Origin of the sequence: Cerasicoccus arenae (assembly GCF_014651635.1) — a bacterium.
In the GTDB taxonomy this organism is placed as follows: Bacteria; Verrucomicrobiota; Verrucomicrobiia; order Opitutales; family Cerasicoccaceae; genus Cerasicoccus; species Cerasicoccus arenae.
Genome location: NZ_BMXG01000006.1, coordinates 1 through 115,343 on the forward strand (window position 1 = coordinate 1; position 115,343 = coordinate 115,343).

The 115,343-nt window shown below is 54.0% G+C and carries 97 protein-coding genes, 1 tRNA gene and 1 other RNA gene (1 of these 99 running past the window's edge); 59 read left to right on the top strand and 40 right to left on the bottom strand.

What is annotated here, in order from left to right; translation table 11 throughout:
* Positions 1-662: M15 family metallopeptidase (locus tag IE065_RS05900; protein ID WP_189512857.1), on the bottom strand; the 662-nt coding region annotated here is incomplete at its 3' end.
* 242 nt (positions 663-904) lie between these two features.
* Between IE065_RS05900 and IE065_RS05905 the strand changes: the two genes are divergently transcribed.
* Positions 905-1,336 carry a hypothetical protein gene (locus IE065_RS05905; RefSeq protein ID WP_189512859.1) on the top strand — a complete coding sequence of 144 codons (432 nt, stop codon included), beginning with the start codon at positions 905-907 and terminating at the stop codon, positions 1,334-1,336.
* A 7-nt stretch (positions 1,337-1,343) separates the two neighbouring features.
* Here IE065_RS05905 and abc-f read toward each other — a convergent pair whose 3' ends face one another.
* Positions 1,344-3,353 carry a ribosomal protection-like ABC-F family protein gene (gene abc-f, locus IE065_RS05910; RefSeq protein ID WP_189512862.1) on the bottom strand — a complete coding sequence of 670 codons (2,010 nt, stop codon included), beginning with the start codon at positions 3,351-3,353 and terminating at the stop codon, positions 1,344-1,346.
* A 114-nt stretch (positions 3,354-3,467) separates the two neighbouring features.
* Here abc-f and IE065_RS05915 point away from each other — a divergent pair, with 114 nt between their 5' ends.
* Positions 3,468-5,213 (top strand): ABC transporter ATP-binding protein, encoded by a 1,746-nt coding sequence (locus IE065_RS05915; RefSeq protein ID WP_189512864.1) that lies wholly within the window; start codon positions 3,468-3,470, stop codon positions 5,211-5,213.
* 102 nt (positions 5,214-5,315) lie between these two features.
* Here IE065_RS05915 and IE065_RS05920 read toward each other — a convergent pair whose 3' ends face one another.
* From IE065_RS05920 to IE065_RS05935, 4 genes are all read right to left on the bottom strand, one after another.
* On the bottom strand, positions 5,316-6,995 hold the full coding sequence (locus IE065_RS05920; protein ID WP_189512865.1) for a choice-of-anchor I family protein: 1,680 nt from the start codon (positions 6,993-6,995) through the stop codon (positions 5,316-5,318).
* Positions 6,996-7,308: 313 nt separating this feature from the next.
* A complete protein-coding gene (locus tag IE065_RS05925) occupies positions 7,309-8,628 on the bottom strand; it encodes an anaerobic sulfatase maturase (RefSeq protein WP_189512867.1) in 1,320 nt (439 codons plus the stop codon).
* Positions 8,600-11,785, bottom strand: a complete 3,186-nt coding sequence (locus IE065_RS05930; RefSeq protein ID WP_189512870.1) for an AsmA family protein — start codon at positions 11,783-11,785, stop codon at positions 8,600-8,602. Before IE065_RS05930 ends, IE065_RS05925 begins: the two co-directional genes overlap by 29 nt.
* 76 nt (positions 11,786-11,861) lie before the next feature.
* Positions 11,862-13,064: a DUF2851 family protein gene (locus tag IE065_RS05935; protein ID WP_189512872.1), complete on the bottom strand. Its 1,203-nt coding sequence runs from the start codon at positions 13,062-13,064 to the stop codon at positions 11,862-11,864.
* Between the two features lie 122 nt (positions 13,065-13,186).
* Here IE065_RS05935 and IE065_RS05940 point away from each other — a divergent pair, with 122 nt between their 5' ends.
* Positions 13,187-14,353, top strand: a complete 1,167-nt coding sequence (locus tag IE065_RS05940) for a mechanosensitive ion channel family protein (protein WP_189512874.1) — start codon at positions 13,187-13,189, stop codon at positions 14,351-14,353.
* A 5-nt stretch (positions 14,354-14,358) separates the two neighbouring features.
* On the opposite strand, the gene IE065_RS05945 is transcribed toward IE065_RS05940, so the two are convergent.
* A complete protein-coding gene (locus IE065_RS05945) occupies positions 14,359-16,116 on the bottom strand; it encodes a SulP family inorganic anion transporter (RefSeq protein ID WP_189512875.1) in 1,758 nt (585 codons plus the stop codon).
* Positions 16,117-16,241: 125 nt separating this feature from the next.
* On the opposite strand from IE065_RS05945, the gene IE065_RS05950 reads away from it, so the two are divergent.
* Positions 16,242-17,879 (top strand): fumarate hydratase, encoded by a 1,638-nt coding sequence (locus tag IE065_RS05950; RefSeq protein WP_189512878.1) that lies wholly within the window; start codon positions 16,242-16,244, stop codon positions 17,877-17,879.
* A gap of 70 nt (positions 17,880-17,949) precedes the next feature.
* On the opposite strand, the gene IE065_RS05955 is transcribed toward IE065_RS05950, so the two are convergent.
* Entirely contained in the window at positions 17,950-19,074 is a 1,125-nt protein-coding gene (locus tag IE065_RS05955) for a PfkB family carbohydrate kinase (protein ID WP_229792066.1), read from the bottom strand.
* 158 nt (positions 19,075-19,232) lie between these two features.
* Here IE065_RS05955 and IE065_RS05960 point away from each other — a divergent pair, with 158 nt between their 5' ends.
* The 3 genes from IE065_RS05960 to IE065_RS05970 are packed head-to-tail and all read left to right on the top strand — an operon-like array spanning position 19,233 to position 21,089.
* Positions 19,233-19,976 carry a MotA/TolQ/ExbB proton channel family protein gene (locus IE065_RS05960; protein WP_189512880.1) on the top strand — a complete coding sequence of 248 codons (744 nt, stop codon included), beginning with the start codon at positions 19,233-19,235 and terminating at the stop codon, positions 19,974-19,976.
* On the top strand, positions 19,976-20,392 hold the full coding sequence (locus tag IE065_RS05965) for an ExbD/TolR family protein (protein WP_189512882.1): 417 nt from the start codon (positions 19,976-19,978) through the stop codon (positions 20,390-20,392). The genes IE065_RS05960 and IE065_RS05965 overlap by 1 nt, the downstream gene beginning before the upstream one ends.
* 4 nt (positions 20,393-20,396) lie before the next feature.
* Positions 20,397-21,089: a DUF374 domain-containing protein gene (locus tag IE065_RS05970; RefSeq protein WP_189512884.1), complete on the top strand. Its 693-nt coding sequence runs from the start codon at positions 20,397-20,399 to the stop codon at positions 21,087-21,089.
* Positions 21,090-21,135: 46 nt separating this feature from the next.
* Here IE065_RS05970 and IE065_RS05975 read toward each other — a convergent pair whose 3' ends face one another.
* Positions 21,136-21,591, bottom strand: coding sequence for a hypothetical protein (locus tag IE065_RS05975; protein WP_189512886.1), 456 nt, complete (start codon positions 21,589-21,591; stop codon positions 21,136-21,138).
* A 163-nt stretch (positions 21,592-21,754) separates the two neighbouring features.
* Here IE065_RS05975 and ssrS point away from each other — a divergent pair.
* Together ssrS and IE065_RS05985 are read left to right on the top strand one after the other, a co-directional pair.
* Positions 21,755-21,933: non-coding RNA, 6S RNA (gene ssrS / locus IE065_RS05980), on the top strand.
* 32 nt (positions 21,934-21,965) lie between these two features.
* Entirely contained in the window at positions 21,966-22,496 is a 531-nt protein-coding gene (locus IE065_RS05985) for a hypothetical protein (protein ID WP_189512888.1), read from the top strand.
* A gap of 63 nt (positions 22,497-22,559) precedes the next feature.
* Here the strand turns inward: IE065_RS05985 and IE065_RS05990 are convergent.
* A tRNA-Asp gene (locus IE065_RS05990) sits at positions 22,560-22,636 on the bottom strand.
* A gap of 182 nt (positions 22,637-22,818) precedes the next feature.
* On the opposite strand from IE065_RS05990, the gene IE065_RS05995 reads away from it, so the two are divergent.
* Positions 22,819-23,892, top strand: a complete 1,074-nt coding sequence (locus IE065_RS05995; RefSeq protein ID WP_189512890.1) for a vWA domain-containing protein — start codon at positions 22,819-22,821, stop codon at positions 23,890-23,892.
* 48 nt (positions 23,893-23,940) lie between these two features.
* On the opposite strand, the gene IE065_RS06000 is transcribed toward IE065_RS05995, so the two are convergent.
* From IE065_RS06000 to IE065_RS06010, 3 genes are read right to left on the bottom strand one after another with little or no spacing between them, the layout of a single operon-like run.
* On the bottom strand, positions 23,941-25,230 hold the full coding sequence (locus tag IE065_RS06000; RefSeq protein ID WP_189512892.1) for an aminopeptidase P family protein: 1,290 nt from the start codon (positions 25,228-25,230) through the stop codon (positions 23,941-23,943).
* Between the two features lie 47 nt (positions 25,231-25,277).
* Positions 25,278-26,258, bottom strand: coding sequence for an archaeosortase/exosortase family protein (locus IE065_RS06005; protein WP_189512894.1), 981 nt, complete (start codon positions 26,256-26,258; stop codon positions 25,278-25,280).
* 37 nt (positions 26,259-26,295) lie between these two features.
* On the bottom strand, positions 26,296-27,984 hold the full coding sequence (locus IE065_RS06010; protein ID WP_189512895.1) for a thiamine pyrophosphate-binding protein: 1,689 nt from the start codon (positions 27,982-27,984) through the stop codon (positions 26,296-26,298).
* A 144-nt stretch (positions 27,985-28,128) separates the two neighbouring features.
* Here IE065_RS06010 and IE065_RS06015 point away from each other — a divergent pair, with 144 nt between their 5' ends.
* A complete protein-coding gene (locus IE065_RS06015) occupies positions 28,129-28,851 on the top strand; it encodes a Bax inhibitor-1/YccA family protein (RefSeq protein ID WP_189512897.1) in 723 nt (240 codons plus the stop codon).
* A gap of 2 nt (positions 28,852-28,853) precedes the next feature.
* Here IE065_RS06015 and IE065_RS06020 read toward each other — a convergent pair whose 3' ends face one another.
* Entirely contained in the window at positions 28,854-29,204 is a 351-nt protein-coding gene (locus IE065_RS06020; protein WP_189512899.1) for a cupin domain-containing protein, read from the bottom strand.
* Positions 29,205-29,237: 33 nt separating this feature from the next.
* Positions 29,238-30,449: an ArsB/NhaD family transporter gene (locus tag IE065_RS06025; protein ID WP_189512901.1), complete on the bottom strand. Its 1,212-nt coding sequence runs from the start codon at positions 30,447-30,449 to the stop codon at positions 29,238-29,240.
* Positions 30,450-30,601: 152 nt separating this feature from the next.
* Here IE065_RS06025 and IE065_RS06030 point away from each other — a divergent pair, with 152 nt between their 5' ends.
* The 5 genes from IE065_RS06030 to IE065_RS06050 all read left to right on the top strand — a co-directional run bounded on the left by IE065_RS06030 (position 30,602) and on the right by IE065_RS06050 (position 38,337).
* Positions 30,602-31,609 carry an AAA family ATPase gene (locus IE065_RS06030; RefSeq protein ID WP_189512903.1) on the top strand — a complete coding sequence of 336 codons (1,008 nt, stop codon included), beginning with the start codon at positions 30,602-30,604 and terminating at the stop codon, positions 31,607-31,609.
* A 36-nt stretch (positions 31,610-31,645) separates the two neighbouring features.
* Positions 31,646-32,026 (top strand): GxxExxY protein, encoded by a 381-nt coding sequence (locus IE065_RS06035; protein ID WP_189512905.1) that lies wholly within the window; start codon positions 31,646-31,648, stop codon positions 32,024-32,026.
* Positions 32,027-32,076: 50 nt separating this feature from the next.
* The gene (locus tag IE065_RS06040) at positions 32,077-32,973 is read left to right on the top strand and encodes a DUF58 domain-containing protein (protein ID WP_189512907.1); all 897 of its coding nucleotides are present in this window, start codon (positions 32,077-32,079) and stop codon (positions 32,971-32,973) included.
* Positions 32,974-33,049: 76 nt separating this feature from the next.
* Positions 33,050-35,044 carry a BatA domain-containing protein gene (locus IE065_RS06045; protein WP_189512909.1) on the top strand — a complete coding sequence of 665 codons (1,995 nt, stop codon included), beginning with the start codon at positions 33,050-33,052 and terminating at the stop codon, positions 35,042-35,044.
* Positions 34,951-38,337, top strand: a complete 3,387-nt coding sequence (locus tag IE065_RS06050; RefSeq protein WP_189512911.1) for a DUF4175 family protein — start codon at positions 34,951-34,953, stop codon at positions 38,335-38,337. The genes IE065_RS06045 and IE065_RS06050 overlap by 94 nt, the downstream gene beginning before the upstream one ends.
* A 65-nt stretch (positions 38,338-38,402) precedes the next feature.
* On the opposite strand, the gene cheB is transcribed toward IE065_RS06050, so the two are convergent.
* The 4 genes from cheB to IE065_RS06070 all read right to left on the bottom strand — a co-directional run bounded on the left by cheB (position 38,403) and on the right by IE065_RS06070 (position 42,775).
* On the bottom strand, positions 38,403-39,443 hold the full coding sequence (cheB, locus tag IE065_RS06055) for a chemotaxis response regulator protein-glutamate methylesterase (RefSeq protein ID WP_189512913.1): 1,041 nt from the start codon (positions 39,441-39,443) through the stop codon (positions 38,403-38,405).
* Between the two features lie 205 nt (positions 39,444-39,648).
* Positions 39,649-40,185, bottom strand: coding sequence for a hypothetical protein (locus tag IE065_RS06060; RefSeq protein WP_189512915.1), 537 nt, complete (start codon positions 40,183-40,185; stop codon positions 39,649-39,651).
* Positions 40,186-40,449: 264 nt separating this feature from the next.
* Positions 40,450-41,094 carry a CPBP family intramembrane glutamic endopeptidase gene (locus tag IE065_RS06065; protein ID WP_189512917.1) on the bottom strand — a complete coding sequence of 215 codons (645 nt, stop codon included), beginning with the start codon at positions 41,092-41,094 and terminating at the stop codon, positions 40,450-40,452.
* 40 nt (positions 41,095-41,134) lie between these two features.
* Complete coding sequence (locus tag IE065_RS06070; RefSeq protein ID WP_189512919.1) at positions 41,135-42,775, bottom strand: tetratricopeptide repeat protein; 1,641 nt, start codon at positions 42,773-42,775, stop codon at positions 41,135-41,137.
* 281 nt (positions 42,776-43,056) lie between these two features.
* Here IE065_RS06070 and IE065_RS06075 point away from each other — a divergent pair, with 281 nt between their 5' ends.
* From IE065_RS06075 to IE065_RS06085, 3 genes are all read left to right on the top strand, one after another.
* A complete protein-coding gene (locus IE065_RS06075) occupies positions 43,057-44,448 on the top strand; it encodes a hypothetical protein (protein WP_189512921.1) in 1,392 nt (463 codons plus the stop codon).
* A 93-nt stretch (positions 44,449-44,541) separates the two neighbouring features.
* A complete protein-coding gene (locus IE065_RS06080; protein WP_189512923.1) occupies positions 44,542-45,144 on the top strand; it encodes a polysaccharide biosynthesis/export family protein in 603 nt (200 codons plus the stop codon).
* A gap of 36 nt (positions 45,145-45,180) precedes the next feature.
* A complete protein-coding gene (locus IE065_RS06085; protein ID WP_189512925.1) occupies positions 45,181-47,487 on the top strand; it encodes a GumC family protein in 2,307 nt (768 codons plus the stop codon).
* 12 nt (positions 47,488-47,499) lie between these two features.
* On the opposite strand, the gene IE065_RS06090 is transcribed toward IE065_RS06085, so the two are convergent.
* Positions 47,500-48,495 (bottom strand): L-threonylcarbamoyladenylate synthase, encoded by a 996-nt coding sequence (locus IE065_RS06090; protein WP_189512927.1) that lies wholly within the window; start codon positions 48,493-48,495, stop codon positions 47,500-47,502.
* A gap of 51 nt (positions 48,496-48,546) precedes the next feature.
* Entirely contained in the window at positions 48,547-48,738 is a 192-nt protein-coding gene (gene rpsR / locus IE065_RS06095) for a 30S ribosomal protein S18 (RefSeq protein ID WP_189512929.1), read from the bottom strand.
* Positions 48,739-48,863: 125 nt separating this feature from the next.
* On the opposite strand from rpsR, the gene IE065_RS06100 reads away from it, so the two are divergent.
* On the top strand, positions 48,864-50,555 hold the full coding sequence (locus IE065_RS06100; RefSeq protein WP_189512931.1) for a glycosyltransferase family 39 protein: 1,692 nt from the start codon (positions 48,864-48,866) through the stop codon (positions 50,553-50,555).
* A gap of 47 nt (positions 50,556-50,602) precedes the next feature.
* A complete protein-coding gene (locus IE065_RS06105) occupies positions 50,603-51,766 on the top strand; it encodes a DegT/DnrJ/EryC1/StrS family aminotransferase (RefSeq protein ID WP_189512933.1) in 1,164 nt (387 codons plus the stop codon).
* Positions 51,767-51,834: 68 nt separating this feature from the next.
* Here IE065_RS06105 and IE065_RS06110 read toward each other — a convergent pair whose 3' ends face one another.
* Genes IE065_RS06110 through IE065_RS06125 form a run of 4 tightly spaced genes read right to left on the bottom strand, consistent with a single transcriptional unit; the run spans position 51,835 to position 55,917 of the window.
* Positions 51,835-52,119, bottom strand: a complete 285-nt coding sequence (locus IE065_RS06110; RefSeq protein ID WP_189512935.1) for a YhbY family RNA-binding protein — start codon at positions 52,117-52,119, stop codon at positions 51,835-51,837.
* Positions 52,120-52,154: 35 nt separating this feature from the next.
* Positions 52,155-54,857, bottom strand: coding sequence for an alanine--tRNA ligase (alaS, locus tag IE065_RS06115; RefSeq protein ID WP_200163259.1), 2,703 nt, complete (start codon positions 54,855-54,857; stop codon positions 52,155-52,157).
* A 59-nt stretch (positions 54,858-54,916) separates the two neighbouring features.
* On the bottom strand, positions 54,917-55,357 hold the full coding sequence (locus tag IE065_RS06120; RefSeq protein WP_189512937.1) for a YunG family protein: 441 nt from the start codon (positions 55,355-55,357) through the stop codon (positions 54,917-54,919).
* A gap of 23 nt (positions 55,358-55,380) precedes the next feature.
* A complete protein-coding gene (locus tag IE065_RS06125; protein ID WP_194500006.1) occupies positions 55,381-55,917 on the bottom strand; it encodes a hypothetical protein in 537 nt (178 codons plus the stop codon).
* 545 nt (positions 55,918-56,462) lie between these two features.
* Between IE065_RS06125 and IE065_RS06130 the strand changes: the two genes are divergently transcribed.
* The 16 genes from IE065_RS06130 (at position 56,463) to IE065_RS06205 (ending at position 72,201) form a co-directional block, all read left to right on the top strand.
* Positions 56,463-57,515, top strand: coding sequence for a TolB-like translocation protein (locus IE065_RS06130; protein ID WP_189512942.1), 1,053 nt, complete (start codon positions 56,463-56,465; stop codon positions 57,513-57,515).
* Between the two features lie 226 nt (positions 57,516-57,741).
* Positions 57,742-58,662 (top strand): hypothetical protein, encoded by a 921-nt coding sequence (locus IE065_RS06135; RefSeq protein ID WP_189512944.1) that lies wholly within the window; start codon positions 57,742-57,744, stop codon positions 58,660-58,662.
* Between the two features lie 47 nt (positions 58,663-58,709).
* The gene (locus IE065_RS06140) at positions 58,710-59,309 is read left to right on the top strand and encodes a PEP-CTERM sorting domain-containing protein (protein ID WP_189512946.1); all 600 of its coding nucleotides are present in this window, start codon (positions 58,710-58,712) and stop codon (positions 59,307-59,309) included.
* 138 nt (positions 59,310-59,447) lie between these two features.
* Positions 59,448-59,903, top strand: coding sequence for a type II secretion system major pseudopilin GspG (gene gspG, locus IE065_RS06145; RefSeq protein ID WP_189512948.1), 456 nt, complete (start codon positions 59,448-59,450; stop codon positions 59,901-59,903).
* A gap of 28 nt (positions 59,904-59,931) precedes the next feature.
* The gene (locus IE065_RS06150) at positions 59,932-60,558 is read left to right on the top strand and encodes a type II secretion system protein (RefSeq protein ID WP_189512950.1); all 627 of its coding nucleotides are present in this window, start codon (positions 59,932-59,934) and stop codon (positions 60,556-60,558) included.
* 56 nt (positions 60,559-60,614) lie between these two features.
* A complete protein-coding gene (locus IE065_RS06155; RefSeq protein WP_189512952.1) occupies positions 60,615-61,085 on the top strand; it encodes a prepilin-type N-terminal cleavage/methylation domain-containing protein in 471 nt (156 codons plus the stop codon).
* Positions 61,075-61,749, top strand: a complete 675-nt coding sequence (locus tag IE065_RS06160) for a prepilin-type N-terminal cleavage/methylation domain-containing protein (RefSeq protein WP_189512954.1) — start codon at positions 61,075-61,077, stop codon at positions 61,747-61,749. Before IE065_RS06155 ends, IE065_RS06160 begins: the two co-directional genes overlap by 11 nt.
* Positions 61,746-62,924 carry a type II secretion system minor pseudopilin gene (locus IE065_RS06165; protein ID WP_189512956.1) on the top strand — a complete coding sequence of 393 codons (1,179 nt, stop codon included), beginning with the start codon at positions 61,746-61,748 and terminating at the stop codon, positions 62,922-62,924. Before IE065_RS06160 ends, IE065_RS06165 begins: the two co-directional genes overlap by 4 nt.
* Before the next feature lie 39 nt (positions 62,925-62,963).
* The gene (locus IE065_RS06170; RefSeq protein ID WP_189512958.1) at positions 62,964-64,181 is read left to right on the top strand and encodes a hypothetical protein; all 1,218 of its coding nucleotides are present in this window, start codon (positions 62,964-62,966) and stop codon (positions 64,179-64,181) included.
* The gene (locus IE065_RS06175) at positions 64,178-64,726 is read left to right on the top strand and encodes a hypothetical protein (protein ID WP_189512960.1); all 549 of its coding nucleotides are present in this window, start codon (positions 64,178-64,180) and stop codon (positions 64,724-64,726) included. Before IE065_RS06170 ends, IE065_RS06175 begins: the two co-directional genes overlap by 4 nt.
* A gap of 3 nt (positions 64,727-64,729) precedes the next feature.
* Entirely contained in the window at positions 64,730-67,045 is a 2,316-nt protein-coding gene (locus tag IE065_RS06180; protein WP_189512962.1) for a secretin N-terminal domain-containing protein, read from the top strand.
* Positions 67,045-68,757, top strand: coding sequence for a GspE/PulE family protein (locus IE065_RS06185; RefSeq protein WP_189512964.1), 1,713 nt, complete (start codon positions 67,045-67,047; stop codon positions 68,755-68,757). The genes IE065_RS06180 and IE065_RS06185 overlap by 1 nt, the downstream gene beginning before the upstream one ends.
* Positions 68,758-68,765: 8 nt before the next feature.
* Positions 68,766-70,046 carry a type II secretion system F family protein gene (locus tag IE065_RS06190; protein WP_189512966.1) on the top strand — a complete coding sequence of 427 codons (1,281 nt, stop codon included), beginning with the start codon at positions 68,766-68,768 and terminating at the stop codon, positions 70,044-70,046.
* A gap of 16 nt (positions 70,047-70,062) precedes the next feature.
* Positions 70,063-70,926: an NAD(P)-dependent oxidoreductase gene (locus IE065_RS06195; protein WP_189512968.1), complete on the top strand. Its 864-nt coding sequence runs from the start codon at positions 70,063-70,065 to the stop codon at positions 70,924-70,926.
* Complete coding sequence (locus IE065_RS06200; protein ID WP_200163258.1) at positions 70,923-71,942, top strand: hypothetical protein; 1,020 nt, start codon at positions 70,923-70,925, stop codon at positions 71,940-71,942. The genes IE065_RS06195 and IE065_RS06200 overlap by 4 nt, the downstream gene beginning before the upstream one ends.
* Positions 71,943-72,018: 76 nt before the next feature.
* Positions 72,019-72,201: a zinc ribbon domain-containing protein gene (locus tag IE065_RS06205; RefSeq protein WP_189512970.1), complete on the top strand. Its 183-nt coding sequence runs from the start codon at positions 72,019-72,021 to the stop codon at positions 72,199-72,201.
* A gap of 116 nt (positions 72,202-72,317) precedes the next feature.
* Here the strand turns inward: IE065_RS06205 and IE065_RS06210 are convergent, their stop codons facing one another.
* The 4 genes from IE065_RS06210 to IE065_RS06225 form a co-directional block, all read right to left on the bottom strand.
* The gene (locus IE065_RS06210; RefSeq protein WP_189512972.1) at positions 72,318-73,364 is read right to left on the bottom strand and encodes a LacI family DNA-binding transcriptional regulator; all 1,047 of its coding nucleotides are present in this window, start codon (positions 73,362-73,364) and stop codon (positions 72,318-72,320) included.
* 112 nt (positions 73,365-73,476) lie between these two features.
* The gene (locus IE065_RS06215) at positions 73,477-75,576 is read right to left on the bottom strand and encodes a heparinase II/III domain-containing protein (RefSeq protein WP_189512974.1); all 2,100 of its coding nucleotides are present in this window, start codon (positions 75,574-75,576) and stop codon (positions 73,477-73,479) included.
* Positions 75,569-77,497, bottom strand: coding sequence for a DUF2264 domain-containing protein (locus tag IE065_RS06220; RefSeq protein ID WP_194500007.1), 1,929 nt, complete (start codon positions 77,495-77,497; stop codon positions 75,569-75,571). Before IE065_RS06220 ends, IE065_RS06215 begins: the two co-directional genes overlap by 8 nt.
* Complete coding sequence (locus IE065_RS06225) at positions 77,412-78,425, bottom strand: hydroxyacid dehydrogenase (RefSeq protein WP_189512978.1); 1,014 nt, start codon at positions 78,423-78,425, stop codon at positions 77,412-77,414. The genes IE065_RS06220 and IE065_RS06225 overlap by 86 nt, the downstream gene beginning before the upstream one ends.
* 29 nt (positions 78,426-78,454) lie before the next feature.
* Here IE065_RS06225 and IE065_RS06230 point away from each other — a divergent pair, with 29 nt between their 5' ends.
* The 3 genes from IE065_RS06230 (at position 78,455) to IE065_RS06240 (ending at position 81,511) form a co-directional block, all read left to right on the top strand.
* Positions 78,455-79,138, top strand: a complete 684-nt coding sequence (locus tag IE065_RS06230) for a hypothetical protein (protein ID WP_189512980.1) — start codon at positions 78,455-78,457, stop codon at positions 79,136-79,138.
* A gap of 33 nt (positions 79,139-79,171) precedes the next feature.
* The gene (locus IE065_RS06235; RefSeq protein ID WP_189512983.1) at positions 79,172-80,017 is read left to right on the top strand and encodes a PEP-CTERM sorting domain-containing protein; all 846 of its coding nucleotides are present in this window, start codon (positions 79,172-79,174) and stop codon (positions 80,015-80,017) included.
* Positions 80,018-80,122: 105 nt separating this feature from the next.
* Positions 80,123-81,511 carry a polysaccharide lyase 6 family protein gene (locus IE065_RS06240; RefSeq protein ID WP_189512985.1) on the top strand — a complete coding sequence of 463 codons (1,389 nt, stop codon included), beginning with the start codon at positions 80,123-80,125 and terminating at the stop codon, positions 81,509-81,511.
* Here IE065_RS06240 and IE065_RS06245 read toward each other — a convergent pair.
* The gene (locus tag IE065_RS06245; RefSeq protein WP_200163256.1) at positions 81,495-83,306 is read right to left on the bottom strand and encodes a sodium:solute symporter family protein; all 1,812 of its coding nucleotides are present in this window, start codon (positions 83,304-83,306) and stop codon (positions 81,495-81,497) included. The two genes, IE065_RS06240 and IE065_RS06245, sit on opposite strands and share 17 nt — an antisense overlap.
* 44 nt (positions 83,307-83,350) lie before the next feature.
* Between IE065_RS06245 and IE065_RS06250 the strand changes: the two genes are divergently transcribed.
* The 6 genes from IE065_RS06250 (at position 83,351) to IE065_RS06275 (ending at position 91,533) form a co-directional block, all read left to right on the top strand.
* The gene (locus tag IE065_RS06250) at positions 83,351-84,478 is read left to right on the top strand and encodes a class I mannose-6-phosphate isomerase (RefSeq protein WP_189512986.1); all 1,128 of its coding nucleotides are present in this window, start codon (positions 83,351-83,353) and stop codon (positions 84,476-84,478) included.
* Entirely contained in the window at positions 84,475-85,944 is a 1,470-nt protein-coding gene (locus IE065_RS06255; RefSeq protein ID WP_189512988.1) for a sialate O-acetylesterase, read from the top strand. The genes IE065_RS06250 and IE065_RS06255 overlap by 4 nt, the downstream gene beginning before the upstream one ends.
* A gap of 4 nt (positions 85,945-85,948) precedes the next feature.
* A complete protein-coding gene (locus IE065_RS06260) occupies positions 85,949-86,713 on the top strand; it encodes a type II secretion system protein (RefSeq protein WP_189512990.1) in 765 nt (254 codons plus the stop codon).
* Between the two features lie 11 nt (positions 86,714-86,724).
* Positions 86,725-87,546, top strand: coding sequence for a sugar phosphate isomerase/epimerase family protein (locus IE065_RS06265; protein ID WP_189512992.1), 822 nt, complete (start codon positions 86,725-86,727; stop codon positions 87,544-87,546).
* A 231-nt stretch (positions 87,547-87,777) separates the two neighbouring features.
* Entirely contained in the window at positions 87,778-90,378 is a 2,601-nt protein-coding gene (locus IE065_RS06270) for a right-handed parallel beta-helix repeat-containing protein (RefSeq protein WP_189512994.1), read from the top strand.
* 234 nt (positions 90,379-90,612) lie between these two features.
* Positions 90,613-91,533 carry an alpha/beta hydrolase gene (locus IE065_RS06275; RefSeq protein ID WP_268244953.1) on the top strand — a complete coding sequence of 307 codons (921 nt, stop codon included), beginning with the start codon at positions 90,613-90,615 and terminating at the stop codon, positions 91,531-91,533.
* Positions 91,534-91,569: 36 nt separating this feature from the next.
* On the opposite strand, the gene IE065_RS06280 is transcribed toward IE065_RS06275, so the two are convergent.
* Complete coding sequence (locus tag IE065_RS06280; RefSeq protein ID WP_189512998.1) at positions 91,570-92,862, bottom strand: NAD(P)/FAD-dependent oxidoreductase; 1,293 nt, start codon at positions 92,860-92,862, stop codon at positions 91,570-91,572.
* A 137-nt stretch (positions 92,863-92,999) separates the two neighbouring features.
* Here IE065_RS06280 and IE065_RS06285 point away from each other — a divergent pair, with 137 nt between their 5' ends.
* Positions 93,000-94,268, top strand: a complete 1,269-nt coding sequence (locus tag IE065_RS06285; RefSeq protein ID WP_189513001.1) for an amidase — start codon at positions 93,000-93,002, stop codon at positions 94,266-94,268.
* A 29-nt stretch (positions 94,269-94,297) separates the two neighbouring features.
* On the opposite strand, the gene IE065_RS06290 is transcribed toward IE065_RS06285, so the two are convergent.
* The gene (locus IE065_RS06290) at positions 94,298-95,155 is read right to left on the bottom strand and encodes a hypothetical protein (RefSeq protein WP_189513003.1); all 858 of its coding nucleotides are present in this window, start codon (positions 95,153-95,155) and stop codon (positions 94,298-94,300) included.
* A gap of 150 nt (positions 95,156-95,305) precedes the next feature.
* Here IE065_RS06290 and IE065_RS06295 point away from each other — a divergent pair, with 150 nt between their 5' ends.
* Positions 95,306-96,316 (top strand): SAM-dependent methyltransferase, encoded by a 1,011-nt coding sequence (locus IE065_RS06295; RefSeq protein WP_189513005.1) that lies wholly within the window; start codon positions 95,306-95,308, stop codon positions 96,314-96,316.
* Positions 96,317-96,327: 11 nt separating this feature from the next.
* Here the strand turns inward: IE065_RS06295 and IE065_RS06300 are convergent, their stop codons facing one another.
* Complete coding sequence (locus IE065_RS06300; protein WP_189513007.1) at positions 96,328-96,726, bottom strand: hypothetical protein; 399 nt, start codon at positions 96,724-96,726, stop codon at positions 96,328-96,330.
* Positions 96,727-96,876: 150 nt separating this feature from the next.
* Here IE065_RS06300 and IE065_RS06305 point away from each other — a divergent pair, with 150 nt between their 5' ends.
* Positions 96,877-97,902, top strand: a complete 1,026-nt coding sequence (locus tag IE065_RS06305) for a Gfo/Idh/MocA family protein (protein WP_189513009.1) — start codon at positions 96,877-96,879, stop codon at positions 97,900-97,902.
* On the opposite strand, the gene IE065_RS06310 is transcribed toward IE065_RS06305, so the two are convergent.
* Positions 97,903-98,580 (bottom strand): hypothetical protein, encoded by a 678-nt coding sequence (locus IE065_RS06310; RefSeq protein ID WP_189513011.1) that lies wholly within the window; start codon positions 98,578-98,580, stop codon positions 97,903-97,905. It lies immediately after the preceding gene.
* 67 nt (positions 98,581-98,647) lie between these two features.
* Between IE065_RS06310 and IE065_RS06315 the strand changes: the two genes are divergently transcribed.
* The 4 genes from IE065_RS06315 to IE065_RS06330 all read left to right on the top strand — a co-directional run bounded on the left by IE065_RS06315 (position 98,648) and on the right by IE065_RS06330 (position 101,061).
* The gene (locus IE065_RS06315; RefSeq protein WP_189513013.1) at positions 98,648-99,013 is read left to right on the top strand and encodes a nucleotide pyrophosphohydrolase; all 366 of its coding nucleotides are present in this window, start codon (positions 98,648-98,650) and stop codon (positions 99,011-99,013) included.
* A gap of 146 nt (positions 99,014-99,159) precedes the next feature.
* Positions 99,160-99,597 (top strand): universal stress protein, encoded by a 438-nt coding sequence (locus IE065_RS06320; RefSeq protein ID WP_189513015.1) that lies wholly within the window; start codon positions 99,160-99,162, stop codon positions 99,595-99,597.
* Positions 99,598-99,641: 44 nt separating this feature from the next.
* Positions 99,642-100,103: a DUF4019 domain-containing protein gene (locus IE065_RS06325; protein WP_189513017.1), complete on the top strand. Its 462-nt coding sequence runs from the start codon at positions 99,642-99,644 to the stop codon at positions 100,101-100,103.
* 160 nt (positions 100,104-100,263) lie between these two features.
* Positions 100,264-101,061: an alpha/beta fold hydrolase gene (locus IE065_RS06330; protein WP_189513019.1), complete on the top strand. Its 798-nt coding sequence runs from the start codon at positions 100,264-100,266 to the stop codon at positions 101,059-101,061.
* A 95-nt stretch (positions 101,062-101,156) separates the two neighbouring features.
* Here IE065_RS06330 and IE065_RS06335 read toward each other — a convergent pair whose 3' ends face one another.
* The 5 genes from IE065_RS06335 to IE065_RS06355 form a co-directional block, all read right to left on the bottom strand.
* Positions 101,157-103,661, bottom strand: a complete 2,505-nt coding sequence (locus tag IE065_RS06335) for a glycogen/starch/alpha-glucan phosphorylase (RefSeq protein WP_189513021.1) — start codon at positions 103,659-103,661, stop codon at positions 101,157-101,159.
* Positions 103,662-104,253: 592 nt separating this feature from the next.
* A complete protein-coding gene (gene lpxB, locus IE065_RS06340) occupies positions 104,254-105,411 on the bottom strand; it encodes a lipid-A-disaccharide synthase (RefSeq protein WP_189513023.1) in 1,158 nt (385 codons plus the stop codon).
* Between the two features lie 156 nt (positions 105,412-105,567).
* The gene (locus IE065_RS06345; RefSeq protein ID WP_189513026.1) at positions 105,568-106,500 is read right to left on the bottom strand and encodes a Gfo/Idh/MocA family protein; all 933 of its coding nucleotides are present in this window, start codon (positions 106,498-106,500) and stop codon (positions 105,568-105,570) included.
* A gap of 185 nt (positions 106,501-106,685) precedes the next feature.
* On the bottom strand, positions 106,686-107,144 hold the full coding sequence (locus tag IE065_RS06350; protein WP_189513028.1) for an ABA4-like family protein: 459 nt from the start codon (positions 107,142-107,144) through the stop codon (positions 106,686-106,688).
* A 170-nt stretch (positions 107,145-107,314) separates the two neighbouring features.
* On the bottom strand, positions 107,315-107,923 hold the full coding sequence (locus tag IE065_RS06355) for a thioredoxin family protein (RefSeq protein ID WP_189513030.1): 609 nt from the start codon (positions 107,921-107,923) through the stop codon (positions 107,315-107,317).
* Between the two features lie 127 nt (positions 107,924-108,050).
* Between IE065_RS06355 and cysE the strand changes: the two genes are divergently transcribed.
* The gene (gene cysE, locus IE065_RS06360) at positions 108,051-108,860 is read left to right on the top strand and encodes a serine O-acetyltransferase (protein ID WP_189513032.1); all 810 of its coding nucleotides are present in this window, start codon (positions 108,051-108,053) and stop codon (positions 108,858-108,860) included.
* A gap of 90 nt (positions 108,861-108,950) precedes the next feature.
* On the opposite strand, the gene argH is transcribed toward cysE, so the two are convergent.
* Positions 108,951-110,363: an argininosuccinate lyase gene (gene argH / locus IE065_RS06365; protein WP_189513034.1), complete on the bottom strand. Its 1,413-nt coding sequence runs from the start codon at positions 110,361-110,363 to the stop codon at positions 108,951-108,953.
* Positions 110,364-110,527: 164 nt separating this feature from the next.
* On the opposite strand from argH, the gene IE065_RS06370 reads away from it, so the two are divergent.
* The 5 genes from IE065_RS06370 to IE065_RS06390 all read left to right on the top strand — a co-directional run.
* Positions 110,528-111,409, top strand: a complete 882-nt coding sequence (locus IE065_RS06370) for a TraB/GumN family protein (RefSeq protein WP_189513036.1) — start codon at positions 110,528-110,530, stop codon at positions 111,407-111,409.
* Positions 111,410-111,567: 158 nt separating this feature from the next.
* Positions 111,568-112,917, top strand: a complete 1,350-nt coding sequence (trkA, locus tag IE065_RS06375) for a Trk system potassium transporter TrkA (protein ID WP_189513038.1) — start codon at positions 111,568-111,570, stop codon at positions 112,915-112,917.
* A complete protein-coding gene (locus IE065_RS06380; protein WP_189513041.1) occupies positions 112,914-114,392 on the top strand; it encodes a TrkH family potassium uptake protein in 1,479 nt (492 codons plus the stop codon). Before trkA ends, IE065_RS06380 begins: the two co-directional genes overlap by 4 nt.
* Positions 114,393-114,569: 177 nt before the next feature.
* Complete coding sequence (locus IE065_RS06385) at positions 114,570-114,824, top strand: hypothetical protein (protein WP_189513046.1); 255 nt, start codon at positions 114,570-114,572, stop codon at positions 114,822-114,824.
* A gap of 82 nt (positions 114,825-114,906) precedes the next feature.
* A protein-coding gene (locus IE065_RS06390) for a hypothetical protein (RefSeq protein ID WP_189513048.1) crosses the window boundary here: on the top strand, positions 114,907-115,343 show its 5' portion. Its footprint extends 217 nt past the window's final position; the window shows 437 of its 654 coding nt (coding positions 1-437); it begins with the start codon at positions 114,907-114,909; the stop codon falls past the right edge of the window.

Sequence of the window (115,343 nt, forward strand, 5' to 3'; positions counted from 1 at the left end):
GGGTTTTCTCTTCGATACCATCGGCGATTCTTCTCAGCGATTTCTGCCATGACCTCATATGCGTCTTCAAGACAAGCATGACGAAATTGAGTCAAATCTGGCCAGCGCTCTTCATCAAATTCGGTTTGCATAATTTTTATTTTCTTCTTCGAACGTGGAGGAGTCTCAAGTAGCGGAGCGCGTAACGGAATTGAGACGTCCGACTGGTTGTGCTTAGTTTTATGCAACCAGTGCCATGGTTCATAGGCGATGCCAAATTGATTGTTGCGTGGGTAACTAAGTATAAAGCCGAATTCTACAGCATGTTCTTGTAGCCAATGAAATGCCTCAGACGTCTCAAATTTCTCCCCAAGAGGAGGGTATCCATCAGTGGTAATATCTATAGCACGCCCTGAATGATGCTCACTGAACCCAGCTGGGGCACTCACTCTGAAAATTTCGGTGTCGGATATGCCTTTTCTACGTTTTCTTTCAATTATCTCTTCCTGGCGCGCAACGCTACGAAACGCCGATACAATTCGTAAGTTTATCCCCTCAGATATAGCTTTTGCTTTCAATCGCAGCCACGAATCTGCGGCGTGTGGATGTAGCAGGAATTCTTCCTCTTCATCAATTATTGAGGTTAGATTCTGCTCTTCTGAAATTGGAGGGAGTGTCTGCATTTTCTATTCTGCACAACAGCTTAGTATACGCGCAGGATGCGATTGTTGCAGGATTTGCCACTGGTTGGAGCAACGTTCATTGTACCTGATTTAATCATTGAGGAAATGCCTTATCAATATCAATTTTCGGTATGAGTTGACCGATTCAGTGACGCTTGAGGGGATGTGTTCGGCTGCCAAGCTTCATTGACAATTGCGATCGGAGAAGGAAGCATTCAGTGATCATAGATTAACGATACATAATGGAAGAGAATCATACGTTACTTTATCTTGGCGCTGGCCTGGCATATGGAGGTTTGTTTTTGGCGCTCATTATCGCCATTGTTGCTTGCACGCGTCCGCAGTACAAAGATTTCCGCTACGGCGCTTTCTTTCTCTTCGGTAACTTGGTGGCCACGCCGATGGTGGGGCTTGGCAATGTCTGCTTCTACTATGAATTTCTCTCAGGCGGCTTGGCCCACGCGCTCGCCATTCCGACAATTTCCATCATCATTGGTGTGCTCTTTGCCTACAAGTTTCTGGATTTGAGAAGTAAGACGCTGTTCTGGATCACGAACATTCCTTATATCCTGATGGTGTACACGATCATCCTGCCGATTTTTAACATCATCTACATCTACAAGATTTATAAGCCCACGGAAACGGCGGACCTGTCGTCCATCGCTGAGGGATAAGGGGGCCTTAGTCCTCCAGCCCGGTGAGTTTTTTCTGGACGGTTTCCCAGTCGGCGTAGGCGCGTTCGATGTTGGTCTTGAGCCAGTCGTAGCGGTCCATGGATTCCTTGGTGGCGGGACCGCTTTGCTTGAAGAAGGCGGGGTCCATCATTTTCTTTTCGAGCTCGGCGTATTCGGCCTCCCAAGTGGCGATGTCGGCTTCGAGTTTATCGCCTTGTTTGCGGAGCGGTCCAAGCTGGCGGTTGCGCTCGGCAACGAGTTTGCGTCGTTCTTTGGCGGAGAGTCCGTCGGGCTCGGGAGTGGTGTTGGCCGGGGAGGATGCTTTGCTCGAGTTTTGAGCAGCAGGTGATGCTTTGGCGGCGGTCTTGGCGGATGCGGATTTGGAGTCTGTTGCGGCGCGTTGGGCGTCGCGCTCGGCGGCGATCTTTTCCAAATAATACGTGACGTTGCCCGCGAACATGCGTGCGCCATCGGCGCTGATCTCAAGCGTTTTTTCGGCAATGGGGTCGAGGAATGATCGGTCGTGCGAGACAATGATCAAGGCACCATCATACTCCTTGAGCGCGCGCTGGAGCACTTCCTTGGAACGCATGTCGAGGTGATTCGTTGGCTCGTCAAGGATTAGGCAATTGAAGGGCTGGAGGAGCATTTTGGCCAGCGCGAGGCGATTTTTCTCCCCGCCGCTGAGCACCTTGACTTTCTTGAAGACATCGTCGCCTTTGAAAAGGAATGCGCCGAGCAAGGTCCGTGCGCGACGGCCTTCGCCTTGGGGCGCGGCGGATTCGGCGATGCTGAGCGCGTTCTCCATCGGGTCAAGTTCGTCCGCCTGATGCTGTGCGAAATATGCGATCTGCGCCTGATAGCCGACAATGCGTTCGCCGCCTTGGATGGGCTCCTGATCGGCGAGAATGCGGGCCAGGGTAGACTTACCCGCGCCGTTACGCCCGACGACCGCCACGCGGTCACCACGTTCGAGTTTGAAGTCCAGGTTGCGATAGATTTCGAGGTCGCCGTAACGTTTGACGACCTGCTTGAGCTCCAGGATTACTTGGCCGCAATGGGGGGCTTTGGGGAGGCTAAACTGCACGCGGTCTTCTTCGTCCTCGATTTCGATGCGGTCGATTTTCTCCAGCGCCTTAACGCGGCTTTGGACTTGGGTTGCCTTGGAACTCTTGGCGCGGAATCGTTCGATGAAGCGTTCGGTTTGGGCAATCTGGCGCTGTTGGCTTTCGGCGGAGCGCTTCAGAGCGTCGCGGCGAATCACGCTCTCGGTTTCAAAGAAGGAATAGTTGCCGGAGTAATTTTCCAGCCGCCCTCTGGTCAACGACCACGTGCGCTGCGTCAGGCTGTCGAGGAATGCCCGGTCGTGTGAAACGATGATTACGGCACCTTCGTATTGACGCAAATATTGCTCAAACCAGCAGAGGGACTCGAGGTCGAGGTGATTCGTCGGTTCGTCCAACAGGAGGAGCGATGGCTCGCGGAGGAGCAGCTTGGCCATGGCGATGCGCATTTGCCAGCCACCTGAGAATTCTCCGCAGTCGCGCTCCAGATCTTTCACGGCAAAGCCAAGGCCCAAGAGTACGCGTTCGACGCGGGAGGGGAGTTTGTGCGCCTCGGCGTCGTGGAGGTGGTGTTCGAGCGCGCCGATCACCTCGAGTGTATCGGCGTATTCTTCTTCGGCTGGGTCGAGCTCATGAAGGCGTTCGCTGGCGATGTCGACTTTGCGCTGGATTTCGAGGACGTCCTCAAACGCGGTCATGGCTTCGTCACGCAGGGGGCGACCCTTAACGGCAAGGCCGTCTTGGGGGAGGTGGCCAAGGGTGACATAGCTCGCCTTTTCGACCGCGCCGCCATCGGGCTCCTGTTCGCCCATGAGTAGTCGGATGAGGGTGGACTTACCGGCACCGTTGGAGCCGACCAAGCCAATGCGGTCGCGTGCAGTGATGGTGCTCGTGATGCCGCCGAAAATGGTGCGTGCGCCAAAGCGCAGATGGATGTCTCGCAAAGTAATCATGGATTTTTAGAGCACATTCGTGGACAAACGTGCTTGCCTCAATCAATTTTAAAAGGCCATTTTATAAATACGGTAGCTAACCCGTAAGCGGATTGTCGTTCAATTCGCGATCTCATGAGCAAATTTGACCTATCGAACCCGTTTGAGGGGAGCGATCTTCGCTCTCTAATGTGGAAGAGCAAAGGGATATTTAAAGATTATCTCTTTTGGCGCATCATTAGCGTGATCGTGGTGGTGCCGTTTCCGATCATCACCCAGCAGGTGATCGACAAGGGGCTGTCCTCAAAGGACATCGTGCTCTGCCTTCAGTTGGCAAGTGTCTCATTGACGCTGCTCAGTCTGCACATCTTCGCGATGATCAAGGCCGTTCGGCTTCTGGCGACCAATTCTCAGGCGCTGACCAACTCCATGCGTGGGCGTATATTTGGCAAGTTGCAGTTTATGCACTTTGGCTTTCTGGACAGCACGCAGACCGGGCGTTTGCTCTCCAAGTACGCGTTTGATACGCAGAATGTGGAAATGGCGATGGTGCCCATGGTCTCCTCAGTGATTCCTGAGCTGTTTCGTTCGGCCTTGTTGATTTGTGCGCTGGCTTTCCTGAATCCATGGTTGCTGCTGTTTGTCTCCGTAGCCTTGCCGCCAGTGATTATTGTGCGGGTGGTTTTTATGCGCCGCTTGCGCCTCTCGAATGAGTGCGTCCGCCGTGCACGGGAGAAGCTGACCGGCCACGCCAACGAGTTCATTTCTGCGATTCGTTTGGTCCGTGGGTTTGGTCAGGAAAAGCCCGTTGAGGCCAATATGGACTCGATCAGCGGGAACTACAGCGAGCGTCGCCGCATTCAGATGGAGCTCAACCAGACCTTTGGTTGGGTGGTTTTTTCCCTATTTGCCTGCATCGAGATTCTGGCCATTGCGTGTGGTTCGGTTCTGGTGCTGCATGACCAACTGACGTTGGGCACCCTAGTGGCGCTGGTGGGTTCGCTTCCGGTCATCCTAGCTCCGGCGCAGTTATTGGCGCAATTCAACCTGCAATACATGCAGGGGCAGGAGGCTTATCGCTCGATCAAGGAACTCGTCGACTCGGGCTATGTTGAGCAGTGGAAGGGTAAGCGTATGCCAGAAAACTTACTCGCCAAGATCGAGCTGCGCAACGTCTCCTTTAAATATGATCGGGCGGAACGCTATGCGATCCGAGACATGAGCCTCACGATCGAGTCCGGCAAACATGTGGCCTTCGTGGGTGCCAGTGGCTCTGGTAAGAGCACGATGGTCAACCTGATCCTTGGGCTTTATCCTGCCACCTCGGGTGAAATCTGTATTGATGGTGTGCCTCAGGAGGATCTCGCGATTCGCGCCTTTCGTCGGCATTGTGCGATCGTGATGCAGGACAATTTGCTGATATCTGGCTCGGTTGCAGATAACCTTCGTTTTGCCAAACCCAACGCAACCAAGGAGGAAGTCATCCATGCGGCTAAGGTCGCTAATGCGTGGGACTTTATTCAGGACATGCCACAGGGACTTGAGACTAAGGTCGGCGAGCGTGGTGTTGCCCTCTCTGGTGGCCAGCGTCAGCGCATCGCCATCGCACGCGCTGTTTTGCGTGACCCAGTCATGCTGATCCTTGACGAGGCGACCAGCGCGCTGGATAACGAGAGCGAGCACATCGTCCAGGAGGCATTGGAGCGTATTGCCAAAAACCGGACAACGATCACCATCGCCCACCGTTTGAGCACCGTCCGCAAAGCCGACCTTATCGTGGTTCTTAACCAAGGCGAAGTCATTGAAATGGGCACTTATCAAGAACTGGCTGCCAAGTCAGGTGGTGCCTTTGCCGACCTACTCGCTATGCAGGAGCATTAATACAGGAGGCGAATTCGCCTTTTGAATTAAGTATCCAGCTATAAAAAAAGCCCGCAGCAGTAACGCCACGGGCTTTTATAAGTTTAGTTGCGGAGATATGCCTTACTGGAAGGTATACACGCGAACCGTGCCGCTGACTTCGTTGGCAACAACGAGGAGGTTGATCCCGTTGGGGCTGTCGCTCGCTGGGATAAACAGAAGTCCTTCTGGTCCGAGGTCGCCGGCTTCGGAGCTTTCTGGATCGGCCTCAAAGTCACGGACATTGATGTACTGCACGAACTCAGGAGTCTCAGCCGAAGTGACGTCGTAAACCATGATCCCGCCGATGCGCTCAAGACCGATGAATGCGTAGGTGCGGTTATTGACAACGCCGATCGTTACGCCTTCGGGCTCGGGGCCTTTGTCGTCACTACGACTGTCGAAGCCGGATTCGTCGTTGGACGAGTTGAAGTATTCTGGAACTTCGTCGGCGATGATATCTTCGAAGACCGAGCCACTGTCGTATACTTGGGTCATCGTATTGCGACGGCCAATTTCCCAGATGGAGAATGAGCGTGCGCCGTAGGCGTAGAGCTTGTCGAAGTCGCCATCATTGTCGGTGTCGCCGAGGGTGGTGGTGATGTTCAGGCGGCCGAGGTTGGCGCTATCCTGTAGCATGGCGGCGTTGGGAAAAGCAGTGGGGTCGAGGACGATGTCCTTGATGCGCTCTTCTTCGCTAAAGCCGTCGTAATCGCGCGCGTCGCCTTCATTTGCGGTGATCACGTAGGTGCGTGCTTGGAAGCCAGATCCGGTCGACCAAGTGGCGATGGAGTCAGGCTGATACATGCCGTAGATGGGCCAAGGCTGGATGTTTATTTCGTCGTCCTTGTTACTGGCGTCGAGAGCGGACTTGGACCAGTCTTTGAAGCCGAATGGGTTGATGGCGATTACGCGGCCACTGGCGATACTGATGGTGGCCAGAGCATTGTTTTCCTGTAAGGTCACGTAGGCGTAGCGGGAGTCGTCTGAGACAGCGATGTATTCCGGCTCCAGGTCCTGTGCAAGGCTGGCACCGGGGCCGAAGACACGCACATCGTCCAGATCGAAACGACGCTTGAAGAAGGGCTTTTCAAACTTCTCGAAGGTGGCATGGCGCGCACGTGGTGCCGTGAAACGTAGGCGTCCGGCCAATTGTGGTCGACGCTCAATCAGCTTCATGCGATTGGCGACAGCGCTGACATTGATCACGCTTACCGAGCCTTCTGGGTCGAAGGTGTAGTCGGGGTTTGGTTCGCCTTCATTGGCGGTCAAAACGAAGCGACCATTAGGCGTGAAAACGATCATGTCGGGCAAGTAGCCAACTTCGGTGGAAGTCAGCAGATTGCCGTTGGCGTCGAAGAAGCCCGCAAAACCGGTCAATGGCATGTCGTCGGAGTCACGTTTGCGAGCGATTGCCACCGCAACTAAACCGTTGTGGATAGCCACGCTATTGGGCTCTGCGCTGATCGTATCCGAACCAAAAAGTTCCTGAATGTCGATCTGGTCAATGAAGACGGGATTGGCGGGATTGTTCAGGTCGAGAATGTCGACTGAGCTGTCGTTCGCATTGACCAGGAAGAGGCGTTCGCTGCCAGGATCGAAGGCGGTGATTTCCGCAGCACTCTCGTCAAAGAGTCCGGTTTCATAGACGCCAATCGGGGTCAGCACGGGCTGGGCGTGAAGTGATAGCGGTAGCATGATGGCCGACATGGCCACGGAAGCGCCGAGCAATTTTGCCCTCCGGGAGATTTGTTCACGTAACATAGTTTGCGTTGATTTCGGTTGTATAAAGGTGGGCGGGCACAAAGAAATACCGTGAGCCGCCACGGAATTTTCATCAACGTCCATTGTTACATGGATAGAGACGCAAAATGGCGTCGTTTACGTGCCAAATATGTGAAGACAGCGACAGAATGCCTTGCAAACGAAAGGGTTATGGCAGCTTGGTTACGATTTTTTCATCGCCGTAACGTCGACCCAAGTAATGCCCTTAGAGGGTAAAAGGCGCGCATAGCCGTTCAACGATCGTGTAAATTGCGATCAGTTTTATCGACTGTCGGAGCTTTAAAAAAACAGCCTAGCGCCGCTTCTTCAAAATCGAAGGATCTTTTTTGGCTAGCTCCATGATCTGAGCGGGTGGGCGGCCTGACTGGTAGAGCTGCGCCATGATTTTCATTGCCGGGTCGATGTGGCGGAAGAATTTCATGTAGGCCGGGCAGAGATAATTGAGGCCATACTCGCCGTCGCTGGTCCAGGTGAAGCGATGCTTCGGGCACTCGCCATTGCACGCAAAGCGGACGTCGCACTTCACGCATTTCTGTGGGAGCATGGACTTCTTTTCCTCGCCAAAGTTTTTCATCGGCTCGCTCTCGACGATGGCACCGAGAGACTGGTTGAGCACGTTGCCGACCTTGTAACGCGGGTAAACATAGTGATCGCAGGTGTAGACGTCGCCGTTGTGCTCGATGGCCATAGCGCGTCCGCACGTCTCAGCGAACACGCAGAGGCCGCCGGGAATGTTGAGCCACTTGCCAAGGGCCATGTCGATGATCTGAACGTAGGTCTTGCCAATGTCACGTGTGACCCAGCGGTCAAAGATCGCGCAATGAAAGTCGCCGTATTTTTTAGCATCCACGCTCCAGTGCGCCATGACGGGGGGGCGCTTTTCGATGGGCGGGTTACGGAAGTCTGGTGGATGGGCGAGTTGCAGGCCAATGTCGCGTGAGTGCTCGTCGGGGAGGCGCTCGACGATGGGGATAAATTGCAGGTAGCCGGAGCCAATGTTTTTCAGGAACTTATAGACTTCCAGCGGGTGATCGACGTTACCTGCGTGGACGCAGGTCAGCGTGTTGAATTCGACCTTGAATTTCTTGGCCAGCTCAATGCCGCGGATGACCTGCGAGTAGGACGGGCCTTTCTTTTTATCGACACGGAACTGGTTGTGGAGTTTTTCAGGCCCGTCGATGCTGATGCCGACCAGAAAATTCTCGTCATGCAGAAAGCGGCACCAGTTTTCGTCAAGTAAAGTGCCGTTGGTCTGGAGCGCGTTCTCAATATTACGGCCTTTCGCGTATTTCTTCTGGAGGGCGACAACCTTCTGGAAGAATTTTACGCCGAGCAGGGTCGGCTCCCCCCCCTGCCAAGCAAAGGTGACGTTTTGCTCGGGCTGCGATTCGATGTAATTGCGGATGTAGCCCTCCAGCACCTCGTCGCTCATTTTGAAGCGTTCGTTGGCGGCGAAGAGATTTTCCTTTTCGAGGTAAAAGCAGTATTCGCAATCGAGGTTACAGAGCGGCCCGATGGGCTTGGTCATCACGTGGAACGGCGCTTGCGCCAGTTCCTGTTTGGGACCTGCGGTCAGTTTTTCGTCAATTTGAATTACCGGACTCTGGGGCATCGGGTTGGGTTGATGGCTGCTGTTGCTGTGGCGTTTGTTTGGGCTTTAGTAAACCCTTCAGGAGGCCGCCGACGGCGTTCGTGGCTTCTTGATTCTGCTTATCTTTTTCAGTCTGCTCAGTTTTGGTCTGATCGGTCGGTTGGCCATCTTTGCCAAAGCCCGTGATGGGGCTGATGATGGACTCCAACGCCCCGCCTCCAAGTCCGCCTACTAGGTTAGGAACATTGGTGATGAGCGACTTGGCCAAGCTGCTGTAGTAGTCCACACTTGCCATACTTCCGGTAATGTCAAACCTTGGTCCGGCTTGGTAGCCGTCCTTGTCCTTCTCCTGTCCGAGGATTCCGATTTTATTAAATAGTTCGGCTTGCTTACCCTTGGTCCAGATTTGGCTATTGATAACGAGGGGCTGCTGTTTCATCGGGACGCCTGCTTGATAGGTGATGCCGCCATTGCCCTTGAACTTCAGGTTATTCGTCGAGCTGACCAGCAAGAATTCCTGCACGTTGATGTTTAGATTCTCCTTACGGTCTGCGACGAATGAAATCTGGTCGTAGTTGATTTCCTTGCTAATTGCGTCGAGCAAGGCGTTGAGGTTTTGAATGCCTGGGTTCTGTGAAATGGTGTCTCCACCGGCCAGACCCGCTAAGCTGCTGACCAAGCTGAGGCCGCCTGCGGCAACGCCGACGACATTGTTTTGTTGAAGTGTCCGGACAATGCCGGGGCCGCCCTTGAGGTCAAAGTCAAACAACGCGGATTCGGTCAGTAGGCCGAGAGTGGGAGCTTCGCCGTTGGCGGAACCCTTGATCGTGAAGGGGCCTGTGACACTGGAGTTTTTGGGGTTTCCGTCCTTCGAGAGCATGGTGCCGACCTCTAATTGTTGGAGGTCGAGGCTGGCGTCGAACAGGTAGGGCTTTGGGTTACCCTTACGGAAATCGATGATGGTTTTCAGCTCCACGGGCGCGCCGTTGAGTGTGGCTTTGAAGGGCGTAAGACGCAGTGTCTCGGCGTTGATCACGAGCTTGCCTTCCAGATTATCCACCTGATTGACGTCCCAATAGACCTTGGTGAACTTGAGGTTCGCTTCGCCTTGGTTGCCATCCCAAACGGCAATTTTGTCTGGCTCGACGGTGGTCTGTTTGACCTTGGGTTGATTGGCGGAGGGGGGGGGGGCGGCCTTAGCTACAGCATTCGGGTCTTTAAAAGCGTCCATCAGGAAATTCAGCTGATCGTAAACCAGTGTGTTGCCGGTAATGTCCAACTGGAAATCGTTGACGCCCTTGGTGCGGTCGATCTTCGCGACAATCTGTGCGTCAGTGGTGCGTGCAACGCCCTTGATCACCAGTGGGCCTTGGAGGTTGATATTATCCGATCCGTCGACTGTGCCCTTCACCGATAACGTGGCGCTGGGGAGCTGGACGAAAGTCTTCTTGGAGGTCAGGTCTATCAGTGCGAGGGTTGCGTCAATATCCATGCCGCTGTCACCGGGGACGACGTTGGCCTTGAGCGAGTAATTGCCGCCTGCGAGGCCAGCATAGGCCGCGAGCATTGGCTGGGCTTGAAGTTTCGCGAGGTCGCCAGAGAGGTCGAGAGTCACGTTGGTCGTCTTTGCAAACTCTTCCATGTTTGCGGCTAGGTCGAACTTGCCTTGGATCAGCTTCTTAGTCCCACTGGCCAAGAGAACATTGTTAACGGTGACCGTCAGGTCTTTGCCCTTCACGGCGACGTCGGGCGTCATTTGAATGTCCACTGAATCGAGGAGCGGCTTGCCGTCCTTGACCACGCTTAGTCGCCCGACTTGCCAAGGCTGTGTGCTTTTGACGGAAAATGAGTCAGCGTCGGTGCCGCTGAAGGTGGCGGCACCGGAGATATTATCCCCGCTAAGCTTCATGTTTGGGGCAAATGGGCTGAGCCAATCCACAGGGAGGTTGGACAGGGCGATGGAGAGCAATTCGCCGGGCTGGCCATCCAGTTGCGGTTTGCCGTCCACAGTCTTGATCGTGAACTTGCGCTTAAGATCGATCGCCAAAAGCTTGCGGCCATCGGCGGTGACGAAATTCGCGTCCAGCGTTTCCAGCAAGACTTGCTTAGGCACGATGGTGGACTTGAGCGTGGCTTTAAGTGTGCCTGAGCCGACATCGGCCAGCTCGGGTTTCCATTGGGCGAGGTTGCGCAGGTCGAGCTGGAGTGTGCCCGCGACATCAAACTTGTCAGCTTTGCCGTCGAGCTGGAATTTTTCGTCCATGGTCAGCGTGAAGTCTGGCAGGTCGGCTCCCATCAAAAATGGGGCCAAGTCAGCGCGATCAATATTGGCGGTAAACGAACCGTCGAGCGATTCTGTCTTTGGAGAAAAAGTGGACTGCAGGTTGGCGAGTTGTTGGCTGTTCGTGCTGACGGTAAACGCGTAGGTTTCGGTGGCAGCCTGCTTCTCCGCCGTCAAGGCGATCGTCATTTTGGCGGGCGAGGTAAGGTTGCCGCCGCTTGCGCTGATGTCGCCATTGAAGGTGATGTTGTCGAGCTTTTGGCCGGTGGTCTGGTTAAGTGTCAACGCGCCATTCACAGATAACTGACTGGCTGCGGCACCGGGTGTCTGGTCTTTCAATTGCCCGGAGATCGTGAGATTCCCTTCCTTGCCGGGGGCGATGTCGCCGCCGTTTAGCGCAAAGGTCAGTTGGCGATTGGGCATGCGCACTTCGCCATCGATGTCGACCTTGCCAATGAAGATTTTGACTGGAATTTCGGTGTTTTCAAAAATGCCCTTAAACTCGGGAACGCCGCCGTCCACGTTGGGGCTGTCATCCTTATCCTTATCGCTTTTTTCGCTGGGCTTCATGTTCGTGGTGTCCACGTAGAGGCCCTTGATTGCCAGCACGTCGATGCGGATTTCCTTGTCGAAAATGTAGTCCCACAGCGAATAGTTAAGAGTCAGGTCGCCCAGTTTGACGATGGCTCCGTTTTGCTCGATATCGAGGCCCTTGATGGCGACTTTGGATGTGCCCGCTTGCAGGGTTTCGACTTGAACGCTATCAACGCTGCCCTCCATCGCGCTGAGGAAAACGGATTTCTGGAAGCCGGGCCGTGTAATGACGATGCCGCCGATGACCAAGAGCAGGACAACCAGCACGGCGAGGATAAGGATGATTTTGAGAAACTTTTTCATAGTGGGTTTGGTTGGTATAGCTTACTCAGTTGGACAGCAGTAACAAGGGAAAGGGTTAATCTTAGCGGAATATAAATTAAAGGCCCTGCGTAAAGAACCGCTGTAATGCCCCTTGCAGGAGGCCATTACAACGTGGTTGGCGTGCGCTAGTTACGCCGGATTCGCGGAGGAACTGGATCAGTGCGGCGGGGGCATCCCCAGCCATCCAGTGATGCCACAGGCCGAAAAAGTCCTGATCCAGCTCTACCGAGAGCAGAGGCAGGAAGGCGTCTACGACGAGTGTATCCAGCCGTGAGCCAGTGAGGACGCCCGCGAGAATGTCTTCCGCGAGTTCGGCGCGCAGGCGGGTAAAGCTGGCTTGTCGGCGGACAATGCCCGTAGCTTCGTCGGGGTCAGCAGGCGTTTTGAGTGCAGACCAGCCTTTTAGCGCGCTTGGCCAGTCGGGGCGGGCGTGGAGCAGGGCGAGGCATTGCTCCAGACGTTTACGGGGGTGGTTGGCTGGCCGGAGCCCCGCGAGCTTCCATTGCCCCTTTGCGGTGTCAAAAAGCTCCTCCGCGCCCATTCCGCGCATGGTTTCCGGCGGGAAGCGCTCGGCTAAAATGTTCATTGGGGCACGATTGCGACGGTAGCCCAGTGTTTCGAGGAATGCCTGATGCAGTGCGAGCGGCCAACCGAGGCGCTTGAGGCGAAGCTGCGCGTAGCGGCGTTTCTGTCGCCAGCGGTCGAAGGCGAGGTCTCGGAGGTCGGCGCATCGGGCGGGGGGGGGGAGGCTCAGGTAAAATTCGAGCAATTCAACATGGTCACGGCGTTCCAGTGCGAGGAGGGCGTCCTCCATGGCGTGGGATTCCAGATCACGATTGAGATAAGGCAGTAGCGCAATGACCTCAGGCTGGGCACCCAGTGAAGTATAGGCCGGGCGGGCACCGTCATCGAACACCACCACGTGCAGGGCGACGCGGTCGAAATTGCCGTCGGTTTCGTGCCCGTGGGCAAACCAGTCGCCTTGGTAGAAATGAATCTCCACGTCTCCGGTGACGCGTTGGCCGTCGATTTCAATTAGGGCGTCACGAAAGTCGGGGCCTTCTTGCAAATTCCATTGGCCGGGGCGGCGCACAGTGACGCGTTTCCCAGAGAGCGTTTTCAGGCCATTGGAGCAAAAATCCTGCCGCAGCCAGATGTGTTGCACGACGCGCTCAGACAAGCTGACCGGGCCGAATTCACCGGGTATTTCGGCGACCTCTAGGGGGGGGCTTGGTTGGGCGGGTGGAAAAGCAGTCATGGTGTAGGATAGACTATTGCCATTGAGCACGACGCCAAGCGCAATCCGCGCCTACGGTGATCCTTTCGGGCAAATTGGAATGCTATTTGCATTCGGCAAGGTGTTGATCTTGAATATTCGAAATGAACATGGAGCTGCTAGACGAAGAATTATGGGGCAATACCATTTGGCGTTATATTTTGGCGCTGTTGTGCGTGCTGTCGGGATACCTGATCGCCAAATTTCTGGAGATCGGGGTCCGCGCGATGGCCAAACGCCAAGATCAGGACGGTAAAGATACAGCGGCTAAAGTCTTTTATGAAGCAGTCGGACGATCTTTCGGTGCGATTGGGATGTCCATTGGCTTTCGGTTTGCCACGGGAATTATCGAATTTCCTGGTCGCATTGAGACGATTGCTGACACCGCTGCAGCCATCCTAATCGTCCTCGCCTTTGGTTTGATGGTGCTCCACTTGGTCGCTGTTCCTGAATACGTGTTGCGCAAGAAATCACAGCAGGATGATGCGCGGATGGATGCGATGCTCGCACCGCTCATCGGGCGGACGATTCGTGTGGTGGTGATTGCCGTTATTGTGCTTCAAATTTTCCAAATCGTTAGTGGAAAGGATATTACGACGATTCTTGCCGGTTTGGGAATTGCCTCGCTGGCCTTTGGTTTGGCTGCCCAAGAGAGCATTGGTAACATCTTCGGGGCAGTGTTTCTGTTCATGAATAAGCCCTTTGAAATTGGGGAGCGCTGCAACATCGACGGCCATGACGGCGTGATCACCGAGATGGGATTGACTTGCACGCGCCTGCAACGCCTCGACGGGCATATGGTCACCATTCCTAATGGTCAGCTCTACAAAAAGACGATCCATAACGTCGGCAAGCGGCCCTACATTCGTCGCTTGATGAACGTGACCATCACCTACGACACGCCGCCGGAAAAGATCGAAGAGGCGGTTAAAATCCTCCGTGATCTGCTGGCCTACAAGGAGGGCGATGAATCAACGAAAATCAACGAGCCGATCAACCAAGGGGATTTGCTGCCACGGGTTTACTTTAACGAGTTCAACGCGGATTCGCTGAACATTATTTGCATATATTGGTACCAGCCGCCGGTTTATTGGGACTTTATGGAGCACAGCCAATGGCTGAATTTGCGTATTATCAAAGCCTTTGGCGATGCAGACATTGATTTTGCCTTCCCATCTCAAACGATTTACTTGGCGGGCGACGATCGCCGTCCGTTGACTCTGCCGGGGCTGGATTCGCTCTCCAAACAAGGTGGGGACAAGGAGACCTAAACGGCTTACGGTTTCTTGTCGTCGACGGCGAAAATGGTAATGTCGGCGGAGTCGATGCCAGTGATGGCCTTGGCGCGCTTGAGGGCGTCGCGGGTCGAGATGTTGGGGTTGTCTGGATTGTGGCGGAAGAAATTCTCCTCCCCAAGTAAATCCATGAGACCCGATTGGCGGAAGATGCGTTCGACGTCCTCATGAGCACCGCTGACAATGATGGCACAGCCCTTGTCGCGTCCCAACTTGATGAGTTGCTGAATGCTCATGGCCACAGTGGCGTCGAGATGGTAGGCGTTGCGCAGGCGTAAGATCAGCGCCTTCTGCGTCGGGTGTTCGGCCAAGCGGCGAATTTGTTCCAGAAAGACATCGCTGGAGGCAAAAAACAGGTCGCCCTCGACGTGCACGATTGCGATTTCCGGGCGGTCGTGGCTAATCTCGCTTTCAACGAGCTCACCGGATTCGGCAATGGAGATTTCCTTGAGCTCGGGGCGGGCAGCCTTGCGGATAAAGAAAACCATGGAGGCCGCGGCCCCCAGATAGATGGCGGTGTCCAGTGGCAAAAATAAACCGCCGCCGAAAGTGGTAAAAAACACTGCCGCATCGCTCTTGGTGCTCTTGAGCACGAGTTTGATCTGTTCGACGTTAATGAGAGAGACGCCCACTGTGATAACAAGCGCCGACAGCGCCGGGCGGGGGATGTATTGAATCAGCCCACCCACCAGAAAGAGTGTGGCGATGAGCAACGTGCCGCTGAACATACTGGCAATAGGGGTCCGCGCGCCGCTGCGGTGGTTGAGTGCCGAACGTGTCAACGAGCCGGACACCGTCATGCCCGAACCAAAGGCGCACACCAGATTGGCCGCGCCGACGCTGAGCATCTGCTGGTTCACGTCGATGCGATCACCCGCCTGAGCGGCGAGATTTTTGGAGATGGATGAGCTTTCCAAAAGCGAAAGAAAAGCCAGTGCGAGCGCCGCATTGACCAGCACATTGAGCTCACCCCAGTTGAATTGAGGAATGGACAACGGCCAAGCTGCGGCGTTGACCGGGTTGAGCATGTCGATTTCCAGCCCAAGTGGTTTCGCCGCCGCCGCGAGGCCGGCAACCACAACAAGCGTGCAGGCAATTGCAGGCAGGAGTCGGGCGAACTTGCGGAACAGCAAATAAATCCCGAGCGTAACTCCGCCGACCAGCAGCGCGGGCAAATGCGTCCCCTGTAGTCCGCTGATGAAATTATAAAGCGATTCAGCAAACGTTCCAGCCCGTGGCACGTGAAGCCCGAAGACGGTTTTGAGCTGGTTGACGATGATCAGACAAGCCGCCGCCGTGATGTAGCCAATGATGACCGTGCGTGAAATATATTGCGTGATGGTCGCCACCCGGCAAATTGCGCCGATAATCATAAATCCGCCAACCAGCAGCAAAAGCAGTGGCAGAGCGGTGATCGACTGCTCCTGTGTGTAACCCAGCGTGAGGAACGTTGACAGTAGCATGACCGCCGTGGCGTTGGACGGCCCGAGCATGACAAAGCGCGAACTGGCCAACAACGGCCCAGTGAGGGACGCCAGCGCGGAGCAAAATATGCCCATCTGAACTGGTAAGCCTGCGATGAGCGCGTATGCCATGCCCATCGTGAAGTCCAGCATGGCGACATTGATTGCGGCCCCAAAGTCAGCCCTCGCTTTCTTCAAGTTATAGTTCTTCAGTGTATGCCGCAAAGGAAACAAATCCAGCCCCCGCGCGCGCCACCATTGACGAATCCCCATCATTCGATCAGATTGATGCAAGCTGTGCCCCGCAGCACAAGCGTTATTCTGTTTTGGATTAGATGTTCTGCTTTTTTATAATTTTGACATTAGTAAATCTATCGAGATAGTTTTGTATCATAAAGATCATGCCGACACCGGAATTCATTTATCAAGACGTCCTGCCGCTTGGCGAGGACCCCACAACATACCGCTTGCTGAGCAAGGAAGGCGTTTCCACGGCTGAATTTGAAGGCCTGGAAATCCTGAAGGTCACGCCTGAGGCCCTGACCTATTTGGCGCGTGAAGCGTTTAAGGATATTTCCTTCAAGCTCCGTCCGGCGCACCTTCAGCAGGTCGCGGCGATCCTCGACGACCCCGAGGCCAGCGAAAACGATCGCATGGTCGCGCTTACCCTCCTGCGCAATGCTGAGGTGGCCGCGCACGGTATTTTGCCTTTCTGTCAGGACACCGGTACTGCAACAATCGTTGCGAAAAAAGGTCAGCAGGTTTGGACGGGTTGCAATGATGCGGAGGCGATCAGCAAAGGTGTTTTCGAGACCTATACGCAGGAAAATCTGCGCTATTCGCAGACTGCACCGCTGGACATGTTTAAGGAGAAAAATACGGGCTGTAATTTGCCTGCTCAGATTGATCTCTACGCGACTGAAGGCGCGGCCTACAAGTTCCTCTTTGTCGCTAAGGGCGGAGGCTCGGCGAACAAGACTTATCTTTACCAAAAAACGAAGGCTGTGCTCAACCCGAAGGCGCTGGAAGCCTTTTGCATTGAGGCCATGGGCTCCCTCGGCACAGCGGCATGCCCGCCCTATCACCTGACGTTCGTCATTGGCGGAACCTCGGCAGAAATGTGCCTGAAGACGGTCAAGATGGCTTCAACTAAATACCTCGACGAGCTGCCCACCGAAGGCAACGACCAAGGGCAGGGCTTCCGTGACCATGAGTTCGAGCAACTGCTTTTGCGCCGTGCCCGTGAGCTTGGCATTGGGGCGCAGTTTGGCGGGAAATACTTTGCATTGGATGTCCGCGTGGTGCGCTTGCCGCGTCATGGTGCCTCTTGCCCGATCGGTATCGGTGTGTCCTGTTCAGCGGACCGCAACGCCAAAGCCAAGATCACCAAGGACGGCATTTTTCTGGAGCAACTTGAGGAAAATCCCGGCCAATACATTCCAGACGAGCTGCGCCAAATCGATGACAACGAAAAGGCGGTCAAAATCGACTTGAATCAGCCGATGGACGCGATTCTTGCCTCGCTAACCCAATATCCGGTGACCACGCGCTTGTCGCTGTCGGGCACGATTGTCGTCGCGCGAGACATTGCCCACGCCAAGCTTATGGAGCGGCTGGAATCTGAGCAGGGTCTCCCGGACTACATTAAAAACCACCCTGTCTATTATGCTGGCCCGGCCAAGACGCCAGTGGGCTTTGCCTCGGGTTCATTTGGGCCCACCACAGCAGGGCGGATGGACAGCTACGTTGAGCCTTTCCAGGCCGCTGGCGGCTCCATGGTGATGATTGCCAAGGGCAACCGCAGTAAGCAAGTCACCGACGCCTGCAACGCGCATGGTGGCTTCTATTTGGGCTCTATTGGCGGTCCGGCGGCGATTCTCGCTCAGAACAACATCAAGAAAGTCGAAGTCCTCGAATATCCTGAATTGGGCATGGAAGCTGTTTGGAAAATCGAAGTCGAAAATTTCCCGGCCTTCATCCTCGTCGATGACAAGGGCAACGACTTCTTCCAGCAAATCAAGGGCTGCGCCGCCTGTTGAACAAAATGATGAGTAGGACGCCTGAGATCAGGCGTCCGCATTTCATCATGCTAAGTGCGAGCGTTCGTGCTTATTTCCACTCGCCCAGGAAGCGGGTGACTTCGCTGAGGCTTGGGCTTTTAGCGGTGCGGACATAGAGGCCGGAGAAGCATACTGCTGTCGTCAGGCAGGCGAGTGGGGATAGGCCAATTAATCGTCCGCACATAAAGCCTGCGTTAAAGTGGTCTCCAGCGCCCGTGGTGATCTTAGGCTTCTCGCAGAAGGGGCCTTCAACCCACCAAGAGCCATCGCTTGTCGCGCAGGCCGCAGAATGAGTTGGGTGGACAACGACGCAGCTGATTTCCAAGGTCTGCCGAATACGCGTGGCAAGGGCCTTGAGCTGGTCGGGGTCTTCAGTCGGAGCAGGCAGCCCCAGTGCTTTGGCGACTTGGATGCCTTCGCTGTAATTGAGGCCGAGCGTTACGGCACCATGCGCCTGATAGCGGGAAATGATCTTCAGCACGCTGCGCAAGTCGCCGATTGAGCGCTTGGCCGGATCGGCAAGGTCAAAAAAGAATTGGCGGTTTTCGCCAGGTCCGATGTTCGGGAATACCCGATCGGCCATGTTGTTAAATAGCTCGCTGAGGCGCGGTAGCATGGTCCAGTTGACGAGGGCGATCATGTCAGCCCGGGCACAGGCATCAAGGAACTGGCCTTCGCCCATCGTCTCAATGATGTGGTCGTAGTCGACATTCTCAAGTGCAGCCATGTCGCCGAGCATGATTTTGCCATCGGTAAACTCCGCTGCGGTGGTGACGCCGGGGTTGGTCACGGAAACTGCATCAGTTTTTTGGGCAAATTCTTCGAAGATGGGGTGAATGGTGGGGTTGCCCAAGGCACCGATGTAGCGGACTTGGACATTGGCGCTATGCATGGCATTGGCCATGATCGGGCCGTTACCGCCAAGTTTTTCCATCATCTGGTACATCTCGATGTTGGCGCTTTGGCCAACGGCGGCGGAAATTCGGCTGCCGAATTCGGCGATCGTTTCAATGCGTTCAAAGTCTTCTCCCATGCCATGGCGTTGCTTGACGGGGTGGACAATTTTGTCCACGAAGCCGTCAAACCCAATGAGGGCTTTACGCGAGCTGATGCGGCTCGCCTTTTCACTTAATTCTTCCAGGGTTCGTTCACGAGGTGTCATGGTGCTCGGCATTGTGGAGTAGAATCGGTGAAGGGAAAGCACGAATTTTATTCAGAAGAGGATCAATTGGACATGATAAACGCTCTGGATAGGGTGGGGGGCTGAGAATATCACCCCAGTTCCGATTTAGTTTTTGCCAGTGCGGCCAATAACCGTTTGCGTTGGTCAACATGCCGATTGAGTGGTCTTCCATCACGCTTATCCTGGCGCAGTCCGAAGCAGGGCCCAACGTTTTCACCTACTTCAGCCAGTCTAATTTCGCTGGCCAATGCATCATTTTTGCTTTGGCGGTCTTTTCTGTGCTGGCTTGGTCGGTGATGATTGGGAAGTATCTGGACCTGTCCCGGCTACGTGCGCTAAACATCAACTTTGAACGCAAGCTGGCGGACGTTAACTCCGTGCTCGGGCTGAACCTGAAGACACAGGCCAAGGGCCTCGGCCCTTATGCAATGCTGGCTCACGGTGCCGTGACGGCTTATCGCCGATATCGTGGCGGTTCAGCGGAGGGCGAGGTTCGCATCCGCATGGGCCATGTGGAAAACTCGCTCCAGCGAGGAGTGGCGCAGCAAACGATCAAGTATGAATCGAAAATGGTGCTGCTTGGTTCGATTGTGACTGGGGCACCCTTTCTTGGGCTACTTGGCACGGTATGGGGCGTTATGGATGCCTTTGGCTCAATGGCGTTGCAGGACTCGGCCTCGTTGCAAAATTTGGCACCGGGCGTCTCGGGCGCTCTGTTGACCACCGTTGCCGGCCTGCTCGTGGCGATTCCCTCAGTGTTTGGCTACAACTTTTTACTCACGCAGACCAAGTTGCTGATTACCGAGCTCGAAAACTTCGCCAGTGCTCTGGCTGATCGCATCGAGCTGGAAATGCAGGGCGAAATTGACGACGCCGAACCGGAGATTGAATAATGGCGCGGACTTTTCGTCGAAAGCGTAGCATGGAAGCGGTCTCGGAGATCAACGTAACGCCGTTGATCGACCTCGCCTTTGCCTTGCTGATCATCTTCATGATCACGACGCCACTGCTGGAGCAGACGATCCCGCTCAACTTGCCCAAGGAAGAGCAGCGCGACCAGCCCTCGCGTAGTGACATGGAGATCCAAGTCATCTCGATTGACGAAGGCGGCCAAGTTTACTGGGGTAAGGAGCCAATCAGCCTTGTGAAGCTGGATGATATGCTCAATGGGCTTTCGACGCGTCCGGAACCGCCAGTACTAAGCATTCGCGGGGATGCAGCCATTCAGTATCAGAAGATTATTGACGTGCTCAACTTGGTCAAAAAGCATAAGCTGTCGCGGATTTCATTGGACACCCAAGTTCGCTAAAATCATGGCAGTGGCGACTCAGACTCAGTCCGGCTCTGAGCCCGCACGGGCGGTCCGTGAGCTCACTGGATGGCGTTTGCTCAGTGTACGTGCCTTGGCGTTGATTGCTCGCGTCTGGAGCGCCAGCTTACGCATCCAACCGGATGACGAAGCTCGTCGCCTGTTGGCGGACCCTCGTCCAACGGTATTTGTCATCTGGCATAATCGCTTGTTTGGCGTTGCTGAAATTCATCGACGATTTCGTCGACCGTATGTGAATCGCCCGATTTACGGGCTGATCAGCGCAAGTCGAGACGGTGCTTGGTTGGCCGGATTTTTCCAGCTCATTGGCATTCGGGCGGTTCGCGGCTCCAGCAGTTGGCGTGGCACGCAGGCTGTCCGCGAGTCGTTGAAGATTTTAGAGTATGGGGACTTGGGCATCACGCCTGATGGCCCGCGCGGGCCATGTTACGATTTTAAGTCCGGAGCGGCCTTGGTTGCCCGCAAGGCGGATTGCCCGGTCGTTATGATCAGTCTGAACTTTTCCCGCGCCAAACAGCTTGGTAGTTGGGACGGTTTTTACCTGCCTTATCCCTTCTCTCGCGTGGAGCTGATTGGCCGGAGCGCGACACTAAAAACGAGCGGCCCGTTGGAGCCGCTCGCTGAAGCATTAAAAGAGCAATTGACTGCGATCACACGCGACTGCTCAAAGAAATAAAGCAGTCGCTGCGTGAGCGCAAATTGGGACTAGCCCAAGCTAGGACTTAGAATACGGGACGTAATACCGCGGTGGATCCGGCGGCGACAGTCGTATTTTCACCCTTGGCCCAAGTCTTGTCATTCAACAGGAACTTGAAGACGAGGCCATCGGCCGCGTCGGTGGTGGCCCAAGTCCATTTGCCGTCGGCACAGTCCATCTGAATGCCCTTGTTCCAGGCGAGTGGGCCGCCTTCGCCGCGTAGGTAAATTGCATTGCCCCAACCCACATCAAGATCTGCCACAACTGTGGTCAGGGGGGGGGTGGAAGCGGTTGCCGTTTTTGCAGGTGCTTCAGTCGCCGGTTTCTTGACCGCAGTCTTTTTGGAAACGGTCTTCTTAACGACGGTTTTTTTCACTGCTTTTTTGGCAGCGGGAGCTTTTTTAACTGCCGTCTTCACGGCAGTTGGTTTTACAGCCGCTTTTTTGACGGCTTTTTTCTTCGCAGTTTTTTTGATAGCCATAATAACTGTTTCAGGAATTCCTAGTTTGTAACTACAGTAGACGGTTAAATTTCTGTAGCAGGTACGAAGCCAACTTCAAGATCAATCCACGCTAGCTTCCACAATAAGGTGATGACAGATTTACCTTTGCAAATCGAGGTAAAATGCGTAGCGTAAGGATAGGAATCTTCTTCTGTGTTCGAGACCTCGTTATACTCTTATCCTTTCTAATCCATCGGGAGCTTGACGCCAGGCAATGACGGTCAAGCCGTAAACCGGAAGACTTGAGTTGTCTGGAAAGCACCCACCTTGATCAACTGAGGTAAATAGAGTATTCGCATATTCGGCATAAGCAGAAGGTTCCACCTCTTTTCTCACCATCAACCCATCGCGCCATGCTAACCGACAAGGAACGCCGTCCGCTCATCCTACGCAGTAACCGTTTTCTTGGTTCTGCCTTGCTCGAAAAAAGCCTGATCAAGATTGAGGATCTGGAAGCCGCCAATGAAAAGCTGCTCGAGGCGGTACAGACGGGCAATATGCGTGCCGCCAATCTGCTCAATATCCTCCTGTACGATCTTAAATCGATCGACGAAAACGGGCTGATCGAAATGGTCACGGAAGACGAAAGCCTCGGAATGATCGATCTTGCTCATTACGACATGGCGAAATTTCGGGAAATCAACGTCGATATCGAACTGTGCTACGCGACTTACACGGTTCCTTTTGACCGGGTGGAAGACTTTACCATGGTCGCGACCGCTTATTACCTGAGCAAGCCTACCATTCAATATTGGGAGGAGACCATTGGCGGAAACATCATTTGGTATATTTGTTCAGTCGCTTCGATTGCAGAAGCCATTGAGCGCGCGGCTCAGATCGCGGCGCAGCCGGATGAGTTAGCGACCAAGGATGGCGACAGCTAGTCAGGCATTTAAGCTCCACAAAAAAAACACCAGTCATCTGACTGGTGTTTTTTGCCAAAAAAATGGCGGGATGGACGGGACTCGAACCCGCGACCTCCGGCGTGACAGGCCGGCGTTCTAACCAACTGAACTACCACCCCTAAATAGGGAAAGACTGCGAAAGTATGTGGTCGATACGATACGTCAAGATGTATTTGGCAGAAAATTTCAACATTCGCATTCTCAGGGATTTTTTAGTGGGCATGGGGCACTTTCAATGAACGGCATCAACTGCGCAACGCGCTTGCCGACAGGCCCCGATCATGCATAGCGTAGTCGTTCGATGGATGAGGCCCAATCAACGCAAGAGACGATTCGTCGGCTAAAGGAGCTGCGGGGCCAGCATCATGGTAAGCGCAGCAAGTCGCGCTCATTTATTGCCGCTATCATCCTGCAAGTCGTACTGGTCGCGTTGACAGTCGTTATTGTCGTCATTGCGCCAAAACTTGCTGAGGAGCCGTCCTTTATCGCGAAGAAAACGATTTACCTGCCACAACGCGAGCTGGAGCATCAGGCTGCGATGGCAGAGTTTCAGCAGGCCGCCAGTGCGCCATTGACCTTAGAAAAGCTGACTACGCTGTCGTTGCTATCTGATCCGTTGCCGGACATGCCGACCTTGCCCACGATGGACTTTACCCCCTTTGAAAACGAAAATCCTGTACCAAACGCTGAGGGCTTGCTGCAAGATTCGGGCTTGGGCAATGCCTTACAGGGGCTGAATGCGGGTGCTTCGCAGGTCAATTATTTCGGCATTCGTGAAGAGGCACGACGTTATATGATCCTCATTGATAGCTCCAACTCGATGTTTGAGCGTTCGCGGGACGGTCAGCGGCATCGTTTCGATTTCACGACGATCAAAGAGGAATCCATCGCCCTGATCAACACACTCAACGCCAATACGCTCTTCAATGTCGCTATATACGAGGGCGGCTCGATGGCCTGGAACAATTACCTTGTGCCCGCTAGCATCGGGAACAAAGAAACGGCTGCCCAGTGGGTGCGTGATCTAGATGAGAGTCCGGGGGCCAGCATCCGCTCACGAAAAGGCTCTGGCCCCAAGCTGATGGAGGGCGGCGGCACGCGGTTGGACACTGGGCTCAAGCAGGCTTTCAGCTTTCAACCGGAAGTCATCTTCATTGTCACTGACGGCGAGATTAATCGAGGCTCCAGCAAGATCACCGAAGAGGAGATAGTGGGTATTATCAAAGACCTCCAACAACAGTCTCCTGAGCCTGCGCGGATTCATGTGATCCATTATGTGACCTCCGTTGCGCGTGATTCGGAGGTTGAGGCGATGCGGGCGATTGCCTCACGTAATAGGGGGCGTTTCCGCAAAGTTGAGGCAAAAGAGCTGTAATCTTTCACATTGCCAGCGTTATTGGAAAATCGTTATCGCTTCATCGCTTCATCGCTTCATCGCTTCCTCGATTTCCTCGGCTTCCAGTGGGACCTTAGCGCAGAGGTCTTCATTACCATTTTTGCCCACGAGGAAATTATTTTCCAGGCGGATGCCTAGGCCTTCTTCGGTAATGTAGATGCCCGGCTCGATCGTAAAGACCATCCCTTCGGCAATGGGAGCATTGCTCGGATAGACGTCGTGCACGTCCAGCCCGAGCGGATGCGAAACACCGTGCATGAAGTATTGGCGGACAGGGTCCTTTTCTGGCGTGCGATGCTTTAAATCTTCGGCGGAGAGTAGCCCGAGCTGGGCGAGTTCTTCGGCCATACAGTTGTAAACCTCGATCGTGTAATCCTTGATCAACGCGCCCGGTCGGAGGGTTTTATCCGCGAACCGGAAGACGCGCAGCACGGCGTCATAAACTGCCCGCTGACGAGGGGTGAAACGGCCATTGGCGGGCACGGTACGGGTCAGGTCGGCATTCCAGTTGCCCCATTCGGCACCGATATCCATCAGGACAAGCTCACCATCGCCACAGCGTTGCTCATTGCCGACATAGTGTAGGCACAGGGCGTTGGCACCGCTGGCAACAATCGGCGAATACGCAAAACCGCGTGAACGGCGGCGGAGGAATTCATGCGTGAATTCTGCCTCAACTTCCCATTCACCCACGCCGGGTTGGAGGAAATCGAAAACCCGCCGAAAACCGGCCTCGGTAATGTCGATGGCGTGTCGCTGCATGGCGATTTCCTCGGGTGCCTTGATTGCCCTCAACTGGGCCATCAGGGGTGCCAGCCGACCGTATTGATGGAGCGGGAACTTGGCTTTACATTCGGCGATGAACCGGTCGTTGCGCGTGGGGGCGCTCGCTTCGGCGCGCGGGTGTTCGTTGGTTTCCAGAAAAAGGCTTTCAGCTTGGAGCGCGAGGCGTTGGAAATCTGCCTCAAAGGTCGTGGTCAGCTTGACGCATTCCACGCCGGACAGATTATGGGCCTGCTCAAGGGTGAGCTTTTCGCCCTCCCAGATGCGCAGGCGCTCGGTGGTTTCACGCACAAATAAAATGGCGCGATCCTTCTCCTCTGTGGCACTGGGGAACAGGATAAGTGTGGTGTCCTCCTGGTCAATCCCGCTCAGGTAGTAGAGATTGGCGTTTTGCTTGAAGGGCATTATACCGTCCGCATTGGTCGGGTAAATGTCGTTGGCGTGGATGACCACCATTGCGCCCGGTGGGAGCAACGCAGCCAGGCGTGCACGGTTACGGACAAAGAGGGCGGCGTCAGCGGGTTCGTAGCGCATGTCAATCGAGGTAAGGGCGCAGCCTCACAAGCACAAGCTTTTGCGGATTAAGTTTCGGGCAGTTGGGATGGCTTTGTGGGATTGGCCTGGGCCTTCCCCCGTCCAAAACCGTAGATATACCACCAGAGGAAACCCAAGGCACTGTAGAAGCAGATGAGGCCAACGATTTCGTGCATCATCAGGTAATTATCAACTTTGGGAGCCAGCAGGATAATGATCAGAATGCGCAGGGTGTTGGCGATAAAAGCGGTTCCAACCGCAAGGATAAACACGAGGATGAAGTCGAGCATGTTGAGCTTGCGGTAAACGGCCAGCAGGATGGTCACCAGGAGCGAGGCCGATAGCAGACCGAAGCCATTACACTCTGCCGCCACGATGAAGGGACGTCCGGCAACTGAGAGCACAAGCTCCGGTGGGCCGGGCACTGGGGTCGGCAGGTTGAGGAGTTGCAGATTGGCACCATAGCCCAGCCAACCGAGAAGGTTCATCGACCACTTACCCGCCAGTGCGCGCATTGGCCAATCAAGCACCGGTAACGCCAGCGCCAGTAGCATGAAAAACGTAAACGCCACGATGAAGCCTTGGGAGGCACGCGCAACATGGCACCCCAACGTATAGCGTACGAGCGAGGCCAACGTTAGCCCGAAAGCAATTAACAGCAACACCTCATGCGCAAACGAACCGGCCACGCTTTGGTTGTTGAGTGGTAGCACCATGACAAGGGCCACCAGAATGAAGGACGCAATCAGCAGGCCAACGCTCCGCTGGTCATGCGCGAGCACCAAGGTCAGCTTTCGACGTTTTTCCAGAAGGAGAAATGTCCCCGCAGCGCTTAGCACAATGAGTGCATGCAGGAGTTGCTCGCTGGCCTCAGTCGCTCGAAACAACCACCGGATCAGGGGGTAAAAAACAAGCATGGCCCCAAGGTAGGTCGCGAGCATGATCGGCCAGTCCACAATGGAAGGAGCCGACGCCGTTTTGGGCTTCGGGATCTCTGGACTGGCGGGTTGTTCGCTGTGGTTAGGCATGCTTTGAAAAAGGATTAATTTTGAATCATGGATGAGTTCATGTCCACTTGGGCGGCGCGCTGTTGACGGTGGCCACGCGCGTGCCCCATTCGAGGAGTTCCTTGGAGCAGTCGTCGCGGTCGATGGTCAGCTCAATTAAGCATGGGCCGCCCTCATGCGCGAGTGCGGTTTCAATGGCTGCGTCGAGCTCACCGACGGTGTCGACACGGGTCGACCAGCCTTTGCCATCTTCGGCGTTGAGGACGTTCATCAGGCCGGCATAATCCCAGTTTTTGATATTGTTGTAAGGCCCGTCATGGATTTCCACCTCGATGGTGTAGCCACGGTTGTTGATTAAAAAGATGATGGGGTTCAGTTCGTAACGAATGATCGTAGAAAGTTCCTGCGCAGTCAGTTGGAACGAGCCGTCGCCGATCATCGAGATCACGCGCCGTTCGCCTTTCATCGCCATCGCGTAGCCCAGCGTGGCACCCACTGACCAGCCGATGGAGCCATATTGCATCTGGATTTCAAAGTTCGCTCCGTCGGGTAGTTTCGTTTTGACGCCGTTAAACCAGGAGTCGCCAGTCTCAGCCAGCAGGGTCATGTCCGGTGTGAGCATGTTTTCGATGCGATCCGTTACGTAGCGCGTGAGTAGCTTGGTGTCGGGAGTCACTTGCGGACGGCAACAAGGCTCAGGGCGCAGGCGCTTCCAAGCCTCGAGTGAGGTCGGGTTGAGCTTCAGTTTTTCGGCCAGCTTGGAGAGAAATAGCGGCAGCGGTACGTTGTTGTAGGTCCGGCCTGGCAGCTTGACGCGTTCGGGGTTGGCCTGGATCAGCTTGTCCTTGTTGATCATCGCGCTGTAGCCGACGGTGGTGTAGTCCGTAAATGTTGGCCCAGCGTAGAGATAGGCATCGGAGCTTTCAACGATCTCTCCGCAGCCAGGCGTGCTCACTGGTCCCCAATACGTGCCGATGTATTGAGGGTGGCTCTCTGGGAAAAATCCTTTGGCGTTGGGCATCATTGCCACCGCGTAGCCGCTGGCCTCAGCAAGCTGGGCGAAGGCGGGCTCGGCTTCCCACGGGCGCAGCTTCACGCCACCGACGAGCACGGGTTTGATGGCGGTGTTGAGCATGGTGGCGGCGTGCTCGACCGCGGCATCCAGCGCAGCCTCATCACAGGGGACGGGCGCGGTCAGTTTTTGATTTGGAGCGGAGGGGATGTTTTCTCCGGCCAAGTTACATGCGATTTCAATGTAGACGGGCTTGCGACGTCGTAGGCACTCGTTGATGGCGCGGTCGATCAGCTCCGGGGCGTCGTCGATGTGCTCAATGGAGACCGCACAGGCCGTGACCATCTTGAACATATCGAGCTGATAGCGATAGCGGACCTCGCCGAGAGTATGGTGGAGGGGGCGATTTTCCGGCCAGGCGTTGGTATTGGGGCCACCAGAGACAAAGATGATTGGTAAGTCCTCGGCGTAGGCACCAGCGATGGCGTTGATCGCACTCAGCCCACCAACGGAAAACGTAACGAAGCCTGCGGCCACACCTGTTGCGCGCGCATAGCCGTCGCATGCATAGCCCAGGTTCAGTTCGTTGCAGCAGCCGACGAACTGCATGCGCTGGTTTTTCAGGAGTTGGTCGAGCAGGACCAGATTGTAGTCACCCGGAACGGCAAAATAGTGGCGGACGCCGATTTGCTCCAGCCGAGTGGCAAGATAAGAGCCTACAGTCGTAGTGGTCATAAATAAACAGACTGGCGCCAGAGCGAACGCCTGTCAGGGAAAAACGGTCGATGGTGATAATCTATATGGCCGTTCTGAGACGCCGATTTTACTTGAAAGTGGGAACTTTCTTCGTCGATATGTATCAAGATATATTTCAACGCTATGTATTCACAAAATTATCCAGTCCGTTCGATTGCGGATGCCGCTCCGGACACCCGGGCTCAGTTCATTCGCCGCACCTACGCCCACCTTGCGGGCGCGATCCTCGCCTTTATTGCGCTAGAGTCCGTCTTGCTGAGCTTGCAGCCGGTTCGTGATCTTGGCTACAAGCTGCTCAATTCCGGCGCTGGTTGGTTGCTGGTGCTTGGCGGCTTCATGCTAATTGGTTGGGTGGCGCGTTCGTTTGCCGCCAACACCGCTTCAAAGTCGGCGCAGTACATGGGCTTGGGCCTTTATATCGTGGCGGAAGCGATCATCTTCGTGCCTTTGCTGCTGCTGGCTCAGTGGAAAGCTGGTCAGATGGCGGGCACCGACCAGAATGCACTAATCGCCCAAGCTGGGATTGTGACGCTGCTTTTGGTCGCTGGTCTTACCGCCACGGTGTTCATTACGCGCAAAGATTTTTCCTTCATGCGTTCCATGCTCATGGTCGGCTCTTTTGTTGCCCTCGGCTTAATCGTCGCTGGCGCTTTCTTCGGTTTAAACCTTGGCCTATGGTTCTCTGCTGGGATGGTCCTGCTGGCCGCAGGTGCGATCCTCTACACGACGTCGAACATCATGCTTCACTATGGTGAAGACCAGTATGTCAGCGCTTCGTTGGAGCTGTTTGCCGCTGTCGCGCTACTCTTCTGGTATGTGCTGCGCATCTTCATGTCGCGCCGGTAAGCTTACCAATAGCTGTCGTCCGGGTCCCAATTGGTCTTGAAGACGACATAGCGTAACACTTCATCGTGCGGGTTGACCGCATTGTGCATTTCTCCGGGCTCGGTGGTCAATAGATCGCCGGGCCCGAGTTGTATAGTCTCTCCAGCAACGGTCATCTCGCCCCGGCCCTCAAGGATGTAAAACACTTCGGTTTGCAGCTTGTGATGATGGTCCGGGCAGGTCGTATGCGGCGGAATTTCCACAATTTGCACCAGCGCGCCGGGACAATTTAAATCAGCGGGCAGGAGCAGTGGCTGTTTGCGATAGCCTTTGCCGTTTTGCCAGCCTTCGTCGTGTTGCGGAATGTGTTTCATGGGTGTTGATCCCGATTAAGAACCAATTGCCAGCTACGTCAACCAGAGCCACAGCCCGGCAAAGGCCAGGCTGATAATGGTGATTGGCGCGCCGACGCGGGCGTGCTGCCAGAAGCTGATCTTGATGCCGCGGCGGGCGGCGGAGTCGATTACGATGATGTTCGCCAAGCTGCCGAAGATGATTAAATTACTCGCCAACGTGCTGCCCAGAGCCATGGCGACACCTGCTTCTTCGCCCTCTGCATAAGGCAGCAGCAGCATGACAGCGGGCACGTTGCTGAACAAATCGCTGATCACCGCCGTTGCCGCAAAGAGCCACATCGGTTTGCGCAGGTCGATCCCCATCTTGCTCATCTCGTCGACGGCTTGGTGCGGCAGGCCCGTACTTTGGAAGGCGGCGTTGACCACAAACAGGCCGATGAAGAGCATCAGTAGCTGCCAGTCGACCTCCTTGAGCAAGTTCCGCGTGGTGTAGTGACGATTCACGAGCAGCAGGCCACCTGCGCTCAATGCTACCAGTTCGCGCGGCATCTTGGTAAAGACGAACATCACGAGGACGATAGCCAGCACAACCATCCCCTTGATCGCACCAAAGCGGTTTAGCTCGACGCCGTTGCCGTTGGTTTGGTCGGTGCCTGCTGGGGCGTCCCACTGGCCTCGATAAAGCCACACAATGATGCCCCAGATCGTGCCAAAGGCCACCAATGTCGGCACAATCGTTGCCCCAATGAAGCGGATAAAGTCCAAGTCGAGCGCTTGGCCGATCAGCATGCTTTGCGGGCTGCCAATGAGCGTCAGGGCGGACCCGGCGTTGACTGCGCAGCACAGCGCCAACAGAAAGGGCAGGGGGTTGAGTCGCCGCTCAATGCAGACGTGGATCAGCACTGGGGCAACAGCCAGCGCGATGACGTCGTTGGTCAAAAACGCCGCCAGCATCCCCGCAAGTCCGACCACCGCGCCCAGCAGCCCTGCCGGGCCAATATTAAAGTGTGTGATTTGCTTGGTCAGCACCTGGTAGGCACCACTCAGTTGCATTTGAGAAGAGAGAATCATTAGCCCCAGCAACAGCGCCATGGTTTCCGTGTTGATCGAATCCCAAGCCGCTTTCTCCGTGATCCACCCGCCTGACACCAGCACAATGGCACCCAGCAAGGCAATGCCCGTGCGGTCAATTTTCACATAGGGTGCCGTCCCGAGGGCCATCCCCAGGTAAACGAGTGCAAACACCACCACGATTATAGTCATATAGGCAGCACATGGCAAACGGCAGCACGGGTCAAGCGTCGCCAGTGTGATAAACAGTTCATTGCGACTCCGTAAGATTTTTTTATCGAAGGATTTGCGGGAACCCGCTTATCATCTACCTTTCTGCAAAGATAACCAATTTCTTTCAATTTATGAGTCAACCGCCCCCCGTCCCCGCCTCTGGAGAAACCGCCGTCGCCCGCGTGCACGACATCCGCGATCGACTAATGATAGAGCTCCGCAAGGCCGTAGTCGGGCAGGATGACGTCATCGAGCAACTCGTGATCACCATGCTGGCCCGCGGCCACGCCCTGCTGACCGGTGTTCCCGGCCTCGGCAAGACGCTCCTAGTCCGGAGCATTGCGGAAAGCTTGTCCCTCGGTTTCAAGCGCATCCAGTTCACGCCTGACCTGATGCCCGCCGACATTTTCGGCACGGAAGTCGTCGAGGAAGACCCCGCCACCGGCAAACGCGCGTTTCGCTTCGTCAAGGGGCCGATCTTCGCCAATGTCGTGCTCGCTGACGAAATTAACCGCACCCCACCCAAGACTCAGGCCGCGCTCCTCGAAGCCATGGAAGAGCGCCAGGTGACCGCCGCCGGGGAAACCCACCAGCTCGCGCCGCCGTTCTTCGTGCTGGCGACACAGAATCCCATCGAGCTTGAGGGCACCTATCCGCTGCCCGAGGCCCAGCTCGATCGCTTTTTGCTGAATGTTGTCATGGACTACCTGCCCGCCGAAGACGAAGTCGCGATGGTCAGCTCCACCACCTCGCCTAATCGCAACAAGCCCGACCCAGTCTTGACTGGCCCTGAGATCGAGGAAATTCAGGCGCTCGTGCGCTCGGTCCCAGTTTCCACGGATGTCGTCCGCTACGCTGTGCGGCTCGTCAGCGCGACGCGCCCAACGCTCGCCGACGCCTCCGCCCTCGCCAAGGAAAAGATTAAATGGGGAGCGGGCAGCCGCGCCTCGCAAGCCCTCGTCCTCGCTGGCAAGGCCCGCGCACTGCTCGACGGACGTTACAACGTCTCAGTGGAAGATATCAAGGCCCTCGCCCAACCTGTCCTCCGCCACCGCGTCATCCCCAGTTTCCATGCCGAAGCCGAAGGCGTCACCTCCGACCAGCTCATCCAGGAACTCCTCAAAACGGTAGAGGGGTAAGCGTGGGGTTTCTCACGGAGACACTGAGACACAAAGATGGACGAAAACGAAATTGGTTCGGTTATTATCGATACGTCAGTGAAGCTCCACATGGCTTTAGGGCCTGGTTTATTAGAAAATGTTTATGAAATGACGCTCGCTCACCAGTTGGAAAAGCAAGGACTTAGCGTGGCGCGGCAAGTTGCTATCCCGGTTGAATATGATGGAATTCAGTTCGAGACAGGCTTTCGAGCGGATCTAATCGTCAATCAACTGGTTATCATTGAACTCAAGTCTCTCGAAAAAATAATCCCCGTTCATAAGAAACAATTACTTACCTATTTGAAGCTTACAGGCCTGAAGCTTGGTTATCTGCTAAATTTTGGCGAAGAGTATATGAAAAATGGCATCACTAGAATCATTCATGGAAGCCTCTAAGTATGGCCTCCGTGCTCTCCGTGTCTCCGTGAGAAAATAAAATCCCCACCATGTCCACCACCGTTAAAGACCTCCTCGACCCCTCGCATCTGACGCAGATTGCCAATATGCAGTTGTTGGCGCGGACGGCTGTGGAAGGCTTTCTGAGCGGGATGCACCGGAGCGTGTTTCACGGCTTTGGGACGGAGTTTCTGCAATACCGCAACTACACCCCAGGCGAGGACTTAAAATACATCGACTGGAAGGTCGTTGCTCGCACGGACAAGCTTTATACGAAGGTCTATCAGGAAGAGACGAACATGAACTGCACCGTGTTGCTGGATTGTTCAGGCTCGATGGACTATCAGGGCTCGCGCGCCTCGTGTACGAAGTTCCGCTACGCTGCAATGGTCGCTGCGTGCATTGCTTATTTGGCCGGTCGGCAGGGGGACAATGTCGGCCTGTTCGCCTACAGCGATGAGCTTCTGGAAGCAGTGGAGCCGGGGCATCGCGCTGGCCAACTGAGCCGCGTCATGCACGCCTTGGCCCGCCTAAAGCCGCATGGTGCCGCCGCGCATCAGCGCACCCTTGACAACCTGACGCACCCCTTCAAGCACCGCGGGATTGTCATCCTGATCTCCGATATGCTGGAGGCCGAAGACCAACTGCCGCGCCTGCTCCGTAATTTCCGATTCCGCCATTGCGACGTGATCGCGCTGCAAGTTCTCGACCCAGACGAGCTGGACCTGCCGCAGCCGCAAGTGACACGTTTCCGCGATCTCGAAGCAGGCAAGGAAGTCGTCGCTTGGCCGTCCTCCGTCCGCACACAATACACCGAGCGGATGAACGAATTTCTCGCCAACCTGCGCACGGGCTTTTCAAAAAGCCAAGTCGATTACCTGCGCCTCCAGTCCACCGATAGCCTGGGCTTGGCCCTCGCGCAATACCTCCACCACAGAACCCTGTGATGCGAATTGCGACTGACGAATTGCGAATGAATTTCCCCGAACCCAGCACCAATCACCCAGCACCAAGGCACCCTGAATGCTAGCATTTGGCTCTCCGGCATTTCTTTGGGCGCTGGCTGCACTCGCGGCTCCGATTATCGTGCATCTGATCAATCGTGATCGCGCCGTGGTGCAGCGTTTTCCGTCGATTCGCTACATCGATCCCTCGCATCTGCCGCAGCAGGGGCGTCGGCGTTTGAGGGATTTTCTTTTACTGCTTCTGCGGATGCTCGTCTATGCAGCGGTCATTTTGGCGCTCGCAAATCCACGTTGGGTTGCATCGGGTGAAGACACTGTCGCCGTCACTGCCGAGGCTCCTTTCGCAGTGTTTATCGTGGACGCCTCCGCGAGCATGTCGCACCGCTCTATATTTAACAACACCGCTGAGGCACTCCGCCAATACGCTGAAGGACTTTCCGCCGAAACCGCCATCGGGCTGGTCGTTTACGATGACCAAGTCCGCGCCGCCCTTGAGCCAACAACGGATCGTGATGCGTTGATGGATGCTTGGCGTGGTGCCAAGCTCAGTTTCGATCGTGCGGGCAAGCCTTCACTGGGTTTGGCCGAGGCCGCACGTCTGCTTGATGGCCGTGCTGGCGCGCTGTATGCGTTTTCGGATTTCCAGTCCTCGGATTGGCAAAAAGCCCCCGCCCCCGCCCTCCCGCTTGGTTCGACCTTGGAATTAATCTCCCTGCGTCCCGACCCTTGGCGCAACGTTGGCATCCAGTGGGTGAAGGCATTCCCCAAGCGTGATGGCAGTATGCGCATTTTCGCCCGCGTGCGTAACGACGGTGCCGAAGAAGTGCCTGTGCGGCTGACTCTGTCTTCGCCGGAGGTATCGACTGAGGCCGTGCTTGCGCCCAACCAAGCCGAGCTGATTACGTTGGCCATCCCTGCGACCAGCGAAGATTTTACCGCGAACCCGGCGGAGCTTAAGCTAACGGTGCTCAGTGACGAATCCTGGCCCGCGAGCAATCTTTACACCGCCGACGACACGTTTCATTTTTGGCTCGGCGAGCCACGTTCCACGGTTGTTGGGGCAATGCTTCCCGTCGAAAATGAGCCAGAAAAAATGCGTGAAGCAAGTTTTGTCGCCCGAGCCTTGGAGGTCGGAGACGAGTCCTCCGCAGGCCAGTTTCGCTTTGTCGCAGTTACTGGCGAAGAGCCGGATTGGATGGAAAAACTGGATGCCATTTACCTGCCAGGGACGGGTGGGTATTTCGATGCGGATGCTTGGGCGAAAATACGCGTCTTTGTCGAGGCGGGCGGCGTGCTGTTCGTCACGCCGGGCAAGGCCGCACCGCGTTTGTTTCGTGGAATGCGCGAAGCTGGCCTCAGCCAGACCGCCTATGCGGGCAAGCCTCGACGTGCCCGCGACGCTCAAACCATTTATCGCATTGGAGAGCTGCCCACCGATGGCGCGTTGGCGCGGGTCTTTGATGAGGATGCCCGCGAAGATCTCTTCCTGACGGATATTTACGAGCATTGGCTGCTGAAGCCTGGCGCGGACGCTGAAGTGCTTCTGAAAACGGAAACCGGAGACCCGCTGCTTATACGCGAGCGTTTGGGCAAGGGCGCGATTGTGATCAGTGCGCTGGAGTTCGACCCTGCTTCGACCGATCTACCGCTGCGCAATTCTTTCGTGCCGCTGCTCTGGGAAACATTGGGTGAGTCTGTTTCGGCGGATGATGGCTATCCACGCTTAGCTGTTGGTGAGGCCCTCCCGCCAGAGCTTGCAAAGGCCACCGCCGAGTTTTCCACCGATTTGCCCGGTGTGCTCATGGTGGATGGCGTCCCGGTGGAGATCAATGTCGCCCGCTCAGAATCCATTGCACAAGGCGCGGTATTGGCGGATTTACGAGGGCGCATTTTGGCCTCTTCAACGGGTGTTCGCGGGGCAACGGTGCCTGATGATCAAACCGCACCCGGCGCACGGTTATGGCCTTGGCTCGGTGCTTTGGCCTTACTAGCCTGCGTTATGGAGTCAGCACTCGCATCAGCTCTGGAACGCCTAACGAAGGCCGCCGCTTGAATCCGTCTCCTGAGTTTTATGAACGGCTAAAGCTCCAGCGCGGTGCTTTGCTGTGGCTGTTGCTGCTCGTGCTGGGGTTTTCTTTTTTGGGAGCTTTCAGCTTGGCGATCCTCATCGCCAATGCCCTGAACTCCATCGAGCCGTGGCAGGAAGCGAGCGCCTTCCAACTCGTGCTGGTACTGACGCTGGTGGGGGGAGTGGGCTATTTGATTGCTCTGGTCGTGGCATTTATGCGTCGCCCTGGGCTGATCTATTTGGCGCGCATCATTGAAGAGCGGCATCCGGAGTTGCGCGAAAGCCTTTCCACCGCGACGGAGATTCAGGCAAATGGCGGGCCTAAAAATGACTTGGAGGCCGCGTTGTTTCGTTCCGTGGAGGCGCAGAGCGAGGAAATCAATTTCCGCACAGCGACCCTGCCCAAGCGGCTCCATCCGCTCATGTTGATTGGTTTGGTGTTCGTTTCGTTCTTTATGTCGAACTGGGCGCGTGAGTCCGCGGTCATGCTCAAGGCACAATACCACCTAGCGGATTTGCGTATGGGCAAATCCACCGGCTTGTTGGTTGAGCCCGGCTCTGCGGATGCCCCGCGAGGCTCGGATTTGGACGTCGAAGTGGTCATCACCCGTTGGCGTGCTGAGGCAATGATTGACTACCGTAACGCCGAGGGCGTGGTCGAAAGTTACCCGATGGTTCACTCGGGCGAGGTCTTTGATTTCACTTGGTATGCCCTGGAGGAAAGTTTTGATTATCGGGTGCGGACGCCGTCGCTACAGTCCGAGTGGTTTACCGTGACGGTTTTCGAGCCGCCCATCATTGACGAGGTGGAAATCAATCTCACGCCGCCGTCTTACACGGGCGAGGAACCATTGGCCTTCAGTCAGTTGATGGATCTCTTTACGGTGGAGGGCAGCGCGGTGACGTTCCAGCTCGTCACGGCACCGACTGTGCAAACATGGCTACGGCTCGGGGACGAGGAAACGGCTTTTGAGGGCGAAATCGCGTTTACCGCCGAAGCCACGACCGAGTATCAGTTCCGCTTGCGAAACGCTGAGGGCCGCGAGGCGATCACTGAGGAATACTTGCTGGAGGTGAAGCCAGATGAGCCGCCGACGGTCGCAATCCTTGATCCCGCTAAGGACACGCAGGCCTTGCTTGATGAGATCGTTCCGCTGGAAATTTATGCGGCTGATGATTACGGACTGAGCCGGATCGAGGTCGAGATTTCAGTCTCGGGACTGCCGCGTTCGCCGATTGTTGCGTTCAAGGCCAACGATCATTTCCCCCCGGAGGAGAATGTCTTGCCGGTCATCGAGCTGAGCCGCTTGGGGGTGGAGTTTGGCGACGTCGTTACCTATTTTGCCAAGGCTTGGGACAACCGGGAGCCTGAGCCTCAGGTCAGCCGTTCGGAAATTTACTTCATCGAGATTGTCGAAAACATCGATAAGCCAGATCAGGACGACGAGGCTGCTGGCGGTGGCGGTGATGGCGGAAAACGTGAGGAAGACGTCGATTTGCGCGCGATCATCACCGAGCTGAAACGGCTCATCCGCCTGGCTTATCGTGCTGATTTTGAAACGGGCGAACGCCGTAGCTTGGGCAGTCAGGAACTCGGCGCAGGTCTGGCTGAAGTCGCGACGGAGTCCCAAGGCATTTTGGCTAAGGTCGGCGGTGTCCTGGGGCGGATTGAGGAAGGTATGCCCTACGAAATGTTCCTCGACGCGATTTACCGCATGGTCGATGCCGAGGAGCTCGCCAACGCTGGTCAGCCCGGCGAAGCAATCATCCCAATGCAAGAATCGATGTCGCTGCTTATTCGGCTCGAAAAATACCTGGAAGCACTTTTCCCTCCGCAGCAACAATCAGGCGGGCAGGGGCAAGGTCAGCCATCCAAGGGTGAAGGCGGTGGGGAGTCCAAGGAGAACGAAGATGGTGACTCTGGCATGTCTATCGCCGAGATGCAAAAGGCGCTCGAAGAAATGAACCGCATGGCCGACGAGCAAGCCGCCATGAACCGACGTTTCGAGCGGGCCAGCAGCAAAATGGGGGAATCCGAGCGCGCGGAACTCGAAAAAATGCAGCAGGATTTGGGCAAAGAAGTTCAAGGCCTGACCTCAGAATTGGGCAAACTGCGCCAAGGCACGAATGTCCGTGACGCAATGCGCTCCGTAGATGATCAAATGAGCCAAGCCGCCGGAGCTGCCGGAGAGGGGGACTCTAATCGCGCCGGACGGGCAGGCGCACGCGCTAGACAGGGCTTGATGGACGCCGCGGGCCTACTCGACGAACGTATTCGCTCGGAGGCGACTGCGGCCATCGCGAGCCTTGCCCAGCAGGCGGAAAAGCTTTCTCAAGGACAGGGGGCCGCCGCCGCAGATAGTCGGGGTGCTGCCGCCAGCGAGGTCGACGAAGCGGGCAAGGATGCCCTCAAAAATCAACAGGCAGCCTTGAATGAAGATTGGGGCAAATTGCGGCAGGATATGGAGCGCCTTACGGGCGATTTGTCCGGCGTATTTCCCGAAGCCGCGGAGGCGCTCAGCGAGGTAGCCACCAACGCCCGCGAGCAAAATATTGATCGGGAAATGTCCCGCGCCGCCAATGCATTACTCTACGGGCGTTATAGCCGTGCGGGCAGCTCGCAAGAGCAGGCCGCCGAGGGATTGGGCAACCTGGCCAACCAACTTGATGAAGCAGCGGGGACGTTGCCTGGACTTTCCCCCACCGAACTTCGCCAGTTAATCGACCGGGTGGCCGAGGCTCGTCGTGAGCTGGGCAAAGGCGGCGAACAGCTCGGTGAAGGCGAGGGCGAAGCTGGGGAAGCGGGCAAATCCGGCCAGAGTGAGGGCCAAGGTGAGGGTGAGTCCGCTCAGGCGGCTAAAGATGGCGGCCCAGGAGCTGGAAAATCGCCAGGTCAAGGGCAGGGCGAAGGCCAAGGGGAAGGTCAGCAAGGGCAGGGCCAGTCTCCCGGCGAAGGTCAGGGGCAGGGCGAGGGCAGCCAAGCTTCTCAATTGGGTGGATTAGGTGATTCTATTTCGCAGGCTGGGCGCGCGCTCAAAGATGATTCGCTGGTGCGCCTCGGTTCTGAACTGAAAGCGACCAAGGGAGGAGAAGGGGCAGGCGGTCATTCGCCAGCTTCAGTCCTCGATTCCACGGCCCGTGTGCTGCAGGAGTATTTGCGTCAGGAAATCGGCGATCAGCGCCTGCGGTTTAACCGCGAGGGTGGTCCGCCGCCCGAAAAATACCGTGAACTGGTTGAAGAATATTTTCGCGACTTGGCGGAAGAACCAAGCAAGTAATATGCGCGCGACCTTTCGGCGCAAGGAATTCAAGTAGCCAATGACAAAGAGGGCGGCTAAAAAGGTCAGCCTCCGGTGCTTTTCAACAAGCGTGCAATAGCCGCTTGGCCAATCGTGTCAATAGACAGTGATTCATGCGCGGCACCGATTTCCACGGCTGCTTTGGGCATGCCATAAACGACGCTGCTTTCCTTGTCTTGAGCAATGGTGCGCCAGCCGCGTTCGCGAAGCATTTTCAGACCTTCGGCACCGTCGCGACCCATTCCAGTCAAAACCAGCGCCACGCCGGGCTTAGGCCAATGAGTCGCCAAACTCTTGAAAAAAATGTCCACGGACGGGCGGTTGACCAAGCTTGTTGGCTCGACGGTGAACTCGAAAATTCCCCCGCACTTGATCCGCATGTGGGCGTCGCGCCCAGCCATGTAAACATTACCCGCCTCGACGCGCATCCCTGGTTCCGCAAGTTGGACGGGTAGGGCGCAGCGGGCGTTGAGCCAGTCTGCCATGCCGGGCGCAAATTGAGGGTCCACGTGCTGCACGATACCCACGGCACCAGGGAAATCTTTGTCGAGGCAACCGAGGACTTTGGCCAGAGCTTGCGGGCCGCCGGTGGAGGAGCCAATCGCCAGAAAAGGTGGCTTTTCCAGCGAATGGTCGGTGCGAATCGGCGAATCGGGTGAGGTCAATCCGGTGTGCGTGGAGAGATGCGTCTTGCCCGAAATCAGGCCGATGCGGTCAATTTTCTCCAACAGCGGCTGGGCCCCGCTAAAGTCACCCTCAGGCCCAAGCGTAGGCGTCACCGTGGCGTCTAGCGCCCCGTGCCCCATTGCCTCGTAAACAAGGCCGCCATTGGCGTTCATGGAGGCGGTCACCACGAGGATTGGCACTGGCGTGGCGGCCATAATATGCTGCGTTGCCTCGGCACCGTCCATAACGGGCATCACGAGGTCCATCAGGATGAGATCTGGCTGATCCGCCGCACAATAATCCACTGCTTGCTGTCCGTTTTCGGCCATCCACGCCACCGTGTGTACACCACTGGACTCCACCACTCGGCGTAAACACTCGAGGGCGAGTTTCATATCGTTAACGATGCCAATGCGCATGGTTCAGGTGCTTCTATTACGGCCTTTCCTTCAATGAGTTAACCCGCCCTATGCCTTTGGGCGAATAAAATATCGGTCGATATGCGGGCTTACGTGCCCAATGCGCCGCTCAAGCAGCGAGGCACAGCCTTTTACCACGAAGGGCACAAAGGCTAGCCATTGCCTAGGCAATGGGAAAGGTCAGGATATTATTAAGTGACGTGGCTTACGTCTTTGCCAGTTGCTCCCCACAGTAAAGGCACCGTTCGGCGTGATCGACGATTTTCTGATTGCAGGCTGGGCAACGTCGAGTCCGGGTGTCATTCACGCTCTTCTTGCCTATCGGCACCCCCAGTATCGACTGTAGCATGTCCAGTGTTTGCACCGGGGTATCTTGATTGCCGGTCGAGAATGAAAACTGGTTGGGCGGCGCAAGGTAGCTTTCATTATTCTCATGATACTTATATACGGCCACGAGGATGCGTTTCTCATCGTGGGTTGCCAACTCGATTCGGCTTAGCGATGACTCGCTGTTGACTTGAACGCCATTGATGCCCAGTCCGTGATCCATCCGACTCTGTTGCACATAATAGTCGATGTAAGCGATGTCCTCAAATCGGAGTTGGTCGAGGATCACCCCTTTGCTTATCTGCCCTTCGTAGACAGTAATGCGCCGGGTGTCCGAGTTGATGATAGTGGAATTCGTATCGCCGGATTTGCCAAATGCAAGCTGTTGAAATCCTGGTTGAATCACTAATTCCACAAAAATATCATGAGTTTAATTGGGAACTCTGACAAGTTGAAATCATGTCGCTTGGCAGCGGAAAGGCCGTGAGTCAAAATCCTTCACCAAAAGCAAAACTTTGCTCTAGTTTACATTTTTGGGGTAATTTAGCCCAAAAAAGAGCATAAAAGTATCAGTCAGTTTTTACAGCAGAATAGGCCAAAATCGCCGGGATCATTGATGAATATTGGGCTGGCGGGCTTTTTGGGTGTTTTTCCGGGCGATACCCCCCCTTGGTCTTTTTTAAAGGCTATCCAGCAGGTGCCCGATCGGATCCTTGTCGCGAAAAACGTAATAAAGAAAGGCACCAAAAACACCGTGAACCACGGCCAAGGTCCAGATGTTGGGAATGCGATAATAGACCGCGCTGATCATCAGCCCGCCTATCGCGGTGACCTGCATCAGTAGTGATGAGGGGTAGTGCACCAGTGAGAACGCGGTTGCCGTAATGGGAATGCTCCACCAGCCGAGGCCCAGGCGTTGTAAGTTCCCCAGCAAGATGCCGGAATAGGCGAACTGCTGGATCAGCCCCCAAACAGGGTAAAGTAGCAGCGCATAAACGAAATGCAACGGGTGTACCACGCCCTGTATCGCCGCATAAATAAAGGCCGACACGATGAATGGCCCGAAGACAAATGCGCAGAGTTTGGCCGATTGGAGGAGGTTGTCGAGCCGTAGCCCGAAGTCGCGCGGACGGCGTTTTCCAAAGGCGAATTCGTAGCCCAGATACCCAATGATGACGACCAATAACGGCCCGATAAACCACCCGTTAAATGCAAGCTGACGATGGAAAATGACATACCCCACGCTGACCACTAGAACGGCGCTGGTCTCAAGCCACAACTGGCCTCTAGGGGCGTTGGCGGGCGCTGAATTCAGATCAGCCATTGGCGATCATAAGGCCGTTGCCTCCCATGCTGCGAGGGGCTTAGCCGGCCTGCTCTTGCGGATTGAGGACGGTATTCAGCTCAATGAGCAGGTTCTCGCGATCAGGCGTGAAAATGAAACGATCGCTGCCAAGCTTTTGATAGGCCTGCTGAAGGATGTCGACTGATGGACGACGCATTTGCAGCAGCTTTTTCAAGTAGTTGCCCAGCTCAGCAGCATTGCCCGTTTTGATCTCGATCTCGATGAGATTGGACAGAGCAGCCTGGTTTTTCGGGTTGTTTTCGTAGGCCTGCTTGAGGACTTGCCGTGAGTATTTATCGCCCCCTAACTGGGAGAAACGCCGGGAAACCGCCATCAGTGACTCGACGCGCAGATTGGGCTGCTGGAGAAATTGTTCGATGTAGATGTCGGCTAAATTCTCGTTGCCAACGCCATAGTAGGCGACCGCGCGCAAGCTGTTGAAGATCGGCATGTTCTGCTCAAGCCAGGCTGGGCGTTCCTTGGCGAGCTCCTCACTGAAGCTGATGGCCCCTTGGTAGTCGCCTGCGGTGATGTGAGACTCGATGAGCAGGAGCGCAAATGGCGCAATCGGGAAATCGTTCTCAAGAGCCTGTTCATAGATGCGGCGCGCGAGATCGACAAGGCCTTCATCGGTGGCGTAGTTGGCCAGCTTCATCATTGCAGCTTCGTCATTGCGGAATTGGCGGAGGATGGCGTCGGCCTCGTTTTTGGCGCGTTCGTTTTGCCCTGTCAGACTGAGAGTGTAGAGCAGGTCTACACGTGGGGAGACGGCCAAGGGGGCATCGATGTTGCGAAGTACGGCGTATTCACGGGCTTTCTCGCCCTCGCCGCGGTCGCGGTAATACTGGCTAAGTCCGGCGTAAAGAGGCTCGTCAGTATTAAATTTGCCGATGCCGTTTTCCAGCTTGGCAATGGCGGCCTTTTGAGCGCCGCGTTCCCAAGTGATTCGGGCGGAGAGCCGGAGACCGTCAAGCCGCTTTTCTAAGTCGTAGGTTCGCACGAAGTCCTCTGCTTCATCGAAATTACCGCGGTAGAGGTGGGCCGTGGCCGCAGCGGTTGCGAGCAGCTCGGTGATTTCATCACTCGGCTTTTCAGCCAAAATTTCCTGGGCAATGTTAATGACTTCTTCGTCCTCCTGTTGGCGGAGGAGCAGCTTGATGTAGCGCTGTAGGTAGCGGGCGTCATCGTGGGCATAGGGCAGCCCTTCACTGAGGAGGGCCAAGGCGCGATCAGTGTCCTGCATATTGGGTATATAGATGAAGAACTCGCTGACGAGCAACCGGCCTTCCAAATTGGTGGGTGATCGCTGCACACCTTCGCGCAGGAAGGTGAAGGCATCCCGATAATTGCCATCTTCCAGCATTTCTTTGGCTTTTTCGATCTGATAGTCACCGACTTTTGCCCGGTGCTCCTTCATATTTAAGAAGATCGTGAACATGTCGGTGTATTTCACGTCGTCGAATTTCTGTACCTCTTTAAAAAAGAAGAACAGGGCCGTCGTGAGTGAGATATACCCAATAATTACCAAGCTGAATAGCACGGCTAGAATACGACCCCAGCGAAACTGAATGTGCCAGCGGCCGCTTGGCCCGCGCTTGCGCACAGCAAATCCGAGCAAGACGCTCTTTTGGTTCTGGGTGCTTGGGGCCTCATCACTCATGCTTTTTTACGTTTACATGACGTGCATCTAGGTCAATAGTAAATGCCTAAAGCTTACTCTATATAGTAGGCTTGTTATAATTCTTTAAGCCCTTTATAATTCTTGTTTTAACCTGTTCGTGACATATGGAAGCAGTTGATGGCGAAAATTTTGGAATTTTAGAGTTCCGAGGCATACTTGGGCTTGATTTTTATAATTCTTTAGCCCACATTTAACGACACGCCTTTACCAGACGAAGTATTATCCTGCTTCGGAAATAATCCAGCTACACCGATAATCCTATGAAATCCTTTGCTCAGAAATCCCTTGTGGCTGTCGCCGCCATGATTGGTTCAAGTGCTGTCATGAACGCAGCGCCCTTAATTTCGATTGGCGATTCTGTTGACGTCTTCTTTAATGGCAGCACCAATGCCCAGTGGCGCTCAAATCTGTTTTACACGGATGGCATCGACAATTTACAATCTGCAGTGATCGCCAATTCACCCGCTGGCACGGTTGCATTTCCCACGCTAGCCGCAAATGGTGGCGCAGCGGTGATTGCTCGCCCCAAGGTGGATGCTTGGGTTTTTTATGTTTCGCCTGGCGTCGAAGTGAATGTTGGCCGTAACAGCAACGCCAGCCTCACGCTTTATTTTCGCGAAGACTTTCTGTTTTATACTCGTTACTCGGATGAGCTAAACACGGAACTGGCCAATCTCTTTATTGATGGTAGCTACGACTTTGGTAATCTGACGACCTCTGCTGGCTTCTCGTTCGTTCAAACTCAGCAGAATTCACCTCAGACCAACGGCACCAATTTTGTCGCTAATCTGGTCGAGACGAATCAGCTAAATGCTTATGCGGACGCCAATTACGACATTTCGCCCAAGGCTTGGGCAAGTGCAGGATTTAGTTGGAGCCAAACGGATTACACCAACAACGATGAGTTCCAAGATCGTTATTCGAATAATAACATCTATTCTGCTCCGGTATCCTTCTTTTGGCGTATTACGCCTAAGCTAAGCGTTGGTCCGAGCTTCCGTTTCCGCTATACGGATCCATCGGCGAATGGCGGCTTTACGGGAATCGTCGGAACGACTCCTATTGGACCAACTCCAAGGGTGACCCCATCGGATTATTACGACTACTTCTTCAACATCGCCGTTCAGGGTGAAGTGCTTCCTAAACTCAATGTTGGGCTGAATGTCGGTTACCAGTTCCGTGATCCAGGCCGTGATCGTGTTACCACGACTGCGGGTATTTCGAGGACTTCTTCTCAGAGCCAGCGCCATCAATTCACGATCGTTGCAGACGCGGAATATGAAATCACCCCTAAGCTAATGAGTTACGTGAATTTTTACCACGATTTCGGTGTGGGTGCTGAAGGTCAGACAGTGGTCAATCTCGGTGGTGATACGGGTGTGCTTTATCAATTCAATAATTACATTTCCTCGAACCTTGAGTTCGGTATGGAGAATTCAGATTACCAAGACACCCAAGGTCGCAATGACCTCACGACCACCTCGAGCTTTTCGGTTAATTATAACCCAAATCTCTACTGGCAGTTCAGCGTTGGTTATTTCTATATGAACAACAACTCGACTGGTAATGTGACTGCTGCCAATCTCTCGGGCAATACCGGGGCGAGCTTCCAAGCGCACACGATCAATATGCAGGCGACGTTCCGCTACTAATCTAGCGCTCACAAGTTCGTTTGAACATTTCCTGGAAAGGAAGGTCTATTGAAGTGCCTTCCTTTCCTTATTTATACCAACCGGATTTTGACCATGAAAAAAACCTCATGCCTTTGCCTGCTACTGTTTGCCTGCTTAATTCCTAGTTTGGTGAACGGCCAGTCTGATTCTTCAAGAAACAAGGGGTTGATCGGTTCCAATTACACCTTGCAGCCGCTGGATGTTATTCAAGTCACTGTGTTCAAGGAGCCGGATTTAGAGCAGCAGGTTCGTGTGAGTCAGGACGGGAGCATCAACCTCCCGTTGATTGGTAAGGTGCATGTGGCGGGGATGACTGTGAATGACGCGAATGTATTGATCACCGATCTCTATAATCGCGATTATCTGGTGAACCCACAGATTTCCATGATTCTCATCTCTTATACAGAGAGCCGAGCTTATGTTCATGGTCAAGTGAATCGGCCGGGACCAGTTATCATTCCACCCGAAGAAACGATGACTTTGTCTCAAGTCATTAGTGCCGCTGGCAGCACGACGCGCTTGGCAAGTGATCGAATCCAACTCACGCGAACAGATAAGAACGGCAAGAAGACCGTTATGTATTTTGATTTCAGTGACATTATGGAAGATCCTGAGGCAAATGACATTATTGTAAGAGATGGAGATACCATCTTCATTGACGAACGTATTATCTAACAAGGTTGGCAGCACCTCGACTGTATTCTTCTTCCTATGAACGACGACAAGCGTAACGCATCGAACGAGTCTGCAGGCTCTTACGGCGGCTATCAAGGATATGGCTCCTATGGCAATTATGGTGGCTACTATTATGGTTACGGGTATAATCATGGCGGTTATGGCGGGTCTGATCAGGGGCCTTCCCGCAGCTTTAAGGACTATTTGGTAATCCTGCGTGAGCGTATTTGGTATCTCGTCGTTACGTTCTTTATTATTTTCACTGCGACATTGCTCTATACTTTTAATGTAACACCGGAGTTTAGTTCGACCGCTACCATTCAGGTTCTGCGTGATGATCCAAATATTTTTGGAGATGGTGTGGATGTCATGGATAACACCATTCGAGGGATGGAGGACTTCCAGACTCAGATGGGTATTTTAGGGAGCGGAGTTCTGATTAGCTCAGTGGCCGAGCGCATTAAGGATGAGGACCGCCAATTGTTCATGGCTCCTTATAAGGACCAGTTCAGCCTATCTGGACCCATGTCTCTTGAGGAAGTGCTGCAGAAGTATCGCACGATCTCTCCAGTACGTATGACATGGATCGCGGCTGTTTCCTATCTTCACCCCGATCCCAATATTGCGGCTAAGGTGGCCAATTATTTTGCCGACGAATACATCAATTACAACGTTAAGCTGAATATTGAGACTTCGATGCGTGCGGTGGAAGACCTCCGCATTCGCGCCGATCATCAGCGCGAAAAAGTTGAGGAGATCCGGGAGAATATCAATGAATACCGGAAAAAGTATAAGCGCCTCGGTTTTGACACCGAATCCAATGCTGGTTTTGAAGGGCAGGAGCTTAACAGCCTCAAGCAGGCATCTCTAGAGGATGAGCGCATTTTGGCAATTGCCGAGCGCAATTGGAGACTCGTTCAGGACTACATGAGTGAAGATCGCCCGCTCTGGGATATCCCATTTATTGCCGAAATGCCTCGTATCTCCGACTTGCTGACTCAGCGTTCGCAACAGAATATTACGGTTGCGTCACTGCGCAAACGCTATCGGGCTAAGCACCCCAGCATGATCGAAGCAGAGCGGGCAGTTGAAGAAACTGAAATCGAATTGAAGAAGGCGCTTGATTCCGCGGTTGAAAAAACGCGTATCAGTTACGAGCAGGTGAAGCGGACCTTTGAGCAGACCAGCAGCCGTCTGGCTGAGAAGGAGCTCGATATGATGAATTTGGGAGAAATTGCCGTCAAATTTAACTCCATGCAGGATGAATTGGAGGTGAACAACGCACTTTACCAAGCCATGATGGGGCGTTTGCAGACGGAGATGGCCCAGGTCGCATTGACTGGCCCCAGCGCTCGTATCATTGATCCTGCCGGACCATCCAATAAGCAAGCTAAACCGGACATCGTGATGAATTTGGCGCTTGGCGTCTTTGGTGGACTTTTCGCCGGTGCCGGCCTCGTCTTCCTCATTGCAATTCTCGACGACCGCATCAAGAGCGCCTACGATATTGAAAATGCCGTTGGACTGCCGCTGATCGGCATTATCCCCCGCATCAAGCGCCTCAATTCACCGGAAAAGGCACAGGCAGTGGCTTCCAATGCGGAGCGCCGCGTTACCGAAGCTTTTAGGGCGATTCACTCCGCGCTCAAGCTCAATGAGGCGAGTAAGAAGGCGAAGATTATCATTACTACGAGCACGTCCCCGAGTGAGGGTAAGTCATTCGTTTCCACGAACTTGGCGATCACTTTTGCTATTCACGGCGAACGCACCCTCATCCTTGACGGTGACTTGCGTATGCCAAACGTGGCAAAATCCCTCAATATCGAAGAGCGCACAGATGGGGTTGTTAAATATTTTGCTGGTGGCTGTACATTGGAACAGGCCATCTTGACTGAGCTTTATCCAAATCTGGATGTGTTGCCAGCTGGCCAGAAGGCGAAAAATCCGACCCAAATTCTCAACAGCCCGGACTTTGAGCAATTGCTTGCGACCTTAAGCGAACGTTACGACCGTATTTTCATTGATACACCGCCCATCGCCGTGGTGAGCGACGTCTTGACGGTTCTGCCTTTTGCAGACGGCATCATTTATGTGATCAAATTCAATGCGGTAAAGCGCAAGACCGCGAAATCGAACCTTCGCCGCATTATTGAGTCCAATACGCCGGTCTTCGGTGCCATTCTCAATCAGATCAGTGTCTCTGTCGCTAGTTACTACTACGCGAATTACTACGATAAGTCTTACGCCAGTTACTATGGCCATGACGAAGATGGTGACTCCATCGACGTGCCGATTAAGACCCGCCGCAGCAAGACAGAAGACAAGGCGCTGCCTAAAACTTAATCAGTCAGAAGCCTAGCGTTTGCTGGCGCGGATGAGGCGGTCGCGAATTGCGTCCGCCACACCAGTGGCAGTGTCCGGCATTTCACAGTGGATATCGACGATCTCAGGTTGATCATCCAACGTGTGCAGCAAAGCGAAGAGATTGTGTGCGGCTTCTTTTAGATTGCCGTCCTCGCTTAGCCAGTATTGAGAATCCTCAATCTCGCCTGAAGGGCGTTGTAGAAAAATTTGTGCTTCTTGCTTTAGGGGGGGGGGCAGTTTGCCCACCGCGTGCAAGGTTAGTCGCGTACGTGGGCTGTAATGCCGCTCCAGTTGTCCAGGGGCAAGTGTGGGGTCGGGCTTGGCGATAGGGGAGGGGGCAGAGCGCCCTAGTACCTGCTCTAGCTCGCTCCGACTGATGGGGCCAGGGCGTAGTAAGACGGGCGTCGCCGGATTGCGCAGGTCGACAATGGTGGACTCCAGGCCTTGTTCGCAAGGGCCACCATCGAGGATATACGGGCAGCGATCACCTAATGAATCCCGGACGTGCTGTGCCGTGGTCGGGCTGATATACCCGAATGGATTTGCACTGGGCGCGGCGAGGAATAAGTTGCTGACCTGCAATAGCTTGCGCATGACTGGATGCGCGGGACAACGAACGGCAACGCTACTTTGGTTCGCCGTAACCAAATCCAGCACCTCGGTCCGCTTAGGCAGAACGAGAGTCAGCGGGCCAGGCCAGAATGCTTCTGCTAGAAGCTGAATGGTGGCATCTTGCTCGGTTGTCGTGCTAGTGAGTTTAGCAAGTTGTTCTAGCCCATGGATATGGATGATTAGCGGGTCGATGAACGGTCGACTTTTAATCGCAAAAATATCACGGACTGCGGCTTCGTTAAAGGCATCGGCAGCCAGCCCGTAAACCGTTTCAGTTGGCGCGGCAACGCACTTGCCTGCTTGCAAATGGGCAGCGGCTTCCGCAATCCCGGCCTCATCGCCGGTCAGGAATGGCTTGCTGGGCAGTGCGTCCATAAAAAAAGCGCCAACTGGCGCTTTTGGTTTTATGATTTCAAGGGACCAACCTTACTTCATCAGAAGCATGTTGCGGGCACGCTTGATTGCTTTGGTGACGCGGCGCTGCTGGAGTGCGGTCATTCCGGTAATGCGACGTGGGAGGATCTTGCCCGTGTCTGTGACATAACGTGAAAGTAACTCGACGTCATTGAAATCGAAATCTAGCGGTGTACGGCTTTGCTTTTTGGCTTCTTCGCTCATGGTGATAAATTGGAAAACGCTCCAGCAAAGCGTTTTGAAATGGCATTGCAAGAAAAAACTACACCCTGCGTCAATCTGGAGTTTGCAGTTGCGCGGAGGGCGCTCACCGAGAAACTTTGCCTTCCATGCATTTACCGGAATCCACCCGCTCGCTGCGGCAAGACTTGGCCCTTCTGGCATTGTTTTTCGGCGTGCTGTTTTTCGGCACGACTTGGGTGCGCCCGTTGGGCAACCCCGACGAGGGCCGCTATAGTGAAATCCCCCGCGAAATGGTGGACGGCGGGGATTGGATACTGCCCCGGCTCAATGGCGTGCTCTATTTTTATAAACCTCCGCTACCTTATTGGCTCCATGCCTCGGCGATCACGGTGGGTGGGCATTCGCTGTGGGTGCTTCGATTTTGGCCCGCGGCGATCTCGCTACTCGGTGTGCTGGGAACTTACCTTGCGGCGCGCCATTTTTACGGACGCTTGGCTGGCGTGTTTGGCGCATTGATACTGGGCACTAGCCTGCTGTTTTTCGGCTTGAGTCAGGTCATTACGCTGGACCCTTTCGTCAGCGTGTTCATGACGCTGGGGCTGTATGCCTATCTGGTTGGGCTTTACGCGCCACCGGGCAACGTGCGTCGTTGGCTGTTCGCCGGGTTCTACACGGGTATCTCGTTGGCGGTGATGTCCAAGGGCTTCATGGCCATCGCGATTCCGGGCGCGATTATTTTCCTATGGTTCTTAGTGCTCAATGAATGGCGTCGGCTGCGCGATCTGCACCTCGTCATGGGCGCGGTGATTTTCTTGATCATTGTTGGGCCGTGGCATCTGGCGGCGGCGCTTGCCAACCCAAACTGGTTCGATTTCTACGTGATCCACGAGCACTTCGACCGCTATCTGCACGACGTGAGTGACCGCACGCAGCCCTTCTGGTATTTCCTGGTGCTTTTACCAATCGGCCTGTTGCCGTGGACGATTTTTCTGCCGCAAACGCTGATTGACGTCGTGAAGAGCTGGGGTGAACGGCGGGAGCGCCCCGCCTCTTGGTTCTTATTGATTTGGGCCGCGTTCGTGGTGGTGTTTTTCTCCCTTTCGCAAAGTAAACTGCCAACCTACATCCTGCCTGCAATGCCGCCCTTGGCGATTTTAATGGGGCGTTACGTCGCCCTGCGAATCGAAGAGCGGCGCTGGGAAGTGCTGCGCCCGGCGATTTGGTGGCTGGCTGGCTTGTTGCTGGTTTTGGCGTTGGTTTTGCCAGTGTTGGCGTGGGTGCGGTCAGACGACATGACCTCTGGTGCGACACCTTGGATTATCGTTGCCGCGCTCATGCTGATCGTTTCGGGAGGCGTGGCGATTCGCTTTCTCCGGAAAAAAGAAGAAGCTCTGGCCTTGCTCACAGCCTTTGCTGGCGTGGTGTTGACGTTGCTTTGCTTCAATGGCTTGGCGGCGCAGTTTCAGCAACCGGGCACGCGGGCCTTCGCAGAGTTTCTTAAGCCCAAACTCCAGCCCGGTGACCGCGTTTATCACTTTGCCGATTATTTTCAGGACTTCCCGTTTTACTTGGGGCAGCCGGTGGACCTGCTGATGCAGTTTCCCAACGAGCAGACCTTCGGGGTGGAATGGGAGCCTGATCAGGCCAGCCGTTATATCGTCGACCAAGCGGACATCCCTGCGGCGTGGAGTGCCCCTGAGCGGCAATTCGCGCTCGCCCACGCCGAGCACCTGCCGATTTACCAACAGCTTTTCCCCGACTTACCGGTCTACGTCTGGATGGCCGACCCGAATTACGTACTCTTCTCCAATCGCCCGATGGAAAATGAGCCGCACTAGCGAATAAAGGTTTTGCGCTGGCGCGGGGCTTTGCTGAAGTTAACGGCATGCCCGATGACGCGCCCTTTCTGCCGTTCGCCAAGCCTAGTATCTCGCCGGAGGCCATTGCCGAAGTTGTTGCCTGTCTGGAGTCGGGCTGGATAACGACTGGGCCGCGCTCTCAGAAGTTTGAGGGCATGTTACGGGAGTTCTTTCATGCGCCTTCCGCACAGTGCTGTTCCTCGGCCACGGCGGGCCTGCACATGGCGTTGCTGACACTGGACCTCCAGCCCGGCGACGAGGTCATTACGACAGCGATGACCTTTGTGGCCACGCTCAACACCATTGTGCTGGCGGGCAGTAAACCGGTCCTCGTCGATGTCGATCCTGCGACGGGCAATCTGGACGTCAATCAACTGGAAGAAGCGATTACGATGAAAACGCGCGCAATCATGCCCGTGCACTTCGCCGGGCTGCCCGTCGATTTAGACGCAGTTTACGCGCTCGCCGAACGCCACGAGCTGCGAGTCATCGAGGACTGTGCGCACGCGATCGGCGCCGAGTATCGGGGGCAACGCTTGGGCAGCTTTGGGGATACTCAGGTCTTCAGTTTTCACCCCAACAAAAACATGACAACCGGGGAGGGCGGGGTCGTCGTCACACGTGACGATCAAATGGTCGCCGCCATTGAAAAACTCCGCTTTCACGGCATCGACCGCTCGGCGGAAAATGAATTTGGCCAGCCCGGAACCGCTCGCTACGACATCGCGCTTGCCGGGTATAAATTTAACTTCATGGACTTGCAGGCCGCGTTGGGAATCCATCAGTTGCCCGCGCTGGAGGGCTTCAATACCCGTCGTTGCGAGCTGGCCGAGCGCTATTTGCACGAGTTGGTGGACTGCCCGGCGGTGACCATTCCAAACTTCGACGGCGTCAACTATCCCTACCGGCACGCCTGGCATCTGTTTGCGCCGCGGCTGAACCTCGACACGATTGGGATGAGCCGTGATGCGGTTACGGTGGCGCTCAAGACTAAGGGCATCGGCAGCGGGCTGCATTACCAAGCGCCGCACCTCTCGACATACTACCGTGATGAATGGGGCTTTAAGCGGGGCCAGTTCCCTGGCGCGGAGGACTTGTCCGACCGCATCATTTCGCTGCCGTTATTCCCCGATATGACCAACGCCGACCAAGACCGTGTCATCGCAGCAGTGCGGGAGCTCATTGACTAGCCCAGCGTTAACCGAAGAAACTTTTCTCCTTATTCTTGGGCGCGCCTGCGCTACCTCTGGAATAAGCGTTACTTGGCTTCTGCCTCGGTCTTGGGCTTTGCTCGGTAAAAGGCGGCTGTCTTGCCGACATGGCCGACGCATTCGCAGGTGGTGCGCTGCTCGATGTCGCTGATCACGGCCTTCATTGCGTCGCGGTCGACGATGAACTTCACCTTGACGAGCTGCTGGCGCTTGAGCATCAGCTCAAGCTCCGCAACGAGCGAATCGGTCAAGCCGAGTTTGCCAACATGGGCATGGTTGGGCAGGCGCTGGGCCATGCCACGGAGCTTTTTCTTTTCGGCGGAAGTGAGCATTAGATTTGGAAAATTAAACAGGAAATCGGGAAGCGTTACGTCACGACTTCCGCCAGTGCACCTTTGAGGGCAGCTGCGTCGGAGCCGCCGCCCATGGCGAAGTCGGGCTTGCCGCCGCCTTTGCCGCCGAGCTTGGCGGTGAGGTTGCGGATGATGTCGCCAGCCTTATGGCCCGCGGTAATGGCTTCGGGGGTGGCGAGCGCGAGCACGGTTACCTTATCGCCAAAGACGCCGCCGAGCACGACCACGCTGGGGCCGAGTTTTTTCTGGAGATCCACGGCGAGGCCGCGCATGTCATTGGGATTGGCCGCAGAAACCTGGCCCGCGAGCCACTTAATGCCGTCCTTTTCCACGGCGGTGCTGAGCAGGTCGCCGCCCTGAGATTGGGCCTGCTTCTGCTCCATGGCGCGGAGTTTCTTTTCGAGGTCTTTGCTGTGGTCGAGGAGCTTGGTCAGGCGGTCTTCGATCTCGGCTGGCTTGCAGGAAAGCTTGCTCGCCATGTGGTGGAGCTCGGCAAAATTCTGTGTGGCCATCTCGAACGCGGACTCGCCACAAACGGCCTCAATGCGTCGTCGGCCTGCGGCAATGGCGGACTCGTTCTTGATCTTAAAAAGGCCCAGCTCGCCAGTGGCACCGACGTGCGTGCCGCCGCAAAGTTCTTTGGAGTAGCCACCGATGTCGACGACGCGGACGACCGCGCCATACTTTTCGCCGAAGGTGGCAATGACGTCCTCGGGCTTGTCTTGGAAGGGCACTTCGAACCAGTTGACGCCGCCATTGGCGATGATCTGCTGGTTGACCATGCGCTCGACACGTTCGATTTCGGCCGGAGTCATGGCCTCAAAGTGGTCGAAGTCAAAGCGCAGGTGATCGGTCGCGACGAGTGAACCAGCTTGGCGCACGTGATCGCCGAGTGTCTCGCGCAGCGCCCAGTTGAGCAGGTGGGTGGCGCTGTGATGGCGCTGGATTGCGCGGCGGCGTTCCACGTCGACATGCATGGTGACCGCCTCGCCGACGTGGCCTTTGAGGGCGGGGTCGCGCGCGACTACATGCAAGTGATGCCCCACGTTGTCCTTAACGGTGTCGAGCACTTCGATCATGGTGCCGTCACTCAGAACGATGGTGCCTTTGTCGCCTTTTTGGCCGCCCATCTCAGCGTAGAACGGGCTTTGCGTGGTGATGAGGAAATCCGTTTCTTCGCCACCGAAATAGCCGATTAGCTCCGTGTTGAAACCGGTCAAGTCATCTTGGTTGAAACCTGAAAACTGCGTGTGGTGGAGCTTCTCCTCCTCAACAACGCTGATTTCCGTGCTCACGTGGCCTGCCCGGCCCGTTTCGGCGTGTTGCTTGACGCAGCGCTGGAAGCCCGCTTCGTCGATGCTCAACCCGCGCTCGCGGGCGATCAACTGCGTCAGGTCAAAGGGGAAACCGTAGGTGCTGTAGAGTTCGAACGCTTCCTCGCCGCTGATGTTGCCGCCGCTTTGGTAGGTGATCTTATCGAGTAGCTGGAGGCCGCGGTCGATGGTGCGGTCGAAAGCTTTTTCCTCGCTGGCAATGACTTTGCGGATCACGTCGCGCTGCTCTTCCAGCTCAGGGAAGAAGCCGCCCATTTTGTCGACGAGCGGGTCGACGAGCTTGGTGAAGAATCCGGGCTTGAGGTCGATGCGCTTGCCGAACATCACCGCGCGGCGTAGAATGCGGCGTAGGGTATAGTTGCGGCCCTCATTGCTGGGCAGGATGCCGTCGGCAATGGAGAAACTGAGCGTACGGATGTGGTCGGCCAATACGCGGAAAATGACGTCGTTGAGCTCTTCGCCCGAGAGGTCGTCGCGATTGTTCGGCATCGTAGCGCCGTAGCTACGGCCGGACATATTCGAGATGTGGCTGAAGATGTCCTGGAACAGGTCGCTGTTGTAATTGCTCGGCGGCTGGGTGTAGTCCGTAAAGTTCTTCGTGGTCGCGATAATCCCGGCCACGCGCTCGAAGCCCATGCCGGTGTCGACGTGCTTGGCCTTGAGCGGCTTGAAGGCACCACCCGGCTCAGCGTTGAACTGGATGAAAACCAAGTTCCAGATTTCGATGCAATACGGGCTGTCGGCGTTGACGAGCTCGCCCTTGGTGTCGCCAGCAGGGGTCAGGTCGATGTGGAGCTCGGAGCACGGGCCGCACGGGCCGGTGTCGCCCATCATCCAGAAGTTATCCTTCTTATTGCCAGAGCGGATGTGGATGGCGGGGTCGAGGCCTTCCTTTTCAAAAATGGCCTTCCAGTGGTCGTAGGCTTCCTGATCGAAGTCGGCGGGGTCACCCTCACCAGGCTGGTAAACAGTCGCGTAAAGGCGTTCCTTGGGCAGGCCCCAGACGGTGGTCAGGAGCTCCCAGGCCCAGGCAATGGCTTCGGGCTTAAAGTAGTCGTTAAACGACCAGTTGCCCAGCATCTCGAAGAAGGTGTGGTGGTAGGTGTCGAAACCGACGTCCTCCAGGTCGTTGTGTTTGCCGCCAGCGCGGATGCACTTTTGGGTGTCCGCCGCACGAGGCCAGGGCGCAGCCTGCTCGCCCAGGAAGTAGGGCACGAATTGGTTCATGCCCGCATTGGTAAATTGCAGGTTTGGGCTACTCGGCATCAACGAGGCTGAAGGCACGATCTGGTGCTGCTTCGACTTGAAGAAATCGAGGAACGACTGACGAAGCGCGGCGCTATCCATTACTTGGCTCATGGGAAAAGCCAGAGAGCTTGGCATGCGTTGGCCAGAGATTAAAGTTTAAAGATTAACGATTAAAGGGGGGAGTTTGGGGGGCGTTAGCGACAGAGGCTGCCGCCCGCATCCGCTTCTTCGTCTTGTGAAAATAGTCCACCGCCAACGAGGGATTCCATGCGCCCGCGCAGTATGTCATAACGCTTCAAGGTGCTGGTGCCGTCTTCTCGAATAGTCGATAAAACATAGTCCCTGAACCGCTCCTCGACAGGAGATGTCAGCAGCCAAACCGCAAACTGATCCCGCGTCAGGTCAATCTCGCAACCATCATCCAAGCGGTTCCAAAAATGGGAATTTCCGCATACCTTGGATCGTACAATGATGCCTCCAAACATGTCTTGTAACAGGAGAGCCGTAACGGTGCACTGGCCTTTCGATGGGGAATCTTGGTTCCAGCCGTGTGGGTCAGTGCTTGTATCCGGGCCCCAGACGCGTTCAAGCGTTGCCCGCAGATCAGTAAGCGATTTTGTTAATTCTTCGATCACGGGAGGGCATTCCGGGTTGTTTTTTAATCCACCAAAATAGCGGGGCTGACCACGGCCTTTCTCATAACAACAGTACTTACGTAACCACGAATCTTAACCGAGTCGCCCTTTTTAAGCGCTTCGATTTTGACGCGATCAGCTTTGCCTCTTGGGTATACATCTAGAAATGCACCTACGTTGTGCCCTGCCGCAGTCTCGATCATGTAGAAGTCGCTATGCGCTGTTACTTCATCCACGAGCATCTCCCATTCGACAACTTTCCCTGCTATCGATTTTGCCTCATTATCACGTTGGGTATCTGTATCTGTTGACCCGATCTTGAACAGTTCTTCGAGCTTCCCGTCGGGTTGAAGGTCTGAAACTTTAGCTGTGGCCAAAGCAGCAAGCTGCTCTTGAGTTTTCTGCTCAGCTTTGGAAATTACGTGCTCAACTCCAGATCGCGCTTGCGTCATAAAATAAACGCCGATGGAGAGGACCCCAATGACCACGACGATAGTAGTCAAAGCTATCAAGGAGCCGTTTTTCTTCTTTTTCTCTCCAGTTGTATTTATTTCGCTCATTATATTTTCGTTTGTTTTTTGATCTGCGAGAATATTCACCCAACGCTAAGAGTCGGAGCGATGTTAATCGTCTCTTAGTTCGCCTTGATCTTGGCTTGTTATGTGGCAATTGGCAACCATTCGGTTGCGCTTAGCGATTTTACGACGATTTTGACGCGTTCGCCCGAGCAAAACTTTGCTGTAGTTTCCATTTTTGGGCAGATTTTGGCCCAAAAGGGGCATAAAAGTATCAGTTCTTGGAAACGATCGTTGCCCCGAAATCCCCGGTAACGCAGATTGCGGGCGGCTAGCCGATCGATTGGCCGAAAAGCACCCCCCCCTCATTTTCACTCTTCGGGAAATTACGCCCTGATTTTGGCTATCCGGATGGAGGGCCAATAGTGTTGCGATAGGTGCGTGCGTAGCAGTTTGGATATTGCTCACGGCAGTGCAGTGCGAGGTTGCGGAACCCCGCAGGCGGCTTGCTGAGCGCACATCTTCGCTGGGGTAAGAGATTTTCCGCTCCTGGCCTTGCCAGCGCGGAATCCGTTCCCCAAGTTGTTGCTATGCAGGCGGGATCACTACCTCTGACTCTGGCCACCGGATGGAAAAATGCCCCTCCGCGAGCCATTGGCCGACGCCTTATCTGGAAGGATCAGGGCCACTGGCGCATCTCAGATACCGATTTTGCCCAGCCAGTGGATTTGGGGCAGGCCTGCCCGGTTGATTGCCCACCGGCCTTCGACGCGGCCCGCGGCTACATCTACCGCTATCACTGCGCTCAATGGGGCGAGCAGCGGGACGCCAGCGAGTTCCGACAGATCGAACCTGATGGCCAAGGCGACGAACGCATCTTCGCCTTAGGGAATAATAAATGGGCGCTTTGGCTGTGTGCTTATCTGCCTGCAATGGACAAGCTTGCGGCTCTGGTCGCCACCGAAATGCCCTCGCGGGCTGATGGCACGGTGGTGATCCAGCACCAACTAGGAATGTTTGATCTGGCTCGGCGGCGGTCATTGCTCGTTAATTTGCCCCGCGATTGCTTTTTCCCACTGGATATTGCGTCTGCGCCTGAGCGTTTGCTTTTCCACGGGGGGGAGGGGTTCCAGGTGGTGGATTTTGCCGGTCGCCGAGTTTGGCGACTTGGCCCAAAGGGGCTCCCCGAGGGGCGTGGCGGCGCATTTCACCCTCATAATGCCGACCAAATCGCCCTTGGGGGCGGGGGGGTGGTTCTGATCGACCGCTCAGGAAAATTCAGCACGGTGCGGGAACGCGGGCTGAATCCGGTTTGGGCTCCGGATGGCGAGTCGCTGTATTTTGCTGAAAGCAGCAGTGATCTCTGGTGTCGGGCACCAAATGGAGACTGCGAGCGCCTGCTATCCGTTGCGGGCAATCGCTACTCAGAAGTGAATCGCGCTCGTCCGGCTCGGTTTACGGCTGACGGGCGTTACTTGGCGATTCCGCTCACGCGGCGTATTCGCCGTCAACCGCTGGAGGGCGCATTGGGCGGCGACAACGCCCCGGCTTGGGCCGAGTGGCAGGCCATCTGCATCCTTGATCTGGCGGAAAAAGAGGTTTGGCAAACCTCTGGCGGCGGTCCAATTTGCTGGGCCGAGTGATCTTTTTCGGAATAATCCGCAGTTTGCGTAGCTCTTTACCCAGCCAAGTGATATTATTGCGTGATGATCCGTTTCGGGATGTTCACAAAATTATACTTGTTATAAGTAGTTAAAAATCTATGATTGTTCTCGATGATGTTCAAATTTTTATTGATCTATTAATTTTCTGAACACATCATCCTTGCAATTTCCACCAATTAGACTTCCTAAATCTAAATCATTTGCCATGAAATTAATTACCTCCCTATCGCTGCTAGCGGGCATCGCGACGATCGCTCCGGCACTTGCAGCTGAAACAACTGAAGTCGCAACCATTCCAGTAGGCGTGGTGAAAATGGTTATCCCCGGTGGGAATACGTTGGTGTCCCCTGTTTTTGTCAACGCAGACAGTTTTCAGGGTGTTTCAACATCGATTGTTGATTCGACGGATACGTCGACAATTACATTTGCTAGCGATATCTTCACTACAGGAGAATTTAACGAAGGGGAATACCCAAAGTTTTACGTTGAGGTTGCTTCAGGGGAAGCTGAAGGGTTTGCTTTTGATATTATTTCAAACGACACCGATTCGGTTGTCGTTGCGGCACGTTTGGTTGCAGATTTTGACCTAACCCAAGCAGAGAGCTTTAAAATCAGAAAGCACATCAGTGTTGGGCAGTTTTTTGAGGGAGCCGCACTCGCACGTCGTGATTCTGTCAAGTTCTTCAATGCGGATGGTACTTCAGATCGCTTGGAGTTCGATGGAACCCAGTTTGAAGAGGGGACTGAGCGCCCGATTTATCCAGGGACTGGATTTCTTTCAACGCTGCGAGGTGAAGTTGATATCGTCACATCGGGCACCGTTAAGGTCACTAATACGGTTGTGCCAGTGTACAGCAACCCGGGTGCCATTAACTTAGTAAGCACAGCTAGCCCTGTCGATGTGTTCATTGAAGGGCTTGGGCTTGCCGGTAACTTGGCTCGCCGTGATAAAATTCGTTTTCTTGCCGCTGGTACGCTTGATGTATTGGCGATTTATGAAGTTCAAAGTGATGGGAGCCTTGAGCTTCAAGAAGGTAGTCTAGATGATGTGCCAGCTGGAGAGCCATTTGTGGTCGCAGTTCGTGGATCTGCAAATATAACATTGCCTAAGGCTTACGTGCAGTAATATATAAAATTCTTTACTTCTGAAATCTAAATAACACTCTACTTTCCATGAAACTATTTCGCACCTTGGCCTGCAGTTTACTGCTTCCAGTCGCCGCAATTGCCGCAATTGACGTTAATATATACGTTTCAGTACCTGACGGGTTGTATTTTGAGTCTGATGGCGCTACTCGCGTAGATGATTCGTATACTCTAGATTGGGGCGTATTGAGTATCTCATTTGCAGATTTCACGAATTTAACTCCACAAGAGCAGATTGCTTATCTCGCGGACATAGACACCAATTTTACGTCCCTTGGATCTTTTCAATTTAACTCAGATGGTACTCTGGAGCAGGAGCCGGCTTATCGTGGTGATGTTCCTGTAGGAACTAGCCCTGGAGATCAACTTTACACTCTTGTGAAGAATGCTCTTGGAACTCAGTTAGGCTTATTTACAGCTACTGGAACTGCTTTTTGGACAATGCCAGCTTCGCCAGGCGAAGCTAATTTATTTCTTGAGGCAGGTACTCCTACCGCACTGATTGGTTCAACAAGTGGCGTAAATGGTATTTTGGCTGATCAAGTTCCTGAGCCTTCGACCTATGCTTTCCTGGCTGGTGTGATGACTCTGGGTCTGGTGGCTTATCGCCGTCGCCAGAAGATCTAAGCGACTAGATCAACGAATTTTTCTAATCCCCCTGTGTTATGCAGGGGGATTTTTATTGTCCAAAGTGGGCGAGCCATCTAGTTAAGTTATATTAATGATTGTCGGAACATTCTGACCGCTTCCCTCTCTTAACATATCATGAACACGACGCATTACCCTATGAATCGCCGCACGCGTGGACGTGCAGCTGGTTTTACGCTTTTAGAAATTATTATCGTTGTTGGCCTGATCGCTGCGCTCTCGGGCGCGTTGATCGTTGGTTTACAAGGCACGGGTAACGCTGGGCAAAAGCAGATTGAAAAGCAGTTTGTGACCACAGGCGTAAAAGCTCCTTTGATGGCATACCGGCTGAATATCGGCGATTATCCCAGCTCAGATCAAGGCTTAGGTGCGCTGATCATTGCTCCATCGGGCGTTGGTAGTAAGTGGTCGGGGCCTTATCTGGACAGTGCTGCGGTCGATTCATGGGGGCAGCCCTACAACTATCGTTATCCTGGCACGAACAATAAGACCTTCCCTGATATTTGGTCAAACGGTCCGGATCGCCAGAATAATGAGGGTGGGGGAGACGACGTTAATAATTGGGATCACTAAGACAGGCGTTCACTAGTCGCTGAATTCCATGAACCGGCGAACGCTCCAGCTTCATCGTGCGGACTTACGCGGATTCACCTTGATGGAGGTGGTCATGGTGCTTGGGATGATTGCGCTGCTCGCAGGCATCGTCACATCACTGAGTTTGGAGTCGTTGATTGGTAACAATGGAAGCAAGCCCGCTTACGAGGTATTCCGCGAGGCTGCGCATGAAGGGCGGATTCAGGCAATTAACCGGGCGGAGATCATTTACATGACCTTCAATCCAGAGACGCAGACGTTTCTTCTTTCGGCCAAAGGCGCGGTGAGCGAGGAGGAGATCGATGGAGAGCCTATCGTGAATCGCTACGGCTATTTTGAGGACGACCCAGAAGAGGAGGCACCGGTGAAGGATGTCGCTCGGACAGATTTCCCGATTTTTGAAGATGAGCTTGAGGTCGAATTCCGCGGAGTGCAGGCCGAAACAGATGGACCGTCCGCATTTTCCAACGAATTTACGCAAGACCCGCTGCCTCATCTGATTTTTCATCCTAGCGGTGTGTGTAGCCCAGCGATCGTCGTTATGCGGTATCAAAATGGTGACGAGCTGACGCTGACGATGGATGCATTTTCTAATGGACCGCAACTTTCTCGCCAAGAGAGGGTTAGCTTTTGATTACATTAACCGGAAACAAGCTTTCAGATCCGCAGTCATAGAGGCGGACACACTACATGGAATCCAGCCGTCAGAGCCTCCGCACGGGCTTTACCTTAGTTGAGGTATTGCTGGCCTTGGGGCTGTTCGCTTTGGCTTCGGCGATGCTCGTCCAATCCGCCACGAACGCGATACGTGCTTACGAAGCGGTTCAGTCGAATTCCAATCAGGAGCAGATGTATCGCTTCATGCTGCGTTCGATCATTGCGATTGAGGATCGCGAAGAGGTGGAAGACGGCGGTGATTGGGAATTGCCTGATGAGTCTGCCGCTAGCTGGGAAGCCGAGATTGAAGAGACGGAAATGCTGGATCTGTTTCGAGTAACGATTCAAATCGAAATCGAGAGCAATTCATCGCAATCGTCGTCAGACGAGCCGCGCTCTTTCGAGGTTTATTTGTACCGGCCGGATTGGTCAGAAGCAGGCGAGCGCGAGCAATTGCTCAATGAGCGGCGTGATGCTTGGGAGGACCGTAATTTTGGCTTCTAATCTCCGCACCCACAGGCGTGGTTTCACGTTGATCGAAATGATGCTGGTCGTTGGCTTGTCGGGCTTAATTTTGACCGCTGCGGCTTCGTTGACTTTTGGGCTAATGCAGCTCAAGACTGCGGCAGAGGCGGCACCTCAGGAGTCCGAGCACATCGCGAATATCCGCCGCTTTCTGGAATTTGCATTTTCTGAAGCAGAGGCGATTCAAAATGTGGGCGAGACTGGCTCAGCACCGGAGACCCCAGTTGCCTGGTGTAACCTGCCGGGCAGCAGTGATCTCAATGAATTTGCCCTAGCTTTCCGTCTTCCGGGCGATATCCCGCTGTTCATGGACGACCAGCTTTATCTGCCAGCGGTGGATTGCTATTTGCGCTTTTTGCCGGATGAAGGGCTTTACCTGTTTTGGCAAACGGACGCCATGGCCGATGAGGACATTGACGACCTTCGCCGTACCCGGCTTTCCCCGCTCGTGGATAAAATTGAATACCTCTGGTACGATCCGGAAGACGAGCGGTGGGACATTTCCGAGGAAATGGAGGAGAATGACGAAGGGGCCAACGTTACTCCGGATTTCATCCGCCTGACTTTTCAGGGCGATAAGGACAATCCACCCACGGCGCTCTTGCTCTTGCCTCCGTCCGATGACGCAACGCCACGACTATGAATACACATCGCACCGCATTTTACCAAGACCGTCAGGCGCGCCAAGGCGGGTTCGTCCTGCTGCTGGTGCTAGTGTTTCTGTTCCTGACGTCGGTTGTTGTTGTGTCGCTGTTGGAAAGCATGACGCGCAATATTCGCTCTGCCGCAACCGCGTCCGCCCGAGACGATCTACGCTTGGTCGCCTTTTCGGCGATGGAAGTCACGCTTGCCACGTTGGCAGAGATCAAGGAGCTAGACGAAGGACTTTACAGCCCCAGTCAGGACTGGGGCAATCCAATTGGTTACGCGCCAGTTACTTGGCCAGCTGGATTGGATGTCAGCGTGACGGTGACCGATGAGACCGGCAAGCTGCCTCTAGACCCGCCCGATCGTGACACCCTGCACCAGCTATTGGACCAGCTCGGGGTCGAATTTATGCAGGCCGAAGAACTGATTGACGCCTATCTGGACTGGGTTGATCAGGACGACCTGGAACGGCTCAATGGTGCCGAGGTCGATTATTACGAACGACTTGAGCCGCCGCGCACGCCACCAAACGCCAAGATCACGTCTTTTGAAGACTTTCGCTACATCAAGGGCTTTGACGAGGTGTTTTTGGACGAAAACGGCTCACCGAACGCTTTGTTTAAGCAATTCAAGGAATCAACGTCACTCCGGCACGGGCATCCAGTTAACATCAACACGGCTTCGGGTGCGATTGTTGGGATGCTCAAGGAGAATAGCGGGCTCAACGATCATGCCTTGTCGGACCTTAAATACGGCCTCGACCGGACGCCAGGCACCGACGATGACGGGATGATCCGCTCCAGTGATGATCTAAGCTCCGTCGGCCTCGGCTCAAACGATGGCTTTGGCTACGAGTCGCATGTCTACCAGATCACAATCCGTGTCGAGCAGGGAGAAAAACAATTTCAGCTCACGGCCCTCGTCGATGACGGCAGTTCCGGGACGGAGAACGACGGAACTAACCAAGAGAGCGAAAATGGAGAAGGGGGGGGGGGTAATGGAGGTGATATTCCTAGTGGCGAAGTTGGCGGTGGTGGCAAGCCCAGTACCGGAGACAGCAATTCTAATGAAGATGCGTCGAAAAGCTCATCGACTGAGACCAAAGTCATTTATACCAACGGAGAATGGAGAATTCTCAAGCTGACCGAGAATGGCCCCGAAGACGGTTGATTTATTTCCGCACACTCTTGATACTCCGCAACTTTCCCGATGTTGAAACTTCCCGATAACCTCATCCGCGTAGCCGAAGCACGAGCACCAGAAGTGCCGCTGGTTCCTGGTGGGTATTTTTTCAGTCGGTTGATCCAGCTCCCACCAGAGGTGACGCATGAGGAGTTTTCAGGCCTTGCTGAGCTAACACTGGAGGAGTGTGCCCCTTTTCCGCTGGATCAGTTAGCCTGGGGCTTCATGGCAGACGACGTTCGCCGTGAGCTTTGGGTGTATGCTGCCTGCCGCCCCCGTATTGGTGCTGGGGCAATGGATTCCTGGGATGACGCCGAGCATGTTTTCCCTGCTTTTTTGCCGTTAGTTTTGGCCTTTCCCAAGCCGCCGAAGCACCTTGTGTGGAAATCCGAGCAGGAAATCATGCTGCTGGAGTTTGCCGATGGCGCACGATTCCCATCCCGCATTCGTCATCGCAAATTGACCGAGCGTGATGCCGATACTGAGGGGGAGGGCGATTTGGATCCTGCGGGCGAGGTCGCAGAGTACCTTCGTAATCAAGGGCTTAGTAAGGATACAACGCCCGTTTACACACTTTCAGAAACGCTGGTGGGGGATGATCGACAGGTGTCGTTCATCATCCGTCGTGATCAGGAAGACGCCAAGCCTGAGCCGCCAGTCGTTCTGGCTGACGCCGAGGCAAGCTGGTGGGCCGACCTGCGCTCCCCGGATTTTATTGCGTCGGAGCAGCGTTCCCGCCGTTGGCAGAACCATCTTTGGGCCTCGTTGCAATGGGCAACTTGGGCGACGGTGGCGCTGATACTCCTAGTGCTGTTTAATATCGTTGGTAGTATGCTGATAAAGCGGCGCGAGGCTTTAATTATCGCCCAAGCACCTTCAGTGGTTGCGGTGGAACAGAACAGTGAATTCCTCAATGACTTGCGGCAATTCTCCGAACGCCCCTTGCGACCCTATGAGGTATTGGGCATCACCAACGAAAATCGCCCTATTCAGAAAATCTGGTACAGTGCGGCGGAAGTAGACACCACCGATGGGGTGACGATTCAAGGCTTCGCCAACAGTGTTAACGAGGTGAACGAATTTGCTCGTCGCCTGATTGCCACCAATAAATTCAAGCAGCGCGAAGCTCCTCGGTATCGGAAAAAGGGCAATCAGACACTGTTTACTTTGAAACTGGATTACATCGGCTCTCTGGAAGATTCAGCTCAGCCATTGGCTGCGAATGATCAGGGGGTGGAACGATGAAAGCGCGTCTTCTGTTTCAACGCCTGACTTCACGCGAAAAAACGCTGCTCTGCGCGTTCATCTGGGTCATTCTTGTCATTTGTATTGCCTTCGCATTTCGCAATTTCCGGGTCTTTTTGGGAGCTTGGTCAGACACTGGCGGTCAACTGAAAGTACAACAAGGATCGCTCGATTTGGCCCCGCTAATTACTGCGCAACTTGACCAGGAACTCGAATTCTTCAGCTCCGACCGAATTCTCGATAGTGCCAAATTGACTGGGCGGGTGGACGAACTTGCCCGGCAAACTGGCATTTCTAACTACACCTATACGACGCGCAGCGAGATGAAGGATATTCACGTGGAGCACACCATTCGCCTGAACATTCGCGATACGACCATGGAGGATTTGATGGCGCTGGACGCCGTTCTGGACGAAGAGTCACCCTACATCAATAAGGTGGCCGTGAGCATCGACGCCAAAAATAACAATTCTACATTGCTGGACGCGACAGTCCTGCTGAACTCTTTTGAACTCAAACCCAGCGGACTCACCGCGACCCAGTAAGCTATGTCCATTAGCGTAAAATCCGCACCTCCTTTCACTCGTATTTGGCATTGGATTGCCGCCCTGTTTATCCTTGGCGTTATTCAGTTGTCTGCGCAGGAGGAGCCGCAATTTCCTGAGCCATTACCTCCGGCTGAGCCAAATACCGCCGCTCCTGGCGGCCGCGGTGCACCATCTGCTCGCGCTACGCGTGCTGCTGCTCTTCGTGAGAAGGAAATCGAGCTGCTTATGGTGGATCAGGACCTAAACGCCGTCTTGATTCAACTGGAGAAATTGACTGGTCGACCAATCATTCGCTCGCAATCACTCCCGGCGGTTAAGATCAATTTCGATGGTCTGGGACCGATGTCTTACGACGAGGCGATTTTGGCGATTGAGAGTTTGCTCGCGCTCAACGGGGTAATCATCACGGATTTGGGTGATAACTTCCTGAAGGCCGTTCCTGCTGCTGGTGCTACTGGTGCTAACGCCCAGGTGCCATTGTTCCTGAACGAGCCCGCGCTGAGTTTACCGCCCAGCCAGGTTTACTATACAAAGTTTTTTAAATTCCTCTATCTCGACGCGGAGAAAGAAGGTGCAGTAGTGGTTCAGTCGCTTGGCTCTGGTGGCAACCCACCTGTTGTTTTTCCTAAGAACAACGCCCTGCTAGTCACGGATATGCTCGTGAATCTCCAGCGCATGGAGGAGGTTTTGAAGACTGCCGATAAGGCTGATTATGACTCCGAGCACATTTACTTTTTCACCCTCAAGCACATCAAGTCATCTGATCTTGCCCAACGCTTGACCAAGCTGACAACAGGCAATTCCGGCATTGCGCGCTACTTCAACAACAACACGACTTTCGAGGCTGACGAGCGCACTAATCAGCTCATCGTAATCACGCACCCATCCAATAAGACGATTCTGGACAATCTGATCGAGGAGCTGGACAAGGACGTGGAGCCGATTACCTCCAGCGAGGTTTTCTATATCAAACACGCACAAGCCACCGAAATTGACTCGCTCTTGGAAGAGGTGATTACTGGCCAGCAGAATGCTCGGAGTAAATCTGAAAGCGCCAAAAAAACCTCGTCGCCGGAATCGAATACCGCTCCAGGCGCTGGGGGGCGTGACGCGCTCGCTGCTGATGCTGCCCCGATGCCATCCCCCACAGAGGGAATCGTTAACTCAGTTGTCGACCTTGGCCGCAATCTTCAGTTTTCAGATTTCGTCACCATCGTTGCGGACGAACGTTCGAACGCCATCGTGGCCTACGGTACCAAGACGGACCTCATTCAGATCAAGCGCCTCATCGATCAGATTGACGTGCTGCTCGCGCAGGTATTCATCGAAGTGCTGATTGCGGAAGTGACCTTGACTGATGAAGCGGTGAGCGGCTTCAGTGAGTTTGGTATTTCCGGCAATGAATTGGAAGTAACCGATATTGGGACTTTCCCTGGGACTGATATTCCGCTGCCTGCTGTTACGCAGTATGGAATTCAGGCGACTGGAAAAGCCCAAGCTGGTTCATCGTTGATCACGGATTCACCGTTTGAGTTCTCGCTTTCGCTTCGACCCGATGAGTTCAGCGTGATTCTAAGAACTGCTTCGGAAAATCAGAATGTCCGCATTCTTTCAGTTCCGAATATCGTGACCACGCATAATCAAGAGGCGAACGTGAACGTCTCGCAGTCGCGCCCAATCATCACCAGTAGCGTATCGAATTTGAACAACAACATCGATGGCACGACGTCCAATGACGTGCAATACCGCGACATTGGTATCCAGTTAAAGGTGAAGCCTCTCATCGGCAGCAACGGAATCATCCAGATGGAGATCGAGCAAATTGTAGAAAATGTGATTTCCAATACCGAGATTAACGGCACGCAACAGCCGATCATTGGTAAGCGCGAGGCGACCTCATTTGTCAGTGTTGCCAATGGCGACATCATTGTATTGGCCGGTTTGCAGGAAACCAGTTTTTCAACAGGCGCTGGTAAGCTCTGGTTGCTCGGGGATATTCCGATACTTGGCGATTTCCTGAACCCGTCATCCGAATTGAATGAGCGCCGCGAGCTGATGATCTTCATCCGACCAACCGTATATTTTGGTCCTGAAGATGCCACCAAGCACGCGAAAGAAATCATCGATAAGCTGGATAATGGCAATGACATTAAGTCGTTTATGGAACATCAGGATATGACCGAAGTGACGCGAGATCATCGCGAAAAAGCCTTGGAAGAATCCAAAGAATTTGAAGATGAGACTGGCTGGGAGCACCCCTTCGACGTGAATGCCCCCAATAAGTCCACCAACCGCTCGCCTTACCGAGGAAACTAATGGACGACGTCCCCGCCAGTTGGCTCGTGCGACTCGATGAAGAGCAGCAAGAGCAATTAGCCGAAACGCCCCGGCAGGAGCGCTTGAAATTCTTTGCGGGCGCTTGGCAGGAGAAGGAGGCCGAATGCTTCCACCGTTTGGCGATGGAAACGGGAATGCCGGTGCTGGATATTATCCGTCAGTCCGAAGCGCCGGAGGATCACTTGCCGCTGCGCCTCATTCACGAATACCAATGTTTGCCCGTTCAATCGGATGAGCATCCTGGGCAGTTTTGCCTGATGACAGTTTGGCCGCCATCGTCGACGATGACGGATTGGGTTATCGCTGCCACGGGGCGTGAACCCACTTGGTTTTTAGGTGACCCTTCCGACGTTGCAGAACTGATTACCCAAGTGTACGGTGTCGGTTCGGGTAGCCTTGACGAGCAGGACATGGAAGGCTTTGCCGACTCGGAGCAGAACGAACAGGAAGAAGATGAAGACGCCGCACTGATCCGTTTTGTCAATGAAGTCATTGCCAAGGCAATTGCTGACCGCGCGACGGACATCCATTTCGAGCCGCAAAAAGAGACGCTCAATATCCGCTACCGCATTGACGGTGTGCTGGTGCCGGTCCGCGTGCCGGAAAATCTGAAGACGTTCCAGCGCGCGATTATTTCTCGCTTGAAGATCATGGCCAAGCTGAACATTTCCGAACGTCGTCGCCCGCAGGACGGTCGCATCGGATTTCACTATGGTAATGAAGAGCTGGATATCCGTATTTCGTCTCTGCCCACAATGTATGGGGAGAGCATCAGCTTGCGTCTACTCTCGGATAAAACGCAGCCGGTGACCATTGAGGATTTGGGCTTCATCCCGCGTGATGTCCTAGCGATCGACAATGTCCTCCAGCGTCCGCATGGGATTATCTTGGCCACCGGTCCGACGGGTGCTGGTAAGTCCACGACGCTTTCGTCTTTCATTCGACGTATTCGCGACCCGCGTCGTCGCATTGTTACCATTGAAGACCCGGTTGAATACGAGATCGACGGCGTCAATCAAACCCAAGTTCAAAGCGAAATCGGGCTGACCTTCGCTAGTAGTTTACGCTCCGTATTGCGTCAGGATCCGGACGTGATCATGGTCGGGGAAATTCGTGACGGAGAAACGGCCGACATCGCAATTCGCGCGTCGCTAACGGGGCACCTTGTGTTGTCCTCGTTGCACACCAATGACGCTCCGGGTGCGATTACGCGTCTCATCGACATGGATATTGAGCCGTTCTTGATCGCTTCCTCGGTGGAGATGGTAATTGCGCAACGCCTCGTCCGCCGCATCTGCGCTCATTGTGCTGCCCCGGCAGACATCGAGTTGCGCGAGCTCAGCTCCTGCCTCATTGCGATGCACATTCCGGCCTCAGAGATCACCGAAGCGCATTTGATCAAGAAGCCAGTGGGCTGTGAACGTTGTCGTGGCTTAGGCTTCCGCGGCCGCGTTGGGCTATTTGAAATCCTTCGTATCAACGACGCGATTCACGAGCTGATTATCCGCCGTGCATCAGCGTGGGAAATTCGCAAACTCGCCGAGGAGCAAGGTATGGTTACGCTCCAACGGAGCGGTTGGGAGCAGGTCAAGCGCGGCGTTACCTCACTGCCTGAGGTCATGCGCTATGCGGATATTGTCAGCGAAGAAGAAGAGAAGGCCAGTGCTGAACAACCAGGAAAAACCACCTAAGCGCGATCATGCCGACTTTCAGCTACAAGGGGATTGCAGAAGGTGGGAAAACCGTGACGGGCGTTATTGAGGCGACCGACCGTAAGCATGCCCTACGTAAGATTCGTGCGGGCAAGGTTCGACCGATCGATGTAAAGGACGCTAAAGGGGGGGGGCGCACCTCGGCCAAGGCGGTGGAATCTGGCTCGGAATCGACGGAAACGTTTACCGCCTCCAAAGGTTCGAAGCCGGGACTGTTCTCTCGCAATAAACCGAGTCGAAAGCTCGCGCTTCCGTTTTTCCGTAAGCTATACCAACTGCATAAAAGCGGCATGCCGATTGGCGATGCGATGCAGATCATGAGTGCGCGGATGGGCGATCCCGCGCTGAAAGTCCTGGCTGGCGAAGTTTACAAGGACCTTAGTGAAGGCCGCACATTAGCAAACTCTATGCGTGGTTTGCCAGAGTACTTCGAGCCGACGATGTCCTACTTGATCGAGGCGGGGGAGGCGACTGGTAATGTGCAGCCGATTCTGGAAAATATCATCGACCACCTAGAGCGCAAAGCCGTGTTGCAGAAGGAGATTCAGGCAGCGATGGCTTACCCGATTATGATTTGCTGTGTGGCTCTTGGGGTTGTGGCATTATTCCTCTTTTACCTTCTCCCCCGTATCCAAAGTATGCTCGACACCATGGGGGGGGAGCTGAACATGGCGGCGAAAATCATGATTGGTCTGGCAGACTTTGCGTTGGTGCAAGGACCCTTTGTTGCTGTGGCTCTGTTTGTGGTCGTCCTGTCTCTCGTGCAGTGGCGCAAGACGGATAAGGGGCGTTTGGCAACAGACACTTGGGCGCTTAAGTTGCCCATTATTTCCGGGCTTTACTACAACGCGGACATTTGCCGTTTGTCCAACATCCTCTATGTGCTGCTTTCCAACGGGGTCAATACAACCGAGAGTTTGCGCCTCGCCGAGAATACTTTGGAGAACAAGGTCTTGATCGGAAAATACATTGCGGCGCGCACAATGGTCAATGATGGTGCGCCGTTCTCGGCCTCCTTTAAGCGCTATGGTTTGCTTCCCGATCTCGATCAGGACATTCTGAGTATTGGCGAAAACACGGGCAGTCTAGCGCCATGTTTTCAGGAAATCTATAACACGCACGCCGAGGAATTATCCGGCCGACTCAACTTTCTGACCAAGCTGATCGCTGGCCTTGCGTTGGGCTTCGCCTTCACATTGGTCTTCATCCTTACGTTGGCTATCGTGATGAGTATCCTCAACATGACGCAGAGCATTATGGCGCGCTAGGGCGTCAGTGGGACTTATGGAACGAATCGGCTTCATCGGACTTGGCGTGATGGGCCAGAGCATGGCGCGAAACCTGATACGCGCTGGCCATCCCTTACTTGTCTATACGCGAACGCCTGCCAAGGCCGAGGCGTTGCTGGCAGAAGGCGTGATCGCAGCCGATAGTCCGGCAATGGTGGCCTCGCAGTGCGCGATCACCATCACGATGCTCGGTTACCCAGCCGATGTAGAGCAGGTATATTTTGGTGAGATGGGCATTGCTTCCGCTTCACCACATGGCGCACTTTGGATCGACATGACGACCTCCAGCCCGACGCTTGCACGGCGCATTGACGAGGTCGCCCAGACTCAAGGTTGTATGGCGCTGGATGCCCCGGTATCCGGTGGCGATATTGGTGCCCGGGAGGCACGGCTTTCAATTATGGTTGGTGGGGCAGGGGAGGGCTTTGCGCGTGCAGAACCGATCCTGAGAATCCTTGGGACAAACATCGTCCACCAAGGCCAAACAGGCAGCGGTCAGCTCACTAAGATGGCGAATCAGATCGCAGTTGCGGCATCAACAATGGGTGCTGCGGAAGCCTTGGCCTTTGCGAAAAAGGTAGGGCTTGATTCGAACTCTGTATTGCAAAGTATTGAGTCTGGGGCGGCAGGTAGCTGGTCGCTCAGCAACCTTGGCCCACGTATGCTTGCGGAGGATTTTGATCCCGGTTTTTACGTTAAGCACATCGTTAAGGACCTTGGTATTGCCTTGGATTCTGCAGAGGAAGTTGGCCTTTCGCTACCCGGCTTAACGACCGCCACGACGCTTTTTCGCCAGCTCTGTGAAGACGGTGGAAGCGAGCTGGGAACTCAGGCGATTTATCGGCTTTACTGCTCATGAGCATCATTGTCGCAGATCAGTGGGAGACTGCTCGCAAGCTGCTCTGTGCACTACAAGACCACCTGCTTGCCGTCATCCTTAGCGAGCGTACGCAGGTGCGGAATTATGCTCTACACGACGTGTCTAACGTTACTCCGGCGGATACGATTTACCAAATAGATAAAATCAGCGAGGCAGCTATTCTTGACTGGTTTGCGGGGCATTGGCCCGCAGATTGGCCAGTCGAAATTGTCATGGAGGGGTTGGAGGAAATCGGTCCGCTTACGTTCCCCACGATCGACGTTGAGGACACCATTTTCAAATGCATCATTGATCCGATCGACGGCACGCGCGGGATCATGTATGACAAGCGTCCGGCTTGGGTACTCACGGGCCTTGCCCCGCAACGCGGCGCGTCAACTTGTTTGCAGGATATCGTTGTATCGGTGATGACTGAGTTGCCCATCACGAAGCAATGGCGCGCTGATCAGATGAGTACCGCACCTGGCGGTACGCTTGTTGCAGAGTCTATCAACGTGCTGACTGGCAGTCGCACTCCGCTCGTGCTTCAGCCTTCGAGTGCGACGAATCTTGAACATGGTTTTGCCGCGATGAACCGATTCTTTCCGGCGGGTATGGCTCTACTTGCCGAGATGGAGGTAGATCTCTGGCACCGTGTTGCACCAAAGAGGGGCGACGATCTTGCGATATTCACTGATCAGTATCTGACTACTGGCGGCCAACTGTACGAGCTTATGGCTGGGCGTGATCGCTTCATTGCCGACTTACGACCTTGGGTATTTCGCGAGCTTGGTATTCAATCCGGTCTCACCTGTCATCCCTATGATATCTGTGTGTTGCCACTTGCGGCTACGCTGGGGGTCATTGTCGAGGATCCATTCACTGGTCAGGTTAACGCTCCTTTGGACACGACTACTCCAGTTGGCTGGGTTGGCTACGCCAATGCCGATTTACACGCCTTAATCAGCCCGCACCTGCGTGCGGTCCTACATAAATATTGCCCAAGTTCATGGTAGGGAGAGCGAATGCCGAAGTGCTAGAGAATCGGTATTAGCTTGAGGATCGCACAAAGAATGGGCATCGATGCGGTGTATGCACACAGACTATTGCGACGTCATTTGCCCAACTTGCTTCGAAAGTTTCTCCATACCCGGTCCCGATCCTACTGAAGTGCCGACCGAATGGGACTATGATTGCGAGGTCTGTTGTCGTCCAATGCAGATTCACTTCACGCTGGATGGCGATATGGTGATTGCTGAGGCGGAAGCCTGTTAGGCCGATTTACTGTTATATCTCCTGATTTTTGCTCAATGATCTACCTGGATTTGGTAATTATTAAGCGAGGCATTCCTTTAAGGATTTGGTCAATGGCTTGGAGAGGGGGGCAGTATTCAGTCAGTTGCTTCGGATGTTACTTTGCTGGCCTTAACGGTCTTGGATTTGACTGATGTGGGTCCAGTGCTTTCGCCAGCATACAATGTGGCGGGGATGACGATGTCCTTAAAGTAGGAAGATTCTGAATCGTTGATGATCAATTCAGCGGCGATGCGGCCGAGTTCTTCAGGGATTGCGCCGGAGGAGGTAAGCGTCGGCCATTCCATCTCGCGAACGCGCGTGTAGTCGAGGGCGGCGACACTTATTTCGTTACCAACTTCATAGCCATTTTTCAGCAAGCAGGTGATTGCTCCACGCGCCATTAAGCCATTGAAGCAAACCCATGCGGTTGAAGGCGAACTGCGGCTACGCTTGAGCAGGGACATCGCGCAGTCATAGCCTTCCCGTCGGTCAGCTCCGCCCGTAAGGTCGTCTTCGATATGTTCCAAAACGACGCCACGTCGTTGAAGCGCGGCTTTAAGTGTATCCAATCGGATGCGATGCCGCATGGTGCCAGGGGAGCCGCCAAGCCAAGCATATCGCCGATGGCCGAGATTATGAAGGTGCTCGACTAGCTTTTCGGTGGCGTCCTCGTCATTGGCGACCACGGAGTGGCAGACACCAGGCAGGCGAGCGGAGGCGTAGACCACACGGCCAAAAATCGCGGCAAGCTTACGCGCCAAAGAGGCGTCAACCTCTCCCATGATCACAAGCCCTCGCATGTGCATTCGTGTCTTGGCGAACTGCTCCAAATCCTTCGGAGTAATGAGGTCCTCTGAGCCGAGAAAAACGGTCTTGGCACCGTTATCGGTCAGATAATCGTGGAGGCCCTGATGGACATGGCTGAAAAAGTTACTTTTGTTGGCTAAACGTAGCGGCGCTCGCAAAATGTAGCCTACTGTGGCGATGCCGATTTGCAGACTGTTGGACATGACGGCGTCCATTTTCATCCCGCGTGGCGAGTAGCCGTTGGCCAAGGCATAATTCCAGATATTGTCGTACGACTTTTTGGCAATGCCGTCCGCTCGTCCATTAAGCACCATTGAGACCAGAGTCTGGGACACACCCAAATCTGCAGCTATCTGCTTTTGGGAGAGTCTTTTAGGGCTATTTGTGGACGTTGATTTCATCGCTTCAAGAATAATTATTAAAGCGATTTAAATCCTTAGTGCAACGCTATGTTTGTGATATCTCGGGTGATTCCTTCGAAAAATCGATTTTGAGCGTTTGGCCGTTTGTTTGGATGATTTCTACCTGTTGGCTGCTCGCCGATTGGATGCGTGCTTTAGCCGGGTCCTTTCCTTGTGAAGGCTGCAGCACGGCATAGATCACGGTATTGCAGGTGGGGGTTTCGGTGGCAGCTATTAGGTGGAACTGTGGGTCATAGCCCTTACGCAAGTATTTCGGATCAACAGGAACGGCGAAGACATCACTCACTTCAATGACTAGTTCGTTGTCGACCGCCACGAGATCCACCAACAAATTGGCATCGTTTTGCGAAATGGCCAGCTCGCCATCATCAGTCTTATCTGGTTGCTGGTTGCTATGGATGAGCCACTGCACGCTCTCTGGTCGCAGTGAACGAATTTCATCGCGGATGATGACGAGTCCGGATTGCAGCATGATTACATCGCGTTGCGCGAGTTCCACGTCCTTCAGCTTGGGGTTGGCCTGATAGGCTTGCGTGGCGTCGCCTTGGACCCAGGTTGCTCGTTCGTTGCTTACGAAACGAGTGATCTGGCCAATGGCCGTTGCATCCTGTGCGGTTTGGCCTTCGCCACCGATAAGCACAGCATTCTTCGAAAGTGTTTGGCGAGTATGCCCATTGTGATGTGGACTGCGGTGGAATTCCCGGTAGCCAGAATTGATCGCAAGGCCTTCGCCAAAAGCATTGAGAATGAACGCGTTTTGATCGGCATGACTGTGGCTAAAGGAACCGTAGGGACTGGACTTAATTTGCAGGAAAATGTCGTTCTGAGGATTGCCCAAGTCGGTATGGATTGCAGCCCAGCCAATGCTTTTCAGATAGATGCTTTGGGGTAAGTCGCTAAGCGGATTGGCCGCAGGAAGTGGTCGATCCGCCACGAGAAAGTCGCGCAGTAAGTATTCAACCGGAGTGGGATATTTTCTCCAAAGTCGGAATTCTAATTCATCTTCAGGCAAGGCGTGTGGGTCTTCATAGAGGTCAGCGTAGGCTCGCAGGTAGCCGTCTTGGTGGACCCTAGCGGCGTGGGTAATGATGTCGCGGATGCCGGGCTCTATACCGATAGCACCAGCCACTGGCGTATCGCCAAATGCAGTGGATCGCCAAGGTGTAAGGAAATAAACGGGGAAGTAGAAGGTGTTCTTCCAAAAGGGCTGTGCATAGGCCTCGGGCGCATCGATGAGCAGTAGTGCATCCTGAAATGACGCATGTTCGATGACGCCGCGCCAATAGGCGATGCCTTCGGCCCAGCCACCATCGTCACCGCCCCAAGGAGAGAATTGATTTTCATAGAAGCCGTAAGCGAAAGCAAACCAGTCCTTCGCTTCGGGCAAGTCATCCCACAGGGCTAGTCCCATCATGCCAAGCATAGGCATGAAACGAACTGGATGGCTGGACGGTTCTACCTCTAATGAATTGCGCTTCAGCAGACCGGTTCGCTTACGGAGAATGTGATCAAAGCTGGTTGTACCGCGTCGTTGAAACATGGCAAGCACCTTCGCTTTTTCTTCGGCAGTAAGCTCGTCGCGTATTTGGTCGTAAACCTCGGGTGCCAAACGGAGCAGTCGGAAATTTGTTTCGTCGTTGTACTCGATGCCAGTGGTGCCCTCAGGGTCCCAGTCACAAAGCTTGACCAGGAATTCGCGGGCTTTGTCGAGGTACGTTTGCTCTCCGTTGACGCGCCAAATGATGGTTGCAGTGGATGCGATGCCAGCAACTTCGTTACAGGTATCTTGCGCTTTCCGCCATGCATCGATTTTGGCTGAGGTGCGGGCCTTGGGGTCGGAGTCACCAAAGGATTTTGGTTCATCTGGGAATGGAAAAGACAGGTATTTTTCGTCGAATCCTTCCTTGATTCGCGTGTAGAAATCGGTGCCTTCGCCGGTTGTGCAATATTCGCTAAACGCAGCCTGCTGGTTCGCAAGAATCCACGTGCGAGGTGCCGTTGTCGGTATCTCTGGCAAGCGGTCGGGGCGAGTCCATTCGCCTTGGCCATATGCGAATGAAGAGAATAGCACGATGGATGTCAGCGTGGTTGAGAGCTGCTGTTTGATTGAAAATCGATTAAGCATTGTGGGGGTTCCATTCATCATAGTGTGGATGCCTGAGAAGTAAAGTGTCGCCATTAGTCTGGGCGGACCAAGGTGCTGCTCGATCACCGGGCGGGCCAAAATAAATAAGGCAATCGATTCGCGATTGCCCCCCCTCGATGGGAGCAACGGCGACTGGAATTGTGTGGTGGGGATAGAGCGTGTGGCGTCGGCCGGACCCGATCTGGTCGCCATCAATCTCAGTTGATTGGAAGCCAGTCAAAGGTTGCAGCATGCTAACGTTACCATCGGTCGAAAGCTTTAGCGATTGTTCGCCAAGTCTGGATTCGGTGGGAACAGAACTCGCTGGATATCCTAGAGCAAATCCACCTTGGCGCAGAACACAATCGGCTGTTGAATCTACGATGTGCTCGATGTAAATCCATGGGCCACGCCATGCAATCAAGGTTTCAACGGCTACCATGTCATCGTGGTTTTTATCGCCTAATGTGTAGGCGCAGCGCGCAAAATGTTCGCCGAACTCAATAGGATTGGTGATGTGCCGCCCCATGCGAACCGAACCAAAATTTGCGACAAGTGCCAGATCCAGTGGATGAAGGTTGTCCTTGTGGGGGAGTACGACACCAGCGCTCGCCCGATAGGTGAACTTGGACCATTTGGCGGCGAAAAAACGCAAATTCATGCCCGAGATCGCCGAGCCAGTATTGATTAACTCCGTGTCGCCATCGAATCGTCGGAAGCTTAGGCCCACGCTGTTCGCGTGGCGCTCGCCATCGATGTAAGTTTCGTTCGTATCGGCGGTTTCAGTTTCCCAAAATGGATGATCGAGAGGCAGCAGAAGCAGAGAGAATCCTTTGGCTGCCCAGTAGGTGCTGGAAACGCAGGAATAGGTTTCCGCGATCGCAGTGTTCTCATCCGTCCAGCCAATATTCAGCCAGCCTTCAGGAGTGTAGATTTCTTTCTTCAAAAAGAAATCCAGGTGGTCTTCGGCAAGGCGACGTACCTGGCTGTCAGGAATAGGACAGCAGCCTAATTGGATTGCTGGGCCAAACGGCGCGAGCGTGGCAAAACGATATGTTTGTGACCGACCAAAGTTCGGAACCCCGCCATTGCTAGCGAATGCAAACTGTATGCTATCCAAAAATAATGATGCTCGGTCAGCCCAGAATTGATGGCGTTGGTGCTGGTCATCGCCAAAGAACAGGCTCCAGTTAAGCCCGTAGTAGTGGAAGGCGTAAGCATTGTAATAGTCCGCGGAATCGTTAAGTCCGTCGCGGAACCAGCCTTCAGCCCGGTACATGGATTCCAACTCTCGAAACCAGCCATCGATCAAGGCCTGATCGCCGGATCTGCCTCTGCCTTCCTTTTTTAAAAATTCCAGAATGAAGATGCCGAAGAACATGTGGTTGTTCCAGTGCATCGCCACGCTGCGTGCGGTTTCTAGCCAGTCGAGTGTGATCTTGCGAGCGGCGGGGTCGAGTGCATCCCAGAATTGTTTGCGGCAGATTTCCAAGCTTAGAACAAGCAGACCCATCTCAACAACGTGTTGGTGGAAGTTTGTTGATGGCCCCCAGTATGCTGGGTGACTCCGATTAGCGCCGTTGGCCAGGCACTGTGAGAGTTGGGTTTGCCAAGACGCGTTTTCTTCGGGCATTTCGTCGCCCAAGTGGCCCAGTAAAAGTGCGTACAAGTGAAAGGGGCGAGCAAAGCTTTCCAACCGATCCGCGCGGGCGTCATGATCTGAGGCGCGACCTTCCAGATTCAGCTTGGCTTGTTCTGGATTGATCACGCCCATGAGCGGGCGCAGCAGATGCAGGGCCCGTTGGGTCAACCAAGCGGATGCCTGTTTTTTTGTTTCAGGTTGCCCGATCATAGATGTCCAGAGTAACAACGGATTCCAAAGGATTTCCGCTGAGGTAACGCTCAATATTAGCCAGTCCATAGGCACCAGCGGTCTGGCGCTGATCTACGGTAGGGCCTCCGAGGTGGGGCAGCAGCAAAACGTTTTCCATCTTACGCAGAGGAGAATCAGCCGGTAGCGGTTCCGTGCAGTATACATCGAGAGCGGCATGGATCTTACCTTCAGCACAGGTCCGAATTAGTGCGTCCTCATCGACCACTGCACCACGGCCAATATTTACAAATAACCCGCCTTCTGGTATCATGCGCAAAAGTCGTTCGCCGACGATGCCCTCTGCCTCTGGGGTTAAAGCGGCTAGTTCTACGATAATATGATTCTCCGAGAAAAGCTCTTCGAGTGAGTTACTACGTTGCACACCATATTCGGCGAGGCCTTCATCGGATACGCTTGGTGAATAAGTCGAGACTTCAACGCCGAACGGTTCCATGAGCTTAACGAGGCAACGCGAAATAGCACCAAAGCCATGGATCCCTACTCGTCGGCCAAATAAGGACTGCGTGTCGAGGGCGTCGGTTTTCCAGGCACCATTGCGATGCATGGCGTAATTCCAATATCCAGCACGGCGTAAACCGGAGATGATCATCATGAGTCCACATTCGGCCACGACATGGCTGATAGACCGTCCCCAGTTACTAACAATTAATCCATTTTCAATCCATAGTCGGGGGACTAGTTTTCGCACGGAACCTGGCAAGTGACACAGATACTTTAGGCCTGACTCTCGGGCTAGGCCGACTTCAGGGGGGAGGGGGGGGGCGCGCCATCCGGTAATCAGGATGCTAGGTTTCACCTCACTGAATACGCGTGCCCAGCCTTTCTTAGCGATTTCGTCAGGAGTGTGGTATTGCAGTTGCGGAAAGATTTTTTCCAGGCGACTCCAAAGGGGGGGGGGGAGGAAGTCTTCCTTTTCCCATTCGTTTAGAACGACCAGTAAATTTTCATTTGACATGCTCTATTTAATTTTTATTAATTGGTGTGATGTCAACGAAAAAGCTTATCCCCTGCGCTCCGATTTTTCTGTTTCTGAGTCTGCTGCCACTTTCTGCTAGCAGCGAGAATCTGCTCGAATCGGCTTCGTTTGGCGGCCTTGCGCCCGGCTCGGATGTCGGCGATCCCTGGAAGACGAAAGCTCGTGGTGAGCAGACTGCGATCAGGGTTCAGGCACCAGATGGTGATGCCTCCAAGGACTGGGTCTACGTGAAAGATCATGACAGCGCTGAGAAGGTTTATTTGCTGACTGATGTTGCGCCACTGAGTAAAGGCATGCTGTCGTTTCGCCTGTATATGCCTTCGGGGAGCGCGACCGTTGGGATTTATCTTCGCAATGAGTCGTTGGACAAGGATCAGTACAATATTGTTGAGTTCAAGACGCTCGAGACGAGTGGCAACATATACGTCGGTGGCAACGGTCAACGGCAGAAATTGCCCGTGCAAGCTCTCGATTCTGAATTTTTAAGCTTCGATATCGAATTCGATGCGACTGACGCCGGCGAAAAAATCGATGTCTACATCAAGGACACGACTGGTCGGCATCTCATCCATAGTATGACGACACCCGTCGCAAACTCAATCGACACGGTGATGATTACGACTGATACGCAGACTTCCTATTCCGAATTTTATGTGGGCGATATTTCACTGAGCCCAATCAATCTCAACTAACGTGACATCCCTAAACCCTAATAACATATACCCATGAATAAAGCAATCGTAGCCACTATGGCTGGTCTCTGCCTGTCAGGCACCGTATTCGGTCAAACAATTCTCTTCAGTGAGAATTTTGAAAGTCAAACTCCCGGTGATAAACCGATTGGCACTGCAGTAAGACCCAATACAAACACTCCGGTCGTGTTCACGGAAGTTGTCACTGGCGTAGCGAACGGAGCTGGCGGAGGTGTTGGCAATGGTGTTCAAGTCTTTGACGATGGCCTTGGCAGTGGAGAGGCTTTTACCTTTGAAAACAATTTTGTAGCGAATACAGAAAGCCAGCAATCTGCCGTCGAAATAACATTTGATTTTGCTTGGGAGCAAGATTTAGCCATCTCTGGCAAATACGGACGTTTTGGTGTCGGTCTCTACGACGCCTCGACTGCAGCGACTTTAAATACAAGTGGTAATATTTTCCTCGAACTTCGTTTCGGAAGCGACGGGGTATTTCGCGTTGTTGGCAGTGCGGGTAGTTCGTCAGAGAGTCTGACCGTAGGCCAAGCTTATGCCTTGAGTTTATTTGTCAATGACTCCGATACACTTAGTATCGACTATTTGGCTCCGGGCGGTGGCACCGTTTCTTTAGCTTCAAATAGTTTCGCTGTGTATTTGGGCAATTCCCTTGTTCGTACCGATGGCCTTGTGAATGGTGCCTTAACGGGCGATTCCAATCTCGGTCGTATGGGGATTGATTCGTTCACGACCCATGATGGCATCGACTACACCTTCGACAACTACGTGGTCTCGACCATCGTGCCAGAACCTAGCACTTATGCGATGATCGCTGGTGTCATGGTGCTGGGTCTTGTGACCCTCATCCGTCGTCGCAAATAATTTATTAGGGTTAACACGTTTAGTGCATTGCTGTCCGGCCGAAGGTGAGAACACCTCATCAGCCGGGCAGCATTGCTGTGTCTAAAGGTAACGAGCCAAAACAACATGAAAACTGCATTTGCTATCTTGTCCATCGCGGTCTCTGCTTGCCAATTAACTGCGACAGTCCACTCGCTGAGCAGTGCCGCTGAGCTGACGCAACTCATTCGCGATCAGTTAGTGAAACCGGGAGATGAATTGGTGTGGAAAGATGGCGTCTATGCCGATGTGAAAATCGATCTAACGGGTATCAATGGTAAGCCAAATACGCTCATTGTCTTACGGGCCGAGACTTCGGGAGGCGTGCGTTTTACCGGCGCTAGCCAATTGTGGATAGGGGCCGATTACGCCGAGGTGTCAGGGTTTCGATTTGAAGCGATATCTAGCGTTGCTGCTCCTAGAAAGGTAATTTCCTTTCGAGGTGGAAATGATGACCCAGCCTATTTTAGCCGACTAACTGATGTCTCGATAATCGAGAGCGAGGCAGGGTTGCCAGTGTTGCAGGACTCCAAATGGGTCGTGATTTATGGTCAGCATAATCGCGTGGATCACTGTTATTTTTCCGGCAAGCGTTCACATGATAATCTCATGACAGTTTACCTAGATGAATCGAAATTGCCTTCATGGCATCAGATTGACTCAAACTATTTTGCCGATCGACAAGATGGCACGCTTGCGGGTGGGACAACGAACGGCTGGGAGATTATACGGATCGGCGACAGCAAGTCTTCCCAACAGCAGGCGCTTTGCCGTGTCGAAAGGAACTATTTTGAGCAATGCAATGGTGAGATAGAAATTATTTCGAACAAGTCCGGTAACAATATCTACTCGGGCAATGTATTTCGCGAATGCTCAGGGCAACTTACACTTCGCCATGGATTTGGCTGTCTGGTGATTGATAATCTCTTCATTGGTAGCCACGAAACCAAATACGAGGAAAGCGGTGTGCGTGTTATAGGGCCAGATCATTCGGTGATCGGGAATACCTTTGTTCAGTTGGACGGGGAGGGCTCGCGCGGGGCGTTGGTGTTATGCGAAGGAGTAAAGGATGGGCGAATCAATGAGTATTATCCTGTAACCAATGCGCTTGTGCGAGCGAATCAATATATCGATTGCAAGACACCGATTGTGGTTGGGGCAATGCATGGGCGAAAGGCTAAGGATAGTAAGCTCGTTGACGTCCCACCTACAGGCGTCGTCATCGATCAAAACGTTGTAATAGGCTCATCGCCTGTCTTTCAATTGCTTAGCGAGGAAAAGCCAGGGATCACATTACGCGACAATCTTGCTTACACGAACCGGGCCAACATCGTGATCCCTTGGGAGGCTGATGACGTCGTCAACTCTGCAGCCTTTACGGTTGTACCGCTCATAACGAATGACCTTTCCATTGAGAAATGGCATGCGCGAGCAGATCAAATTAGAGATTCGAGCGGCCCTAGCTGGAGGAAGTAACGCTATTTTCGGCTGCGTCTCTGGCGAGCTTGCGGCCACTGCGCTTGAGCAACTGTGCAATTGCTATCAGTGATGCTCCGCAGAAAATAAACGCGACTCGACCGCTCCAGGGATTGGGGATGAGCGCCATTAGCAGCATGAACGAACCGTAGGCTAAGGCGACGCGGCTGATGAGTCTCACCTGAATGCTGGGATCATCTTGCCCGGCATCGCGGTCACCAGCAACCACGGGTTTATCTACATCTTCAAAGAATTCCTTAACCTCTTGTTCGCGCTTTGCGGGAAGACGTTTGTCGAGGCTGCAGGCGATGAAGAACCAGCCGATGCCGACCACGAGGTTGGTGAGCACGCCGACGATTAGGACGGCATCGCCCGCTTCCCGGGTTGACAAGCTGAGTCCGAACATTGATTCCGCACGTTCAGGCGTTACGAGGGCTTTTACGGCAAAGGAATTGATGAGCCCGAGAATTACCGCCGACCACGCAGCCCAGTCGGGTGAGCGTCGGACGAATACAGCCAGCATTGCGGGCACGATTAGCGGCATGGCAACGAGGGTGCCAAATTGCAGCATGATCGTGAATAGCGACATGCCCTCCAATTGATTCAAACCAAGTGCGATCAAGATGATGATTGAGCCGAGGGAGACCGTGGTCACTTTACCCGCGAGCATGAGCTCCTTTTCATCTGCTTGTGGCCGACAAACGGTATAATAAAAATTCCGGACGAAGATGCCTGCGTTGCGATTCAACCCGCTATCCATAGACGACATCGTTGCGGCAAACATGCCGGATGCTAACATGCCCATCATACCGACGGGCAGCACTTGGAGGCAGATTGCGACGTACGCTACTTCGTTTGGCTTTTCAAGATTAGGGAACACGGCGCTCATATCTGGTATGAGTGAGGAAGCAGCCATGGGTGGGATGAACCAAATGATCGGTCCCACAAAAAAGAGCACCGTGGCCAGCAGCGCGGCTTTGCGCGCTTCACCTGTATTACGCGCCGAAAGGTAGCGTGAGGAGTCGAGTAGATTGTTTACATTCACCATCTGCTTGATGACGATGGCGAATATCCACAGGTAGATGATTTCAGAGCGAATTTCGAGCGTCCCGTTCTTACCGGTCAGTGGGACTGTTTCAAAAAATCCTTCGATGCCGCCGATGCGCGAAAGAGTGAAAACTGCCGCCACGACCGTAATCAGCATCAATACAACGACTTGGATGAAGTCGCTGGCCGAGACGGCCCAGGCACCGCCAAAAAGACTGATGAGAAGCACCGCCACTCCCGTGAGGATGATTGTGGTATTAACGTCGAAGTTGAAAACGGCAGCGAAAAATAGACCAAGTGCATTGAGCCAGATGCCTGCGTAGACTGTACCCAGAGGGATTTGTAACCAAGTAAAGACCTGCTCATTGACTTTGCCAAAGCGCCGCCGTACGGCTTCTACCGCAGTGATGACACGCGTTTGGCGAAACTTTGCCGCCGTGCACAGATAGTTAAACAAAAAGCCCAGGCCATTGGCGAAATAAAGGGCTAGAATGATGGCACCGTCTTGGTAGGCCTTGGCGGCTGCGCCGGTAAAGGTCCATGCGCTAAACTGCGTCATGAAGGCGGAACTGCCCGCCATCCACCAGAGCATGCTCCCGCCGCCACGAAAGTAGTCACTGGTGTTTGAGACTGCGCGGCGGAAGACCCAGCCGATCAGTAGCATGAAGGCGAAATAAGCGCCCAGGACGATGAGGTCGTAGGTAGAAAAGGTATCGGTCACGAGAATTTTGTCGCTTGACAGTCGCATTTAATAAATATTAAAAACATCTAAGCAAGCTAAATAATTCAACCATGTCTACCCCGATTATTTCGATTCCTAGCATACCACTCCGCTTGACGGCCAATCGTGTTTGGCGCTCTTATCGTGGGGGCAAGTTGCTGGATGAAATGAGCGATGTGGCTGAACCAAAGGATGCGCATTATCCGGAAGACTGGATTGGATCAGCGGTCGAGGCAATCAATCCGATTGAGCATCGAACACCTCGCGAAGGGGTGGCGATGGTGTCTGCCGCCGATGGAATGACATCAATCAGTCAGCTCTTCGAAGAACACGCGGAGTATTTTTTTGGAGCAGAGCACATTGCTCAATTTGGTGCTCAGCCAGAATTTTTGGTTAAATATATCGATTCGGCGGAGCGTTTGCATTTCCAGTGTCATCCCACAAAAGACTTTTCTCGAGAGCATCTGAAATCGTCCTATGGCAAGTTCGAGGCCTATTATGTTTTAGATGTTCGGCCCGATATGGGCCCCGGCGTTGTTTACGTAGGGTTCCAACGCCCCCCCGAACGCGATGTGCTTAAGGATATGATCGAGCGGCAGGATATTGACGCTCTATCCGAATGCTTTGATCCGATTCCCGTACAGCGTGGTGACGTGATTATCGTGCCTGGAGGAGTTCCCCATGCGCTTGGCGCTGGCGTGCTTCTCATTGAAATACTTGAACCGTCTGATTGGGTGGCGCGTTTTGAATTTTCGCGCGGTGGTTATGTGCTGCCAGAGAAGGATCGATTCATGGGTCGTGATCTCGATTTCGCCCTTGGGATGTTTGACTTGCGCGCGAAGGGCGCGGCGTTCGTTGAGTCCAACTATCTTTGCCAGCCGCAAGTCGTGAAACAGATCGAGCACGGTCGTCGTGAGCGGCTTATCGGCCTAGCGCAAACGGATTGCTTCCAAGTTTGGAAAACAACTTGGTCGGGCCGTGCGCAGCGCACAGTAAGCTCCTATTGTATCGCGATTGTTGTCGGTGGTGCCTGTCGTTTGGCGGGCCCTGATGGCTGGACCGCCGAATTGCGTAGATTTGACCGAGTCGTCATTCCTTATGGCATGGAATGGATTCGTATGGAATCCATCGGCGAATGTGAGTTGTTGGAATGCTATCCCCCATCTGCGAAGCCTGAACTCGAAACTTTTACCGTATGAGACAAAAACTATCCCTTCGTTTATTCGTTAGTTGCCTGATCCTTTGCGGATCGGCCCACGCAAAGCTGTCGCTAAATTCCTTGATTGGCGATGGCGCGGTTATTCAGCGGCATGCCGCAATTAAAATATGGGGCGAGGCCGATCCCGCTGCCAACGTCTCCGCGACTTTCGACGGAAAAGAGTTAATCGCCAATGCAGATGCATCGGGTGACTGGCTAATAGAATTCCCTGCCAAGGACGCTGGCGGACCTTACAGAATCACTGTTCGGTCCGGTGATGATACCCTAATAGTATCCGATGTCATGGTTGGTGATGTCTGGGTCTGTACTGGGCAGTCTAACATGTATTTCACGGTTAATAAATGTATCGACGCCGATGCTGCTGTGGCGGAGGCTAGTAATCCGAATCTCAGGCTTTTCACCGTAAAACGGACTGCAGCGGACGAGCCAGTGAAGAATGTACAAGGCTCTTGGCTGCCATGTAATCCCTACACCGTTGGTGGATTTTCTGCCGTGGGTTACTTTTTTGGCGATGCGATTCAGCGGGAAACTGATATTCCGATTGGGCTTATTATGTCTACCGTTGGCGGCACGCTGGCTAGTAACTGGACTAGCCGAGAAGTGCTTGAGAATAACCCGGAAGCCAGCTCACATTTTGAACGCTACGAGAGAGAAAAGGCCGCTTATCCTGAAGCACTCGCTGCCTACAAGGAAGCCGTTAAAACGAATCCAAAGGCAGAGAAGCCGCGCGGGCCCGAGAAGCGTCAGCCGACCGGCTACTATAATGGTATGATCGCGCCACTATTCGCTTATCCGATTGCTGGCGTTATTTGGTATCAGGGTGAATCTGACTCTTGGCAACATGAGCGCTACAATCGCTTTTTGCACGACCTGATTGATAATTGGCGGATAGGTTGGAACGAGCCTGAGATGCCATTTCTAATCGTTCAGCTTGCAGGTTTCGAAGGTAAGTCTGGCGTGAATGAGAACTACCCCGAAATACGTGAGATCCAGCGCCGCATTGCGATGGAGGCCAATAATGGACTAGCTGTTGCGATTGACGTTGGTGAGGCGAAGGATATTCATCCGCGCAATAAACGTCCAGTAGGAGAACGTTTAGCCAAGGTCGCTTTAGTCCAAGTATATGGCCAAGAAACGCCATATATGGGGCCGACTCCAGAAACCATCACGCTGGCTAACGGAGATGTAACCGTACGCTTTAAGACCGGCGCTGGGGCACTCGTTGATCAGGATGGGGGAGATTTACCCGGCTTTGAATTAGCTGATGCATCCGGCAAGTTTTTCCCGAGTGAGGCCCGTCTATCTGGTGACTCGGTCATCGTGTCTAGTCCTCGTGTGAAGCAACCAACCGCGGTGCGCTACGCATGGACAGGATTTCCGAAAGTCGATCTTTACAATGAGGCGGGGCTGCCCGCTTCACCCTTCCAAGAATCCATTACCCAATAGCAGTATGAAAATGGAAAAATACCCTAGCCTCCGTGGCTTTACCCTAGTCGAGTTGCTAACTGTTGTCGCTATCATCGGCGTTTTGTCGGCGATATTGATTCCGACGATTGGTTCTGTTCGTGCCAGTGCCAGAGCAGCGCAGGGAGCATCGAATCTACGTCAAATGGGCGTGGGTATGCAGGCATACGCGGCTGATCATCAGGGCTTCCTGCCGCGTGTGACTATAAAGAAGTCTGATTGGAATAAAGAGCACCCTGACGATCAGGTGGGTGGCGACCAAATGTGGACAAAGTTACTCAGAGATTATCTGCCGCAACAATCTGGTTCGAAAACTGGGCAGGAGAACCAAATATTTGTTTGTCCAAACGCAGAGTACACTAAGTCTAACGGTGAACTATATGAATCAGATAAATTATCTCGCACATATACAGCCACTGAAACTTTGTTTGGGATTCGTGTATTGAGCAGTGGAACGAAAGTGCGGGATTCAAAAACCTCTCGGTCACTGGCGACTATTGAAGATCCGTCTAAAACACTTCTCGTTTTAGATGGTAAGCAGAGCGGGACAACAGGCGGTTGTGCATCGTCAACGATTTGGAGCCAGGTGCAGGGTGATCTGAATTTGGAAAATCCTGATTCATCAAGCTATCTGGATTTTCGGCAACCGAGCGACTCCATTAATGTACTTTTTGTCGATGGTCGTGTGTCGCGTCTTGGCTTTCAGGATCTTTCCACTATTGAAGAGAAGCAATGGCACGGACGCCTCTAATTTCAATTGATATGCTGACTCTCAAAGATGTTTCTCCGCTTGCCTGGTGTTTTTCCAGCATGGGTTGTGCAGAGCTTTCCCTTGTGGAAATTCTGGGCATGGCTCATCGCTATGGTGTTCCTCAAGTAGAACTGCGGGCGGTAGGCGGACAGCTCAACATTCCTGCCTATGCGAAAGAGCAACATTGGCTTGAGCAATCCCGTGAGGCGTTGCTGGTTGGTGGAGCGACGTCGGTGGTCGGGATGAATTCATCGGCGAAACTATCTCAACCTTTTGCGGAGGCCGCTGAGGAGATCACTGCTTTTGCGCCACTGATGGAGCACTTGGGAGCGGTTAGCCTACGCGTGTTCGATGGCATGCTGGACCTGGGGCAGGGGGGGGGCGTTTGGCGATGGTTGGACGCTTGGGAGTCTTTGCGCGAAGCGAATAACTGGGACTTCAACATAGCGATTGAAACCCATGATTCGTTATTACATGCGGATGACATTGTGCGGATATTCTCACGTGGGCATCCTCATGTTGATCTGCTTTGGGATTCTCATCATACGTGGAAACGAACTGGTGCTGATCCCGTAGAAACATGGAACGTGGTTAAGCCTTGGACCAAGCATATTCATGTGAAGGACAGTATTTCCCAGCCTAGTGCTCGGCATCCGTTTACTTATGTATTGCCGGGGGGGGGGGAGTTTCCGCTATTGCCGTTATTGGATCAGTTGGCGGCGGATGATTTTGCAGGCCCAGTGAGTCTGGAATGGGAACGCCTCTGGCATCCTTATATGCCGACGTTGGACATCGCGTTGGCTGAGCTGATCGAGTTATTGAACCGCGAGTAAGCGGTTGGTTGGGGGGATTCGTTGGCGATATTCCGTGGGGGGGCGATTCAACGTTGGGTGTGAATGGTGTTTAATAGCTTAATGTTGTAGCGCCTTGGTCTTCTTGAAGTGAGTGCTATGCTGGCGTCTTCTGCTATTCAGATTACCCTTATATAACCCCTAAGTTAAAGATACGAATCATTTGGTTCAGCGTAATGCTGTTACCCCTTGGATTGCGTATATAAATACCCTATGAAAAAGACGACCTTCGTTCCGGCTGTACTACTGCTGCTGTCTTTGTCAGCGCTTCAGGCAGCCGATTTCTACATGACCCCATCTGGAGCAAATAGCGAAGATGGTTCCGATTGGGCTAATGCTCTGCCCGCTTCGTCTATTGGCACAACGCTCAATACCACAATGGGCCCTGGCGACACGCTGTTTATTGGGTCCGGAGACTACATTAATATTGGAATCACATTGGATTCTGACGGCACATCCGGTTCTCCAAAAACGATTACCGGCGTCGATACCGGCGGTGGCATTCCGCACTTCAATGGGAATCCATCCTGGGTTCGTTCCAATCCAGATTCCGGTCGATGGCAGATTTTGACTGTTCGTGGAGACTACTGGGTCGTGGAAAATCTTGAGCTAAGCCATGTTCGCTATGCAATTCGAAATACGAATGCTGATTCGGCGACGAACATCACATTTCGAGACATTACGATGCATGATGTGCGCCACGGCGTCTATGTGAATTATATGGATAACTCGACGTTCGAGAACTGTGTGGTTCAAGAATACACGAAGCAAGGTTTCCGTCTGGATCGCGGTTGTGATAATGTCACCTTTACCGATTGCTATGCTGATTTGACGGGAGGAGATACTTCCTGGTGGGATTACTCGGAGAATTTCCCCTATGGATTCGTTGTTAACAAAGGTAGCACGATAAATTCTAACATTACTTTCGAGTACTGTGTGGCCATCGACAACAGGAAGAACAATCAGTTAGACTCAGATGGCGACCCCTTAAGCTACTGGAATGGAGACGGTTTCGTGGTTGAGGACAACACCGGTGGTATCACTGAATTTATCGGTTGCTTGTCGATCAACAACGAAGACGGTGGCTACGACATTAAGTCCGAGGCAAGTTTCGTGGATTGCACCGCAGTAAAGAACTATCGTGGCTTCCGGCTTTGGCATACGACGAAGACACTGGAGAACTGCGTGGCGACTTATCCCTTTAGGCGTTCCACTGGCAATCCAAGTGGCAGCGATACGAGCTCGGGTTCCGGAGTGTGGACTCAAAACGGTACGTCCACTTTGTCTAACTTTACCTTTCATGGAAATAATGGCCGTGGCCTAGACGAGGCAGGCAGCGGCGGCTTGACTGCGACTGACAGCATTATCTCATTTTCTGGAGCCTCTGGGAGCTTCACCAGCGGATCAGTTACGCTTGGTGCTGGCTCGGTGACTTATCGCCCCGGTAGCGGCACTGATCCAGATTTCGTGAATCCATCTTCTGCTTGGGATGGATCTGGCGACGACATGAACAGCCAAACCTACGCGGATACCAAAGGTTACTTCTACGGAACAGTGGTTGCACCGACAGCGTCGGTGATCGCGGTTAATCTCTCGGACAGTACCAATACATTCTTAGCGCCTACCGATGTTGTTGGCGTCCTGCCCACAGCTAATTGGAACAATAGTACCGTAAACAATGAAACCATTACAGACTTGGTCGACGATACGGGCGCAGCGACGACAGCGGATGTCTCATTTGTGAACACACCTTATTACTACGAGAATACGACTCCGACTTATTCGGTGCCGCTGGATGATGATTCCAAAATGATGAGGGGCACTCGCGCGCTGAGCAACGGCTCTGCGACAGCCGCGAGTTTTGATGAGATCCCCTTTGCCGAATACGATGTGTATGTTTATTGGGGCGGTCGGAAATCGGGTGAAACCGTGCCAGCTGTGCTTCAGGTCGATTATCAAACCGATAGTGGTGGCACTTGGGTGACACAAGACACGCTCTACATGATGGATGGTAACCATTCCTGGGATGGAACGTATGATGAATCAACGGCAACGACCTCAGGTGCAGCTGTGGATGGCAATGATTATGTAGTCTTCCGCGGCCAAACTGCATCCAGCTTCCGTATCCGTGGAAATTGTGGCCGCCGAACTGGGATCTGTGGCATCCAGATCGTCGAACGCACTGAGGAGTATGTGGTGATCGGCGATACAATTGGAATGAACCTAGCCAACACTGGATCAACGCTCGATCCAGCGGATGTTGCTGGTGTGATACCCATGCCAAATTGGAATAATAGCACGGTTGGCAACGAGACCATTACCAATGCGGTGAACGATGCAGGGGTTGCGACAACAGTCGATTTCGATTTTGTAAATACCGCCTTCTACTATACAAATGCGACCCCAACTTACTCGGCACCTTATGAAGCAGATTCACTCCTGATGCGGGGGACTCGTGGGCTCAGCAATGGCTCGTCAACGCGCGTTGAGGTGGATGAAATTCCTTACGCTGTCTATGATGTATACGTCTACTGGGGCGGAAGAAAAACTGGCGAAACGGTGCCGGCAGAAATGAAAATTGAATTCCAAACTGACAGTGGCGGCACTTGGGTGACACAAGATACGCGTTACATGCTGGATACGAACCATTCATGGGATGGCACTTATGACGAATCCACAGCAGCCACAACAGGCACCGCAGTGGATGGCAATGATTACGTGGTCTTCCGTGGTCAAACCGCATCCAGCTTTCAAGTCAAGGGAACTTGCGGGAGACGGACTGGATTCAATGCATTGCAAATTGTTGAGCAGTAACTCGTAACTTTGAATCGACACTAGGATGGCCAACTAGGCGGTTCGCTGAGGGGAGGTGACGACCTCTCCATCAGCAACCAGCTTAGTTGGTCATTAACTCGTTATGCGGGCAGGCGTTGTTGTTTGGAATAGTCGAAGTGTGTTAGATAATAGCTTCACTGTAGTTCTGATCTCGCTGGGGCGAAGATTCGCTAAACTGCTTTATTTATCGTCCCCTCATGCCTATCCAATTCTATTAGTTATACGATGCGCTTCCTAATGTTCTTCATTTCCTTCCGCGTGATGCGACCTAGCGTCTTGTTCGCAACTACTTTGGCTGTTTCGACTGCTTGTTTTGCACAAGAGAGTGAAATACAAATAAATGCGAATGTTCCTTATCGGCCCGAGCTTGCGGATGATGCATACGCTCAAGAATTCTGTAAACTCGACATCTACCAGCCAGCAAAAGACGTCTCAAATGCACCAATCCTAATTTGGTTTCATGGGGGTGGTCTTGAGGGTGGAAGCAAAACAAGTGGCTTGACCAAAAAGCTGGCAGAAAGTTTTGCGGCACAGGGAGTGATCGTTGTGGTGCCTGACTATCGCCTAAGCCCCAACGTGACATTTCCAACCTATTTGGAGGATGCGGCTAGAGTCGTTTCTTACACACAGACTTACATCGCCTCATCGCAAAACGGGGCTGATGTTTTCGTCGGAGGGCATTCTGCTGGTGGCTACATCGTATCGCTGTTGGCCATGGATCTCCATTATTTGAAAGATGCTGGAGTCGACGAAACGACGTTGGCTGGTTTTATACCTGTGAGCGGACAAGTCATGACTCATTTCACCGTTGCGAAAGAAAAAGGCATTGCCCGTCCTGCCATCATTGCAGACGAGGCAGCTCCCATTTATCATATACGAAAAGAGACTGCTCCGATCTTGGTCATTATGGGTGGAGATGATTGGCCTGCGCGATTAGAAGAAAACCGATATTATGTAGCGGTCATGAGGAAAGTTGCTGAAAACAACAGCATCGCTCTCGTCGAAGTGGATGACAGAACTCATAGCTCGATACTCAAAGGGCTGTCTTCGCCGGATGATCCGGCTGCCATTGCAGCGTTATCTTTCATTAGAACAAAAAAGCTGCCACCGGACGAGATCATCGAAAATAATTAGACGAATCGGCTTTCGCCATGCTCACAGGGTATCCCGTCAATCAAAGTTGGGGGGGCGCTTAATTTGGACTTCGCTTTTGCCAGTGATTAAGCGCGCGCCACGATCGCCAAAAAAATAAGTCCATGCCCAGCCAAATCCGACTGCGAGCCGACTGCGAAAGTTCACCAGAAATAGTATATGAACGACTGCCCAGATGACCCACGCAGGGAAACCGGCTAGCTTGCAGCCAAAAATTTCCGCCACGGCCTTATTACGCCCGATGGTTGCCAAGTTTCCCTTGTCGAAATAATTGAAGACGCCACGGTCAGGTGCCTGCTCTTCCTTTTCGTTGGCCTTTAATTCTCGTCGAATTATTTTGCCAACGAAGCTGCCGCCCTGAAGCGCACCTTGGGCAACGCCTGGAACTGGCTTGCCAGTCTTACCATCAACGGCTGCCGCTTGGTCACCGATGACAAACGCATTGGGATAGCTCGGTATACTTAGGTCTGGGTTGACCTTTACCCGGCCTGACCGATCCAACGGGACACCCAGTGTTTCACCGATGGAGGACGCTTTAACGCCTGCCGCCCAGAATACATTATGGGCGGCAATGAAAGTCTCTCCGCACATTACACCGTCCGACCGAACCTCAGTGACACGTTGGTTCAAGATGATTTCCACGCCGATGGCTTCCAGTTGGCGTTGAGCAGAAAGCGACGATTCTTCGGGAAATGCTTCGAGGACGCGTGGTCCGCCTTGGATTAAGATCACCCGCGCGGTGGCGGTGTCCACGTGACGAAAATCCGCCGGAATGGTATTGCGCGCGACTTCGGCCATTGCACCAGCCAACTCACAGCCCGTGGGCCCTGCACCAACAACTACAAACGTCAGACTGGCACGCCGCGCATCGGGGTCGGTTTCGATTTCAGCCGATTCGAACGCGAGGAGGAAGCGCCGTCGAATTTCCGTAGCGTCCTCAATGGTCTTTAAGCCAGGTGCATCCTTGCCCCATTGCTCGTTGCCAAAGTAGGAATGTGTGGCGCCTGCCGCCAGCACGAGGTAGTCATAGGGAATTGGCTGGTCTTCGATAAAAATGCGTTGCTGCTGTAAATCGATTTTTTCAACGGTGCCGAGGACGACACTCACGTTTTTTTGATGGCGAAATATTTTGCGGATTGGAGACGCGATATCCGACGGATTGAGCGCCGCCGTTGCCACTTGATAGAGTAATGGCTGAAACAAATGATAGTTCCGTCGATCCACTAGGCCGATTTCGACTGGTAGGCCGCGCAACTCTTTTGCTGCCGCCACGCCCCCAAATCCTCCTCCAATGATTAAAATGCGTTTCATTGCTTTTCCCCGATGGCGTCCTTTTTCTTTTATTCATGCTAAGGACGCAACCTAAAGACGATTTATCCTGTCGAGTTAAAGAGTGGTGTTGCTCGCAAAAACATTGAGCATACTTTCTATTTTATCTCCTTAATCCTATGACAATACATACATGGCAACAGTGGCGGGAACTTGCGGCAACCAACCCTCAACGGGCAGCAGACGACTTTCGGCAAGCAGTGGCAGCATTGCCCGAACCAGTGCGCCGTGCGGTGTTTATGTGGATGCCCGAACGGGATGCACTTACTGAGGCCTTTGCTCGCGGCGCATTGATTGGCGGGCCTTTGGGGGGCGTCCCATATGTGCTTAAAGACTTGTTCGATGTGGTAGGCGCTCCGACGACTGCGGGCTCGGGTTTTTTAACCGAAGTTCGGCCAACTCCTCAAATGAACGCTAAGGTGGCTGAGGTTCTCGCTGCTCAAGGCGCAGTGTTGAGTGGCAAGGTAAGCATGGTCGAATTTGCCTATGGCATGTCGGGCGAAAATCTGTGGTTCGGCGATGTGCCGCACCCACGCATACCGACTGCGCTCGCAGGCGGGTCGAGTAGCGGTTCGGCCTTTGCTGTCGGGCGCGGATTGACGCCTTTTTCTATTGGCACCGATACGGCTGGCTCCATGCGTGTACCCGCTGCCTATTGCGGGCTTTATGCCTGGCGCGACATCCCAGGCCCGCTTTCGCAGGAGGGTTGTTTCCCGCTGGCATCGAGCTTTGATACGACGGGCTGGTTTACTCAAACGGCCGAAGAATTGTTGGTGCTTAATGATCTCTTCCTGGGCCAAGGGCCTGCTGCTGACTGCGTGCGAATCCTCGATCTGACGGATTTAAGCGCTGGGTTGACGCCTGAATTACGAGAGGCGGGTAATGCTTGGTTGGCTAGAAAGGAAGCGACGGCCAACGCTGAAGCCCTTGCTTTGGCGCAACGTCACTTCGCCGATGCGGCCCGAGCTTACAATGTCCTTGGCAGCCGTGAAGCTTATGTGACGCATGCTCCTTGGCTGGATGAATACCGAGCACGGTACGATCCCATTGTCTGGGGCCGCATTGATCGTGGTCGCCGTTGGAGTAAGGCAGACATCACCTTTGCGACTGCCAAGCAAGCCGAGGTCAAGGAGGCGTGGTCATTGCTTCTGGCTGACTACGACGCCATCGCGCTGCCGATCACGCCGATCCCTTCTCCGGGTAAGGCTGTGATGACAGAAGACTACCGGTCGGAACTACTTTCACTCACCGCACCAGCCAGCTTAGGGCATTGTCCTGCATTAACGATACCACTGTGCTTGTCCGATGGGACTAGCGGTGGCTTGCAGTTGGTGATGGCGAATGATACCCGCCAAGCGGTTGCCAAAACTCTGTTGGCAACCGATTAGCAGAGAATCTTATTTGGAGCTGTCTGTGCTTAGAACAGGTTCTTGATTGCGCTGCCGGCATCCATTAGCTGGCTGCCTTGCTCACGCAGTTGCTGGAGCTGGGTGCCGGTTTCACCGAGGAGAGGCAGGGAGGCGTCGATGACTTGATCGACAATGCCTTTTTGACTCGCGCTCATGTCAGTGCTACCAAGCGATTTGACAAGGTTGGTTGCGCCGCCGAGCAGGTCGGTGCCTTTAAACTTATTGATCGCGGTGTCAATTATGCTGGGGGTTGGTGTTGAACCACCACTGAAGGCGTCTGCCAAGATTGAAGCCGAGCTCAGGGAGACGGTGTCTTTCAAGGTAATTGGATTGATGCCATCCTTGCCGCTTAGGGCGGAGAGTGCGGTGAGGCTTGACAGCGAACCGTTGACATCACCCTTGGCGAGCGAGCTGCTGAGGCTGTCGACGCTGGATTTAACGACGGCGTCCGTAGCTTGGCGTTTTAGTGAATCCAGCGAGCTTTCCAATTGAGCGGCGGCTTGGGTGCCAAGCTGTTCGGTGAGCTGCTGTTGTAGAGAAGACATGCTAGAGGCGACCGGTGCCTTGGTTTCTGGTACTGCTGGCTTGGTTGGTTCAACATGGTTGACGGCTGTCGCCATTGTCTTTTCGGCCTCTTCTTTGACTTCTACTGCCTTGGTTTCAACTGTCTTGGCGGCAGTTTTAGCACCTTCGGTGGCCTCATCAGCCATCTTACTCACGGCGTTTTCGGTCTTAGCATAATCTTGCTTGGCCTCTTCTTTGGCTTCTTTAGCGACTTCTTCAGGTTTTTCGCTTCCACAGCCAGTAAAGCTGGCGGCAATGGCGGATAAAGTGAGGACGGATATTGTGCGATAGAATGGTTTCATAGAATTTATAGATTAAGTGGTTAAACGACATTCTGTTCATTACGGGCGCGGTGCCAAGTCGACATTTCGTTATAAATTCATGTCAGTTGTTCCAATTGTCAGGGGCAATAACCATTGCTCTCAGCGTGAATTACGCCAAGGTCCCAGCTCATGGAAATGGGCGGATTTTGGCTGGAAAAATACATCGCTGAGGGAGGAGGGGCAATTACCTTCGCACAGTTCATGGCTTTGGCGCTATACCACCCTGAGCATGGTTACTACGCGGCTCAAATTGATGACGTGGGACGTGCGGGGGATTTTTCGACTTCCGCCACGCTATGTCCGGCCTTTGGTGAAGCGATTGCTTCTTGGGCATTGGCCCGCTCGCATGAGGATTTTCCAATGAATGACTTCGCATTGATCGAACTCGGTGCGGGCAATGGCCAGTTGGCAGAAAGCTTTTTGACGGCTTGGCGAAAAAATAATGGGCCAGCTGTTCCTTACATAGCCATTGATGTTTCCACCCGCCTACGGCCCATGCTGGCCGCGCGCGCTGAGCAAGTAGGCTTCTTGATTCAGGATAATTTGCCCGCCGCGCTTGCTGCCGCCAATGGGCGGGCTCTCATCTTCAGCAATGAGTTGGTGGACGCCTTTCCAGCGCGTCAACTCTGTTGGGACGATAATGATTGGCGTGAGGTTGGTCTGTGTTTGGAGGGCGGTGCACTCGTTGAGGAAATTCTGCCGTTTACAGATGCGGTTGATGCCGAGGCTCCGGCTGAGCCTCGTTCCGGGCAGTGCATTTTTATCCACCCAAGCTACCACGAATGGTTACGCTCAGAATTGGCCCACTGGCACCATGGCCGCATGCTGACGATCGACTACGGCGCTGCGCGTCCAGCAGCGGAATGTCGTGCCTACCTTGGCCAAGAACGCCGTGAGGGGAGCGAAGTTTATAAGCAGGCTGGCCAGCAGGACATCACGTGCGACGTCAATTTTGCGGACCTTCAGCGGTGGGGCGAGCAGTTGGGCTGGCAGACGATTTTCCGCGAAACTCAGGGAGACTTTCTCGAGAACTGGCTCTCTGATGCTGCCTCCCGCGCTAAAATCGATGCCGTACTTGGCTTCCTGATGAATCCCTTTGCGGCCGGAGGGGCCTTTCTGGCATTGGAGCAGCGTCGTTAACGAGTAATCAATCAGCCGTCCTCCAAGTCGTTATCCCGCGCGACTTGAATGGCTTGGAGTAGCTTTTTATAGGTTGTAATCATGGCGGAAGCGAGCTCGGCGGTTTGTCGGGCGTCATCGAGGTCCGAAAAATGAATGTTACACGTATCGTCTTCGGAATCGTATTCAATGCTCTCTGGCTCGGGGGGGAGGCCCGCTATGATGCGGACGGCTTTCACGAGGCCCTCCATGCCGTATCCGTTCAGATAGTAATCATTGGTATCGCTATCACTGTATTCGGCCTCCAACCATTCCCAATTGGAGAATTCGAGCCGAATGTTTTTTGATTCAGTCTCCAGATCGTTGTGTAAAATAAACGGGCTGAAGGTCTTGAAGTCAATGCCTTCGACGGTGAAATTGGGTGTCTTCATGTGTTGGCTTAATGAAAGGTTTGGGGCTGGGGCCAATTTCATCGTCTGTATTTTGTTTCGTCAAGACTCTCAGAGTGCGGAGAAAAATATTCCTGAAAATTGGCGGTAATTCGGAGTTTTAAAAGCGATAAATTTTGCTAAATTGGAGAGATGACAACTCCTCTACGCATTGGCGTTATCGGCGCGGGCGGCAACACCCGCAGCAAACATATTCCCGGCTTTCAGGCCATTGACGGCGTGGAAGTCGTTACGATAGCTAACCGGACGCATGAGTCCTCACAGCGTGTCGCCGACGAGTTTGGCGTGCCGCGCGTGGCTAAGCATTGGGAGGCTGTCATTGATGACCCGGAGGTGGATGCGGTTTGCATTGGCACATGGCCTTATCTGCATGCAGAGGCGTCCATTGCCGCGTTAGCTGCGGGTAAACACGTGCTTACCGAAGCGCGCATGGCCATGAACTTGGAGGAGGCCGAGAACATGCTCGCTGCCGCTGAAGCCAAGCCGGAGCTGGTTGCACAGATCGTCCCCGCACCCTTTACGTTGGAATACGATACCACGATTCAACGCCTCTTAGCCGAAGAGTTGGGAGACGTGCGTTTCGTGCGAATGGTCCACATGAATGGCTCGGGAATCGACCCCCAAGCTCCGCTCACCTGGCGTCAGCGCGTTGATCTGAGCGGGCACAACATCATGACGATGGGGATTTTGTTTGAAACCGTTCAGCGCTGGTTGGGGCCAGGTATGGATGTTGATTGGGTCAAGGCTGATGCCGAGACAATCATCAACGAGCGCCCGACTGCCAGTGGTGATGGCCGAGTTCCAGTGAGTATCCCTGACTTACTGTGCTTCCTCGGTCGCTATAATAACGGGGCGCAATTACTTGGTGATTTTAGTATCGTTGCCGGGGGGGATCCCATTTGGCAAATTCGGTTGGAGTGTGAGCGGGGAAGCCTATTGTTCGATATCGCTTCGGGGGCCTTGTTACGTTCGGGGCCAGCTGGCGGTGCGTGGTCACCTGTCACGGCAGATCCTGCTACGGCCATTGGTTGGCGCGTGGAGGCAGATTTCGTAGATTCGATTCGGGAGGGAAAACCCGTTACCTTGACGAGCTTTGCGGACGGCGTGCGCTACATGCGCTTTACGGATCTGGTCTGGAAGTCTTGCGATGAGAAGTAGCTACTCCGCGGCGCGTGTTAGCCGGCCTTGGAGATTGAGATAGACGACACGGATACCTTGCCGTAATTCCTCATAGCCACGAATGAAAATGGTGGAGGAGCCGTTCTCGCTTTGAAAGGTTTCCCGGGTCGAGGAGCGTAGGGCTTCCTCAGCATTCGCTACATTCCAGCTAACGCTGTCGCCAGTAGGCGCGATGCGGCCCAGATAAATGCGTTTGATGTTCTCTTGCTCAACTTCGGTTACCAATCGGCCAAGCCAGTAGTAACTCAAGGAAGTTGAGTAGCTTAGTTGATCACCAGTGGCATAGACACTCTGGTTTTTGAGCACCTGAGTTTCGCCCACGGTTTCCCAAGAATAGGTTACGCGTGTGTCCATTGTGCGCAGTTCCTTACCGTCCATCGTCGAAATTGCGTAATGGCCTTCCCAAACGCCAACGAATTGATCGAGAAATTTATTAACCTGCTCCGGGGTGTAGCGGCCATCGTCGGCATTGACGATTTCGCCGCTCTCAAATTTCGAGATCGCCGCCAAGTCCTGTATGGTCACTTGGTCGGAACTGACGACGGGAACTTTGGACAAGTCAATGGTGTCCAGCTCGTTCGCAGCATCATTGGCGTGAAGGCTGGGGGAGAGCAGGGCGATTAACAACCAACTCCAAAGAGGGGATTTTGCTTTCATACTAAGATCGATACTGGACACGATCGGGCATTGCAAGTTCCCCCCACTACGCTTAAGCCTTGAGGGTATGACTGACAGCACGGCTACCGTTTCGTCCCTCAAGCAACGCGTTCACGACTTTGCCAAGGAGCGTGATTGGATGCAGTTTCACTCTCCGAAAAACGTCAGCATGGCGTTGGCTGCCGAAGCTGGCGAGCTGATGGAGCACTTTTTGTGGACCGATGCTCCGGCATCGCATGAGCGCGCCAGAGATCCCAAGCGACGCGGAGATATCGAAGACGAGCTGGCGGACATTGTTATTTACGCATTGGAATTCGCCAACGTGACCGGCATTGATCTCGCCGCCGCTATCAATTCTAAAATGGCTCAGAACGCCCGCAAATACCCCGTCGAAAAGGCCAAAGGCCGCTCTGATAAATACACGGAATTGTAGGGGTGGGTTAAAGTTTGGAGGTTAAAGTAAGAGCAGATTTAAGCTGGATTGCTATTTTGGGTTGATAACTAAAGAACTCAATTATACCGAAGCCTTGAAAAGCCCCCCCCCTTGCTATTTTGGCCAAATAGGCATAGATTATATCCATGAAAGTGATCCTATGTGCCGTTGATTTTTCTGATGAGGGCAAAGGTGTGGTTGAGGCCGCTGCGGCTGAGGCCCGTTTGCGTGATGCCCAGCTATGGCTGGTGCATGTTGCTGCCCCTGACCCGACTTTTGTTGGTTATGAGGCTGGCCCCGACAATGAACGAATATTCCGCGCTGGAACGCTCCGTGCAGAGCACCAGACGCTACAAGAGCGTGCCGAGGAACTCAAGCTTCAGGGCGTGGATGCGACCGCGATTCTCGTACAGGGTCCGACATGCGAGATGTTGATTAAAGAAGCCTGTGATCTTGAGGCTGATTTGATTGTGATCGGCTCTCATCGGCATGGGCTGTGGCATCGTGCTCTCTGGGGAAGCACGGAAGACAGCGTGATTGAGCAGGCTCCTTGCCCAGTGCTCGTCGTTCCCGTGGCCATATAAAAATTGTGGCTGACTTACGCCGTGGTCCCGCTGATACTACGTCGATGAAAATCCGCCATCTCTTTTTTTCGTGCTTATTGCTGATTGCGTTGGCCGCTGAAGCCGCCCCCACGGTGGAGCTTGCAGCGCGTGAGTCTGCCGACAAATGGCTCAAGATTGTGGACAAGGGCGAGTATGGCGAAGCATGGGCGTGGTGTGCGCCATTTTTCCGCGTGCAGATCCCACGAGAGGAGTTCGTGAGTGCGTTGACCCAAGTCCGTCCACCACTTGAGACGGTGGAGTCGCGAGAACTTGTGCGTTTGTTTTACACCACGACATTGCCCAATGCACCTGACGCGCATTATGTCGTCATCCAATACAAGACAAAGTTTTCAGGACGGGTTGAGCCTGCCTTTGAGCTGGTGACGCCAATGCTCATCAACTCTGAAGGTGATCCGGTGGGCGTTTCCGAAGATCCGCTTACGACGTCGGGCGAATGGCAGGTTTCTGGTTACTATATTCAGTAGCGGTGCTCAAGTCTCAGGGCTTCACTGTCCGTTCGGGCAAATATCAGTTCAGTGATGAAAAAGGAACTGCCCGCATTCGTACAGGTCGTTGCCTGTATTGCGGATTGAGCGGTCTAAATTGAAGTTGCGGGACGAAGGCGATTTATACAGCCTCTACCGAGTGAATACCCCGAAATTAGCTTACCGTTATTTTGGAGGTGAAGGAAAACCTCCTCTGGTCCTGATCCATGGATTACTTGGCTCATCGCGCAATTGGGTGAGTGCTGGCAAAGCTTTGACGGACAAACATGAGGTCTTCGCAATTGATTTACGTAACCATGGAGATTCACCTCACCGCGGCTCAATGGACTACGCTGAGCTAGCCTCAGATGTCCTTGGATTTTTAGATGAGCACAATCTGGAGGGCGTTCATTTGCTCGGCCACAGTCTAGGTGGAAAAGTGGCCATGCGGGTGGCCATGGAGTCTCCTGAGCGGATTGCGAGCCTGATCATTGTGGACATTTCTCCACGCGAGTACCCACCTTATCACCAGCGGGATTTCGACGCAATGAACACCCTGCCTCTCAAAGAAATTACAAGTCGCAAGGACGCCGAGGCTCGCATAGCCGAGATGGTGCCAGACTGGGGACAACGTCAGTTCCTGCTGACCAACCTGATCCGTAAGGACGATCATTTTGAATGGGGGATCAACCTCCGAGCCCTCACCGATCAGCGTGACGTCATGCGGTCAAATTCAATTGCCGCAGAAGGCGTTTATGCTGGAGCGACGACGTTCATTCTCGGCGGTCAATCGCGTTTTGTGCTGCCAGAAGACTGGCGACTGATCGATCGTCATTTCCCAAAGGCTCGCATCGAGGTGATCAATGAATCCGGCCACAATCCGCACATTGAAAAGCGTGAGGATTTTCTGGCCGCCGTTTTCCGCCACCACGACGTTGATCGGAGCGCGCGTGTGTAGTGCGTGGAACCAAGTCGTTGGGGCAGTCTGCTTTTGAATTAAAAACCCCGCTCGCATTGGGCAAGCGGGGTTCGTGAAACTTTATTATGCGTGCATTACTCGGTGACCGCTTCTAGGTCCCAGATTTCCTTAGCGTATTCGTGGATGGTGCGATCACTGGAGAACTTGCCGACGCAGGCGGTGTTCATGATCGCCATCTCGGCCCACTTAGCGGTGTCGCGGAAGGCGTCGTCGACTTTCTTTTGCGCATCGCAGTAGGCTTGGTAGTCCGCGCAGACTAGGAACGGATCGCCGCCATCGAGCAGGCTCTTACGGGTGGCGCTGAGGGCGTTTGGATTGCCGGGTGTGAAGTAGTCCGAGGACAACCAGTCGAGTACGGCCTTCAGGTTTTCGTTACTATTGTAGTAGTTATACGAGTTGTAGCCGGAGGCGCGGAGCTGGTCGACTTCTCCCACCGTGAGTCCGAAGATGAAGATGTTGTCGTCGCCAACTTCTTCGCCGATTTCCACGTTGGCACCGTCGAGTGTACCGATGGTTAACGCACCGTTAAGAGCGAGCTTCATGTTACCAGTACCCGAGGCTTCTTTACCCGCAGTCGAGATTTGCTCTGAAAGGTCCGCTGCTGGCACGATGCGCTCGGCGAGCGAGACACGATAGTTTGGCAGGAAGACAACCTTCAGCTTGTCGCCAACGCGTTCATCGTTGTTGATCTTTTCGGCGACCTTGTTGATCGCAAAAATGATCTCCTTGGCTAGCACGTAGCCCGGTGCCGCTTTGGCCCCAAAGATGACCACGCGCGGGACGAAATCACCGTTTGGGTTCTGGAGGATTTCGCGGTAGCGAGTGAGGATGTGCAGCAGATTCAGGTGCTGGCGTTTGTATTCATGCAGACGCTTAATCTGGACGTCGAAGAGGGCATCGGGGCTGACTTTGATGCCGCAATCCTTTTCGATGATTTCTGCCAGGACGACTTTGTTGTCCCGCTTGATCTTCATGAATTCCTTCTGGAATTTGGCGTCACCAGCGACCTTCGTGAGACCCTTGAGTTTGTCGAGGTCTGTGGGCCAGTCGTCGCCGACTGTTTTGTCGATCAGTGCGGAGAGTTCTGGGTTACAGGCCTTGAGGAAGCGGCGTGGCGTAATGCCATTGGTCTTGTTCTGAATCTTGCCGGGATACAGGTTGTCGAAGGTATTGAACAGGTGCGCCTTGAGCAGCTCGGTGTGCAGCGCGGCAACGCCGTTGACGGTGTGGCTGCCCACGACGGCCAAATAGGCCATGCGGATCATTTTTGGTGTGCCTTCTTCGATGATGGAGAGCTCCATCTTCTTCTTGCCGTCGCCGGGCCACTTCGCTTCGACTTCGTCTTCCAAGAAGCGCCGGTTAATTTCGTAAATGATCTGGAGGTGGCGCGGTAAGACTTTTTCGAACAGCGGAACGGACCACTTCTCGAGTGCTTCGGGCAGGAGGGTGTGGTTGGTGTAGGAAAAGACTTTGCGGCAGGTGGTCCAAGCGTCGTCCCAATCGAGCTTTTCTTCGTCGCAAAGAATGCGCATCAGCTCGGCCACGGCGATGGCCGGGTGGGTGTCGTTGAGCTGCATGGCAACTTTTTCCGGGAAGTCGCCCCAGCCCTTGTTGCTCTTCTTGTAGCGGCGGATGATGTCGTGCAGTGAACAGGTGACAAAGAAGTATTGCTGTACCAGTCGGAGCTCCTTGCCGCTTTCGGTGGCGTCGTTCGGGTAAAGGACCTTGGAAATGGTTTCGCTGATCGCTTTTTCGCGGACGGCCTCGGTGTAGCCTCCACGGTTGAAGGCTTCCAAATCGAATTCAGTCGAAGCGCGCGATTCCCACAGGCGCAGGAAGTTGACGGTCTTGGCACCGTAGCCGACGATTGGAATGTCCCACGGTACACCGATGATTTCCTTGGCACCGACCCAGGCGGGGTGCCAGTCACCCTTGTCGTCGTTTTTATACTCAACGTGGCCGTAGATTGGCACGCGCACTTGGTATTCAGGGCGGATAATGTGCCATGGGTTACCGCTGGCCAGCCAGTTGTCAGGCCGTTCCATTTGGCGACCATTAATGAATTCCTGACGGAAGAGGCCAAACTCGTAGTGGATGCCGTAGCCGATCGCAGGGTAATCTAAGGTGGCAAGCGAATCGAGGAAACATGCAGCGAGGCGGCCAAGGCCACCGTTGCCCAAGCCCATGTCGACCTCGGCGTCACCGATGTCACGCAGGTCCATGCCCAGTTCGGACAAGGCTTGCTCGGCGATTTCAAACATGCCGCAGTTGACCAAATTATTCTCCATCAATCGCCCCATCAGGTATTCGAGTGACAGGTAATAAACCCGGCGCACGTTGTTGTCGTTGTGGACGCCCTGTGTGGCGATGTAGCGCTCTAAAATACGGTCGTTCAGTGCATGGCAGGTGGCCAGCCACCAGTCTCGCGGCGTGGCGGTGGTGGTGTCACGAGCCAGACTGTGGATTAAATTTTCCTCAATCCGGGCCTTGAACAGTTCTACCGACGTATCGATCGCAAAGGTCGATGCGGCTTTTGTAGCGGCTTTTTTGGCCGTCTTTTTCTTTTTGATAGCTGGCATGGTTGCAGATTTTTGTGTGGTGATAAAAAGGCAAGTGGTTGGTCGCTAAAGCAGGGGTTATGCCGTCATTCGCGGCGAACGTCAATTGTAGTCATTTAGGGAGTGTGATTTTCGAATAATACCCAGACCTCAGTGTGCGGGGGGGGGGGGGGGAGGGGGGTCACTGACTTTGAGCGCTGGTGTAGGGCACAAAACATCTTTTTCGGCGCTTTTGAGCGTCGGAAAAGGAAAACGTGGATTGTGACCCTGCACCGAGTGGCCCGGAATTGCACAGGCAATTCAGCTTCATGGGAGAGATGGGGGGGAGTTGAATGATGCCAACAGGAAACAATGCTCCATAAGCATGAACATAAAGCTACCATGGATTTCACTGCCGCCAAGCAGAAAGTGTAGAATTATGTTCATTTTTTCATCGCCCGAGCCAGCCTAGCATTCGCGCGAGTATTAGGCACCCGTCGTTTGAAACGTCATCTTGGATTAATTTTCTACATGGCCTATTAAGAAACCACATCTGGGTAAATGTTAGTAGAATTATACCGGACGGTGATCAACAGGACGTTGGTGTAATTCCATCCGCCGATGCTGCGTCCTTTTACTTCTTTTCTTTTAACGCTTCCGCGAGCCATTGAGGGGCGGCGGTGGATTGATCTTCGCCGAGGAGTTGGCGGAGTTCAGTGGCCGTTGTTGCGGCGGCGGGTGTGGCGTGGAGGCGCGTCAGCTCGCGGGAAAGAATGTCTGGCTTGGCGGCACCTTGGAGGAATTCCGGGTAGGCGGGGCGGTCGAGCAGGATGTTTGCAATTCCGAGGTAAGGGATTTTAACGAGGGTGCGGGCCAGCAGATACGTCCAGAGATTTGCTCGATAAACAATGCAGCCGGGAATGCCTGCCAGTGCGACCTTGAGCGACATCGTTCCTGAGCTGGTTAGCACGGCTGAGGCTTCGGTGGGCGCGTCGGCGGGTCGAAGTTCGATTTTATTCGCGGCACCGGGGTGGGCGGCGAGCAATTCTTCCAGCAGCGTGCGGACCGCTTCGCTGGGATACAGGGCGACGGCGCGGCGTTCGGGCTGATTGCGCGCAAAGTTGAGGAAGGCCTTGATTAGCACGGGAAAAATTCGGCGCACGGGGGTCAGTCGACTACCTGGCAGCAGCAGGGTGGGGCCGTCGATGGCGTAGGAGAGGCCGAGGTTAAAGTCTGCGGCAACGAAGGGGTGGCCAACAAACTGAACGGGGAGCGTGGTGTCGGCGTAGCAGTCCACTTCAAAAGGAAAAATGACCGCGAGCGAGTCGAGCAACTGCGCCATCTTGAAGCGGCGATGACCCTTCCACGCCCAGATTTGCGGGCTGATGTAATAGAGCAGTTTGATGTCGCCGCCGGCCTTGGCTGCGATGCCTTCCTTGACAAGTCGATCGGCTAGGCGGAGGTTGAAACCGGGGTAGTCAATGAAACATACTGCTCGCGGGCGATACTCGCGAATCCAGTCCACGACTGCCTCGAAAAGTTGCTTGAAGAAACCGTAATTTTTCAGCACTTCAGCGAAGCCAACCACGGAGTGGTCAACGAGGCCAAAAATCACGTTGGCCCCAGCGCTGCGGAGGGCCTCGCCTCCGAGTGCGCAGACTTGCAGGTCCGGCCGCTCCTGTGCGAGTCCACGCAGGAGGGTTGCCGCATGCTGGTCGCCGGAGTGCTCTCCGGCAATGATCAGCAAGTCGGGCCGTCCCTCGGGCGCGGGCAACTGGATGAGCTCAGACATGGCGCGGGAATCTCTCACGGAGGCACAAAGACACCGAGGCAATTGGGACGAAACGAATCACACGCAAAGACGAAAAGGCGTGAATGGGATTATTGAAAATTAACATTAACAATGTGAATCTAGCTCTGTGCCTTTGTGCCTTCGTGAGAAAATTCATTACTTTCCTTTGGCTGCGCTTTCCTTGATTTTTGCGGTGACTTGCAGGGCGACTTCGAGCGCGGTTTTGCCAAGCTGGCCGTCGACCTTGGGGGCGACGCGAGTTTGGATTGCTTCAGCAAAGGCAGCCAGTTCGAGGGCGAGTGGTTCGCCTTTTTCAATGGGCACGTTTTTCTTGCGGAGGCCGAGCTTGGTCTTGCGAATCAGGTGGCCCTTCTGTTCGGCGAAATTCAGCGAAAGATAGGCGTTGGATTGGAAGACGCGGATTTCGCGCACGGGCTTCAGGCTGACACGACTCGCGTTGATGTTGGCCACGCAGCCGTTGGCGAAGGTCAGGCGCGCGTTGGCGATGTCTTCGGTTTTGGTGAGCACTTCGACCCCAACCGCATCGACGCGCTCAAGGGGGGATTTAACGAGCTGCAAAATAACGCCGATGTCGTGGATCATCAGGTCGAGCACCACACTTACTTCGAGCCCGCGCTGTTTGAATGGTGCCAAGCGGTCGCAGGTGATGAAGCGTGGGTCGGTGACGTTTTTCTCGAGAAAACTCATTACCGGGTTGAAGTGTTCGATGTGGCCAACCTGCACGATGCGCTCGTGTTGCTTGGCGGCGGCCAAGATGATCTCCGCCTCTTCGAGGTTGGAGCACAGCGGTTTTTCAATGAGGAGATGGCATCCTTGGGCGAGCAGCGTTTGAGCAACGGCGCAATGGTAGTCAGTTGGCGCAACCACGCTGACTGCATCGCATGCCGCGCCGAGTTCTTCGAGTGACGAAAAGACGCGGGTGCCGTGCTCAGCAGCGATTTTCTTGGCGCGCCGGGCGTCGACATCATACACACCGACCAGCTCAGTCTGCGGTAGTGCCGCATACAGCCGGGCGTGGTGTTGCCCCAAGTAGCCGACGCCAGCGACTCCACATTTTAATGCAATCATCAGGGGATGATTGAGATTAAAGGTTAAAGATTAAAGGTTAAAGAAATCCCAACGGCGAATATTGCAACGGGATGAAATTGAGATGCTGGAGCGAATGTCGTTTGCTTTTCAACTCAATCTCTTGGAGCACATGCTGGCGTCCATCGGCTTTAATCTTTAACCTCAAAACTTTAACCTTACCGCTCTCATCGCTTGCGAAAGGGCTTGGTCACGAGCAAACGTAGGCCATAGGCGAGCAGGCCGATGGGGCCAAAGAACCAGCAGAAGATGAGCTCCACGGGGATGGCGAGCTTGTGTCGTCGGGCATCAGCAAAGAGCGTTTCGCCGAGAAAGAGGTTCAGGATTTGCGTATGCAGCCAGAGGATCAGCAGGACGACTGGGTGCGTGGCGACGGAGGCTTGGTCACTGTAGGTCAGGCCAGTGGGTGCGTCAGGGAGGCCCACTGTCCACAGTTGATAATACAGATAAATCAGCCCCAAGCTAAACAACGGAGGCGCGAGAAATGGCGAGCACAGCCGCCGTGTATGCGGATTGCTGGGCAGCAGGATCATCATCAGCCAGAATGGCGCACCCGCCAGCGTGATAATCCAAAACAACTGTGTCAGCGCCTCCGAAGCATACCATTCGATGAACCAGTTGGGCATGTGAAAATATAGGTGTTTTTAGCGGCGAGTTGAGGCGGAAGAAACACCGACTAATAAATGAGCAAGGGATGGTATTTCGACAAAAAATTTCCCCGCCCGGCGCAATGCCGGACGGGGACCTCTCATCTACCCCCTAGTTGACCGGGATACTCCTACCCGGCTAACAGAAATTAGTATTTAACGCCGCAGCCGTAGGGCTTGCTCTTGGGCGTGGTGATTTCCTTTCCTTCCATGGCGGCGCTCAAGGCGAGATCGACGTAGTTGTCGGCGGACTTGATATCGTCGGGATTGGCGGACTTTTTACTGTCGATGGCACCCATGTAGACGATCTTGCCTTCAGGATTGATCACATACATTTGCGGTGTGTTGGTGGCACCGTATTCCTTGCCGACTTTACCGCTGGCATCGACGAGATAAGCGGAGCCTGCCCAGCCTTTTTGGTCATTGGTCTTCTGAACTTCGGCGGCATCATAATAGCCCTGATTGCCGGGTGCGGAGGAGCAGATCGACAGCCAGACGACGTCTTTGCCGGTCCATTCCTTTTGCAACTCGGCCATCTTGTCGGATTTGTCATAAAATTTCTTCACGAAGGGGCAACCGTAGTTGACCCATTCTAGAACGACCCATTTTCCGGCGTATTGGCTCAGGCTGTGATCAGCGCCATCGGCACCGGGGAGGGTAAAGGCGGGTGCCGTCTCACCAACATCAACTTTGGCAGTGGCGGATAGTGCGATTGTCATCGCGGATAGCGCGACGCATAGGCGGAGAATAGCTTTCATAAGTTTTTTGCGTGTGGGTTATAATCTACGACCACGTTAAGGCCGATTTGTTCAATCCAAAGATGTGCAGCCCATGAAAATCGTCAAATAACTTGCGCCGTTTTGCCATTCAGGCCAACTTTTCTACATGATGGACGACCCACTATGGCAGGAATTGAGGCTTGAAGCGGAAAACGTGGCTCGGAGGGAGCCTGCACTGTCCGGCTTGATGAGTGAGGTTATCTTGCAACGTCATTCACTGGAAGAGGCCCTGAGCGTGCGTTTGTCGCGGAAGCTGGCTTATCATGCCACGCCCGAGGGCTACCTTAAGGATGTCTTTATGGAGGCCTTTCATGCCGATCCGCACCTTGGCCAGCAAGTCCGTAACGATATCCAAGCGGTCAATGAGCGTGATCCAGCCTGCCCCAACGCGCTTTACCCCGTACTCTATTTTAAGGGCTTCCAAGCGCTGACCTGCTACCGCATTGCGCACCATTTACTTGGGCATAATCGCGCGGATCTTGCTTTCTATTTGCAAAGCTTGATCAGTGAGGTGTTTACGGTGGATATCCACCCAGCGGCGCGTATCGGATCGGGTATCCTATTGGACCATGCCACGAGCTTTGTTGCCGGCGAAACGGCGCTTATCGAAGACGATGTTTCCATCTTGCACGAGGTCACTCTAGGTGGCACGGGCAAGGAAAAGGGTGATCGGCACCCGAAAGTCCGCCACGGCGTGTTAATCGGGGCCGGGGCCAAGCTGCTCGGGAATATCGAGATCGGTGCCTGCGCTAAGATTGGCGCGGGTTCAGTCGTGCTGAGCGATATTCCGCCTCATAGCACCGCAGTGGGCGTCCCCGCCCGCGTGATTGGGGTTGCCGATGAAGACGAACCTTGCCGCTCTATGGAGCACCGTATTTCCAAGTCCTCGCTCTGGACACCCGAGCAAAAAAGCTAAGAGGGTGTCTCTGTCGCCTGCATAAGCAGCAGATTCGTTCGCTTAGAATTGTCCCTCCATTGAGGGGCAGGATTTGCGCAATGTGAAAAATTAGCGGTCCAGTCGGAGGCTGGCTTTCCACTTCGCGAGCTGTTTTTTAACCTGTCTGGGGCCGGGCATGCCGGTTTTTTCCCGTTTCTTGAGGGCGGCAGGGACGTTGAAGACATCCACCCAGTCGGCGGCGAACTTATCGCTGACGCCTTGCACGTCGGCTAAGGAAAGCTCGTTGAGCGGGAGTTTTTTCTTTTCGGACAGACCGACGAGTGCGCCGATAATGTGGTGCGCATCACGAAAGGCGACGCCACGCACGACAAGATAATCCACAAGGTCGGTGGCCAGCAGGGCGGGGTCACTGACGGCAGCGGCGCATTTTTCCTCATTAAATGCTGCGCCATCAAAAGAGCCCGCGAGCACGGCAAGGCAGATCATGGTTTGGTCAAAGGCATCGAAGACGGGGGGCTTGTCTTCCTGAAGGTCGCGGTTGTAGGTGAGCGGCAGGCCCTTGGTCATGGCCATGAGTGCGGTTACGTGGCCTTGGAGGCGTGCGGCTTTGCCCCGGAGCAGCTCGAAGCTGTCGGGGTTTTTCTTTTGCGGCATCAGCGAAGAGCCGGTGGTGAAGCTGTCGGGGAGCTTGATGAAGCCGAACTCCGCGCTGTTCCATAAGATGACGTCTTCCGCAACTCGAGACCAGTGGACACCGCACAGGGCACAGGCACTGGCAAATTCGATAAAGAGGTCGCGGTCGGCCACGGCGTCCATGCTGTTCCGTGTAACGCGGGGTTTGCCCTTTTTATCGACGAAGCCGAGCTGGAGGGCGGTGAACTCACGGTCGATGGGTAAGGTGGTGCCGGCAATCGCGCCACTGCCGAGCGGGCACCAGTTGGCGCGGTCGGCGATTTGGGCAAAGCGTTCGCGGTCGCGGACAAACATCTCGATATAGGCCAGTAGGTGATGTGCGGCGGAGACTGGTTGTGCGCGTTGCAGGTGCGTGTAGCCGGGCAAATAAATCTCCTGTGAGGCCTCGGCGAGGGTCAGCAGTGCGCTGAGAGCCATGCCAAGGGCGGTGTCAATTTCTGCACAGGCATGTTTGAAGAACAGTCGCATGTCCGTGGCCACCTGATCGTTACGGGAACGGGCAGTGTGGAGCTTGGCGGCGGCGGGGACGCGACGGGTTAGCTCCTGCTCAATGTTCATGTGGACGTCTTCGCAAGTGATATCCCACGTGAAATTACCGGCCTGGATGTCCTTGAGGACGGTATCAAGGCCTTTCTGAATGGCGCTGCATTCCTTTGCCGTGAGAATGCCGACGTGGGCAAGCATGGCTGCGTGGGCTTTGCTGCCTTGTACGTCGAAGGGCGCTAGGCGCGCGTCAAAAGACACGCTCTCGCTGAAGCGCTGCATGAGTTCGGCGGGGCCGCTGGAAAAGCGTCCGCCCCAGGTGGCTTGTTTTCCGGGTTTCGCCATATCATTCCAAGCACACGTTATTTCGGGGCTGGGGGAAACCTTTTTTTCTGACGAAATCGAGACCAGCGTCTCGGCTGGACATTGGTTACACATCTCACAAGATATTGAGCATGCATTGTCATTTTCGATCACGATCGTTGGCCTTTAGTCTAGCGCTAGGTTTGGTGTTGGGTTTTCTTACGCCAGCTTGGGCGCAGCTTAAGGAAGCGAATCAGACGGGCACGTACCTCTTTACCATTAAGAAAAAGGGCTTTGAACCGAGCTACTTGTTCGGGACCATCCACTTGCCGGATCGACGGGTGACGGAATTGCCGACGGGCGTTGTGGACGCCTATCAGACCTCTGAGGCCGTTTACACCGAGATACCAATGGAGCCCGCGGATATGCTGGTCGCCTCCCAGGCAATGTTGTTACCGAAAGGGCAGACTCTGCGGGACATCGTTCCTGCTGAGACGATCGAGCGCTTCAGTGAAGAACTCAGTGCGATTAACCCGGAATTACAGGTTGGGCCGTTTTTATCGATGAAGGTCTGGGCTGCCGGGAGTATGCTTCTTATGCTCCAGACTCAACTCGACAATCCTGGCGTAAGCGCAATGGACTTGGCCCTGTATAGCATCGCCAAAGAAGCGGGAAAACGCGTTGGCGGGCTAGAGACTGCTAAAGAGCAACTGGACATTTTTGATAGCTTTTCAGTTCAGGAGCAAGTCCTACTGCTCGATTCCATGCTTGATACGATGGAAGAGATGCGCCGGGAAAATCGTAATTACACCGACGAGATCGTCGCGGCTTATTTGAGTGGAGACTTAAAAACACTGGAAGAATTGATGGCCTCCTATGAGACCGCGGATCAGGCTCTGCAGTCGAAATTTGAGAAGCTCTTTATTACTGATCGCAATAAACTGATGGTCCAGCGTATCGAAATGCGCCTGAATGCGCATCCAGACGAGACGGCATTTTTTGCTATCGGAGCGGCGCACCTTTACGGAGAAGGAGGCGTTCCTTCGCTGCTACGCAAGGCCGGCTTTACTGTAAATCAGGTTCAATAGGGCCTTCGAGAAAAGGCTTTCATTGAGCACTCCAAATTGCGATGCTCCTTGTCTGAATGTATTTCAATTCGCTAACTGCGCGGTCTCGCGCCCAAACCGCGATGCGTTGCCGTTTCCCTTTGGGAAGCTGAGCCAGCGCTACGGGATCGTTTGACCTTATGAAAATACTGGTGGTTGGAGCCGGAGAAGTTGGCCGCTTTCTTTGCGAAAAGCTGAGTGAGGGGGGGCATGACGTTACGGTCATCGATAATAACCCGGCCATCGCGCAAGATGTGGACGAATCGCTCGACGTGCGTGTGGTGGAAGACCACGGGGCTTCAGCCGGGGTGTTGAAAAAATGCGGGGCGGGGGAGTGCCATTTCTTTTTGGCCATGACCAGTGACGACCGCACCAACCTGATTGCCTGTTCGCTGGCCAAGGCGCTTGGTGCCAAGACTACCATTGCCCGTATCCACGACCAGACCTACAGCGATAACTCGATCGTCAATTATCAGATTCACTTCGGTATTGATTTCCTACTCAACCCCGAGGCGCTCTCGGCGGTGGAGCTAGCCAAATCTATTCGTAACCCCAGCCGCGTGGCGGTGGAGAATTTTGCCCGGGGCGAGATTGAGGTGCAGCAGATTCGGATTAGTCCGCGTTCCAAGCTCGCAGGGAAAAGTCTGAGAGAAATCCGTTTGCCTGAGGGTGTGCGAATTTGCCTGATTCAGGATGGCGAAAGTTCTGAAGTGCCCACGGCTGACAGTAAGCTGGAGCTTGATCAATGCGTGACGCTTGTTGGGCCGCCGGAACCACTCGTGCAGACCAAGAGTCTGCTCTCACCCGAGAAAAAAACTGAGTTGCTGCGCATCGTGCTTTTTGGCGGATCGGAGACGAGTATTGCGCTTATCCGCCTGCTAAAGAATCCGCGCTTTAAAATTCGCCTGATTGAACACGATGCCAAGCTTTGTCAAAAGTTAGCGGAGCGCTTTCCACACATCACTGTCATTCATGGCTCGGCGACCTCGCTCCGCCTGATGGAGGAAGAACAGGTCGGCGCGGCGGACTATTTCGTAGCTTGTACGAAAGATGACGAGGACAACATTATGACCTGTTTGCAGGCGCGCCAACTAGGCGTGAAGCACGTGCAACTCGTCATCAACAAGCCTGACTACGAGGAGATTTTGGATCAGATGCGTCTGACATTGGGCGTTGAGTTAGCCGTGGCACCACGTCAAGCGACGGTGGCTGAGATCATGCGCTACATTTCGACTGAGCCGTTCACCGAGCTTGCTTCTCTACCCGAAGGCCGCGCAAAAATTCTCGAAATTCGTGTGTCCCCGGAAAGTCCTGTTATTAATAAAACGATCCGCGAAATCTCGTTTCCCAAGGGCGCGGTTATCGTCGTACTGCTCCATAAATTTCTGGCGAAGGTGCCAGGGGCGGACGATAAAATTCTCTCCGGTGACCGCGTTGTGGTTGTGGTTCGGGAAGACCGGGAAAAGGAACTTTTGAAGCTGCTGACGTGAACTATCCGATCATTGCCAAGCTGCTGAGCGTTATCATCTCGACCGTGGCGCTGGCCTTCATCGCGAGCTTTTTCGTGGGAGAGGTTTTCTATGGGGAGGTGGATGACGCTGCGCGCGAAGAATGGCTGATCAGCATTGCGATCGCGCTGATTTTGTCGATCATCATGGCCTTTCTGGGTCGTGCGGCTCGCCCGAAAATGTTCCGCAAGGAAGCGTTGGCCACGATTGGCCTGGGCTGGATTCTTGCTAGTCTCCTCGGCGCGATTCCCTACTACCTTATTTTGCCCGACAGCACCTTCGCAGATGGCGTATTTGAGTCAGCGTCCGGTTTTACAACCACCGGGGCCTCCGTTTATGGCGACCTGAGTATCTTTCCTCGTGGCCTGCTTTTCTGGCGTTGCTTGAGTCAGTGGATTGGTGGCTTGGGCGTTGTGGTGTTCTTCGTGGCGATCCTGTCCTTTCTCGGTGCTGGGGCGAAAATTCTCTACTCCCATGAATCGAGTGGCACTTCCACTGATATTGAGTCGGGCCGCATCCAGCAGGGCGTCCTGCAAATTCTTTATCTCTACCTAGCGCTGTCGGCGGCCTGCGCCCTGATCCTTCGCGCCTTGGGAATGTCTTGGTACGATGCCGTTTGCCACATGTTCGCCACTCTTTCCACGGGTGGATTTGGCGTCTATAATTCGAGCCTTGGGGCTTTCCCAAGCCCTGCCATTCAGTGGACTGTCATCGTCTTCATGGCTTTGGGCGGGACGAGTTTCTTTGTTCTCTTGCGCGTGATGCAAGGCCGTTTTCGCGCACTATTTACCAATACAGAGGTCATCGCGTACTATTCGATAATCGGCATTTCCACACTGATGCTGACCCTCATGCTGATGACTGAGCTGGGCCACGGTGCGACTGACTGGGAAGCTTCCTTGCGCGCAGCGGCGTTCCAAACAGTTTCCATCATGACGACCACCGGTTTTTCCACCGTTGACTATCAGCAATGGCTTCCCGTTGGCCATATGCTTTTACTTTTCTTGATGGTAATTGGCGGCTGTTCAGGCTCCACGGGCGGCGGTGCCAAGGTGGTTCGCATCGTGGTGGCGTTCAAGGTGTGCCGTTTGCAGATTGAGAAGGCCTACCGCACCCGTGTGGTTCGCCCACTGCATATTAACGGCAAGGTCTTGGATAAGGATGATCAGGACAGCATCGTCACTTGGCTACTCTTGCTCTTTCTCGTGCTGACGGGGGGCATTATGATCGTTGCTTTGCTTGAGCACTCACTCGGCTTTACTGCGCAGGTGACGTCAGTTTTCGCATGTCTCTTCAACATCGGTCCCGGTCTGGCGGAAGTCGGCCCGACGCAGAATTACGGCTTTCTCCGCGAGCCTACTAAACTTGTCTTGAGCCTATTGATGATCCTCGGTCGCCTAGAGCTTTATGCCGTGCTCGTGCTGTTCTCACCGGCCCTCTGGAAGCGGTTTAGCTAAGTAGGTTAAAGATTTGCAGGTTAAAGATTTTGCGAATAGTCACAGTCGGAAATTTTTACGATGCCTCGAAGAGATATAATGCCCATATTTTAACCTTTAACCTCAAAACTTTAACCTTCTATCCACCATACCACTGACAGAGACGGCCTGACTGAGCTGAATCCGACACCTATACGAATGCGGGCGATTTTGCGCTCATTGGCTGATGATGATGCTGATGACTCGGCTCCCGACGTTTGGCTGACTCATTTGGAAACCGGATGGACGCTCGCAGTTTTTTCCAGTGGTTTACTGCAACTAGAGGCTGATGCGACGAAGGAGCCATTGCGCGAGTTGAAGGGCGATTTTGACATAGCACTTGAGCTGTGGACGATTCTTGCTGAGGGCGATATTGCACGCTTGCTCAAGGCCAATTGGCGTGAAGTTGAATAATGGTGCTCACTCTTGAGGGCTGTAGGCTAGCGTTGAAAAAAATCTTTGCGACTTTGCGACTTTCCGTGAGTATTAGCGAGCCATGCCCAACTTGCCTAATAAGCCACTTCTATTGATCGATGCTGCTTCGCCACGCGTCTTCGTGGGATTGTGGAAGGGGGGGGGGTGGCTTGCCTGTGCGACGCCTGAGAGGCCAGCGCTGGAGAGCATTTTTTCCGGTGTCGAGCAGTTGTTTTACGATGCAAAACTTGGACTGGCGGATGTCGGCGGATTCGTCCATTGCGAAGGTCCGGGGTCCATCTTGGGTGTCCGTCTGTCGGCGATGGCAATCCGCACTTGGCGTGCCTTCCCGACTTGGGCCAGGGTGCCGGTTTGGTCTTTTGGCAGCCTGCACTTTGCCGCCGCTGCCTACGGTGCAGAAAATGGTTCGCCACCGCCGAACTTGATTTCTGAGTTCCGTCATGGCCGCTGGAACCTGCTTTTGGCTGGCGAGGATACCGTGATGGCGGTTGATGACGT

What these genes read in the sequence shown, in the direction of transcription:
- IE065_RS06260 (WP_189512990.1), top strand. Translation starts at nt 85,949, where the DNA reads ATGAAAATGGAAAAATACCCTAGCCTCCGTGGCTTTACCCTAGTCGAG.
- IE065_RS05930 (WP_189512870.1), bottom strand. Translation starts at nt 11,785, where the DNA reads ATGAAAAAGTTTCTCAAAATCATCCTTATCCTCGCCGTGCTGGTTGTC.
- cheB (WP_189512913.1), bottom strand. Translation starts at nt 39,443, where the DNA reads ATGCGCATTGGCATCGTTAACGATATGAAACTCGCCCTCGAGTGTTTA.
- IE065_RS06100 (WP_189512931.1), top strand. Translation starts at nt 48,864, where the DNA reads ATGCATTTACCGGAATCCACCCGCTCGCTGCGGCAAGACTTGGCCCTT.
- IE065_RS06220 (WP_194500007.1), bottom strand. Translation starts at nt 77,497, where the DNA reads ATGGACTGGCTAATATTGAGCGTTACCTCAGCGGAAATCCTTTGGAAT.
- IE065_RS05915 (WP_189512864.1), top strand. Translation starts at nt 3,468, where the DNA reads ATGAGCAAATTTGACCTATCGAACCCGTTTGAGGGGAGCGATCTTCGC.
- lpxB (WP_189513023.1), bottom strand. Translation starts at nt 105,411, where the DNA reads ATGTCTGAGCTCATCCAGTTGCCCGCGCCCGAGGGACGGCCCGACTTG.
- IE065_RS05970 (WP_189512884.1), top strand. Translation starts at nt 20,397, where the DNA reads ATGGCAGTGGCGACTCAGACTCAGTCCGGCTCTGAGCCCGCACGGGCG.
- IE065_RS06235 (WP_189512983.1), top strand. Translation starts at nt 79,172, where the DNA reads ATGAATAAAGCAATCGTAGCCACTATGGCTGGTCTCTGCCTGTCAGGC.
- IE065_RS06245 (WP_200163256.1), bottom strand. Translation starts at nt 83,306, where the DNA reads ATGCGACTGTCAAGCGACAAAATTCTCGTGACCGATACCTTTTCTACC.
- rpsR (WP_189512929.1), bottom strand. Translation starts at nt 48,738, where the DNA reads ATGAGCGAAGAAGCCAAAAAGCAAAGCCGTACACCGCTAGATTTCGAT.
- IE065_RS06150 (WP_189512950.1), top strand. Translation starts at nt 59,932, where the DNA reads ATGAACCGGCGAACGCTCCAGCTTCATCGTGCGGACTTACGCGGATTC.
- IE065_RS06005 (WP_189512894.1), bottom strand. Translation starts at nt 26,258, where the DNA reads ATGCCTAACCACAGCGAACAACCCGCCAGTCCAGAGATCCCGAAGCCC.
- IE065_RS06000 (WP_189512892.1), bottom strand. Translation starts at nt 25,230, where the DNA reads ATGCGCTACGAACCCGCTGACGCCGCCCTCTTTGTCCGTAACCGTGCA.
- trkA (WP_189513038.1), top strand. Translation starts at nt 111,568, where the DNA reads ATGAAAATACTGGTGGTTGGAGCCGGAGAAGTTGGCCGCTTTCTTTGC.
- IE065_RS05975 (WP_189512886.1), bottom strand. Translation starts at nt 21,591, where the DNA reads ATGGCTATCAAAAAAACTGCGAAGAAAAAAGCCGTCAAAAAAGCGGCT.
- IE065_RS05940 (WP_189512874.1), top strand. Translation starts at nt 13,187, where the DNA reads ATGAACATGGAGCTGCTAGACGAAGAATTATGGGGCAATACCATTTGG.
- IE065_RS06045 (WP_189512909.1), top strand. Translation starts at nt 33,050, where the DNA reads ATGCTAGCATTTGGCTCTCCGGCATTTCTTTGGGCGCTGGCTGCACTC.
- IE065_RS06050 (WP_189512911.1), top strand. Translation starts at nt 34,951, where the DNA reads ATGGCCTTGGCTCGGTGCTTTGGCCTTACTAGCCTGCGTTATGGAGTC.
- IE065_RS06040 (WP_189512907.1), top strand. Translation starts at nt 32,077, where the DNA reads ATGTCCACCACCGTTAAAGACCTCCTCGACCCCTCGCATCTGACGCAG.
- IE065_RS05965 (WP_189512882.1), top strand. Translation starts at nt 19,976, where the DNA reads ATGGCGCGGACTTTTCGTCGAAAGCGTAGCATGGAAGCGGTCTCGGAG.
- IE065_RS06195 (WP_189512968.1), top strand. Translation starts at nt 70,063, where the DNA reads ATGGAACGAATCGGCTTCATCGGACTTGGCGTGATGGGCCAGAGCATG.
- abc-f (WP_189512862.1), bottom strand. Translation starts at nt 3,353, where the DNA reads ATGATTACTTTGCGAGACATCCATCTGCGCTTTGGCGCACGCACCATT.
- IE065_RS05945 (WP_189512875.1), bottom strand. Translation starts at nt 16,116, where the DNA reads ATGATGGGGATTCGTCAATGGTGGCGCGCGCGGGGGCTGGATTTGTTT.
- IE065_RS05955 (WP_229792066.1), bottom strand. Translation starts at nt 19,074, where the DNA reads ATGCCGAGCACCATGACACCTCGTGAACGAACCCTGGAAGAATTAAGT.
- IE065_RS06110 (WP_189512935.1), bottom strand. Translation starts at nt 52,119, where the DNA reads ATGCTCACTTCCGCCGAAAAGAAAAAGCTCCGTGGCATGGCCCAGCGC.
- IE065_RS06080 (WP_189512923.1), top strand. Translation starts at nt 44,542, where the DNA reads ATGAAAAAAACCTCATGCCTTTGCCTGCTACTGTTTGCCTGCTTAATT.
- alaS (WP_200163259.1), bottom strand. Translation starts at nt 54,857, where the DNA reads ATGCCAAGCTCTCTGGCTTTTCCCATGAGCCAAGTAATGGATAGCGCC.
- IE065_RS06230 (WP_189512980.1), top strand. Translation starts at nt 78,455, where the DNA reads ATGTCAACGAAAAAGCTTATCCCCTGCGCTCCGATTTTTCTGTTTCTG.
- IE065_RS06350 (WP_189513028.1), bottom strand. Translation starts at nt 107,144, where the DNA reads ATGCCCAACTGGTTCATCGAATGGTATGCTTCGGAGGCGCTGACACAG.
- IE065_RS06010 (WP_189512895.1), bottom strand. Translation starts at nt 27,984, where the DNA reads ATGACCACTACGACTGTAGGCTCTTATCTTGCCACTCGGCTGGAGCAA.
- IE065_RS06030 (WP_189512903.1), top strand. Translation starts at nt 30,602, where the DNA reads ATGAGTCAACCGCCCCCCGTCCCCGCCTCTGGAGAAACCGCCGTCGCC.
- IE065_RS05960 (WP_189512880.1), top strand. Translation starts at nt 19,233, where the DNA reads ATGCCGATTGAGTGGTCTTCCATCACGCTTATCCTGGCGCAGTCCGAA.
- IE065_RS06325 (WP_189513017.1), top strand. Translation starts at nt 99,642, where the DNA reads ATGAAAATCCGCCATCTCTTTTTTTCGTGCTTATTGCTGATTGCGTTG.
- IE065_RS06185 (WP_189512964.1), top strand. Translation starts at nt 67,045, where the DNA reads ATGGACGACGTCCCCGCCAGTTGGCTCGTGCGACTCGATGAAGAGCAG.
- IE065_RS06135 (WP_189512944.1), top strand. Translation starts at nt 57,742, where the DNA reads ATGAAATTAATTACCTCCCTATCGCTGCTAGCGGGCATCGCGACGATC.
- IE065_RS06290 (WP_189513003.1), bottom strand. Translation starts at nt 95,155, where the DNA reads ATGAAACCATTCTATCGCACAATATCCGTCCTCACTTTATCCGCCATT.
- IE065_RS06075 (WP_189512921.1), top strand. Translation starts at nt 43,057, where the DNA reads ATGAAATCCTTTGCTCAGAAATCCCTTGTGGCTGTCGCCGCCATGATT.
- IE065_RS06125 (WP_194500006.1), bottom strand. Translation starts at nt 55,917, where the DNA reads ATGAGCGAAATAAATACAACTGGAGAGAAAAAGAAGAAAAACGGCTCC.
- IE065_RS06265 (WP_189512992.1), top strand. Translation starts at nt 86,725, where the DNA reads ATGCTGACTCTCAAAGATGTTTCTCCGCTTGCCTGGTGTTTTTCCAGC.
- IE065_RS06155 (WP_189512952.1), top strand. Translation starts at nt 60,615, where the DNA reads ATGGAATCCAGCCGTCAGAGCCTCCGCACGGGCTTTACCTTAGTTGAG.
- IE065_RS06190 (WP_189512966.1), top strand. Translation starts at nt 68,766, where the DNA reads ATGCCGACTTTCAGCTACAAGGGGATTGCAGAAGGTGGGAAAACCGTG.
- IE065_RS06300 (WP_189513007.1), bottom strand. Translation starts at nt 96,726, where the DNA reads ATGAAGACACCCAATTTCACCGTCGAAGGCATTGACTTCAAGACCTTC.
- IE065_RS06180 (WP_189512962.1), top strand. Translation starts at nt 64,730, where the DNA reads ATGTCCATTAGCGTAAAATCCGCACCTCCTTTCACTCGTATTTGGCAT.
- IE065_RS06140 (WP_189512946.1), top strand. Translation starts at nt 58,710, where the DNA reads ATGAAACTATTTCGCACCTTGGCCTGCAGTTTACTGCTTCCAGTCGCC.
- IE065_RS06035 (WP_189512905.1), top strand. Translation starts at nt 31,646, where the DNA reads ATGGACGAAAACGAAATTGGTTCGGTTATTATCGATACGTCAGTGAAG.
- IE065_RS06015 (WP_189512897.1), top strand. Translation starts at nt 28,129, where the DNA reads ATGTATTCACAAAATTATCCAGTCCGTTCGATTGCGGATGCCGCTCCG.
- IE065_RS06020 (WP_189512899.1), bottom strand. Translation starts at nt 29,204, where the DNA reads ATGAAACACATTCCGCAACACGACGAAGGCTGGCAAAACGGCAAAGGC.
- IE065_RS06085 (WP_189512925.1), top strand. Translation starts at nt 45,181, where the DNA reads ATGAACGACGACAAGCGTAACGCATCGAACGAGTCTGCAGGCTCTTAC.
- IE065_RS06215 (WP_189512974.1), bottom strand. Translation starts at nt 75,576, where the DNA reads ATGCTTAATCGATTTTCAATCAAACAGCAGCTCTCAACCACGCTGACA.
- IE065_RS05935 (WP_189512872.1), bottom strand. Translation starts at nt 13,064, where the DNA reads ATGACTGCTTTTCCACCCGCCCAACCAAGCCCCCCCCTAGAGGTCGCC.
- IE065_RS06295 (WP_189513005.1), top strand. Translation starts at nt 95,306, where the DNA reads ATGGAAATGGGCGGATTTTGGCTGGAAAAATACATCGCTGAGGGAGGA.
- IE065_RS06270 (WP_189512994.1), top strand. Translation starts at nt 87,778, where the DNA reads ATGAAAAAGACGACCTTCGTTCCGGCTGTACTACTGCTGCTGTCTTTG.
- cysE (WP_189513032.1), top strand. Translation starts at nt 108,051, where the DNA reads ATGATGGACGACCCACTATGGCAGGAATTGAGGCTTGAAGCGGAAAAC.
- IE065_RS06070 (WP_189512919.1), bottom strand. Translation starts at nt 42,775, where the DNA reads ATGAGTGATGAGGCCCCAAGCACCCAGAACCAAAAGAGCGTCTTGCTC.
- IE065_RS05920 (WP_189512865.1), bottom strand. Translation starts at nt 6,995, where the DNA reads ATGTTACGTGAACAAATCTCCCGGAGGGCAAAATTGCTCGGCGCTTCC.
- IE065_RS06025 (WP_189512901.1), bottom strand. Translation starts at nt 30,449, where the DNA reads ATGACTATAATCGTGGTGGTGTTTGCACTCGTTTACCTGGGGATGGCC.
- IE065_RS06205 (WP_189512970.1), top strand. Translation starts at nt 72,019, where the DNA reads ATGCACACAGACTATTGCGACGTCATTTGCCCAACTTGCTTCGAAAGT.
- IE065_RS06305 (WP_189513009.1), top strand. Translation starts at nt 96,877, where the DNA reads ATGACAACTCCTCTACGCATTGGCGTTATCGGCGCGGGCGGCAACACC.
- IE065_RS06345 (WP_189513026.1), bottom strand. Translation starts at nt 106,500, where the DNA reads ATGATTGCATTAAAATGTGGAGTCGCTGGCGTCGGCTACTTGGGGCAA.
- IE065_RS06285 (WP_189513001.1), top strand. Translation starts at nt 93,000, where the DNA reads ATGACAATACATACATGGCAACAGTGGCGGGAACTTGCGGCAACCAAC.
- argH (WP_189513034.1), bottom strand. Translation starts at nt 110,363, where the DNA reads ATGGCGAAACCCGGAAAACAAGCCACCTGGGGCGGACGCTTTTCCAGC.
- IE065_RS06320 (WP_189513015.1), top strand. Translation starts at nt 99,160, where the DNA reads ATGAAAGTGATCCTATGTGCCGTTGATTTTTCTGATGAGGGCAAAGGT.
- IE065_RS06105 (WP_189512933.1), top strand. Translation starts at nt 50,603, where the DNA reads ATGCCCGATGACGCGCCCTTTCTGCCGTTCGCCAAGCCTAGTATCTCG.
- IE065_RS06130 (WP_189512942.1), top strand. Translation starts at nt 56,463, where the DNA reads ATGCAGGCGGGATCACTACCTCTGACTCTGGCCACCGGATGGAAAAAT.
- IE065_RS06355 (WP_189513030.1), bottom strand. Translation starts at nt 107,923, where the DNA reads ATGAAAGCTATTCTCCGCCTATGCGTCGCGCTATCCGCGATGACAATC.
- IE065_RS05925 (WP_189512867.1), bottom strand. Translation starts at nt 8,628, where the DNA reads ATGCCCCAGAGTCCGGTAATTCAAATTGACGAAAAACTGACCGCAGGT.
- gspG (WP_189512948.1), top strand. Translation starts at nt 59,448, where the DNA reads ATGAACACGACGCATTACCCTATGAATCGCCGCACGCGTGGACGTGCA.
- IE065_RS06065 (WP_189512917.1), bottom strand. Translation starts at nt 41,094, where the DNA reads ATGGCTGATCTGAATTCAGCGCCCGCCAACGCCCCTAGAGGCCAGTTG.
- IE065_RS06175 (WP_189512960.1), top strand. Translation starts at nt 64,178, where the DNA reads ATGAAAGCGCGTCTTCTGTTTCAACGCCTGACTTCACGCGAAAAAACG.
- IE065_RS05905 (WP_189512859.1), top strand. Translation starts at nt 905, where the DNA reads ATGGAAGAGAATCATACGTTACTTTATCTTGGCGCTGGCCTGGCATAT.
- IE065_RS05995 (WP_189512890.1), top strand. Translation starts at nt 22,819, where the DNA reads ATGGATGAGGCCCAATCAACGCAAGAGACGATTCGTCGGCTAAAGGAG.
- IE065_RS06170 (WP_189512958.1), top strand. Translation starts at nt 62,964, where the DNA reads ATGTTGAAACTTCCCGATAACCTCATCCGCGTAGCCGAAGCACGAGCA.
- IE065_RS06200 (WP_200163258.1), top strand. Translation starts at nt 70,923, where the DNA reads ATGAGCATCATTGTCGCAGATCAGTGGGAGACTGCTCGCAAGCTGCTC.
- IE065_RS06280 (WP_189512998.1), bottom strand. Translation starts at nt 92,862, where the DNA reads ATGAAACGCATTTTAATCATTGGAGGAGGATTTGGGGGCGTGGCGGCA.
- IE065_RS06255 (WP_189512988.1), top strand. Translation starts at nt 84,475, where the DNA reads ATGAGACAAAAACTATCCCTTCGTTTATTCGTTAGTTGCCTGATCCTT.
- IE065_RS05950 (WP_189512878.1), top strand. Translation starts at nt 16,242, where the DNA reads ATGCCGACACCGGAATTCATTTATCAAGACGTCCTGCCGCTTGGCGAG.
- IE065_RS06315 (WP_189513013.1), top strand. Translation starts at nt 98,648, where the DNA reads ATGACTGACAGCACGGCTACCGTTTCGTCCCTCAAGCAACGCGTTCAC.
- IE065_RS06225 (WP_189512978.1), bottom strand. Translation starts at nt 78,425, where the DNA reads ATGTCAAATGAAAATTTACTGGTCGTTCTAAACGAATGGGAAAAGGAA.
- IE065_RS06310 (WP_189513011.1), bottom strand. Translation starts at nt 98,580, where the DNA reads ATGAAAGCAAAATCCCCTCTTTGGAGTTGGTTGTTAATCGCCCTGCTC.
- IE065_RS06240 (WP_189512985.1), top strand. Translation starts at nt 80,123, where the DNA reads ATGAAAACTGCATTTGCTATCTTGTCCATCGCGGTCTCTGCTTGCCAA.
- IE065_RS06335 (WP_189513021.1), bottom strand. Translation starts at nt 103,661, where the DNA reads ATGCCAGCTATCAAAAAGAAAAAGACGGCCAAAAAAGCCGCTACAAAA.
- IE065_RS05985 (WP_189512888.1), top strand. Translation starts at nt 21,966, where the DNA reads ATGCTAACCGACAAGGAACGCCGTCCGCTCATCCTACGCAGTAACCGT.
- IE065_RS06090 (WP_189512927.1), bottom strand. Translation starts at nt 48,495, where the DNA reads ATGGACGCACTGCCCAGCAAGCCATTCCTGACCGGCGATGAGGCCGGG.
- IE065_RS06250 (WP_189512986.1), top strand. Translation starts at nt 83,351, where the DNA reads ATGTCTACCCCGATTATTTCGATTCCTAGCATACCACTCCGCTTGACG.
- IE065_RS06165 (WP_189512956.1), top strand. Translation starts at nt 61,746, where the DNA reads ATGAATACACATCGCACCGCATTTTACCAAGACCGTCAGGCGCGCCAA.
- IE065_RS06385 (WP_189513046.1), top strand. Translation starts at nt 114,570, where the DNA reads ATGCGGGCGATTTTGCGCTCATTGGCTGATGATGATGCTGATGACTCG.